Consider the following 108,573-nt stretch of genomic DNA (forward strand, 5'->3'; position numbering starts at 1 on the left):
GCCGCTGCGCGACGACCGCGCCGAGCTGGTCCGCCGCGTGAAGGGCGTCTCCGGCTCGGTGCGGATGCGCCAGGAGCTGCGGATCCGGTTCGACTACGCCCGCACGATGCCGTGGGTGCGCCAGGAGGGGACGGACGAGGATCCGCTGCTGGTCGCCGTCGCCGGCCCCGACGCGGTCGTCGTCCGCGGCGTGCGCCTCTCGGCGACCGACCACGTGCACTCCGCCGAGTTCGACGTCGCGCCCGGCGAGACGGTCGACCTCTCGATGGCCTGGTTCCCCTCGCACCAGCGCGCCCCGAAGGTGCTCGACGTCGACAAGGCGATCGAGCGCACGGTCCGCTGGTGGACGGACTGGGCCGGCGCGATCCGCTACGACGGCCCGCACCGCGAGGCCGTGGTCCGCTCGCTGCTCACGCTGCGCGCCCTCACCGACGACCAGACCGGCGGCATCGTCGCCGCCGCGACCACCTCCCTCCCCGAGGAGTTCGGCGGCAGCCGCAACTGGGACTACCGCTACGTCTGGCTCCGCGACGCGTCCCTCACCCTCGAGGCCCTGCTCGCGCACGGCTTCGAGAAGGAGGCGCAGAAGTGGCGCGCCTGGCTGCTCCGGGCGGTCGCCGGCGCGCCGGAGGACGTGCAGATCATGTACGGCCTGGCCGGCGAGCGCGACCTGACCGAGCGGGAGATGCCGAGCCTGCCCGGCTACGACGGCGCCTCCCCCGTGCGGATCGGCAATGCGGCGGTCGACCAGTACCAGGCCGACGTGATCGGCGAGGTGATGGTGGCGCTGCACGAGGCGCGAGTGGCCGGAGTGGACGAGAACGAGTTCTCCTGGCCGCTGCAGCGCGCGCTGCTCGGCTTCGTCGAGAGCAACTGGCAGCGGCCCGACAACGGCATCTGGGAGATCCGCGGCGAGCCGAGGCACTTCACCCACTCCCGGGTGATGGTCTGGGCGGCGCTGGACCGCGGCGTCCGCGCCGTCCGCGAGCACGGGCTCGACGGCCCGGTCGAGACCTGGGAGCGGCTGCGCGACACCGTCCGCGCCGAGATCGAGGAGCAGGGCTTCGACTCCGAGCGCGGCCACTACGTGCAGTCCTACGGCTCCACCGAGGTGGACGCCTCGCTGCTCGTGCTGCCGATGGTCGGCTTCGTCGCCGCCGACGACCCGCGGATGCTCGGCACGGTCGCCGAGCTCGAGCGGGCGCTGATGCACGACGGCCTGCTGCACCGCTACCGCACGGAGTCCTCGGTCGACGGCCTGGCGGGCGGGGAGCACCCGTTCCTGGCCTGCTCGTTCTGGCTGGTGCGGCAGTACGCCGACTCCGGCCGCCTCGACGACGCCCGCGCCCTGATGGAGCGCCTGGTCGGGCTCTGCAACGACGTCGGCCTGCTCTCGGAGGAGTACGACGTCGAGAACCGGCGCCACGCGGGCAACACTCCGCAGGCGCTCTCGCACCTCGCGCTCGTCCAGGCCGCCGACGCGATCGCGCGGCACCGATGAGCGCGCGCAGAGCGGCGCCGCGCCGGCGCCGCCCGCTGCGGATCGTCCTCGTGAGCATCGGCGCCCTCGTCGCCGTCGCCGTCCTCGGCTTCCTGACCTGGTCCTCGATCGTGATGGGCCCCGATCCGGAGGCGCTCGCCCGCGTCGACGCGGACCCCGCGGTCTCCGTCGAGCGCACCGACACCGCGATCGTGCTCACCCCGACGGACGACGCGGGCACCGACCTCGACGGCGTCGGCCTCGTCTTCGTCCCCGGCGCCAAGGTCGACGCGGCCTCCTACGAGGCGACCCTCGCGCCGCTCGTCGAGGAGGGTGCGAGCGTGGTGATCACCCGGCCGATCCTCAACCTGGCCTTCTTCGACCTGCGCTCGCTCGAGAGCTTCACGGCGCAGGCCGACGGCGTCGACGAGTGGCTGGTCGGCGGCCACTCCCTGGGCGGCGTGAAGGCCTGCCAGTGGGGCGAGGACCCCGAGGTCGCGGGCCTCGTGCTCTTCGGCAGCTACTGCGCGAACGACCTCTCCGCGTCGGGACTGCCGGTGCTGAGCGTGAGCGGCTCGGAGGACGGCCTGAGCACCCCGGCGAAGGTCGCCGCGGCGAGCGACCAGCTGCCCGCCGACGCGCGCTTCGTCGAGATCGACGGGTCGAACCACGCCGACTTCGGCTGGTACGGCCCGCAGCCGGGCGACGGCACCGCCACGATCAGCCACGAGGAGGCCGACGTGCAGATCGCCGAGGCGCTGCTCGCCTTCGCGGACGAGCGCGGCTAGGCCCGGTCCCGCCCGCCGTGGCGGTCAGTCGTGCCGGCGGCCGTCCCGGTCCGGCGTCTCGCGCAGGTCGATCAGCCCGGTGAAGAGCGCGCCGCGCTCGTTGGACTGCTGGTCGCCCGAGAACAGGTTGTCCGGCGCCGACTTCGCTCGGGTGCGCGGTGCGGGGGCGGTGCCCGCCTCCTCGTGCTGCATCTCGACGCGCTGGCGCGGCAGGGCGATCGGGTCGCTCTCATGCAGCCAGGTCACCAGCCCCTCGCGGACGTAGCAGCGCAGGTCGAAGAGCGTCGGAGCGTCCTTCGCGGTGACGAGCACGCGGATGCGGACGTAGCCGCCGACCGCGTCGGTGACCTGCAGGACGCTGACCCGCTGGTCCCAGAGATCGGTCTCCTCGAGGATCCGGTGCAGCTCGGTGCGCATCTCGTCGGGGCGCACGCGCCAGTCCAGGTCGAGCTCGACGGCGCCGAGCAGCTCGGAGCCGGTGCGGGTCCAGTTCTGGAACGGCTGGGTGGTGAAGTAGTTGGTCGGCAGCACCAGGCGGCGGTCGTCCCAGAGGTGGACGACCACGTAGGTCAGGGTGATCTCCTCGATCCGGCCCCACTCGTTCTCGACGATGACCACGTCGTCCAGGCGGATCGCGTCGCTGAAGGCGAGCTGCATCCCCGCGAAGATGTTGGTCAGGCTCGACTGCGCGGCGAGACCGGCGACGATCGAGAGCACACCGGCCGAGGCCAGCAGGGACGCCCCGGCGGTCCGCGCCTCGGGGAAGGTCAGCAGCGAGGCGCCGATCGCGATCACGACGACGGCCGCGACGGCCACCCGCCGGATGATCGTCATCTGGGTGCGCAGGCGGCGGGCCCGCCTGTTGTCGGCGGTGTCGGTGCGGTAGCGCTCGGCGCCGAGGTCCTCGAGGAAGACGAAGGTCGCGCCGACCAGCCAGGCGGCGGCGCCGATCGTGGCGATCTGGAAGATCCGGTCGACGAGCCCCGGCCAGGTGTCACCGGAGACGGTGGCGGCGAGCGCGGCCCACACGGCGATCGTGAGCAGCAGCACGCGGAACGGGATGCGCACCCGGCGGATCAGCAGCCGGGCCCACGTCTTGCGCTTGCCGATCGAGCGGATGATCAGCGCCACGACCGCGGTCACGACGACGGCGATCACGACCGCGATCAGCACGGCGAGGGCGATGGAGCCGACTTCTTGCAGAGCGTCTTCTGGCACGGCGGTCCTTTCGGGTGGGGGAAGGGGCGCGCACCATCGAGCGGATCGGACGAAGAGGGCAGCCTCCCACGGACACGGCGGGAAGCGCACGGGGCGACGCCGCACGTTGCGGGGATGCCCAGGCGGAGCGCGACGACGTCGGACGCTCCGGAAACGACGAAACGCCCGCCGGAGTGGCGGGCGTCTCGATGTGGTGCACCCCCTCGGACTTGAACCGAGAACCCACTGATTAAGAGTCAGTTGCTCTGCCGATTGAGCTAGAGGTGCGTGGCGACCGGCGAATCGTGCGTGCCGAACCGAGGGATCACATTACCAGCGCCCACCCCCGTTTCGTCAAATCGACACGGCGGAGCGGGTTGGGCTCTCGCGCATCACCGCGGTCAGCGGCGCCCGGTCATGCTGATCGAGCAGCCCGCGCAGCGGGCGTATCGAGATCCACCGTCCTGCAGAGGTCGGGTCTCGATACGCGCTGCGCGCTACTCGACCAGCATGCAGTGCGCCCCTCCGGCGGGGGCGCTCAGTATCGTGGACGCGTGACCCTCGACGACGACCTCCGCCTCGCCCTCCGCCTCGCCGACGCCGCCGACGCGATCTCGCGCGAGCGCTTCCTCGCCCTCGACCTCGTCGTGGACACCAAGCCCGACAGCACGCCCGTCTCGGACGCGGACCGCGCCGTCGAGGAGGCGATCCGCGCGCTCCTCGCCGCCGAGCGCCCCGACGACGCGATCCTCGGCGAGGAGTTCGGCACCTCCGGCGAGGCCTCGCGCCAGTGGATCCTCGACCCGATCGACGGCACGGCGCACTTCGTCCGCGGCGTCCCGATCTGGGCGACCCTGATCGCGCTGGCGATCGACGGCGTCCCGGTGGTCGGCGTCGTCTCCGCCCCCGCCCTCGGCAAGCGCTGGTGGGCGTCCAGGGGCGCCGGCGCCTGGGTGGACGAGAGCCGCGCTCCCCTGGGCAGCCTCGACCTGCCGGACGACCTGCGCGGCGTCCTGGTCGCCCCCGCCGCCGAGGAGCCGCGCCGGCTCCAGGTCTCCGGCGTCGCGTCCCTCGCCGACGCCACCTTCAGCTACAACAGCATCCAGCAGTGGGACGGCGCCGGCCGGCTCGAGCAGCTGCTGGAGCTCGCGCGCACGGTCTGGCGCGACCGGGCCTACGGCGACGCCTGGCCCTACATGCTGGTCGCCGAGGGCCTCATCGACGGCGCGGGCGAGTTCGACGTGAAGCCCTACGACCTCGCCGCCCTGATCCCGATCGTCCAGGAGGCGGGCGGCCGCTTCACCTCCGCCGACGGCGAGGACGGCCCCTGGCACGGCAGCGCCGTCGCGACCAACGGCCTCCTGCACGACGAGGTGCTCACGATCGCCGCCCGCCGATGAGCCGGCGCTCGGCGCTCCTCGCGGCGGCACTCCTCACCGCCGTGCTCCCGCTCGCGGCGTGCTCGTCCGTCGTCGGCTCCGACGATCCGGCGGCACTCCGTGACGAGAGCGGCACGATCACCACCGCGGGCGTCGTCGACGCCTTCTCGGTGGCGAAGGGCGACTGCCTCCGGGAGCCGGACGACGACCGCGTCGCCGACTTCGAGGCCGTCCCCTGCACGGACAGCCACGACCTCGAGGTCTTCCACGTCTTCGCGCAGCCCGGCGACGACTACACCAGCCGCAACACCCTGCTGGCCCAGGCGGACGCCGGCTGCGAGCCCGAGTTCGGCGCGGTGATGAGCATCGCCTACGGCGACTCCGCCCTCGAGTACCGCAGCTTCGTCCCGTCCGAGGTCAGCTGGCGCCACGGCGACCGCGCCGTGCTCTGCGCCGTCTTCGACCCGGCGACCGGCGAGACCACGGGCAGCCTCTTCGGCGCCGCGCGCTGACGCTCAGCCCGGACGCCCGCCGTCCGGGTCAATCCCCTCTGCGCCTCGATTGACAGGTTCGCGGCGCACGCGCACTGTGGGAGGACGATCACACACGATCGGCGAACGGCTCGGGGGTGCCGCGAAGCGCTGCAGGAGTCGAAGATGCACGAGCACGCAGGAGACGTTCCGGAGAGCGCGGAGCCGGAGCGCTCGGCGACGGCGGAGCACGAGTTCCGGCCGGCGGACAGCCTCTTCACCCGGCTGCAGCGGCAGTGCGCGCTGCTCTCCGCAGCGGAGACGCTGGCCGACTCGACCGAGGACTCCGTCCGGCGCTGGTCCCGGCTCCTCCACGACTACGCGCTGACCTCGGACCGGGTCGTTTCGGTGCACGGCGGCGCGGAGGATGCCGTGCTGGGCTGGCTGAAGCCCCGCGGCGTCGTCGCCCTCCTGGTCACGGAGGAGTGCGCGGACGACCATGCCGTCGAGCACCTGGCTGCCGCTCTCGCGGCGATGAACGCGGTGACGCTGACCGTCGACGACGAGCGCGCCGAGCGCCTCGCACCGCTCACGCAGGCACTCGCGCGGATGCTCCCGAGCGGGTTCGCCGAGCTGCCCCTCGATGCCCACCCGAACTACCCGGACGGCGCGATGGCGACGGTCGTCACGCCCGAGAACCTCTACCGCGCGTGGACGCCTCCCGAGACGCTCCAGGGGCCGGAGAACGGCGCGGAGCGCGACGACGACGAGCGCCTCGCGCTGCTGACCCTCTACGGCCGCGTCCGCCAGCTGGACGTGCGTCCGGAGTGACGGCCCGGAGCAGCAGCGGCTCCGAGAAGCAGCAGCGGCTCCGAGCGGCAGCTCCACGTGTGCGACGACGACCGGTGGTGGAGATGGGGGGAATCGAACCCCCGTCCATCGCTGTGATTCTGCGCCTTCTACGGGTGTAGCCAGTGAGAGCGTTCTACTCGGCCCCGACCGTTACCACTGGCGCATCGGTCGACGGGCCCAGCCCGAGTGCAAGTCCCGCGTCGCCCTCAGGCGTAACGACGCAGCAAGTCCTCTAGATGACGCCAGGATCCGGGGCGAGGACGCACCCACGGGCTGACGGACTATCTACTCTGGCTTAGGCAGCGAGAGCGAAGTCGGTGCGCTTCTGTTCGGCACCTGTGTTTTTCAGAGATCGTTAACGAGATAACCCTGAATCCTCGACCCGCTTCTCGCAGTTTCGCAGGCAATGTCGAAACCGATCATCCCCGCGAGCACTCGCCGACACTGAGCCGGTGGAGTGGGTCGTCGTCGCACACTGTGGAGTTACAAGGAGCAAGTCTACCTCGTCGCGCGGGCGGTGACCCGACGACGGCGCAGATCGAGCAGTCCGAGCACGAGGGCGAGTGCGATCAGCCCGAGGGTGACGAAGTAGCCGTTGCGGAAGGCGTCGTGGTACCGGTCGAGCCCCTCGGCCATTCCCGCCTCACTGGCGAGCGTGGCGAAGAAGATGGCCGAGGCGCAGGCCGTGCCGACCGCGGTGCCGACGCGCTGCCCGAGCTGGCCGACCGAGCCCGCGACGCCGCCCTGCTCGGGCGAGATCTCGGCGAGCGTCAGCGTCTGGTTCGGCGAGACGACGAAGCCGCCGCCCGCGCCGGCGACGAGCATCGCCGCGCCCATCCCGTAGGCGGCCGTCTCGGCCGGCAGCAGCTCGGCCGCCAGCAGCACCAGCGTGAAGCCGATGACGACGAGCACGATGCCCAGCACGACGAGGGCGCGACCGTAGCGCTGGACGAGCTTGCCGCCGTACCACGCGGTCACCGCCGAGGTCAGCGCGAACGGGATGCTGACCATGCCCGCGAACACCGGCGCGAGGCCGAGGCCCTGCTGGAGGAAGAGCGTCGTCAGCAGGAAGGTCGCCGGGATCGCCGCGAAGTAGGACGTCGCGACCAGGATCCCGTTGCGGTACGAGCTGGTGCGGAAGATCCGGAAGTCGATGACCGGGGTGCGGTCCTTCGCGGCGTAGTGCGCCTCCCACTTCACGAAGGCGTACGCGGCGACAGCCGCCAGCAGCAGCCAGAGCCAGCGGAACGGCGAGTCCGTCGAGGCGCCGGTGGTCAGCAGGAACGGCAGCATGAAGGCGAAGATCGTCACGCCCAGCAGCAGCAGGCCGACCGGGTCGAGCGAGGTGTCGCCCTGCGGTGTGCGCTGCACCTTCGGCAGCAGCTTCCAGGCGAAGACCAGCGCAGCGATGCCGAGCGGGATGTTCATCCAGAACAGCAGCCGCCAGCCGTCCTGCTCGCCGCCGAGCGCGATCAGCAGTCCGCCCAGGGTCGGCCCGAACGCCGTGGAGAGGCCGATCACGGCGCCGAAGACGCCGAAGGCGCGGGCCCGTGCGGCCCCGGTGAACAGCTGCTGCACCAGGCCGAGCACCTGCGGCATCTGGATGCCTGCGGCGATGCCCTGGATGAAGCGGGCGACGACGAGCAGCTCGATCGTCGGCGCGACGGCGCAGAGCAGGCTGGCGAGGGTGAACGCGGTGAGACCGACGAGGAAGAGCAGGCGCCGCGACTTGATGTCGCCGAGCCGTCCGGACGGCACGAGCGAGAGACCGAAGGCGAGCGCGTAGCCGGCGACGATCAGCTGCAGCTGGCTCGGATCGGCCGAGAGCGACTTCTCGATCGAGGGCAGCCCGACGTTGACCTTCGACAGGTCGAGGATCGTGAAGGCGGCGACCGACACCGCGACCGCGAAGGCCCGCCAGCGCGTCCTCTCCTCCGCGGCAGTGGGCGGCGCGTCGGGAGCGTTGTCGGGAGAGGTCACGTCCTCCAGTCTCTCAGGACCGGAGCGCGCGCCTCCCCCGCTTGCGGGACATCGGCGCGGGCGGCCTACTCGCCCATGCGGCGGCGGGTGGACATCGCGCGGTCGGCCTCGCGGCGGTCCTGGCGCTCGCGGAGCACCTGGCGCTTGTCGTAGTCCTTCTTGCCCTTCGCGACCGCGAGCTCGACCTTGGCCTTGCCGTCGCTGAAGTAGAGCGAGAGCGGGATCAGCGTGTACCCGCCCTCCTTCACCTTGTTGTGGATCTTGAGGATCTGCGCCTTGTGCAGCAGCAGCTTGCGCTTGCGCCGCGGCGGGTGGTTGGTCCAGGTGCCCTGGGCCCACTCGTTGATGTGCACGGCGTCGAGCCACGCCTCACCGCCGTCGACGAAGGCGTAGCCGTCGACCAGTGACGCGCGGCCGTTGCGGAGCGACTTGACCTCCGTGCCGGAGAGCACGAGTCCCGCCTCGTAGGTGTCCTCGATGAGGTAGTCGTGGCGCGCCTTGCGGTTGGTCGCGACGACCTTCTGTCCCTGTTCCCTGGGCACGGCTGCTCCTTCGGTCCGAGAGCGATGGTGGGCCGCCCCGATCGGGGCAGCCCACCAGTATACGGCCGCACGCGGCCGAGAACGCCGGGCGGTCTAGACCCGCAGGTACCGCGCGATCGCCACGTTGGCCGAGATCGCCGCGAGGACGATCCCCACCACGATCAGGATCGGCACCACGATCAGCGCGTCGTCGACGCCCACGAACGACGTCAGCGGGATCCGGTACGCGAGGAACCCCTGCACGAAGAAGACCACGATCGCCACGACCGCGACCCCCGCGAGGATCGAGCCGAGCAGCGCCGCGAACACGCCCTCGAGGATGAAGGGGGTCTGGATGAACCGGTTCGAGGCGCCCACGAGCCGCATGATGCCCAGCTCCCGTCTCCTCGAGAACGCCGACAATCGGATCGTCGTCGCGATCAGCAGCACCGCCGCCACGAGCATCAGCACCGCGATGCCGATGGCCGTGTAGCTGGCCGCGTTGAGGATCGAGAAGATCTGGTCGAGGTACTGCTTCTGATCCGTGACGCTCTCGACCCCCGAGACGCTGGACAGGCTCTCCACGAGCACGTCCGACTGCGTCGGGTCCTTCAGGTTGATCCAGAAGGTCTGGTTGAGCAGGTCGGGCGTGACGTACTCGGCGACCGGGTTCCCGGCGAACTGCTCCTGGAAGTTCGCGTAGGCCTGGTCGTGATCCTCGAAGTAGGAGCGGTCGATGTAGGGGGCGAGCGTCGCGCCCGCGAGCTGCGACTCGACGGTGTCGATCTGCTCCTGCGTCGCGTCGGAGCCGCTGCAGTTCGAGCCGCCGGAGGTGGCGGTGCACATGTACACCGCGACCTGGGCCTTGTCGTACCAGAAGTTCTTCATCTGGCCGATCTGCATCTGCAGCAGGATCGCGGTGCCGACGAAGGTGAGCGAGATGAAGGTCACCAGGATCACCGAGACGACCATGGAGACGTTGCGCCGGAGGCCGCTCGAGACCTCCGACCAGATCAGTGCGTATCTCACTTGACGGGTCCTACATCCTGCTGGTCGTCCCCGGACTCGTCGCCCTCGCCGGCGTGGGCGCGCAGCCCCAGGCGGGCCGCGAGCGACTCCTCGGGGAGGGCCCCGGTGTCGGCGGGGAGGTAGATCGGGCCGGTCTGGCTCTGCAGCTCGACCACGCGCGGCGAGGCGGGCGCCTCGGTCGGGGCGGGCGGCGGCGGCGGGACGACCGGGTTCGACTGGGTGGTGGGGCGCGTGGGAGCGACGTGGGTCTCGGGTGCGGCGGCCGAGCGGCGGCCCTCCGGGACGCGGGGCTGCGGCGCGGTCTGCTGCAGGCGCGGGCGCGCGAACGCGGCGCCGTGCTCGGGGAGCTCCGGCGCGGCGGCGGCGGGCGCCGGGGCGCGGCGCAGGTCGACCTCCGGGACCTCGGCGGGCGCGAGGGCGCTCTCGGTGATCACGGGGACGGCGATCGAGGACGTGGTGGTCGGGTGGTCGTCGGCCGCGACGACCACGACGCCGTCGTGCACGACGGTGATGCTCTCGGTCTGGCCGTAGCCGCCCCGGCTCTCGTCGCGGACGATGCTGCCTGCCGAGAGCTCGATGACGCGGCGCTTCATCTGGTCGACGATGCCGGCCTCGTGGGTGGCCATGATCACGGTCGTGCCGCCGGCGTTGATCCGCTCGAGCAGCGCCATGATGCCGGCGCTGGTCGTCGGGTCGAGGTTTCCGGTCGGCTCGTCGGCGAGGAGGACTGCGGGCTTGTTGACCACGGCGCGGGCGATGGCCACGCGCTGCTGCTCGCCGCCGGAGAGCTCGTGCGGCAGGCGCGCGGCCTTGCCGGCGAGGCCCACCATCTTGAGCGTGTCGGGGACCGCCTCCTGGATGTAGCCCTTCGACTTGCCGATCACCTGCAGGCTGAAGGCGACGTTGTCGAAGACCGACTTGTTCGGGAGGAGCCGGAAGTCCTGGAACACCACGCCCATGTTGCGGCGGAAGTAGGGGACCTTGCGGCTCGAGATCTTGCCCAGGTTCTGCCCGAGCACGTGGATCGAGCCGGAGGAGGGCCGCTCCTCCTTGAGGATCAGGCGGAGGCAGCTGGACTTGCCGGACCCGGAGGCGCCGACGAGGAAGACGAACTCGCCCCGGAGGATCTCGAGATCGATGGCGTTGAGGGCGGGTCTCGTGCCACCCCGATACTGCTTGGAGACGTTGTCGAAGCGAATCATGTCGGTACGAGGGTAAGCGACGATCCCGGAGAGTGACCCGTCCGGCCGCCCGGCGCGCCGAGCGGCCGGCCCTTCGGCGGTCACGACCTGGGAGTCAGACGCCTCGCGACTCGCCGGGTCGCCGCGCCAGGGCGACGACGAAGGAGCAGGCGGAGACGGTCGCGCAGGCGAGGAGAGCGATCGCGAGAGCGGACGACGCCCTCTGCGCCTCGGGAGCCGACATCGACGTCGCCGGCGCCGTCCCGACGCTGACGAGCGACAGCCCGACGAGGAGGCAGACCGCCGCCGCGGCCGCCGTCGTCGCGATCACGGGGGCTGTGCTCCCCCCTCGCTCGGCACCCCACGCGCGCCCGAGGAGAGCGGCGGCTCCGAGCAGCAGCAGACCGGCGAGCGCCAACGCCACTGCGAAGCCGACCCGCCACCCCTCGTCCGGCACGGCGTCGAACGCACCGGTCCGGTTGCCGATGACGGAGGCGACGACGAACGCCGCCGCTGCCGCTGCCGCACCGAGCGCAGCGAGCCCGAGGAGGCCGCGCCCCACCGGGCGCTCGGCCGAGGTGCTCCCAGGGGTCTCCCCGCCGGTCTGCTCCGCGGCGGACCGGCGGGGAGACGTGCTCACCGGCGGTCGGCGGAGGGGGCGTCTCCCGGATCGCCGTCGACCGCCCCGGTCGGAACGACACGGGCGGCGACGTCGACGACGGGGGCGGCCTCCGCGACGGCGCCGCCGGCGACGACGGGGCTCGTCTCCTCGGCGGGCAGCACGAGGTCGCCCTCAACAGGGACGGACGCCCACTCGTCCTCGAGGACCAGCGTGAACCGCTCGATGCCGTCGAACAGCGCGGCTCCGTCGACTCGGGGCCCGGCGCCGGTGACCGCTCCCGCAGAGGCACCCTCGACGACGTCCGCTGCGCGGGCGGGAGCGAGCAGGTTCGCGGGGGTCTCTCCAAGTCGCAGCGCGACGGCGTCGCCGAGGACGTCGGAGAGCGACGTCTCGGTGGACAGCGGGAGGCCGGCGATCGGCTCGTCCGCGTGCGCCGGAGCGGCTGCCGCGAGGGCGAGCACGGCGCCGGCTCCGGCAGCGATCAGGAGAGAAGTCTTCGACATGGTTCCACCTTTCGTGAGAGAGTCTCGGATCGAGACGTTCTCAGGGTAGAACCGGCCGTCGCTCAGGCCCGTCCGGGTTCGCTGAACGTCGGCTCCGCCTCGCGCCCGTGCTCCAGCGGGGCTCCCGGGCGGAGCGGGCTTGCCCGGCTCCCGCCGTGCCGCCGCCGGTCAGGCGGACTTGCGCCAGCGGATGCCCGCGGCGATGAAGCCGTCGAGGTCGCCGTCGAAGACGTGCGAGGGGTTGCCGACCTCGTGGTCGGTGCGGAGGTCCTTGACCATCTGGTACGGCGCGAGGACGTAGCTGCGCATCTGGTCGCCCCAGCTCGCCGTGATGTTGCCGGCCAGCTCCTTCTTGGTCGCGGCCTCCTGCTCCTTCTGCAGCAGCAGCAGGCGCGACTGCAGCACGCGCATGGCGGCCGCGCGGTTCTGGATCTGGCTCTTCTCGTTCTGCATCGAGACGACGAGGCCGGTGGGGAGGTGGGTGAGGCGCACCGCGGAGTCGGTCGTGTTGACCGACTGGCCGCCGGGGCCGGAGGAGCGGAAGACGTCGACGCGGATGTCGTTGTCCGGGATCTCGATCGCGCCGGCCTCCTCCATCAGCGGGATGACCTCGACCGCGGCGAAGGACGTCTGGCGCTTGCCCGCGGCGCCGAACGGGCTCATCCGCACGAGACGGTGGGTGCCGGCCTCGACGGAGAGGGTGCCGAAGGCGTAGGGCGCATCGATCTGGAAGGTGGCGGACTTGATGCCGGCCTCCTCCGCGTAGCTCGCGTCCATCACGGTCGCGGGATACTTGTGCTTCTCGGCCCAGCGGAGGTACATCCGCATCAGCATCTCGGCGAAGTCGGAGGCGTCGACACCGCCGGCGCCCGCGCGGATGGTGATGACGGCGGGGCGGTCGTCGTACTCGCCGTCGAGGAGGGTCTGCACCTCGAGCTCGCCCATGGTCTTCTGCAGGGCGTCGAGCTCGGCGATCGCCTCCTGCTCGGACTCGGCGTCATCGGCCTCGTTGGCCATCTCGACCAGGACCTCGAGGTCGTCCAGGCGCCGTTCGATCGCGGTGATCCGGGCCAGCTCGGACTGGCGGTGGCTCAGCGCACTGGTCACCTTCTGCGCGTTGTCGGTGTCGTCCCAGAGGTCGGGGACGCCCGCCTGCTCGTTCAGCTCCTCGATCTTCGAGCGGAGCTCGGCGACGTCGATGACGGCGAGGATGTCGGAGAAGGTGGAGCGGAGAGCAGTGATCTGCTCGGTGAAGTCGTTGTCCAGCATGGTGGCTCCAGACTACCGGGGGCGCCGGGGGTCACCGCGGGCGGCCGCCCGGGCGGCGCTTAGGATGGGGCTGGTGAGCAGCACCGCCGAGCGCCCCTTCCCCGTCGGGCCCCTCCTGCTCTCGACCTTCCTGCCGACGCTGCTCTTCTCGGTCGGCGAGGGCGCGATCATCCCGCTCCTCCCCGCCGTCGCCGGTGACCTCGGTGCGACGCTGGCGATCGCCGGCCTCGTCGCGGGAATGATCATGATCGGCGAGCTGGCGGGCGACATCCCGAGCGGCTGGATCGTCTCGCGGATCGGCGAGCGCGGTGCGATGCTCGGCGCCTCGGCCGCCTCGATCCTCGGCCTGGTGATCTGCCTCGTCTCCACCTCCTGGATGACGCTGACCGTGGGCGTCTTCCTGATCGGCCTCGCGACGGCGGTCTTCGCACTCGCCCGGCACGCCTTCATGACCTCGTTCGTGCCGATCAGCCACCGGGCGCGGGCGCTGTCCTCGCTCGCGGGGGTCTTCCGCGCGGGCTGGCTGATCGGCCCGTTCCTCGCCGCGGGGGTCGTGCACCTCAGCGGCTCGGTCGAGTCGATCTTCTGGGTGCACATCGCCTGCTGCGTGGCCGCGGTCGTCGTGCTGCTGCTGGTGCCGGACCCTGCGACGGTGCTGCGCCGCGCGGCGGCCGCCTCCGCCGCCGCCGACCCCGCGCTCGACGCCGCCGCCGCGGCCGCGGCCGTGCCGGAGTCCTCCCCCGGCCTGGTCCGCACCCTCCGCGCGCACCGCGGCGTGCTCGCGCGGATGGGCTCCGGCGCCGCCGTGATCGGCGCCCTGCGCGCGAGCCGGACACTGATCCTCCCGCTCTGGGCGGTCAGCCTCGGCCTCGCCGAGACCGACACCGCGATCATCATCGGCATCGCCGGCGCCCTCGACTTCGCCCTCTTCTACGCGGGCGGGCAGGTGATGGACCGCTTCGGCCGCGGGGCCACGGCGATCCCGTCGATGATCGGCCTGGGGGTCGGGCACCTGCTGCTCGTGGCGACGCTCCTCGCCGCCGACCCGGTGCCCTGGTTCATCGCGGTGGCCTGCGTCCTCGCGGTGGCGAACGGGATCGGCTCGGGCATCCTGATGACGATCGCGGCGGATCTCGCACCGCCGAAGGATCCGGCGCCCTTCCTCGGGGCGTTCCGCTTCACCGGCGACGCGGGCAACGCCGCGGCGCCGATCGCGGTGTCCGCTCTGACCGCGGCGGTCTCGCTGCCGTTCGCGGCGGGAGCGATGGGCGTGCTCGGGCTGGCCGGTGCCGCCGCGCTCTCGCGCTGGATCCCGCGGTACCTGCCGCACCGGCGCCCGCGCACCTGACCCGCAGCGCACCTGGCGGCCAGGCGGTCGCCGCGCGGGCCCCTGCTCGCGCTCCCCTCCTACACTGGAGCGCGCACGCGGGAGTGGTGGAATGGCAGACACGCAGGATTTAGGTTCCTGTGCCGAGAGGCATGTGGGTTCGAGTCCCACCTTCCGCACCAGGGGCGCTCGGAGCGACCGGCGTGGCACGCCACCTTCGGGGGCCGCCCCGGCCGTCTTCCCGGTTTCGCCGGTACAGTGAGCGCGGTCGAGCCGCCGCAGACCGAGGATCGGCTGCGGCGTCGGCCGGCCGCACGGCACTGATCGACTGGAGAACCGTTGAACCACGCCGCCCTGATCCCCTGGCTGGACCCGGAGACGATCCTCACCTCCTTCGGTCCGTGGGGCGTGCTGGTCGTCTGCCTGATCGTCTTCGCCGAGACCGGCCTGCTGATCGGCTTCCTCTTCCCCGGCGACACCCTGCTGATCATCACGGGCCTGCTCGCGCACGAGAACGCCTCCAACGGCGGGCTGGGCGTCCCGATCTGGCTGATCTGCCTCGCGGTCGGCTTCTCGGCGTTCCTCGGCGGCGAGGTCGGCTACCTGATCGGGCACAAGGCCGGCCCGCGCATCTTCGAGCGCAAGGAGTCGGGCCTCTTCAGCGTCGAGAACGTCAAGCGCACCAACGCCTTCTTCGAGCGCTTCGGCGGCCTCGCCGTGATCCTCGCGCGATTCGTGCCGATCGTCCGCACCTTCGCGCCGATCGCCGCCGGCGTCGCCCACATGAACTACCGCAAGTACAGCCTGTACAACGCCATCGGCGCCCTGATCTGGGGCAGCGGCGTGACGCTGATCGGCTGGCTGCTCGCCTTCATCCCGCCCGTCGCCGACTTCGTCTCGCACTACATCGACGTGATCCTGATCGGCGCCGTGGCCCTCGCGATCATTCCGACCGCGTTCCACTTCTTCCAGCAGCGCCGCAAGGCCAGGCTCGCCGCCGACAAGGACACCGACGCGTCGGAGGCGAGCGCCCTCGTCCTCGACCCCACCGCCGTCGACGACGAGCGCCGCAAGCACTGACCGACAGCGAGCACGGCCCCTCCCGCGAGATGCCACTTGTGCACGCGACACGCCGTGTCGAGCGTGCACAAGTGGCATCTCGCGGTCGGGAGGCTGCGCCCCCGATCAGGAGAGGGTGGTCGCCAGGGCCGCCAGCTCGGCTCGGAGGGCGGTGAAGGCCCGGGCGCGGTGGCTGCGGGCGTTCTTCTCGGCGGGGGCGATCTCGGCGGCCGAGAGGGCCGAGTCGGCGGGGACGAAGACCGGGTCGTAGCCGTGGCCGTTCGTGCCGCGCGGACCGGCGGCGATGGCGCCGTCCCAGCGGCCCTCGACCACGATCTCGCGGCCACCGGGCAGGACCGACTCGGGGACGACCAGCGCGATCGTGCAGACGAAGTGCGCGCCGCGGTGCTCCGGCTTCACGTCGGCCAGCTGCGCGAGCAGCAGCTCGTGGTTCGCGACCGCGTCGTGCGGGCGGCCCGACCAGCGGGCCGAGAGGATGCCCGGCGAGCCGCCGAGCACGTCGACGCAGAGGCCGGAGTCGTCGGCGAGCGCGACGAGGCCGGTGTGCGCCGCCGCGGCCCGCGCCTTGATCAGCGCGTTCTCGGTGAAGGTGACGCCGTCCTCGACCGGCTCCGGCCCGTCGTAGGCGCGGACGCCTACGCCCGGCAGCGCTCCGGCCAGCATCGCCCGGAACTCCTCGACCTTGCCCGCGTTGTGGGTGGCCAGGACGAGGTCGAGGCTCACGCGTCCTGCCCCGCGGCGAGCGCCTCGGTCTGGAAGCGGGCCAGGTCGGCCGCGCCGCCGACGGCGAGGTCGAGCAGCGCGTCGAGCTCGCGGCGGTCGAAGGGGGCGCCCTCGGCGGTGCCCTGCACCTCGACGAAGAGGCCGCGGCCGGTGACGACGACGTTCATGTCGGTCTCCGCGCGCACGTCCTCGACGTACGCGAGGTCGAGCATCGGGACGCCGTCGATGATGCCGACGGAGACCGCCGACAGGCTGTCGATCAGCGGCTGCGCCTTCTGGCCGACGTACTTCTTGCCGCGGGCCCACTCGATCGCGTCGACCATCGCCACGTACGCGCCGGTGATCGCCGCGGTGCGGGTGCCGCCGTCGGCCTGGAGGACGTCGCAGTCGATCACGATCGTGTTCTCGCCGAGCGCCTTGGTGTCGACGACAGCGCGCAGGCTGCGGCCGATCAGCCGGGAGATCTCGTGGGTGCGCCCGCCGACCTTGCCCTTGACGGCCTCGCGGTCCATCCGGGAGTTGGTGGCGCGGGGCAGCATCGCGTACTCCGCGGTGACCCAGCCCTTGCCCTTGCCCTGCAGCCAGCGCGGGACGCCGTTGGTGAAGGACGCGGTGCAGAGCACCCTGGTGTTCCCGTAGGAGATCAGCGCGGAGCCCTCGGCCTGGGTGCTCCAGCCGCGCTCGATGGTGATCGCGCGCAGCTCGTCGGGCGCACGGCCGTCCTTGCGCTTGACGGTCGGCTGGGCGGCGGTGCTGTCGGTCACTCGGGTCTCCCTGGAGTCGTGCGGCGCGCGGCCCGGTCGAGCTCGCGCAGGTTGATCGTGCCGGTCTCGACGAGGTCGACGCTCGAGACCTCGGGGCCGAGGAAGCGCCGGGCGAGGCGGACGAAGTCGCTCGAGCCGGTCTCCTCCCAGCGGTAGGTCGGCGGGGCGGCGGCGGTGCGCTGCAGCCCGTGCGCCACCAGCGTGCGGTAGACGTCGAGCGCGGTCTCCTCGGCGCTCGAGACCAGCCGGACGTCGGGCCCCATCACGTAGGCGATGGCGCCGCGCAGCAGCGGGTAGTGCGTGCAGCCGAGCACGAGGGTGTCGACGCCCGCCTGCTTCAGCGGCGCGAGGTACTCCTCGGCGAGCGCCAGCAGCTCGTCGCTCCAGGTGACGCCGGCCTCGACGAACTCGACGAAGCGCGGGCAGGCGGCGGTGACCAGCTCGAGGTCCGGTGCGGCGACGAAGGCGTCGTCGTAGGCGCGCGAGCGGATCGTGCCGACGGTGCCGATCACGCCGACGCGGCGGTTGCGGGTGTCGCGGACGGCGCTGCGGACGGCGGGCTGGATGACCTCGATCACCGGGATGCCGCGGCCGATCGTGTAGCGCTCGCGCGCGTCCCGCATCATCGCGGCCGAGGCGGTGTTGCAGGCGATCACCAGCAGCTTCGCGCCCTGGTCGACCAGCGTGTCGAGGGTGTCCAGGGCGTAGGCCCGGACGTCGGCGAGGGGCTTGGGCCCGTAGGGCGAGTGCGCGGTGTCGCCGAGGTAGACGATCGACTCGTTCTGCAGCTGGTCGATCACGGCGCGGGCGACGGTGAGTCCGCCGACGCCGGAGTCGAAGATGCCGAGGGGTGCGTCCGTCACGGAGGAAGAGCCTACCCGCGCCCGGGGAGGGAGCCCCGTGCGGGGAACGGTGCATGGAACACTGGTCGGATGGACGCGACGGCCTTCCTCACCGACCGCTACGAGCTGACGATGGTCGAGGGCGCTCTCGGCAGCGGCACCGCCGACCGGCGCTGCATGTTCGAGGTCTTCGCCCGCAGCCTCCCGCCGGGCCGCCGCTACGGGATCCTCGCCGGCACCGGCCGCCTGCTCGAGCTGATCTCCCGCTTCCGCTTCGGCGACGCCGAGCTCGACTGGCTGCGGGAGAACCGCGTCGTCGACACCCGCACGCTGGACTGGCTGGCCGACTACCGCTTCCAGGGCGACATGTGGGGCTACCGCGAGGGCGAGGTGTACCTCCCCGGCTCCCCCGTGCTGATCGTCGAGGCGCCCTTCGCCGAGGGCGTGCTGCTGGAGACGCTGGTGCTGAGCGTGCTCAATCACGACAGCGCGGTGGCGAGCGCCGCGGCCCGGATGGTCTCCGCGGCCGACGGCCGCCCGCTGGCGGAGATGGGCTCCCGCCGGGCCGGCGAGCGCTCGGCGGTCGCCGCCGCGCGCGCCGCGCACATCGCCGGCTTCGGCGCGACCTCGAACCTCGAGGCGGGCCGCAGCTGGGGCGTGCCGACGATGGGCACCTCCGCGCACGCGTTCACCCTGCTGCACGACTCCGAGGAGGACGCCTTCCGCGCGCAGGTCGCCGCGCTCGGGCCGGGCACGACGCTCCTCGTCGACACCTACGACGTCACCGCCGCGGTGGACCTCGCCGTCCGCGTCGCGGGCACCTCGCTCGGCGCCGTGCGGATCGACTCGGGCGATCTCCCCCAGCAGGTCGCCGCCGTCCGCGCGCAGCTGGACGGGCTCGGCGCCACCGGCACGAGGATCACCGTCACCAACGACCTGGACGAGTACGGCATCGCGGCGCTGGCCGCCTCCCCCGTCGACTCCTACGGCGTGGGCACCTCGGTCGCGACCGGCTCCGGCCACCCCACCGCGGGCATGGTCTACAAGCTGGTCGCGCACGAGGACGACGCGGGCGAGTGGGTCTCGGTCGCCAAGAAGTCGGCGGCGAAGGCCTCCATCGGCGGGCGCAAGTCCGCGGGGCGGCGCCTGACCGAGGACGGCATCGCCGTCGAGGAGGTCGTACACGTCGGCGCCGGGCCCGAGGGCGCGGTCGGCGAGGACGAGCGCGCGCTGCTGGTGCCGCTGATCGAGGACGGCCGGATCCGCGAGGAGCACCTCGGTGCGGCGGGTGTCGGCGCCGCACGCGAGCACCGCGCGAACGCCGTGATCGAGCTGCCGCAGGACGCGCTGCGTCTCGGCCGCGGCGACCCGGTGATCCCGACCCGCTACGCCTGAGCGGACCGGTCCCCGAGCGGGGCGGGCCCGGAGCGGGCGGGCCCGGAGCGGGACGGGCCCGGCTCCCGAGGGGGCCGGGCCGCGCGCCCTACTTCATCCGGGCGTAGATCTCCTTGCAGGAGGGGCAGACCGGGAACTTCTCCGGGTCGCGGCCCGGCAGCCACTTCTTGCCGCAGAGGGCGCGGACGGGCTTGCCGGTCATCGCGCTCTCGAGGATCTTGTCCTTCGGCACGTAGTGGGAGAAGCGCTCGTGGTCGCCCGGCTCGATCGTCTCCTGGTTGAGGAGCTCCTCGAGTTCGCGGTCGAGGGTGGCGGTTCCTCCGCCTCCCTCGAGGGGGTCGGTGCTGCTGTTCTCGAATCGGGACGTCATGGCTCCGATCCTACGCTCGGAGCGCGGGAGCGGGCGGGGCCCGGTGAGGCTCAGTAGCGGCTCGTGAACGAGACCAGCTCGGCCGCGCGGCGGTCGAAGAGGAAGCCGCCGAGCAGCACGCCGAGGGCGAAGACGCCGACCGCGCTGCCGAGGCCCGCGAGGATCGCCTGGTCCCGGTCGCCCTCGAAGAACAGGGTCTGCACCGCCAGCACGACGGCCGGCGCCGAGAGCAGCAGCCCGAGGCCGAACGCGAGCGCCTGCGAGCCGGCCCCGCTCGCTCCCGGCGCCTGCGGCTGGACGAAGGCGCTGTCGCCGGGACGCGGCGCCGGGTAGGCGAGCCGCGCGGAGAGAGCGCTCGCGACCCCCGCGGGCACCAGGAGCAGCGCGGCGTTCACCGCGAGCAGGACCGGCAGCGCATCGTCGAGGCCGGACGTGGCACTGCTGACGAGCGAGCCGAGCACGACGACCGGCAGGCCGAGCAGCAGCGTCGGGAAGGCGCGGCCGAGCCGGTCCGACCAGCCGCGCACCCCGGCGGCGGCGTGCAGCCAGAAGGCCGAGCCGTCGTAGGCGACGTCGTTGTGCAGGAACCAGCCGAGGAACAGCGCGACGAGCGGGACGGGCAGCAGCGAGAGCAGCGGGAACGGCACTCCCACCAGGGCCAGCAGCACCACGGCGAGCACCGGGAGCAGCGGGACCGCGACGAGCGACGCCTGGTAGCGGGGGTCCCGGAGCCAGTAGGTCGTGCTGCGCGCGGCGATGGCCCCGGTGCGGCTGCCGCCGAGGACGTCGAACCAGCCCAGGCGGAGCCCCCGCGGCGGCCGGGAGGTGCGCTCGGGGCGAACGGTCAGCGCGCGGACGACCAGCCACCAGAGCGCCCCGGCGACGACGAGGGTGAGCAGCGCGGTCAGCAGCGGGCCGGCGACCGCCCCGGAGGCCGCGCTCGGCGAGATCGCCCAGGCGGCGCCGAACGGGGTGGGCGCGAGGACGGCGGCAAGCCGCTCCAGCGCCTCGGAGCCCTCGCCGCCCCAGTCGAGTCCGGTGGTGAGCACGAGCGCGACCGGCGCGGTGAGCAGGAGGACGAGGCCGAGCACCGCGAGCAGCTCCCGCGCAGTGCGGGAGGGCACCAGCGCCGACGAGGCGGCGAGGCCGATCCTGGCCAGCAGCGCCGCGGTCAGCACGCCGAGCAGCGGGCCGAGCACCGCCAGCAGTCCGGCGCCCGGGAAGAGCCGGATCGACGCCGCACCCAGGACGACGAGCGCGAGCACGGGGAGCGAGGCGAGCCCGGCCAGCGCGAGAGCGGCCGCGAGCCGGCCGCTCGGGATGCCGAAGAGCCGGAACGCCCGCGGGTCCATCGGATCCTTCGGTCCGAGCAGGAACGGGAGCACCAGGAAGCCGAGCGTGACGACCGCTCCCCCGGCGACGACGGCGTCGTCCGCGAGCCAGGAGCCGGGCTCGAGCGTGCCGAGGCCGGCCAGGAGCGCCGCGGTCGCCACGACGACGACGAGCACTCCGAGCAGGGCGCCGCCCGCGTGTCGCGCGCCCGAGCGGAAGGCGCCGAGCAGGACGTCGAGCCTCAGCCGGAGAAGTCGTGCAGCCACTGCAGCCCCTCGGCGATCTGCTTGCCGCCCGCGAGCTCGAGGAAGCGCTCCTCGAGCGTCGCGGTGCCGGCGACCTCCTCGACGGACCCGGCGGCGAGAACCTTGCCGCCCACGATCACGGCGACGTCGTCGCAGACGCGCTCGATGAAGTCGAGGCCGTGGCTGGAGAGGACGACGGTGCCGCCGCCCGCGACGAAGCGGCGCAGCACGGTGATCACGGCCGCGGAGGAGACCGGGTCGACCGACTCGAACGGCTCGTCGAGCACCAGGACGCGGGGCGCGTGGATCATCGCGCCGGCCAGCGCGACCTTCTTGGCCATGCCCGCGGAGTAGTCCGAGATTAGGCGCTCGAGCGCGTCGGTCAGGCCGAGCGCCTCGGCGAGCTCGACCGTGCGCTGCTTGGCGGTCTTCCGGTCGATCCCGCGCAGCGCGGCGGAGTAGTAGAGGAACTGCGCGCCGGTCAGCCGGTCGAACAGGCGCAGACGGTCGGGCAGGACGCCGATCAGCGGCTTCGCGGCGCGCGGGTCCTTCCAGACGTCGACGCCGTGCACGAGCACGCGGCCGGTGTCGGGGCGGAGGAGGCCGGTCATCATCGACAGCGTCGTGGTCTTGCCCGCGCCGTTCGGGCCGATGATCCCGTAGAAGGTGCCGGCGCGGACGGCGAGGTCGATGCGGTCGACCGCGACCGTGCGCCCGAAGGTGCGGGTGAGGGCGTGCAGCTCGAAGACGACGGGGTGCTCGGGGTCGGCGGGCTGGGCGGTCTCGGGCTGCTGCGAGGGGTCGGCCGTCCGCGCGGGAGCGGCCGGGGCCGCCGCCTCCGTCGCGACGGATTCTGCGGGAGTCGGCGACTCGGCGGGCGGAGCGCCGTCGCGCTCGGATTCCTCGGCGTTCGTCGCGGACGTCATCCGGCTACGGTACCAAGTCGCTCCGGACGGGGACGGGGCGCGCCGGGCCCTGTGGAGAGGAGCCTCCGATCCATCGCGCCGACACGGCTCCTGGCAACCCCTGGCCTTCGAAGGCGTGCACAGTACACTAAGTGGTGACCCAGGAAGCGATCAGGTCGCTGCACGCCGGTTAAGGATCGCTACGCGGCGGTGAACACATCGTTCCGCCGCGATCGACGCGAGGAGAACCCATGACGAGCAAGCCCTTCCCGACCGCCCCCGCCGGCGGCTCCACCGGTGCGCCCGCCTCCGTCGTCATCCTCGCCGCAGGCATGGGCAGCCGGCTCGGCCGCTCCCTGCCGAAGCCGCTGACGCCGCTGAGCGACGGCCGCACGATCATGCAGCAGCAGTTCGACAACATCCACCACGCCTTCGGCACGAAGGTGCCGGTGAGCATCGTCGTCGGCTACAAGCTCGAGCACATCATCGAGGCGTTCCCCTCGGCGACGTTCGTCTACAACGAGCAGTACGACCAGACCAACACCTCGAAGAGCCTCCTCCGCGCACTGCAGGCCTCGGGCCAGGGCGGCGTGCTCTGGATGAACGGCGACGTCGTCTTCGACCCGCGGATCCTCGACCGCACCGCGGACCTCATCGCGAAGGACGTCTCCTTCGTCACCGTCAACACCGCGAAGGTGTCCGACGAGGAGGTCAAGTACACGACCAGCGCCGAGGGCTACATCGACGAGCTGTCCAAGACCGTCAAGCGCGGTCTCGGCGAGGCCGTCGGGATCAACTACGTCTCGGCCGCGGACAAGCCGGCGCTCATCCGCCAGCTGGCCCGGGTCGACGCCCAGGACTACTTCGAGCGTGGAATAGAGTTGGCGATCGAGCAGGACAGACTGCTCGTCGAGCCGATGGACATCTCCGACCTCTACGCCGTCGAGGTGGACTTCGCCGAGGATCTCGAGCGGGCGAACCTCTTCGTCTGAGGCTCGCGTCTCGTCCGGCTCGATCCGAGCCGGTCGAGAGGAGTCGCCTGCCGTGAGCAGCCCCGCACGCGTCGACGCCGGTGCGACCGCCCTGCGTCCGCACCGCTCGCGGGCCTGGCGCTATCGGCACTCGCTCTGGCTGCTGACCAAGCGCGACCTCACGGTCCGGTACGCCACCAGCGCGCTCGGCTACGTGTGGTCGGTGCTCGACCCGCTGGTGATGTCGGGCATCTACTACTTCGTCTTCACCGTCGTCTTCAAGCGCACCGTCGGCGAGGACCCGTACATCGTCTTCCTGCTCGCGGGCCTGCTGCCGTGGATGTGGTTCAACCAGGCGACCTCCGACGCGACGCGGGCCTTCCTCCACGAGGCGAAGCTCGTGCGCTCCACATCGATCCCGCGCACCATCTGGGTCGGCCGGATCGTGCTGTCCAAGGGCATCGAGTTCGTGGCGAGCCTGCCGGTGCTCGTGCTCTTCGCGGTCGTCGCGGGAGCGGGCGTGACGCCGGCGATCCTGCTCTTCCCGCTCGCGATCCTGCTCCAGGGCGTGCTCACGCTCGGCGTGGGCCTGCTGGTCGCCCCGCTCGTCGTGTTCTTCCGCGACCTCGAGCGCGCGATCAAGCTGGTGCTGCGCTTCCTCTTCTACGCCTCGCCGATCATCTACTCGACGGCGAACCTGCCCGACGCGATCCGGCCGTGGGCCGCGCTGAACCCTCTCAGCGGGATCTTCGCGCTCTACCGCTCCACCTTCTTCGCGAGCGAGCTCGACCTGCCGCTCATCCTCACCTCGGTGCTGATCTCGTTCCTCGTGCTCGGTCTCGGCCTGATCGTCTTCCGCCGCTCCGAGCGCGCGGTGCTGAAGGAGCTGTGAGCGTGGACGCCCCCGACCGCGCTTCCGGCGGCGACTCCCTCGCCGGCCGCGCTCCCGCCGGGGACTCCCCTGTCGTGATCGAGTGCCGGGGTCTCGGGATCCGGTTCCGGCGGAACCGCCGCGGCCGTCGCTCCTTCAAGGACCTCTTCTCGCGCGGGACCCGGCGCTCGCAGCCCGGCGAGTTCTGGGCCCTGCGCGGCCTCGACGTCCGGGTGCACGCGGGCGAGGCGATCGGCGTCGTCGGCCGCAATGGCCAGGGCAAGTCGACGCTGCTGAAGCTCGTCGCCGGGGTCGTGCTGCCGGACGAGGGCGTGGTCGAGGTCCGCGGCGGGGTCGCTCCGCTGATCGAGATCACCGGCGGCTTCGTCGCCGACCTCAGCGTCCGGGAGAACGTCTACCTGACCGCGGGGCTGCACGGCATGTCCAAGCGCGAGGTCGACGACCGGTTCGACTCGATCATCGAGTTCGCCGAGATCGGCGACTTCCTGGACACCCCGTACAAGCACCTCTCCAGCGGGATGAAGGTCCGGATCGCGTTCTCGGTGGTGTCGCGGCTCGAGGAGCCGATCATCCTGGTCGACGAGGTCCTCGCGGTGGGCGACAAGGCCTTCCGCGAGAAGTGCTACGCCCGGATCGAGGAGCTGCTCGCGGCCGGCCGGACGCTCTTCTTCGTCTCGCACAACGAGCGCGACCTCCGCCGCTTCTGCACCCGCGGGCTCTACCTGGACAAGGGCGCGCTGGTGCTCGACGCACCGATCGATCAGGTTCTCGCCCGGTATTCTGAGGACTACGCGCCGAAAGCGCAGCCCGCCGCGGAGTGACCGGCAGTCCGAGCCGCACGGCCCGGAGCTCGTCGTGACAGCGCGACGCGCGGGTCCTCACGACGCAGGAGTGCAGACATGTCCTCGAAGAAGGACCGCAAGGACCGCGACGAGCTCGAGCAGGCCGGCGCCGCCGACGTCGAGAACGCGCAGCTGGCCCGGATCCTGGACCGCGTCCTCGCCGTCCAGCGGCCCGCGGTCCTCGCGAACATCCGGGCGCTGCGGCGTCGCCGGCCGAACGCGACTCCGGAGCAGCTGATCACCTCCCTCGAGCGCCAGTACCTCTCCAGCGTCGCCGCCGGCGGCGCAGCCATCGGAGCGACCGCGGTCGTCCCCGGGATCGGCACCGCCGCGTCTGTCGCGCTCTCCGGCGCCGGTGCGATCGGCTTCCTCGAGGCGAGCGCCCTCTTCGCGCAGTCGGTCACCGAGGTGCACGGCATCCGCCTCGAGGACCCGGACCGCGCCCGCGCCCTCGTGCTCACGCTGATGATGGGCTCCTCCGGCAGCGAGCTGGTGCGCCAGGTCGCCGGGCACGCGACCGGCACCAGCACCGGGATGAACCAGTACTGGGGATCGGTGGTGACCAAGGGGCTGCCGTCGTTCCTCGTGGGCGAGCTGGCCGACCGGGCCAAGAAGTCCTTCGCCAAGCACTTCCTCGCGCAGCAGGGCGCCGGGCTGGTCGGGCGGGCGATGCCGTTCGGGATCGGCGCCGCGCTGGGCGGCGTCGGCAACGCGATGCTCGGCCGCAAGGTCGTGCAGAGCGCGCGGGACGCGTTCGGTCCGGCCCCGCGCGAGTTCGGCAACACCTTCGTGCTCCCGCCGACGAAGGCGGAGCGGAAGGCGCTCGCGGCCGGTGCCGAGCCGCTTGAGCTGCACGTCCGCGACTACGGCGGGACCGGCGAGAAGATCGCGCTGCTGCTGCACGGTCTCGGCACCGACTCCCGCATCTGGTACGCCCTGGTGCCGACGCTGCACGAGCACGGCTACCGCGTCGTCGCGCCCGACCTCGCCGGGCACGGCGGCTCGCCGAAGTCGCCGGCCTACTCCGTCGAGCACTGGGCGGAGGACGTGCGCGCCTCGGTCCTGCAGTCGCCCGACCTGGTGATCGGGCACGGCCTCGGCGCCGTCGTCGCCGCGCGGCTCGCCCCGGAGTACCGCGCCGAGCGGCTGATCCTGCTCGACCCCGCCTTCTCCGACGCGAAGGGGCTGACCAGTGCCCTGCGCCGCGGCGGCTCGATCGCGCACGTCGAGAAGGGCGACGCCGACGAGCTGCGCCACCGCCACCCGATCTGGACCGACGAGCAGATCGAGCTCGACGTCTCGGCCCACGCGCTCTGGGACCCGGAGTCCGCCTCCGGCCTGACGGCGCGCGGCGCCGCCGAAGCGCCGGACGCCTTCCCGGTGCCGACGCTCGCTGTGCTGCCGGAGGACCCGCTGGGCCACTCCTCGCTCGGTGATGTGCTCGCCGACCACGGCGCGGAGGTCCGCACGATCCCCGGCGCGGGCGCCTCGATCCTCCGCGAGGACCGCGCGGCCCTCATCGCGGCGCTCGCCGACCGCCTCTAGCCTTCGGCGCCCGCAGGACGGAGGCTGAGCGTCCCGAACCAGCGGACCCGCTCGTGTTCGACGCACTCAGCCTTCGTCATGAGGACACCGGCCACCTGTGGAACGGAATCGACGAGTCGATCCGGATTCCGGGTCTCGATACGCCGCTCTGCGGCTGCTCGACCAACATGCCGGGGATGAGCGTCCGCTTCCCCACCGGCCGAGCCGCGCCATGCTGATCGAATAGCGCCCGCCGGGCGCGTATCGAGATCCACCCACCGGACGACCTCGGCCGCGCAGCTCGGGCCGAATCGTTCTCCGGCCTCTCAACCCTCCTCGGGACAGGACCGGGGCCCGTCGAGCGGCGTCGCGAGGACGATCCGCACCAGCGGACCTCCGTCGCGGTCCTCACCGGCGACGCGGAGCCCGATCTTCTCGGCGACGCGCTGAGAGGCGCTGTTCTCGGGATGGACGATCGCCACGAGGCGGTCCGCGAGGCCGCGCCGTCGAGCCGACTCGAGACAGGCGGTCGCGGCCTCCGTGGCGTACCCCCGCCCCTGCAGGGAGGAGCGGACGTGGTAGCCGACCTCCAGCTCGGGGATGCCGTTGACGCTCTGCCAGGTCAGGCCGCAGTCCCCCACGAACTCGCGGTCCATGGTCTCGATGACCCACAGCCCGAAGCCGTCGCGCTCGTAGTTGCGCCGGTTCCAGGCGATCCAATCGGCGGCGTCAGCGCGCGTCTTCGGGGCCGGGTAGTAGCGCATCACCTCGGGATCCCCGAGCAGCTCGGCCAGGAGATCCAGGTCCACCTCGGTCATCTCGCGGAAGCGCAGGCGCGCGGTGTCGAACGGCAGCATCGGCGCCACGCTACCGGTACGGCACGCTCCCGCAGGTCTCGATACGCCGCCGCCTGCGGCTGCTCCGCTCTGCGTCCAGAGGGATCGGAGGGCCGGACCGGGTGGGGGACGCGACCTGGAAGGACACTGTCCGACGTCCGTTCAGTCGTGTCCACCCGGCCCGGTGAAGTCATCCGACCGGATCGCGAGATTTGGAAGGAGACACGACACGGTAACCATCGCCGAGCGGTTCGGACCAGGGGGCGCGGGGATCGGCACGGAGAGCAGCTGCATCACGTCGGTCCTCGATCTCGCCGGTCGAGTCCGGGAGCAGAGCGCGGAGCCGTTGCTTCCCTGTTGATCGAGTAGCCCGCGGAGCGGGCGTATCGAGCGGAGGGGGCGCCTCCGACGCCAGCGCAGAGCGGGGAAGAGACCGACGTCCTTGGGTGGGAGGGTCTCGATACGCCCCTGCGGGGCTACTCGACCAGCATGTCTGCGGGCGACTCTTCCCAGTAGATCCACCGTGGTCAGAAGACGAGTCTGCAGACCCGTCCTGCTGGTGACGGCGGGTCTCGATACGCCCCTGCGGGGCTGCTCGACCAGCATGACGGGGCGCAGCCGCGTCCTCTCCCTCACCACAGAGACGCGAAGCGGCTTCGCTGCTGCGGCTGCTCGATCAGCGTGAGGCGCGAGCCGCGCGCGCGTCCTACTTCTTGGCCTTGGCGGCGGCCTTGGCGGCCTGCTTCGTGGCGCGGACCTTGGCCAGGGACTCGGGGGAGACGATGTCGGCGACCGAGCGGAACGAGTCCTCCTCGCCGTAGGCGCCGGCGGCCTCGCGCCAGCCGTCGCCCTCGAAACCGCGGCGCTTGCCGAGCAGGGCGACGAAGATACGAGCCTTCTGGTCGCCGAAGCCGGGCAGTGCCGTGAGGCGGGCGAGCACCTCGCGGCCGTCGGGGTCGTCGCGGGTCCAGATGGCCGAGGCGTCGCCGTCCCAGTCGTCGACGATCGCACGGCAGAGAGTCTGCACCCGGCCGGCCATGTTCGCCGGGTAGCGGTGGATCGCCGGAGGCGTCCGGGACAGCTCCGAGAAGCGGTCCTCGTCGAAGTCCGCGATCGCGGCCGCGTCGAAGGACGACCCCTCCTCGGCCAGGCGCTGCTCGAGCTTCAGCGGCCCCGAGAACGCCGTCTCCATCGCGACCTGCTGATCCAGCAGCATCCCGATCAGCAGGGCGAGCGGGTCGCGGGTGAGCAGCGCGTCGGCGTCGGCGTCGTCGGTGATGTGCAGGGCGGAGTCGGCGGTCATCCTCCAGGGATACCACGGACACCGGCGTCGCTGCCGAGCAGAGCGCGGACCGTCCGGTCGATCGTGCTCAGCGCGGCGGTCAGCTCGAGATCGCTCGCGCTGCCGTAGCCGAGGACCAGCGCCTCCTCCTCCGCGCGGTCGGCCAGGGCGTAGTCGTCGAGCGGAGCGACGAGGAGCCCCTCCGCCGCGAGTGCCGCGACGACCGCCCTCGCCGTGAGCGGCGCGGGCAGCCCGAGCACGACGTGCAGCCCGCCGTCGAGTCCACGCGCCGAGCCCCAGTCGATCGCCTCGGAGAAGTCGCGGACCAGCCCGCGACGGTGAGCGTAGCGGCGCCGCGAGCGGGTGAGGTGCCGCCGGAAGCCGCCGCCCGCCATGAACGCGGCGAGCGCCTCCTGCGTCGGGCCCGAGACGGAGGCGTCGCGCTCGGCGTCGATCTCCCGCACCGCCCCGTGCAGCCACGACGAGGGCGGCAGCGCCAGGTAGGCCACCCGCAGCCAAGGCGACACCGTCTTCGAGAACGAGCCGACGTGCGCCACTCCCCCGCCGCCGTCGAGCGACGCGAGCGCCGGCAGCGGTGCGCCGACGTAGCGGAACTCGCTGTCGTAGTCGTCCTCGATCACCAGCAGCCGCTCCGTCGCCGCGCGGCGCACCAGCTCGAGCCGGGCGGCGAGCGCCAGGCGCCCTCCGGTCGGGTACTGGTGCGAGGGCGTGACGACCACGACGTCCGCGCCGCTCGTCGCGAGCGCGTCCAGGTCGATGCCGTCCGCGTCGACCGGCACCCCGACGACCTCGTGGCCCTCCGCGCGCAGCCGCCGCCGCACCGCCGGGTAGCCCGGGTCCTCCACCGCGACCCGCACCGGCCGGCCGAGCGCAGCGGCGGCCGCCCGCACCAGCAGTGCGACGGCGTCCGCGGTCCCGCTCGTCACGAGGACGTCCTCCGCCTCGACGTCGATCCCGCGCGAGCGCCGCAGCTGCTCGGCGATCCGCGTCCGCAGACCCGCGTGCCCCGCCGCCGACGGCAGCTCCGAGGGCGGCGCCGAGAGCGCCGGCCGCCAGGCGGCCCGCCACTCCGGCCCGTCCAGATCACGCGTGTCCGGGCGCCCCGGCCGCAGATCCAAGCGGGCCGTCGCCGGCATCACCGCCGGCTCCGCCCGCGCGACCCGGGACCGGATCGGCACGACCACCCCGTCCGCCGCCACCGTCACCGCCGCGCGCGGATGCGCCACGAGGTAGCCCTCGCCGACCAGCTGATCGACCGCCGCGACGACCGACCCGCGCGAGACGCCGAGCTGCTGCGCGAGCACCCGGCTGGAGGGGATGGCGTCCCCCGCCCCGTAGCGGCCGTCCAGCACCGCCGCCCGCAGCGCCTCGGCCAGCCCCGAGCGGACCTCTCCGCGCTCCGGCACCCGCAGCAGCAGCGGCACCTCGAGATCACCGGACGCCATCGACTCCCCCGTTCTGGACCACTCGATCCGTGGCTCCCTGGTATTCTCGCAGATCCAGTGCGGACGCGATCCTCGGACCATGGACACCCTCGACACCACCGACCGCACCCGCGTCACCCGGCTCCGCGACCGCCAGGTCCTCGACCGCGGCGCCCTGGACGCCCTGCTCGACGAAGCGCTGATCGCGCACGTCGCCGTCGTCCGCGACGGAGCCGCGATCGTGCTGCCGATCCTCTTCGCCCGCGACGGCGACGACCTCCTCCTGCACGGCTCGAGCGGCGGCGGCCTCCTGCGCGAGGCGGCGCGCGGCTCGCTGCTCACCGTCGCCGTGACCCTCGTGGACGGCCTCGTCGTCGCCCGCTCCGCCTTCGACAGCTCGATGAACTACCGCTCCGCGATGATCCTCGGTCGAGCCGAGCCCGTCGAGGGCCCCGGCAAGGCCCGTGCCCTCGATCTGCTCACCGAGCGCTTCCTGCCCGGCCGCCCCGCCGAGACCCGCCCGAGCACCGCCCGCGAGATCGCCGCCACCCTCGTCCTCCGCCTGCCCCTCGCCGAGGCGAGCCTCAAGATCCGCGCCGCCGGCCCCTCCGACGACGACGCCCAGACCCCCGGCGTCTGGGCGGGCACCGTCCCCCTGGTCACCCGCACCCTCCCCGCGGCGCCGGCCCCCGGCTCCGCTCCCGAGCCGCCCGCGTCCGTGAACGCCTTCACCAGCACGGTCGACAGCACGGTGCCGCCCTTCCGCTGATCCCGCACCGTCCTGGGAGGACGAGTCTGCAGACCCGCCCCGCTGACGACGCGGGTCTCGATACGCCCCTCCGGGGCTACTCGACCATCATGGTTGCGCCCTTCCAGGGCTGCTCGACCAGCATGCTGGGGCCCTCCGCCGAGCACGAGGCGCGGGTGCGGTGCCTCGTCGCGGCTCCTGGCTCGGGTCTGGCGGGCGCGCCGCAGGCGCGCGGGAAGGAGCCGCGGCGAGGTACCGCACCCGCGCCGTCACGCAGTGACGCGCCCCGAGCCGCCCCCGCGCCGTCGCGAAGCGACGCGCCGAAGTGGACCCTACTTCGTGTCCTGCCTCGGGAACACGACCTTCTGCACCACGATGATCACCGACGCCGCCACGGGGATCGCCACGAGGGCCCCCAGCACGCCCGCGAGCGTGCCGCCCGCGACCGCCGCGATGACGACGACGGCGCCGGGCACGGACACGGCGCGGTTCATGATCCTCGGGCTGAGGACGTACGCCTCGACCTGCATGTAGACGAGGTAGTAGATCGCCGCGACGAGCGCCGTCACCGGCGAGGCGAGCAGGCAGGCGAGCGAGATGATGACGGCGCCCGAGATCGTCCCGACGAGCGGGATCAGCGAGCCGAGGAAGGCCACGCAGGCCAGCAGCGCCGGCACCGGGCCGCCGATGATCAGCAGCAGGATGAAGGTCAGCACGCCGTTGACCGCCGCGAGCGAGACCTGGCCCACGACGTAGCGGCCCACCGCGCCGGTGATCTCCTCGCCGACCTCGCGCGCCTTCGGGCGGTGGGAGGCGGGCGCGAAGCGGTACGCGACCGACTTCATCGAGCGCAGCGAGGCGAGGAAGTAGAGGGTGAGGATCAGCACGATGATCGCGCCGGTCACGCCGCTCGCGATGCCGCTGCCGACCGCGAGGATGCCGCCGCCGAGCGAGAGCAGGTTGTTCGGGTTGCCGATGAAGCTCTGCACGTTGCCGATGAGCGAGTCGACGTCGACGACACCGCTGAGCTGCCGCTCCAGGTCGAGCACCCACGGCTGCGAGGCGATGTCGGAGACGATCCGGGGAGCGCTCGTCACGAAGATGGTGAGCTGCTCGATCAGGATGGGGATGATGTAGAGGAGCAGCCCGGCGAAGATCAGCAGCACCGAGGCCAGCACGATCGTGATCGCCAGCGCGCGCGGAATCCTCTTGCTCTCCAGCCAGGAGACGAGCGGGTCGAGGCCGAGGGCGAAGAACAGGGCGACGAAGACGTAGGTGAGCACCGTGCTCAGCGAGACGACGAGCCCGCCGACCACGAGGGCGACGAGCACGCCGAGACCGCCGAAGAGGCCGATCCGGAACGAGCGGATGGTGAACTGCGGTCGCTCCGGGTCGCTCGACACCACGATGTCGGGTTCGACGACGGGCTGGGCCGGCGCGGCGGCACGCCGGCGGGAGCGGGCGAAGGCGCGCGGGGTGATCATGCGTCGAGCGTAGCGGGGCGCGGACGGCCGCCCGCGCCGCGGGAGAAGGCTTGACGGACGGGCGCCGGAGGGGTGGCCGGCCGTGTGGCCGGCGGCCCGCTCAGTGCTCGGGATCGTGCTCGTCGACGGCGGCGTCGTCGCGGTGCAGCTCGGCGTGCCGGTCCCACTCGGCGAGCAGCTGCTCGATCGCCGCGTGGAAGCGGGCGGTCGCGGCTCCGGGGCTGGTGTCGCCGAAGTAGTGGGCGACCCAGCGCTCGAGGCGCTCGACCGCCGCCTCGTCGTGCTCGACGCTCTCGAGCCGGGCGACGATCGCGGCCGCGTCCTCGGCGCGCAGCCACTCCGCATCGCCGAGGTAGCCGGACTCGTCGACCTCGGCCGCCGGGCTGATCGGCCGGGTGACCAGCAGCGGTCGGCCGGTCGCGAGCCGGTCGTAGACCATGGCCGAGACGTCCAGCACCGCGATGTCGGCGGCGAGCTGCCAGCCGAGCTCGGCGGAGGTGTCGTGCACGTGCCGGGCCGCCGGGTCCGCCGCGTTCGCCGCCGCGATCAGCGCGACGATCTCGCGGTCGGCGGCCCCGTACGCCGGATCGACGGCGCCGCTGCGCGGGTGCGGCCGGTAGACGAGGCGGTAGCGGGAGTCGGCCAGCAGGGCGCGGGTGAGCGCGACGCCGTGGGTGCGGATCGAGCCGTAGCCGGCGGCGGGGCGGTCGCCCTCCCAGGTGGGGGCGTAGAGGACCACCCGACGCCCGTCCTCGGGGTACGGGGTGCGGCCCGAGACGTGGTCCGCCTGCGGGCGGCCGATGGCGAGGGCGCGCTTGTCGAAGTCGAAGTCCCAGAGGACGCGGCGCAGGCGCGCGAGCGCGGCGTCGCCGGCGATGAAGCTGTAGTCGTAGGCCTTGAACTGGTTGGTCGTCATGTACATCTTGTCGCTCTCGCCGTGGTTGACGAAGACGTGCCAGCGGCGCCCGTAGCGCATCATCTGGAAGTTGCGCGCGTTCTGGTTGACGTAGAGGACGATCCGCAGCGGCTGCTCGTCGATGGCGGTCTCGAGGTCGGCGACGGAGCGCACGTGCGCGACCGGGATCGGGCTCTCGCGCAGCAGCGCCCGGGTGGCGGTGGCGTTCCGGGAGAGGAGGACGACCGGATGGGTCTTCGCGAGCTCCTGCAGCGGCGCGTACCACTGGCGCAGCTGGTAGAGGTTGATGTCGCCGTCGGCGAAGTAGACGCCGATCTCGAAGACACCGGGTGTCAGCGGCGCGCGGGCCGCGAGCTCGCGGGCGACGTCGCGGCGGGCCCGCCGCGCGGTCAGCAGGTCGCCGGCCACTCCGCGCGCCAGCGTCGCGTCCCGGAGCAGGCGGGAGAGGACGGCGCGGGGTGCGGGTGTCATCGGACCAGGCTACAAGCCGGGGTTGAGCATGCTGATCGAGTAGCCCGCGCAGCGGGCGTATCGAGATCCACCGTGGCCTGAAGGTCGGCTCTGCACACCGGCGTCCGTGGGACGGTGGGTCTCGATACGCCCCTCCAGGGCCACTCGACCAGCATGGATGGCACCGCGTGCTGACGGACGGTGGGTCTCGATACGCCCCTCCGGGGCTACTCGACCAGCATGATCTTCGGGGCTACTCGGCCAGCAGGTGAGGGGCCGGGGTCACGCGCAGCCAGACGAACTGCAGGGGGGCGAGGCGGAAGCCCTCGCGGAGGTCGACGGCGATCTCGGTCACCAGGTCGACCGCCTCGGGGGCGAAGCCGCCGAAGCGCTCCGGCGCGACCTCCTGCGCCTCATCGGAGACGTTGGCCAGGACGAGCACGGCCTCCCCGTCGCCGGGGCGCTGGTAGCCGAGCACGTGGTCGTTGACCGCGTCGAAGACCGTGAGCGCGTTGCCCGCGAAGAGGTCCGTCCGCTTGCGGATCGCGATCAGGTGCAGGAGCCCGCCGAAGATCTCGGCCGCGTCGGCCCCGGGGGTCTCGCGCTCGGCGTAGCGCTCCGCGGGCCGCCGCGGGCGGTTCACCCAGCGGGAGTCGCCCGCGGTGCTCGGGTCGTCCAGGTAGCCGTGGTCGTTCAGCTGTCCCACCTCGTCGCCGAGGTAGAGCAGCGGGAGACCGCCGGTGCTGAGGGCGATGGAGTGCGCGAGCAGCACCCGGTCGATCCCGTACGGGTCGCCGGCCTCGACGCCCGCGAGCGAGGCGGTCGTGCCGGACACCCGGCGGTCGCCGGTGCGCGGGTTCTCCTGGAACGGCACGCCCCGGGCGAAGGTCCCCTCGAAGCGGTCGGTGTAGAAGTCGTTGAGGAAGCGCCGGTGCCCGGCCGCGTCGACGCCGAGCTCGGCGGCGTCCTCGTCGGCGAAGGTCCAGCCGATGTCGTCGTGCCCGCGGACGTAGTTGACCCACGCCGTGCCGGCCGGCAGCGCGTGCCGCCGCTCGAGCGCCTGGGCGAGCAGCCGGACGTCGCGGGTCGCGAGCGCCTCCCAGGTCAGCGCCATCTGCAGCGGGTTGTAGGAGAGCTGGCACTCCTCGAGGTCGATGTACTCGATCACCTCGTCCGGGTGCACGATCGCCTCGGACTTGAACAGCAGCGACGGCGCCGCGAGCCGGCAGACCTCGTTGAACGCACGCAGCAGCAGGTGCGCCTCGGGCTGCGACTCGCAGGTGGTGCCGAGCTCCTTCCAGATGAAGGCGACCGCGTCCATCCGCAGCGCGTCGACGCCCTGGTTGGCGAGGAAGAGCATCTCGCCGGCCATCGCGCGGAAGACCTCGGGGTTCGAGTAGTTGAGGTCCCACTGGTAGCGGTGGAAGGTCGCCCACACCCAGCGGCCGTCCTCGAGCTGCACGAAGGAGCCGGGGTGGTCGTCGGGGAAGATCTCGCGAGTGGTGCGCTCGAAGGCGTCCGGCTGCTCGCGGTCGGGGTAGATCCAGTAGTAGTCCTCGTAGCGCTGCTCGCCCGCGAGCGCCTTCCGCGCCCACTCGTGCTCGTTCGAGGTGTGGTTGAAGACGAAGTCGACGACGAGCGCGATGCCGTGCTCACGCAGCTCGGCCGCGAGCAGGCGCAGATCGTCCATGTCGCCGAGGTCCGGGCGCACGCGGCGGTAGCTGGACACCGCGTAGCCGCCGTCGGACTCCCCCTCCGGAGCGTCGAAGACCGGCATCAGGTGCAGGTAGTTGAGCCCGATCTGGCGGAAGTACGGGATCTCGGCGCGCAGCCCCGCGAGGTCGCCGGCGAAGCGGTCGACGTAGCAGACGCCGCCGAGGGCCTTGTTCGAGAGGAACCAGTCCGGGTGCTGCCCGCGGGCACGATCGAGCGCGCGCAGGTCCTCCGGGCGCTCCTGCCAGGAGGCCGCGGCGAGCTCGACCAGGGCGACGATCTGCTCGACGAGGTCGTCGCGGAGCGCATAGACCGCGGCGAGCAGGTCGACCAGCCGCGGGAGGCGGGCGTCCAGGCGCGACTGGAACTCGGGATCGGCGACCGATCCGCCGAGGGCGTCCACCCGGGAGCGCACGTCCGCGATCAGGTCGTCGGGGGTGGGCACCGGCTCGTCCAGCACTGCACCGGGCAGAGCTGTCGAGGGGGGCTGCGTCGAATCGAACACCGTCGTCCTTCCGAGGGGCGTCCGCCCGGCGGGGGGCGGATTCCCCGATGCTAGACGATCGGGGGACGCCCGGCGACCGTCATGCGCAGCAGCGTCCGGCCTGCCAGAATGCGGCGCTCCCCGGGGTCGGCGGTCCAGCCCTCGCGCCAGCCGGCGAACCAGGCCCGGAGCGCCGCACGGTCGTTCCGCCAGCGCAGGCACTGGATGGCGGTCCACGAGCCGACGTAGGCGAGCGCCAGCGGAGCCGGCAGCGAGCGGCGGGCGAGCCACACCCGGTTGCGGGCGTTCAGCCGGTAGTAGTCGGCGTGCCGGGTCGGCTGGATCACGGGGTGCTGCGCGACGAGCTCGCCCGCGTACCAGGTGCTGCGGCCCCTGTCCCAGACCCGCCAGGCCAGCTCGATGCCCTCGTGCGCGTAGAAGAAGGGAGCGGCCCAGCCGCCGGTCTGCTCGAAGACGTCGCGGCGCAGCACCACCGCGCCCTCCCAGACCGAGAAGACGGGTCCGGAGCGGCGCGGGTCGCCCTTGAGGATGCGCGGGGTCCAGCGCCGGGGCGCGGGTGCGCCGTCGACGCTGTCGACCCGCGGCTGCACCATGCCGATCCGCCGCGGCGAGGCGAGCAGCGCGATCGCGTCGCGGAGGAAGCTCGGCGAGGGCACGCGCGCGTCGTCGTCGAGGAAGAACAGGTACTCGCCCGCGACGGCCGGCACACCGGCGTTGCGACCGGCCGGGATGCCGAGGTTCTCCGGGAGGGCGAGCGCGCGGACGCCCTCGGGCAGTCCCTCGGGCACCCAGCCGTTGCCGACGCAGACGACGTCGAGCTCGACGCCCTCCTGGGCGAGGACGCTCGCGAGCCCGGCCGCGAGGTCGTCGGGGCGCGTGCCCTGGGTCAGGACGACGACGCCGACGCGCGGCAGCCCGCCCGGCTCAGGACCGGACACGCTTGGACGCCATGATCGCGACGAAGTGGCCGACGAGCGCGAGGAGCGCGAGCGGCAGCAGCGCCGACACCAGCACCCGGTCGACCGTTCCAGCGCCGACGACCAGCCCGATCAGGCTCGCGGCGAAGGCCAGCATGGTCAGCTCGACCGAGTGGTACAGCCGGTGGAACGGCAGGAACCGCGCGGCACGGCGCAGGCGCGCGAGAGCGGAGGAGGACGGCGTCGCCTCCCCCTTCGTGTCCGCGAGCTTCGTCAGCCCGGCGTTCGCCCGGGCGACGTGCACCATGTCGTTGAGCGCCTTGTTCAGCACGATCACCAGCGCGAGCGCGAGGCCGATCGACGTCCAGAGGAAGTCCTCCGGAGCGTCGAAGGGGATCCCGGCGGCGCGCAGTCCGAGCGCGATCGGGATCAGCGACTCGGTCGTGTAGTGGCCGACCTTGTCGAGGAAGACGCCGGCGGGCGACGAGGTGCGGCGCCAGCGCGCGACCTCGCCGTCGCAGCAGTCGACGAGCATCTGCAGCTGGCCGAGGATCAGCGCGAGGGCGGCGCCGGCGATCCCGGGGATCAGCAGCGCCGCGGCCGCGCTCCAGCCCACGAGGATCATCAGCCCGGTCACGCCGTTGGCCGAGATCGGGGTGCGCAGCAGCTGCATGGTCAGGTACGGCGAGAAGCGGCGCAGGTAGAGCGACGCCGTCCAGTGCTCGGCGTTGCGCCGCCCGCGGACCTCGGGCGGCTGGGCGACAGCGCGGAGCTCGGCGATCGATCGCGGTCTGGCGGTGCTGGTCATGCGTCCCTCGCGGAGTCGGCGGCGGAGTCGGCCGCGGGGTGGTGGCGGTGCGCCGCGATGTTGCTGGTGAGGCCCGCGAAGCCGAGCACGAATCCGGTGCCCCAGGCCACGTGGATGGCGGGGATCACGAGGAGGAACCACAGCATGGCGCGCGGTCCGTCGACGCGGGCGACGGCGATCGTGGCCGCCGCCACGAGGGCGAGGTAGCCGACCGGGACGACGAGGCCGATCAGCAGCCAGGGCGCGGCGCCGAGCAGCGCCTGCAGCGCTCCGGCGACCCCGGCGAGCAGGCCGAGGGCGAGCAGCGCCACGAGGACGGGGGGTGCGAAGTAGCGGAGGGACCGCGAGGCCGGGAACAGCCGCGTCAGCTCGCCCCGCCACATCCCGGTGGAGAGGAACTGCCGCAGCAGCGCCCGCATCGACGGCCGGGGCCGGTAGGTGACGGTGAGCCGCGGGGTGAACCAGACGAGGCCGCCCGCCTCGCGCAGCCGGCGGTTGAGCTCCCAGTCCTGGCCGCGCTTGAAGCGCTCGTCGAAGAGCCCGGCGCGCTCGAGGGCGGAGCGGCGGAAGACGCCGAGGTACACGGTGTCGGCCGGGCCCTCCTCGCCGCCGACGTGGTGCGGGGTGCCGCCGAGGCCGATCCGCGAGCCGTACGCCCGGGCGACGGCGCGCTGGAACGGCGTCAGCCCCTCGGCCGCCATCACTCCGCCGACGTTCGCGGCGCCCGAGCGCTGCAGCGCCTCGACGGCGATCCGCGCGTAGTCCGGCGGGAGGACGGAGTGCGCGTCGACGCGGACGACGACGGGGTGCCGCGAGGCGCGGATCGCGGCGTTCAGCCCGGCGGGAGTCGAGCCGACGGCATTGGCCACGACGCGGATCCGCTCGTCGGCCGCGCTGAGCTCGGCGACGAGCCGCTCGGTGCCGTCGATGCTGGGCGCGAGCGCGAGGACGACGTCGAAGGGCCCGGTGTAGTCCTGAGCCAGCAGGGAGTCGACCGCCGCCCGCACGTGGGAGACCTCGTTGAGCACGGGCATCACGTAGGAGACGCCGGGCAGATCGGGGAGGTCGTCCGTCGGGGTCTCGGGCTGCATGGGTCCAGTTCGTGAGGCGGGGCCGGGCGTCCTGGCCGGACGCGGGCGCCCCACACTACCAGCGGGTCGCGCGCCGCCCCGCGGACGCGGAGCAGCCCCCGGGGACGGATCCCCGGGGGCTGCCGCTCACTGCGGAAGGAGTCAGCTGGTGGCCATCGTGCCGAGCGTGACGTCGACCTCGAAGGTCTTGCCGCTGCGCACGTAGGTCAGCTTCACATCGGCGTTCGCGGCCTGCGCGCGCACCTGGGCGGTGAGGTCCGAGGCGCTCGTGATCGGCGTCCCGGCCACTCCGGTGACGATGTCGCCCGCGGCCAGGCCGGCGGCCTGCGCGGCACCGCCGCTGGTCACCTCCTGGATCTTCGCGCCGAGGACGTCCTGGGTGGAGTCCGAGACGCTCGCGCCGAGCAGACCGTGCGTGGCGGAGCCGTTCGCGATGATCTCCTTCGCGACGCGCTCGGCGATGGCACTCGGGATCGCGAAGCCGACGCCGATGTTGCCGGACTGCCCGCTCGAGCTCGAGGACTGCCCCGCGCTCGCGATCGCCACGTTGACGCCGATCAGCTCGCCGTCGCTGTCGAGCAGCGCGCCGCCCGAGTTGCCGGGGTTGATCGCCGCGTCCGTCTGGATGACGGGCAGCGAGATGGTGCTCGTGGCCGGCGTCTGCTGGGTCTGGCCGGGGATGTCGAAGTTGAACGGGCTCTCGGTGCTGCCGCTCGAGCTGTCGCCCGAGTCGTCCGGGGCGGCGGAGGAGGCGACCTGGATGCTCCGGTTGAGCGCGCTCACGATGCCGTCGGTGACGGTGCCGGAGAGGCCCAGCGGCGCGCCGATCGCGACGGCGGTGTCGCCGACGTTGACCTCGGTCGAGTCGGCGAAGGTCATCGGAACCAGGTCGGTCGCGTCGGCCAGCTTGATCACGGCGAGATCGAGCGTCGGGTCGGTGCCGACGATGGTCGCGGTGAAGATGCGGCCGTCCTGCGTGGTCACGGTGACCGCGCCGTCCGAGATCTGGCCGTCGAGGGTGACGACGTGGGTGTTGGTGAGGACGTAGCCGTCCTTCGAGAGCACGATGCCCGAGCCGGTGCCGGACGAGGAGCTGCCGGCGACGGCGATCGTCACGACGCTCGGGGTGGCCTTCGCGGCGACGGCGGTCGCGGTGGTCGCGTCCTCGGCGTTGTTCACCGTGATCGTCTGCGAGCCGCTCGAGGAGACGACGCGCGTGCCGGCTCCGTTGGAGGCGGACCAGAGGCCGAAGACGCCGGCCCCGGCGACTCCGCCGACGACCGCGCCGATGGCGAGGGCCGCGACGACGCCGACACCGGCGCGGCGCTTGGTCGCGGTGGGCCCGACCGGGGGCTGGCCGCCGCCGAACGAGCCCTGCTCGCCGACGGGCGGCTGCTCGGTGCTCTGCACGGTGTGCGCGGCGGGAGGGGCGAACTGGCCGTAGCGCGGGGTCGGCGGGACCGGCTGGGCCTGGTTCCCCTCCGCCGAGTTCGACGTGTAGGACGGGAGGGGCTCGGTGGGCCCGGTGGACGACGACGGCGCTCCGGTGCCCAGGGGGGTGGTGGGCTGTCCGGGGGTGTGCTCGCCGGAGATGGGCTGGTTCGCCTCGTGGCGGCGATCCTCCGGCGTGCGGGGATCCTCCGGCTGACGAGGACCGTCGTGACTCTCGGTCATGGGTGGTGCTCCTTCCAAGCGGGGATAGCTTGACCAGGGAACCTGTGCGTTCCTTATGACGCGCCTGCGAGCGGCACGCCAAAGCGCGTGAGCCTGCGGGGGCGCGCCCTCAGCCGCCAGACTGGCGGGGTGAGCATCCCCGGATCCTGGACCCGCGCCGCCGCCGGCGCCGGCCTTCTCGGCCCGAGCGGCGAGGTCGCCGCCACCGTCTTCAGCGAGATGAGCGCCCTCGCCGCGCGGACCGGGGCGATCAACCTCGGCCAGGGCTTCCCGGACGAGGACGGCCCGCAGGAGGTGCTCGAGGCGGCGCGCACGGCGATCTCCGCGGGCCTCAACCAGTACCCGCCGGGGCCGGGCTTCCCGGTGCTCCGCGAGGCCGTCTCGGCGCACCAGCGGCGGTTCTACGGCCTCGCCGTCGACCCGGACGGCGAGGTGCTGGTCACCACCGGTGCCACTGAGGCGCTGGCGGCGACACTGCTCGCGCTCCTGGAGCCCGGCGACGAGGTCGTCACCTTCACTCCGCACTACGACGCCTACGGCGCGCTGATCGCCCTGGCCGGCGGCGTGCACCGCACGGTCCCGCTGCGGGGAACCGACTTCCACGTCGATCACGAGGAGCTGGCGGCCGCCGTCACCGACCGGACCCGGGTCATCCTCGTCAACGACCCGCACAACCCGACCGGCTCCGTGCTGCCCGCTGAGACCCGGGAGCTGATCGTGCGGCTCGCGCACCGGCACGACGCGCTGATCATCACCGACGAGGTCTACGAGCACCTGCGCTTCGACGGCTGCCACGTGCCGATCGCGACGCTGCCCGGCGCCTGGGAGCGCACGCTCACCGTCTCCTCCGCGGGCAAGACCTTCAGCACCACCGGCTGGAAGATCGGCTGGATCACCGGGCCGCGCGCGCTGATCACCGCGGTGCTCGCGGTGAAGCAGTTCCTCACCTACGTCAGCGGGTCGCCGTTCCAGGGCGCGATCGCCGTCGGCCTCGGGCTGCCCGACGCGTTCTTCACCGGCATCGCGGCGACCCTGGAGCGCAAGCGCGACGTGCTCTCCGCGGGACTCGCGGCGGCCGGCTTCACGGTGTCGCCGTCGGCGGGCTCGTACTTCGTCGTCGCGGACGCGGCTCCGCTCGGCTGGGACGACGGGGTCGCCTTCTGCCGGGCGCTGCCCGGGCTCGCCGGAGTGGTGGCGGTGCCGGTTTCGGCCTTCTGCAGCGCCGAGGACGCGGACGCCTACCGCTCCCTGGTGCGGTTCGCGTTCTGCAAGCGCTTCGAGGTGCTGGACAGCGCGGCGGAGCGGCTAGCGGGACTCGCGCGCCGCGGCTGACCGGCGGCCGGCCCGGACGGGGCGGACCTCGAAGCGCCGCAGCGCGAGCGCGGGGTTCTTCTCCCGGGCCGCGGCGATGCGCTCCTGCGAGAGCCAGGCGACCGCGACGTCCTCGACCTCGCCGAGCGTGGCGATCTCGACACCCATCGGGTCGACGATCATGCTCGTCCCGACGCCGATCGGCGGGGTCTGGTCGGCGGCGACGAGGTAGATCGTGTTCTCCAGCGCGCGGGCGGTGACCAGGGTGCGCCAGTGCGCCTCCTTGAGCGGGCCGCGGACCCACTCGGCGGGGGCGGCGACCACGTCGGCGCCCGCGTCGACGAGCCAGCGGGTCACCTCCGGGAAGCGCAGGTCGTAGCAGGTCTGCAGGCCGACGACGAGGCCGCCCACCTCGAAGGTCTGCGGCACGCCGATCTCGCCGGGCGCGACCCAGTCGGACTCGGTCTGGCCGAAGGCGTCGTAGAGGTGCAGCTTGCGGTAGGTGGCGACGACCGCTCCCCCGGGCTCGACCGCGACGAGGGTGTTGGCGATCCGCTCGCCGTCGTCGACGGACTCGACCATGCCCGCCACCAGGTGGACGCCGAGCTTCCGCGCGATCTCGCCGAGTCCCTGGACGAACGGGCCGTCGAGCGCCTCGCCCGCGGCGACGAGCTCGGGGCCGAGCGGGTCGACGAAGAACGAGCTGTACTCGGGCAGGACCACGACGCTCGCGCCGCGCTGAGCGGCGACGGCGGCGAGGCGGCGGATCACCGCGAGGTTCGCCGCGCGGTCGTCGGTCGGAGCGAACTGCGCGACGGCGAAGCCGACGGCCGCCGCGCTCGCGGGCCGGGCGGCCTTGCGCGTGGAGGCTCTGCGCTGCGCCGCCATCAGCTCGGCGGGTAGAGGAAGAGCGGGACGCTCGAGGCCGGGATCGTCCGCGCGTGGTACGCGTGGTCGTTGCCCCAGTTGTACTCCTCGAGCGAGACGGTGCCGTCGCCGTTCACGGACTGCACGTAGGCGACGTGGTTGCCGTTGAACCAGGCGACGGCGCCGGGGACGGGCGTCGTGCTGGTCTCCCAGCCGTGCGAGGCCCACTGGCCGGCCCAGGCGTAGGCGCTGCCGCCGCCCGGGGTCAGGTTGCCCCAGGTCCACTTGAACGGGGCGCCGGTGGAGCCCTGGTCGCGGTTCAGGCGCCAGGCGACGAAGTCGACGCACTCGCGGTAGTAGTAGCGCAGCGGCGAGAGCCCGCCGCCCTGGTCGTCGGTCAGCGCGTCGCGCCAGGGGTAGTCGTCGCCCTCCTCGCGGGGGGTGACGGAGCTGCTGGTGCCGCCCGAGCGGCTCGGGGAGGCGGCGGCCGAGGACGTGCCGGAGGCCTCCTCGGCTGCTGCGGCAGCGGCGGCAGCCGCGGCATCGGCGGCGGCCTTCTCCGCGGCGGCGGCCAGGGCGCGCGCCTGCGCGGCGGCCTCGTCGAGCTGCGCCTGCGTCGGGGCGGTGAAGGAGTCGCGGATGACCTGCTCCTGCACGGCGGTCGACGCGACCGTGAGCTTCTGGTTGCCGAGCGCCTGGATGCGGGCGGCGGCCTCGATCGCGGCCTGCGAGTCGGGCGCGGGGTCGAAGGAGTAGGCGGGCAGCGCCATCACGGCGACCATGCCGGCGATCGCGGCGGCCGCGACCGTGCTGACCGTCGTGCGGAGCACGCGACCGCGGCGGCGGCGGACGGGCGCCACCGTCGCGAGGACGGGTGTGCGCACCGCGACGGGGGCGACGGGCACCGGGCGGGTGCGGGGAGTCGGACGCTGAGCCTGTGCGGCGGATTCGGCGTCCCGCCGGCTCCGGCGGGTGAGGTGGATCCCCTCGCTCGGGGACCCGTCCCGGGTCGCTCCTGCGGTCTCGTCCACCTGTTCGTCGCTCACACCAGCACCCTTCGCATCCCGGACGAGGATAGCGTGCGCCCCGGCCCGACACACCGAGCGACTCGTGGCTCCCGCGGAGTGGGCCCCTCCCGCTGATCGAGTAGCCCGCGGAGCGGGCGTATCGAGATCCACCGGCGTCAGAGCGACGAGTCTGCAGACCCGCCCTGCTGGTGACGGTGGGTCTCGATACGCCCCTGCGGGGCTGCTCGACCAGCACGCAGGGCCTCGCCGCGGACAAACGGTCAGTGGAGCGGCGCTCCGTGTCGAGCAGCCCGCGGAGTGGGCCCCTCATGCTGATCGAGTAGCCCGCAGAGCAGGCGTATCGAGATCCACCCGTCACGGGGCGACATCGACCGCGCGACGTCGACGGGCCTACTAGCGCAGCTCCTTCTGCCAGCGGCGCAGGGCGCGGCTCAGCTGCTCGAACGTCATCGTGAGCACCGCCTCGGCGGCGCGCTCGTCGAGAACGCCGCGGGAGGCGGCGGGGAGCTTGCTCGCGGTGGCGCAGATCGCTTCTGCCGCCTCCCAGACGATCCGTGCCTCCGCAAGCAGGGTGCGGGTGAGCGGGAGGTGCTCCACCAGCAGCTCCCCCTGCTCGAGGCGACGCGCCACGTCCCGCTCCGAGAGGCCCGTCCGCGCTGCGAGCTCTGCACGTATCGAGCGCTCGAGGAGGTCGCGGGTCGTGCCGTGGGCCAGTGCGGGTGAGGCGAGGGCCCTGCGGTGCCCGGTGTGGAGCACCTCGACCGAGGCGAGCCGCAGCGCAGCGGCGGCACGGCCGTGGGCGGCGGCGCTCTCGAGATGGGCGCGCATGGAGGCTCGGAGTTCTTCTGCTGTCTGGTGCTCTGTCATACGAGCACTGAACCAGGCAGGACGACCATCGAGCCGGGGCCGAGGCTTCTCTTGGATACGTCGGGTGCGAATCAGGGTCTGTGGAGGAGAGGGCGACCGCACCCTCAGCGATGGTGGGTCTCGATACTCCCTGCGGGCTACTCGACCAGCATGCAGTGGGGACGGGACTCCGGCGCTCTCAGATCGAGTAGCCCGCGGAGCGGGCCCACCATGCTGATCGAGTAGGCCGCGCAGCGGGCGTGTCGAGATCCACCGGCGTCAGAACGAGAGTCTGTAGACCCGCCCTGCTGGGGACGGTGGGTCTCGATACGCCCCTGCGGGGCTGCTCGACCAGCATGCTGACGGCGGAGTAGCGTCGCGCGCAGGACGCGGCGACGGCGCTGCGCGGACGGGAGTGCGGTCATGATCAGGAGCGAGCGGGCCTTCAGCGGGTTCAGCGTGCAGGACGTCGAGGCGGCGAGGGCGTTCTACGGCGACGTTCTCGGGCTGGAGGTGTCGGTCAACGCGATGGGGATCCTCGACATCGCCCTGCCCGGCGGCGGGAGCGCCATCGCCTATCCGAAGCCGAGCCACGTGCCGGCGGAGTTCACGATCCTCAACTTCGCCGTCGAGGACGTCGACGCGGCGGTCGCGGCGCTCAACGGCTCCGGCGTCGTCACCAAGATCTACTCGGACAGCGAGATGCCGACGGACGAGAACGGCGTGATGCGCGGGCGGGGGCCGACGATCGCCTGGTTCCGCGACCCGTCCGGCAACGTGCTCAGCGTCATCGACGCGGCGTCCTGACCCGTGCACAGCCCGCGTTAACGACGAAAGCCGGCCGCTTTCGCGACCGGCTTCCGTCTTCTTGTTGCGGGGGCAGGATTTGAACCTACGACCTCTGGGTTATGAGCCCAGCGAGCTACCGAACTGCTCCACCCCGCGGCACAAGAAGAGACACTACACGGGGATCAGGAGCGATGCAAATCGAGTGGGCACCCGGAGGAGGCAGTGCCGTGCTCGGCGGCTCAGACGGGCTTCGTCGCCGTCCACGCAACGCCGCCGACGGCACTCGCGGCGACCTCGAGACCGGTCGCCCGGAGCGCCTCCGCGACGTCCTCCGCCGAGCGCTCCCAGGTGCGCACCGCCGGGTCGTCGACCCGCGGCCGCGCCTGCGCGCCGATCACCGCGGTCCCACCCGGTGCGACGAACCACTCGACGACACGCGCCCACTCCTCGAGGTCGGGGAGCCAGGCGACCGCGTCCAGGGTCGTCACGACGGCGTCGAACGCGTCGGGCTCGGGCAGCATGTGCCGCAGCTCGTAGAGGTTGGCGCAGACGAAGCGGGTCCGCTCTGCGAGACCGCGCTCGCGGGCCGCCTCGCGGGCCAGCCGGATCGCCGGCATCGAGAAGTCGACGCCGATGACGTCCTCGCCCCGCTCGGCGAGCGGGAGCGCGTCGCCCCCGGCGCCGCACTGCAGGTGCAGGACCCGCGCCCCGGCCGGCACCGCCGCCCCGAACGCCCGGAGGGGCGCGCCGTCACCGGCACGCCCCTCCCAGTACTCCCGGTTCGGATCGAGCCACTCCCCTGCGCGCAGGTGCTCGCCACGATCGACCTGGACCATCGGCCTACTGCTGCCCCTCGGCCGCCAGCGCCCGCTGGAGCGCCTCGGTGAGCTGCTCGTCCGCCGCCGCGAAGGCGGTCAGGTCGCCGGCCTTCAGGGCGGTCTCGCGGGCGGCGAGAGCCGTGCTCGCGTCGCTCAGAGCGGCCTGGAGCTCGGTCTGGTCGCCCGTCGGAGCCGTCCCGCCGGTGCCCGCGTCGCCGGTCCCGGTGTCGCCCGTGCCCGGATCCGCCGTGTCGGTCGGCGTCGGGGTCGGAGTGACCACCGTGCCGGTGTCACCGGCGTCCGCTCCCGAGTCGCCGCCGAAGAGGCTGTCGAGGGCGGCGTCGAGGGTGTCCTCGAAGGCGATGTCGTCACCGAAGGCGACGAGCACCTTCTGCAGGAGCGGGAAGCTCGTGTCGCCGTTCGAGCTGACGTAGATCGGCTGCACGTAGAGCAGACCGCCGCCGACGGGCAGGGTGAGCAGGTTGCCACGGGTCACCGTGGTGTCGCCGCGCTGGAGCAGTGCCAGCTGGTTCGCGACCGTCGGGTCGGTGTTGAACGCGTTCTGGACCTGACCCGGGCCGGGCACCGTGTCGTCGCTCGGCAGCTCGAGCAGCCGGAGCGTGCCGTAGCCGTCGGCCACCGCGCCCTCCGTGGAGCCCGCATCCGAGTCGGCGACGAGGTAGCCGGTGAGCACGTTGCGGCTCGCCGCGCTGCCGGGTGTGCTCGCCGGGATGTACGTGGAGTACAGCGAGTACGACGGCGTCTCGACGTCGGGCGTCTGGAGCGTCAGGTAGTACGGCGGCTGCAGCGTGTCCCCGCCGCCGACGGCGGCCGTGCTCGCTCCACCCGAGGTCGGGTCGTTCGGCGTGGACCAGGCGGCCTCGCGGGAGTAGAAGGAGCCGGCGTCGGTCACGTGGTACGTGCCGAGCACGGCGCGCTGCACCTTGAAGAGGTCCTCCGGGTAGCGGACGTGGCTGAGCAGGCCGGCCGACATCTCGCTGATCGGCTCGACGGTGCTCGGGAAGATCTTCTGCCAGGTCTGCAGGATCGGGTCCTCGGTGTCCCAGGCGTAGAGCGTCACACTGCCGTCGTAGGCGTCGACCGTGGCCTTGACCGAGTTGCGGATGTAGTTGACGTCGTCGGTCGGGAACTGCTGCTGCGTGTTGGTGTCGGCGATGGCCTGCGAGAGGCTCTGCACCTCCGAGTACGGGTAGTCCGCGGAGGTGGTGTAGCCGTCGACCACCCAGACGACGCGGCCGTCGACGACGGTCGGGTAGGCGTCCGAGTCGAGCGTCAGGTACGGGGCGACCTTCTGGACGCGCTGCACCGGGTCGCGGTCGTAGAGGATCTGCGACTGGTCGTTGACGCCGTCCGAGAGGAAGATCTGCTCGGACTGGAACTTGATCGCGTAGACGAGCTTCTTGAAGACGTTGTCGAGCGAGGGGCCGCCGTTGCCGTCGAAGGTCGTGTAGGTCTGCTGCTCGCCCTCGGTGCCCGACGGGTAGTCGAGCTCGATGTTGCGGTCGCCGTCGCCGCCGACGATCGAGTAGCCGGGCGAGTTCTCGCCGAAGTAGATCCGCGGCTCGTAGTCGCCGAGGTCACCGGTCGTCGGGACGCCGGACTCGATGAAGACCGGCTCGCCGTCGGACGAGCGCTGGTTGCCGTACGCGGCGACCAGGCCGTAGCCGTGGGTGTAGACGAGGGTCTGGTTGTACCAGGTCTGGTTGGTGCCGAGGCCGTTGAGGTTCAGCTCGCGGACGCCGACGACGGCGTCCTGCGTCGAGCCGTCGATCGAGTAGCGGTCGACGTCGAGCGCGTTCTGCTGGTCGCCGAAGGAGTAGTACTGGCGGAACTGCTGCAGCTGCGAGAACGCGTCGGTCACGACGGCGGGGTCGAGGATGCGGATGTTCGCCGTGGTCTCCGCGTCGGAGCGCAGGGCGCCCGGCTCGGCGTCGGTGGTCGCGTCGTACGGGATGACCTCGACGTCGGAGACGCCGTAGGCCTGCCGCGTCATGTCGATGTTGTCCTGGATGTACGTCGACTCGAGCGTGCGCTCGTTCGGCTCGACCTGGAACTTCTGGACGACCCACGGGTAGAGCGAGCCGACGAGCAGGCTCGCGACGATGAGGAGCGCAGTGCCGATGACGGGCAGGCGCCAGCGGCCGATGAAGGCCGTGATGATGAAGAGGACGGCGATCAGCGCGGAGATGGCGGCGAGGATCTGCAGGCCGGGGATCGTCGCGTTCACGGAGGCGTAGGTCGCGCCGGTGATCCGGGTGCCCTGGCGGCTGAGGGTCGCGTACTGGTCGAGCCAGAGGCTCACCGCCTGCACGAGCAGGTAGAGCGCCGCGATGATCGCGAGCTGGATGCGCGAGGACTTCGAGATGCGGATCTCGCGGCCGTTGATCCGGATCGCGCCGTAGAGGTAGCCGGTGGCGAGAGTGGCGAGCGCCGAGATGATGAGCACGGCCGAGGCGAAGCCGACGATGCTCTGGTAGAAGGGCAGCTCGAAGAGGTAGAACGACGTGTCGAGGCCGAACAGCGGATCGACGTCGCCCGAGGGCGTGCGGTTCCAGAAGGTCAGGCTCGTCTGCCACCGGGTGGAGGAGGAGACGCCGGCGAAGAGGCCGAGGACCGCCGGGATGCCGAAGGTGGCCAGGCGCCGGAGCGGCTCGACGACCTGCTGGTAGCGGTCGATCTGCGAGTTGAGCTTCGCGTAGACCGGGCGCAGCCGGTAGGCGAGCGTCAGGCTCACGAACACGGGGACGGCCATCGCGACGAAGCCGATGACGAAGAGCCCGCCCGCGGCGAACCACTGCGTCGTGAGCACCGAGAGGAACCCGAGCTGGTCGTACCAGAGGATGTCGGTGTAGAGACCGGCGAAGACGAAGAACGCCACCACCAGCACGGCGACCACCACGACCGTGACGGCGAGAACGCTCCGTCTCTTGCGCGGCGGGGCTTCGGTTGCTGCAGAACTCACGGATAAGCCTCTTGATGTGGAGATGTGACGGGAGGCTCCCCATGGTAGGCGACGACCAGCGAGGGGACCTGAGCGTCGCCCTCAGGGAGCGGCCCCGCCGCTCCGCCCTGAGCGGACAGGGCGGCTCGGGCCGGCGGTGGATCTCGATGGCCCGCTGCGCGGGCTACTCGATCAGCATGCCGCGGTCGTTCGGCGACTCGGTGGCCGCACTTGCTGGTCGAGTAGCCCCGCAGGGGCGTATCGAGACCCGCCGCCGTCAGTTGATGGGGGTCGCGCCGTCGCAGGTCGGCAGGGCGTCGGTGTCGCCCGCGGCGACGCCCTTCAGGGCGGCGAGGGAGTCGTCGAGGGTGGCGACGCTGAAGACCTGGAGGCCGTCGGGCACGTGGCCGACGACCTCGTTGCAGTTGTCGGCGGGCGCGAGGAAGTACTGCGCGCCCGCGTCGACCGCGCCGAACATCTTCTGCCGGATGCCGCCGATCGCGCCGACCTCGCCCGCGGCGTCGATGGTGCCGGTTCCGGCGACGGAGGCGCCGCCGTTCAGCGCGCCCTCGGTGAGCTTGTCGATGATCCCGAGCGCGAACATCATCCCGGCGCTCGGCCCGCCGACGTCGTCCAGCTGGATGTCGACCTCGAACGGGAAGTCGAATGCCGCTCCGGCGACGATGCCGATCACGGCCGCTCCGTCGTTGTCGACCGGGGTGACCTGCACGTCCTGCTCGGCCCCGTCCCGCTCGACGGTGAGGGTGACCGGCTGCTGGGTGCCCGAGGCCTGGACGGCGGCGCGGAGCGCGGTCACATCGGCGACCGGCTCCCCCGCGACGGCGACGATCTCGTCGCCGGTCTCGAGCGCGCCGGCGGCGGGAGAGTCGTCCGGGATCTGCACGACCGAGACGCGCTGCCCGATCGGGTAGCCGAGCTCGGTCAGCGCCGCGGCGATCGCCTCCTGCTGCGAGTCGGTCATCTCGGCCTGGTTCGCCTGGTCCCGCTCCTCGACCGTGGAGGACGGCGGGAAGATCTGCGCGACGGGCACGACGGCCTTGGTGCGGTCGAACCAGGCGCTCGCGACCTCGATCCAGGTCGGCAGGCTCTGCGGGTTGCCGACGACCGAGACGGTCAGCATGTCGAGAGTGCCCTCGGTGGGATAGGTCGTCTCGTCCGGGATGGAGATCAGCGGCACGTCCTCACCGCTCGTGCCGAGGGTGTCGAAGACGGGGCCCGGCTGCTCGATCACGTAGGGGGCGGGGGTGACGCCGAGCCCGACGACGAGCGCGACGCCGGAGAAGAGGACCGCGGGCCCGACCCAGGCGCGCCGGCCGCGCGAGGAGGAGGGGCGCGGGTCGACGGAGAACAGCAAACGGGGGCCTCTCTGGGGACGTGCGGGGCGGCGGCGCCGGCGTGTTCGCGGCGGGCGGAAGCGGGTCGGGGCCGGGCGGTCGACTTCACGTCGTGGCTCCGGACGCTCGGGCTAACGTAGCTTGCACGACTGGGAGTCGTGTCACGATCCGTCGCCCGAACCGGGTGTGCAGAGGCCGGCTCCGTGCGATGAGAGAGGGCTCCCCGAATGGCCGAAGGCGACAACGCGGACCGACCGGGCGGCGGCTCGGAGGACGAGTTCCGCGACATGCTCCGGCAGTTCCTCTCGGGGAACGGCCCGATCGACCCGAGCCAGCTCGCGGGCGCCGCCGGTCTGCCGAACGATCCGGTCGCTCTGCAGAACCTGCTCTCGCAGCTGCAGAGCGCGATGCAGCAGTCGGGCGGCGGGATCAACTGGTCGCTCGCGCTCGAGCAGGCGAAGCAGCTGGCGCGCGCGGACTCCGTCCCGGTGACCGACGCCGTGCGTGCCCCGCTCGACGGCGCCTTCGGCGTCGCGGCGCTCTGGCTCGACGAGGTCGCCTACGTCTCCGAGCTGAGCCGCCCGCCGCGCACCATCAGCCGGCTCGAGTGGATCTCGCTCACGATGCCGGTCTGGACGCAGCTCGCCGAGCCGGTCGCCCTCAGCATCTCGGACGCGCTCACCGGCGTCATGCGCGACCAGGCGCCCGAGGAGATGAAGGCGATGATCGCCGGCGCCGAGGACATGATGCGCGGCATCGGCGGCACTCTCTTCGCCCTCCAGCTCGGCCAGGTGGTCGGCCAGCTGGCCGCCGAGGTCGTCTCCGGCGGCGACATCGGCATCCCGCTGCTCGAGGAGAACGACGCGGCGATCCTGCCGCAGAACGTCGCCGTGTTCGGCGAGGGCCTCGACATCCCGATCGACCAGGTGCAGATCTACCTCGCGGTGCGCGAGCTCGCCCACGCGCGGCTCTTCCGGCACGGCAAGTGGGTCCGGCTCGCCCTGATCTCGCAGATCACCGACTTCGCCCGGGGCATCACGATCGACACCACCCGCCTCGAGGAGCTGGCCGAGAACTTCGACCCGTCCAACCCGGAGGAGCTGCGCGACGCGATGACCTCCGGCGCGCTGATCCCGCCGAAGACCGAGGAGCAGCTCGCGGCGCACGGCCGCCTCGAGACGATGCTCGCCCTGATCGAGGGCTGGGTGGACGTGGTCACCGCCGCGGCGACCACCCGCCTGCCCAGCGCCGGTGCGATCGCCGAGACCGTCCGCCGCCGTCGCGCGTCCGGCGGGCCCGCCGAGTCGGCCTTCGCCACGCTCGTCGGCCTGGAGCTGCGGCCGCGCCGCCTCCGCGAGGCCGCCGCGATGTGGCAGGCCGTCACCGACGCGGTCGGTCCCGAGGCGCGCGACGCGCTCTGGTCGCACCCCGACGTGCTGCCCGGCTCGGACGACCTCGACGACCCGACAGCCCTCGTCGCGCGACTGAGCGCCGAGGCCCGCGGCGAGACCCCGGAGCCCGACGAGATGGACCGCGCGCTCGAGGAGCTGCTGAACGGGACGACGCCCGCGGCGCCGGCGGGCGAGCAGCCCGAGGCCGGCACCGACGGCGGCCGTCCGGACGACGACGGCACCGCTCCCACCGGCGACCGACCGGTCTGACCCTCGCGCAGGAGGGGTCCACGACCTGTGGACAACTCCCGCGCCGCCCGGCCGCTCTCGGCCATGATCTCCCGATGGTCCTCCGGCTCGATCCCCGCTTCCCCCTCGTCTGGCGCTCCGCGACCGCGATGCAGGTCGGACTCGACCACCCGCGGGTCGTGCTGGAGGGCGTCGGCTACGCCGAGGAGCTGCTGGTGCACGCGCTGCGGGTGGGCACCAGCGCGGGCACGGCGCGGCTGATCGCGACGCGCGCCGGCGCCTCGGACGCGCGCGTCGACGAGCTGCTCGCCACGCTGCGCCCGGTGCTGCTGCGGAGCATCGACCCGGATCCGCCCGCGCCGCCGCGGGTGGTCGTCGAGGGCGTCGGCTCGGCGGCCGACGCCCTGCGCAGCCTGCTCCGCGGCGAGGGCTGCGAGCTGGTCGGCGAGGATGCGGTGCCCGCTCTCGCGGTGCTCGTCGCCGACTACGCCGTCGCTCCGGCGCGCGCCGCGCACTGGCTCTCGAGCGACGTGCCGCATCTGGCCGTGGTCTTCGGCGACGAGGCGGTCCGCATCGGCCCCCTCGTCGAGCCGGGCGGCGGGCCCTGCCTGCACTGCGCCTACCGCGACCGGATCGACCTCGACCCGGAGTGGCCGCGGCTGGTGATCCAGGTCCTCGGCACCACCGCATCGACGCGCACCGCCCTCTCCAGTGCCGCGATCGCGGTCGCGGCGGCCGACGCGGCGCTCCGGCGGCTGCACGCCGGCTGGACCGGGCTGCGCAGTGTCGAGCGCACCTACTCCGACGCCTCCGGTGCGTTCAGCGAGCGGCGGCTGGAGCCGCACCGCGGGTGCGCGTGCCGATCTCTGCGAGGAAGCGCGACGGCTCCCGCCGCGTGACCCGGCCCACGGTGGACTGCGACCAGGAGAGCCGCAGCCGCTGACGCGCGCGGGTGATGCCGACATAGAGCAGCCGGCGCTCCTCGTCGATCGCCTCGAGGCCGCTCGCGTAGGAGATCGGCAGCAGGCCCTCGGTCAGGCCCATCAGGTGCACCGACTCCCACTCGAGTCCCTTGGCGGAGTGGAAGGTCGCGAGCGTGACGGCCGCGCGGTCCGGCTCGTGATGCACCTGCTGGCGGGCGAGGAGGTCGTCGGTGAACTGCTTGAACGTCCAGCCGGCGGGCGCCTCGTCGACCAGCCGGGCGAGGGTGTCCAGCGACTCCCAGCGCTCGCGCACGGCGCCCGGTGCCGACGGCGGCTCGGCGCTCCACCCGAGCGAGCGGAGGACGTCGCTGACCGACTTGAACAGCGGCTCGCCCGAGATGGAGACCGAGGCCGCGCGCAGCTGCATCACCGCCTGCTTCACCTCCGGCAGGTCGAAGAAGCGCTTGCCGCCGCGCAGGTGCGCCGCGACGCCGCGCTCGTGCAGCGCGCGCTCGAGGATCGCCGACTGCGAGTTGGTGCGGAAGAGGATCGCGATGGCGGAGGGGCGCACGCCCGCCTCGATGTCGGCGGCGACGCGGGCCGCCACTCCCCTGGCCTCCGCGACGTCGTCGGGGTAGGCGTCGATCGCCGGCTCCGGGGCCTCCGCGGCGGCGGCGGGGGCGCTCGCGACCGAGTGCAGCACGAGGGCGCCGGGCCGGCCGCGCATCAGCCGGTTCGCGGTCTGCACGATCGGCGGTGCCGAGCGGTAGTTCTCCTCGAGGCGGACGACCGTCGCGGCCGGCCAGCGCGAGCCGAAGTCGAGCAGGTAGTCGGCGCGGGCGCCGGCGAAGGAGTAGATGGTCTGGCTCGCGTCGCCGACCACGCAGAGGTCGCTGCGGTCACCGAGCCAGAGCTCGAGCAGCCGCTGCTGGAGCGGGTTGACGTCCTGGTACTCGTCGACGACGAAGAAGCGGTACTGCTCCCGGACCTGCATCGCCATCGCCGGCTCGGACTCGAGCATCCCCGCGGTGACCAGGAGGACGTCCTCGAAGTCGATCTGCCGGCGCTGGTCCTTCAGCCCCTCGTACTCGTCGACCATCGCGACGGTCTGCTCGAGGGTGAGCCGTCCGGGCAGCGCCCGGGTCCGGGCGGCCACCGCGTACTGCTCGAGCGAGAGGGCGGACACCTTCCGCCACTCGATCTCGGCGGAGAGGTCGCGCAGGGTCGCGGTGTCCAGCTTCAACCGGAGCCGCTCCGCGGCGTGGCCGAGCAGCCGCGCCTTGCCGTCGAGCAGCTGCGGCATCGTGCCGCCGACCAGCTGCGGCCAGAAGAAGCCGAGCTGCGAGAGCGCGGCGGCGTGGAACGTCCGGGCCATGACGCCGCCCGCACCGAGCACGCGGAGCCGGGAGCGCAGCTCGGCGGCCGAGCGGCTGGTGAAGGTGAGCGCCATCACCCGGGCCGGCGTGTAGACGCCGGTCGCGACGCCGTGCGCGATCCGGTGGGTGATGGTCCGCGTCTTGCCGGTGCCCGCGCCGGCCAGGACGCAGACCGGGCCGAGCAGCGCCTCCGCCGCCTCGCGCTGCCCCTCGTCGAGTCCGTCGAGCAGGGTCACGCGACGATGGGGCCGTTCTCGAGCGCTCCCCCGTACCAGTCCTCGATCATCGCGCGGGCGATCGACGAGCGGCCGGGCAGCAGCACCGACTCGAGCGAGTCGTGCAGCTGCTGGCGGGTGAACCAGCGCAGGGCGACGATCTCCTCGCCGTCCGGGAGCAGGTCGGCGGGGGCCTGGTCCTCGGCGAGGCGGGCGATGAAGCCGATCATCAGCGAGGCGGGGAACGGCCAGGGCTGCGAGCCGAGGTACTGCGGGTCGACGACGCGCATCCCGGACTCCTCGAAGATCTCGCGGACGACCGCCGCCTCGAGCGACTCCCCCGGCTCGACGAAGCCGGCCAGCAGCGAGAAGCGGCCGGTGCCCCACATCGCGTTCGAGCCGAGCAGCAGGCGGTCGTCGGCGTCGAGGACGCAGACGATGATCGCCGGGTCGGTGCGCGGGAAGACCTGGCTGCCGTCGGCGGGCGAGCGGCGGACCCAGCCGCCCTGCTCGATCACGGTGGCCTCACCGTTGCGCGGCGAGAAGCCGTGCGAAGCGTGCCAGTTGACCATCGCGAGCGCCTCGGTGAACAGGCCGGCGTCGCGGTCGCTGAGGTGCTCGGCCAAGGTGCGCAGGGCGCCCCAGGCGGCGTCGTCGGGCTCGATGGCGCTCGCCTGCTCGTCCGTGAGCACGGCGGCGACGACGGGAGTGCCGGCGGGCTCGCCCTCGGCGTCGACGGTGGTGCGACCGAGGTAGAGGCGGAGGGCGCCGGCCGGCACATCGGCCGCGGGGCGCAGGGCGAGGCGCTCGCCGTCGACCAGGGCGCGGTCGCCGCGGAGCAGCACGACCCGGGTGGCCGCGTCGGCGTCGAGCTCGTCGAAGAGCTCGGGACGCGCGCGGGCGAGGTAGTCCCGGTCGACCGCCTGACGGGCGAGCGGGAGGCGGTCGGAGAAGGACGGGATCATGCGGGCTCATTTCGAAGCGGTGCCGGGGGGACGGCCGGTGCGGGGTCGAGGAGGTGGCGGGCCGGGCGGCGGCCGGGAGGAGCGCGGCTCCTCGACGGCATCGGCTGGTCAGCGCGTGGCGACCGGCCGGTCGGGCGCCCGGCGACCTACCCTGGTGAGCATGGCCAGATCCCATCTCACTCTAGCCGCGCTGGCCACTTCGGCCGTCGAGGGCCTCGACGTCCGGACCGCGCGCGAATTCACGCACTCGACGCACGGGGACTTCGACTCCGCTCTGCTGACCACGCGCGACGGCGCCCGTCTGGTGGTGCGCGTGCCGACCTCGCCGCTGGCCGAGCAGGAGCAGCTCGGCGACCTCGTCGCCCTGCGCGCGCTCACCGCCGGCATCCGCAGCCGCCTGCCGTTCGATCTGCAGGAGAGCATCGGGCAGACGCCGTTCGACGGCACCCGCGGCGTCGTCTACGAGTACCTCGAGGGCGACCGCGTGCTGATCGACGACGTCGAGGCCTCCAGCGGTCTCGCGGACTCGGTCGGGCGCGCGATCGGCGCGATCCACTCGCTGCCGGCGTCGTTCGTGCAGGAGGCGGGGCTGCCCGTCGCCTCGGCCCGCGACAGCGTCAACGAGACGGTCGCCGTCATCGAGCGCGCCGCCGACACCGGCCACGTGCCCGCCGCGCTCGTCGCGCGCTGGGAGTCGGCCTCCTCCGACGAGGCGCTCTGGCAGTTCGACCCCACGGTCGTGAACGGCTCGATGACCTCCGACTCCTTCCTCCGCTCGGGCGACTCCGTCAGCGCCGTGCTCGGCTGGGCGGCGCTGCGGGTGGGCGACCCGGCCCGCGATCTGCACTGGCTGCTCAGCGCCCCGGGGGCCGGCACGGCGTTCGCCGCGTACTCGCGGATGCGCGCCGGCGCGGTCGACCGCACCCTCCGCCAGCGCGCTCAGCTCTACGCCGAGCTCGAGCTGGCTCGCTGGCTGCTGCACGGCACCGAGACCGAGGACTCGGCGATCGTCGACGACGCGGTCGGGATGCTCGACCTCCTGGTCGACAGCGTCCTCGGCGATCTGTCCGCGCCGCTGTCCACCGACACCGGACCGGTGCTCGAGGTCTCCGAGGTCGAGGAGCTGCTGAACCGCACGCCCGGCGCGCGGACCGGCTCCTCCGCTCACGGCCGCGGGCTCGCCCCCGTCGCCGAGGAGAGCGACTCCGAGAGCTCGCGCTCCGAGTAGAAGCGCTCGGGCCGCAGCACGAGGTCGTCGGCGACGAAGTAGAACACCGCGTCGACGCTCTCGAGCGGCACGCCCTTCCAGCGCGAGTAGGCGAGGCGGTACAGCGCGAGCTGGAACTGCTTGAGCTCGAGGTCGGCCGCGTCCTTCGGGGCGCGGCCGGTCTTCCAGTCCACGATCTGGAAGCCGTCCTCCGTCCGGTAGACCGCGTCGAGCTTGCAGACGACGACGTGCCCGGCCAGCTGGAGGTGGATCTCGATCTCGACCGCCTCGGGGCGGCGGTCGGCCCACTCCGAGCGCTCGAACGTCTCGATCAGACGGGCGAGCTGCTCGCCCTCCGCTCCGGCCGCGGTCGCCCCGCCGTCGTCGAGCTCGTCCGGGAAGGTGTCGACCGACTCCGCCTCGCCCTGGATGCCGAAGCGGTTCTCCACCCAGGAGTGGAACGTGGTGCCGAGCCGGGTCTGCCGGTACGGCCGCTCGGGCATCGGCCGGCGCAGCTGCGCGACGACCTCGGCGGGCGTGCTGACGATGTCCTTGAACCGCGAGGCCGGGATGCGGGTCGGCAGGCCGACGCGCTCGCCGCCCGCGAGGCGCACGGCGCGCTCGGCGAGCAGCAGCCGGATGTCCGCTCCGCGGGCGCCGAGCAGCGCCGGCTCGGCGACGCGCACGCGCTCGGCCGCCGCGCGCACCCGGTCGCCGCGGGCGCCGAGCGGGTCGTGCGGCCAGTGGAAGGTGCGCGGCGCCTGCTCGAGCGGGTTCTCGAGGTTCGACGGCTCTACTGGCAGCTCCGGGAGGGTGCGGGCCTCGGCGAGGTCGCGGAGGAAGACGCCGGGTCCGCGCGGCTTCGCCTGCCCGGCCCACCAGGAGCCGCTCAGCAGCAGGTGATGCCGCGCCCGGGTGACCGCGACGTAGGCGAGCCGGCGCTCCTCGGACTCGTTGCGCTCGCGCAGGGTGTCGCCGAAGTCGGCGATCGCGTCGACGACCTCCTTCTGCGTCGCGCAGCCGCGCCAGGCGAGGTCCGGCAGCTCGGCGGCGTCGCCGCGGAAGGCGTAGGGCATCGCGCCGAGGCGCACCCAGCCGCGGAAGCCCTCGACCGGAGTGCCGGGCAGCTCGCCGTCGACCATCCGCGGCACGGCGACCAGGTCCCACTCCAGGCCCTTCGAGCCGTGGATCGTCAGCAGCTGGACGGTGCCGGGCTCCGGGTCCTCGGGCCGAGGCGCGAGGCCGTCGCGCTTGTCCGCCAGCACGAGCCAGCGGAGGAAGCCGCGGAGCGACGAGCCGGTGCCCGCGCCGCGGTCGTCGGTCTGCAGGTAGCCGGACACCGCCTCGCGGAACGCCTCGAGGTTGGCGCGGCCGTCGCTGCGCGACTCGTTGGCCTCCACCTCGATGTCGAGGCCGAGCTCCTGCTCGACCAGCGTGACGAAGTCGAGGAGGTCCAGGCCGGCCCGGGCTCGGAGGCGCGCGAAGAGCGTGCCGGCGTCGTGCAGGCGGCGCAGGCCCTCCTCGCTGAACGAGGACAGCGCGGAGTGGTCGAGCCGGCCGTCCTCGCCGGGGCGTCGCGAGGCGATGAAGTCGAGGGCCTCGATGATCGAGCCGCCCTCGCCCTCGGTGACCGAGGCGCGCATCCGCTCGCGCACCTCCTCGGGCAGCAGCCGGTGCGCGTGGTCGCGCGAGGCGAGCCAGGAGGCGAGATCGCGGAGCGCGCGCAGGTCGCGGACGCCGAGGCGCCAGCGCGCGCCGGCCAGGAGGCGGACCAGCTCGCTGCCCGCCGCCGGGTCCTCCACCACGGTCAGCGCGGCGACGAGGTCGGCGATCTCGGGCTGCCGCAGCAGGCCGCCGATGCCGAGGATGTGGTACCGGACGCCGTGCCGGGAGAGCGCGGCGGCGAAGCGGTCCATGTGCGCGCGGACGCGGAAGAGCGTTGCGGCCGACGGCGGCGCCTCCCCGCGCTCGGCGTTCTCGGCGAGGCGGCCGGCGAACCAGCGCGCGACGTCGTCGGCCTCGTCCTCGATCGTCTCGGGGAAGGTGAGCTCGACGGCGTGGTCGGACGCGCCCGGCCCGGCGGCGAGGCGGTCGACCGGGACGGCGCTGCCCGCGGTCAGCGGCGCGACGACGGCGTTCGCCGCGGCCAGCACGCCGTGGCCGTTCCGCCAGCTGGTCGACAGCGAGAACCGGGCCGCGGAGCCGAAGTCGAGGGCGAAGCGGCCGAGGCCCTCCGCGCTCGCGCCGCGCCAGCCGTAGATCGACTGGTGCGGATCGCCCACGGCCATCACGCCCTGCTCGGCGAAGAGCCGGGCGAGCAGGCGGGTCTGCAGCACGGAGGTGTCCTGGTACTCGTCGAGCAGCACGACCCGGTAGCGGGCGCGGTGCTCGTCGACGACGCGCGGCACGCGCTCGATGATCCGCAGCGCCAGCGCCACCTGGTCCGAGAACTCGACGAAGCCGCGCTCGGCCTTCGCCTCCTGGAACCGCTCGGCGAGCGCCGTCAGCACCGGCAGCGCGCCGACGGCCTGCAGCGCCTTCTCGAGCTCGCGGTAGAGACCGGAGCCGCTGGAGCCGCGGGGCAGCTCGCCGAGGCGGAGGAAGTCCTCTGCGAAGCCCGCGACCTCGGCCGGGTCGGCGAGGTTGTCCGCGAGGTCGTGGGCGAGCGCGACGGTGAGGTCGGTGAGGCGGTCGATGCTCGCCTCGACCTCGAGGATGCGCGGGTCGGCGGTGTCGGCGACGACCCCGCGCGCGAGGTGCCAGGCGGACGCCTCCGACAGCACGGTCGCGTCGCCCTCCCGCCCGATCAGCGCCGCGTTGTCGCGGAAGATCGTGTTCGCGAAGGCGTTGTAGGTGGAGACGGTGGCGGCCTCGAACGGGTCGGGCTCGGTCTGGCCCTCGCGCAGCGGCAGCAGGCCCGCGGCCCCCAGCTGGTCGATGCGGCGGCCGATCCGCTCGCCGAGCTCGGCGGCGGCCTTGCGGGTGAAGGTGAGGCCGAGGACCTCGGAGGGAGCGGCGAACCCGTTGGCGAGCAGCCAGAGCACGCGGTTCGCCATCGTCTCGGTCTTGCCGCTGCCGGCGCCCGCGACGACGAGGGCCGGGGCGAGCGGCGCCTCGATGACGGCGCGCTGCTCGACGGTGGGCGGGCGGAGGTCGAGGGCCTCGGCGATGGTCAGGGCGTCGATCACGGGCGGGGCCCTTCCTCGGGGGTCGCGGCGGAGTCGGGAGCGGGGTCGGCGGCCCGAGCGGGGTCGGCGGCGGGATCGGAGTCGGCGGCGGGATCCGGGTCGGCGGCGTCCAGGGACGAGTCCTCGGGCACCGCAGTCTCCTCCTCGTCCGTCTCGACCTCGTCGAGCGCCAGCCGGCCGTCCCCCGAGACCTCCGGCACAGCATGGATCCGGTACCGCAGGGCGTCGCCCGGGGAGAAGGGGACAGCGTCGAGCAGCCCCGAGAAGCCGGCCGAGGCCATCCCCCGCGCGGCGGCGCGGACCCGCTCGCGCAGCGCCTCGAGCTCCTCCTCGCCGAAGCGGGGCTGGACCACCTCGCGGTAGAGCGACCCGCGGACGCCCTTCGCGACGAAGAGCAGCTTCGCGCCGCCGCCCTCGTCCGCGCCGGCCGCCTCGATCGCGCCGCTCGCGACGGCGAGCTGGTAGCTGCCGAGCTGCGCGTGCTCGGCGATGTCGGCCTGGCGCGGAGTGCTCCGGCCGGTCTTGAGGTCGACGATGACGACCGAGCCGTCCGGCGCGCGCTCGACCCGGTCGATCGAGCCGCGGATCCGGGCGGGCGGCACGTCGATCTCGAACTGCTGCTCGCGGCCGAGCACCGCTCCCCCGCCCCGCTCGAAGTCGGCGAGGTACGCCGCGAGGCCCTCGACCAGGCGCCGGGTCACCCGCAGCTGCCGCTCGCCGAGCCAGGGCGACTCGAAGACCAGCTCGGGCCAGCGCGACTCCAGCTCGGCCCAGAGCGCCTCCGGCTCGGTGCTCGCCGCGTTCTCGAGCACCCAGTGCACGAGCGTGCCGACCCCCATCGCGGTGCTAGTGGTCGAGCCCGACACGGCGTCGACGAACCAGTCGAGCGGCGACCGCTCGAACGCCTCGAGCCGGCTGGGCGAGACCGAGACGGGCCGCTCCGGGTCGTCGAGGTCGAAGAGCGGCTCGGTGGTGGAGGGCTCGAGGACGCCGTACCAGGAGGCCGGGTCGGCACCCGGCACCTCGGCCAGCGTGAGTGCGCGCAGCCCGCGGATCGCGCCGGGCGCCTCGGCCGAGTTCGGCGTCGTCGCGGTCCGGCGGAGCCCCGCGACCGCCCCGCGCAGGGTCAGCGGCACGGCCGAGGCCGCGTCGAGCCGGGGTGCGTCGGGCGGCGTGAGCCGGAAGAAGAGGGACGGCGTCTCGTCCTCGCCCGCGACGGCGCTGAGCACGAGCTGGCGGCGGGCCCGGGAGGCGGCGAGCGCGAACATCCGCAGCTCGTCGTCGAGGGTGGCCTTCCGGCTGTCGAGCGGCAGGTCGCCCTCGCCGCGCGCGTGCCGGATCAGCCCGTCGGGGTCGAGCAGCGAGCCGCGCTGGCGCAGGTTCGGCCAGACGCCGTCCTGCAGCCTCGCGACCACGACCACGTCGAACTCGAGGCCGACGACGGAGGAGGGCGTGCCTATCAGCACCGCGTCCTCGACCGAGCGCGGCGCGAGCGTGTCCTCCGGCACCTCCGCCTCGAGGATCTCGGTGACGAAGCCGATCGCCGAGTGACCGGGCGCCCGCTCGACGAAGCGCCGCGCCGCGCTGAAGAGCGCGACGACGCCGTCGAGGTTGCGGTTCGCCTCGGCCGCGGTGAGACCGGTGCCGAGCGCCAGCTCGCGCCAGGAGGACGCGACGCGGCTCGACTCCCAGGCCGACCAGAGCAGCTCCTCGATCGAGCCCTGCTCGGCGTGCAGCCGGCGGACCCGGTCGATCGTGACGGCGAGGCGCTCGGCCTGGCGCGCCGGGCCGGAGTCGATCGTGGCGAACCGTCCTGGTGCCTCCAGAGCCTCCACCAGCAGCGGATCGCTCGCGCGGATGCCCCCGCCCGCGAGCTCCTCCGCGCGCAGAGCGAGCCGCAGCCGTCGCAGGCCGAGCCGGTCGACCCCGCCGAACGGGCCCAGCAGCAGCTCGGCCGCCAGCTCCGCGTCCAGCGGGCGCTCGCCCACTGCGACGCCGATCAGCACGAGCAGCGCCCGGGCGGCGTGGTCGTCGCGCAGGGCACGGCCGGCCAGCACGGAGCGCGTGGGCACCTCGGCGACGGCGAGCGCCTTCAGCAGCGGCTGCACGGCCGCGCCGGAGCGGACGACGACGGCCATCCGGCGCCACGGCACGTCGTCGCGGAGCCGCCGCTCGCGCAGCAGTCGCGCCACCGTCGCCGCCTCACGCGCCGCCGTCGGGGCGTGCAGCACCAGCAGCGGGGCGGGCGCCCCCTCCTCGTCGGCGGGAGCCCCGGCCGCGCGCTGGCGCCCGGCCGCCGCGGTCCCGATCCGCTGGGTGGCCGCGGAGACGAGGGCCCGCAGGGCCGTACCGTGCCGGTGCACGCGGCCGAGGACCAGCGTCTCGGCGTCGCGCACGCCGATCGCCGGGCCGAAGCGGCCCAGGGTGTCGGAGGCGGCGCCGCGGTAGGCGCTCGTCGCGACGTCCGGGTCGCCGAACGCGAGCACGGTGACGCCGCGCGCGGCGAGGGCTCGCAGCAGCACGACCGTCGACTCGCTCGCCTCCTGCATGTCGTCGACGACGACGAGGCGGAGCGCCCGGATCCGCTCGCCCCCGCCGCCGTCGCGGATCGTCTCGGCCGCGAAGGCCGCGAACTCGGCGGCGTCGAGCTTCGTCCCCGCCTGCGGGGCCATCCAGTCGACGACGTCGCGGAACTCCTCGAGCACGGCGGCGGCGGCCGACCACTCGCCGCGGTCCGCGTCCACGGCGAGCCGGCGGATCGCGGCGGTGTCGAGGCCGTGCTCGGTGGCCCGCATCCCGAACTCGCGCAGCTCGGTGCGGAAGGTGCGCAGCCGCAGCACCTCGGGGCTGAACTCGTCGGGCCAGCGCGGCCCGGTGCCCTCCTCGAGGTGCCCCTCGAGCAGCTCGGAGAGGATGACGTCCTGCTCGCCGCCGGTGAGGAGGGTCGGCCGGTCGATCCCGAGCTCCTTGGCGGCGGCGGTCACGGCCTCGAAGGCCAGCGAGGTGGCGGTCCGCGCCAGCGGCCCCCGCGTCGGGACGCCGAGCCGCAGGGCGAGCACGTCGCGCAGTGCCGTCGCGGCCGTGCGGCTGGCGGCGAGCACGGCGATCGACTCCGGCTCGTAGCCGCGCTCGAGCACGCGCTCGGCGACGAGCTCGACGATCGTGCGGGTCTTGCCCGAGCCGGGGGCGCCGAGCACCGCGGCGCTGCGGCCGTCCGGCAGGGCGAGGACGGCGCGCTGCGACGCATCGAGGACGAGCCCCTCGCCGGCCGAGCCGTCGCGAGCGGGAGCCTCGTCGGAGGCGGGTGCCGGGGTTCGAGGAGCGCTCACGCGACCACGCTAACGAAGACCGCCGACACTGCCGCGCGCCCTCGGGCGGCCCCTCCCGAGCCGGGTCCGCTCAGCGCGAAACCGGCGTCGGCCGCGCCGCCCGGTCCCGTATCCTGACAGCCACGTCCCCTCCCGAAAGGCACTGCTGGTGGAAATCCGTATCGGAATCGTCAACACCCCGCGCGAGCTCAACTTCGAGTCCTCGCTGTCCGTGGCCGAGGTCGAGAAGACGGTGACCACCGCGCTCGAGGCGGGCGCCAAGGTCCTCCGCCTGCGCGACGAGAAGGGCAAGATCTACATCGTCCCCACCGAGACCATCGCCTTCGTCGAGGTCGGCTCCGAGGAGTCGCGCCGCGTCGGATTCGTCGCCTAGCCCCTCCCGCACGGTCACGTCGTGGAGCTCCTCTTCGTCACGCTCGGCGGGATCCTCCTGGGCCTCGCCGCCCGCTACGGACTGCCGCACCGGCACCTGCACGGATCGGTCCTGGTCCCGGCGCTCGGCGGCGTCGTCGCCGCCGTCGTCTGGGTCGCGCTGACCTGGGCCGGTCTGCCCTGGGACGGCGGACTGATCTGGATCCTCGCGCTCGGCCTCGCGGCCGTCGCGGTCCTCGCGACCGACGTCGCGCTGGGCCGGACGCGCACCCGCCGCGACGACGCCGCCCTCGAAGCGATGCTCGCCGGCCGGGTCGCCCCGGACCGCGTCGCTCCCTGAGCGCCGCCCACCACCACGCGAAGGCGCGGGAGTCCCGGACTCCCGCGCCTTCGTCGTTCCCGGGGCCGCCTCCTCAGGCGGGCAGCGCCCCGACCGGGGTCGTCGCGGCGAGCGCCTCCGCCACCGCCGCGCGGATCGGCTCCACGATCGGCAGCACCCCGGCGAACTCCGCGGCCAGCCGCTCGGCCGCCGCGCTGAGCGGCCCGCCGCCGATGATCACCGCCTCCGCCCCGGCCGCCTGCGCCCGCCGCACCGCGGCGTGCAGCTCGCCGTGCAGCCGGTCCGGGTCCTCGAGCTCCTCCGCCGGCGACGCCGTGAGGAAGCAGCCCGCGTAGGCGCCGAGGCCCCCCGCATCCGCGACGAGCGCCCGGAGCACCGGCTCGAGCCGACCGGTCGTCGTCGCGATCGCGAACCGCCGGCCGCCCGCGCTCGCCGCGCGCACGGCCGCGGCTCCGATGCCCACGACCGGCAGCCCCGTGGCCTCCGCCGCCTCGGCGGCACCCGGATCGCCGAACGCGGCGACCACGATCGCGTCGGGCGCGTGCAGCAGCACCGCGCGTCGAGCCGCGGTCACCACATGCGCCGCCGCGGCGGAGAGAGCGGACGGCGTCGTGATGATCGAGGGCCCCCGCGCCACCGTCTCCCCCACGATCCGGACGTCCTCCCCGCGCACCGCATCGCGGGCGACCGCGACGAGGAGCCGGGTGGTCGCGACCGAGGTGTTCGGATTCACGACGACGACCGTGCGCTGCACGCTCAGTCCTCCGCCATCGGACGGCCGACGGTCTCGCGCGGGAACTGCACGGCGATCGCGCAGACCGCGAACAGCCCGGCGAGGAGGGCGAACATCCCGCCGACCCCCGAGGCGTCGAGCACGGCGCCGGCGAGGAGCGGGAACAGCCCGCCGGAGAGCGAGCCGAGGGCGAGGATCACCGAGGTGCCGAGGCCGCGGATCCGCGTGGGGTACTGCTCCGGAGCGAACAGCCAGATGGTGGTGTTGAGCACGATCACCGAGAAGTTGAAGAGGAAGCCGAAGACGAGCACCAGCGCCACGGTGGTGCCGAGGAAGCCGAAGCCGAGACCGGCGCCGATCCCGAGCAGGGCCGCGACCGTGAGCGTGAGCTTGCGCGGCAGTCGGCGGGCGGCGAGGGCCGCGACCAGCGCTCCGACCAGGGAGCCCGACTGCATGACGAGGGTATACCAGAGCGCACTGGTGATGTCGAAGCCGCGGGAGGTGAGGATCAGCGGGATCAGGGTGAGCATCGAGATCTGCGCGGCGTAGGACATGCAGACCGCGACGCCCAGGGCGATCGTGGTGCGGCGGTGGCGGCGGCCGAAGAGCTCGGTCCAGCGCGGGGTGCTCGCGGCGGCCACGGGCCGGTCGGCGGCACCGCCCAGGTAGTCGACCTCGTCGGTCACGGGCCGGTGCAGCCGGCCCTGCGCGAGCCGGTTGATGACGGTGTTCGCCTCGGCGACGCGGCCGCGGGCGGCGAGGTAGCGGGGAGTCTCCGGCAGCGCGCGCCGGTAGACCACGACCGCGAGGGCGGGGATCACCAGGATCCCGAAGAGCCAGCGCCAGCGGTCGTCGCCGGTGAAGACCGAGAAGACGATGACGCCGAAGAGCGGGGCGAGCATGTTGCCGAGTCCGGCCGCGGCGACGTTGATCAAGCCGACGGCGGTGCCGCGGTGCTTGGCGGAGAAGAACTCGGCGAGCATGGTGACCGCCGTCGCGATCTCGCCGCCGAGGCCGAGGCCGACCAGGAAGCGCGCCGCGACCAGGATCTCGTAGCTGGGCGCGAAGGCGCAGAGCAGCGAGCCGACGGCGAAGATCATCAGGTTCGCGCCGAGGAGGGTGCGCCGCCCGATCCGGTCCATCACCACTCCGGCGAGGACCCGGCCGAGCGCGACCGCCGTGAAGGTCGCCGTGTTGAGCAGGCCGATCTGCGCGCCGGCGAGTCCCCAGTCGGCGGCGAGGATCGGGCCGGCGACGCCGACCGTGTTCTGCTCGATCGCGTCGAAGAAGACGCCGAAGAGGATCATCGCGACGATGCCCAGGTGGGCGCTCGTGACTCCGATGCGCGAGTAGGCGGCCTCGATGCGGTCGCCCATCGTCGTGGCGGGGGGCGGATTCGTGACGGTGCTCATGGGCGGGTCCTTCCGGCGGAGTGGCGAGGGAGGCGCTCGGTATACCGAGGCACGTCGATCACGGTAGATCCGATCCGGTGCGCGGGTGTTTCGGGCAGATGAAGACGGCGTTACAAGGGCCGACGGGTCTCTCCTGCACCGCCCGCTACCCTTCGAGGACGGAGAACGGGTAGACCGACAGGAGCACCGATGCCGACGAAGAGTCCCGCGCAGACGATGTCGCAGCGGGTGTACGAGGAGCTGCGCGCGCGCATCCTCGACGGCCGGCTGCCGGCGGGCGAGCCGATCCGCGAACGGGATCTCGCCACCGAGCTCGCCGTCTCGCGCGTCCCGATCCGCGAGGCGCTGCCCTGGCTCGAGCTGGCCGGCCTGGTCACGGTGCGCCCGCGCAGCACCGCCGTCGTCTCGATCGTCCGGCGGCGCGACGTCGAGGAGCTCTACGACATCCGCTCGGCGCTCGAGCCGCTCGTGGCCCGCAAGGCCGCGGAGGCGGTGGCCCGCGGCGCCGACGCCTCGGCCCTGACCGCCGTCGTCGCCGACGCGAGCGCCGCCCTCGCCGACGGCGACCTCGCGCGCTTCCACTCCGAGAGCGGCCGCATCCACGGCGCGATCGAGGCGATCGCGGGCAACCGGCTCCTGATCACCACGATGCAGCCGCTCGACGAGCGCAGCAACCGTCTCAACATCGCCAACATCCAGGCCGAGCCGGGCGTCCGGCACGACGAGCACGTGCGGCTCGCGGAGGCGATCGCCGCCGGCGACGCCCCGCTCGCCGTCTCCGTCGCGCACGCCCACGTCGAGTGGGGCCGCGCCCGAACCGTCGCCACCCTGGCCCACGTCCCGGGCTTCATCGACGACTGACGCAGCGGGCAGACCATGCCGATCGAGTAGCCCGCGAAGCGGGCGTATCGAGATCCACCACCGTCAGCAGGACGACTCCTTAGCCGCGCCGGGGCCTCAGGCCGTCAGGCCGAGCGCGTCCATCCGCCGGGTGTGCGAGGCGATGAGCTCGGTGAAGACCGGCTCGATCCGGGACTCGTCGGAGTCGGGGTTGCCCGAGCCCATCAGCGCCGAGCGCGCGACGAGCAGCGTGTCGCCGACCAGGCGGCGGCCCCAGACCGCGAGGCGGGAGCCGAGGCGCTCGTCCGCGGCGATCTCGCGGCGGAGGATCGCGACCAGGCCGTCGATGCCGGTGTCGGCACCGAGCGTCTGCGCCATCCGCGGGCCGACGTCGTTCGGCAGCCCGCCGGTGAGCCGGATGAAGAAGTCGTCGAGCAGTCCGGCGGTGATGTAGGCCGACAGCAGCGTCTCGTGCAGATCGGCGCCGCGGGTGAGGTGCTCGAAGGTGTCGATGGCCGGCCGGAACGGTGCCATGGCCTCGCTCGGCTCGACGTCGCGCCGGCGCAGCTCGGCGACGACCGCGTGGTGCTTCGCCAGCGCGGTGCCGGCGGCGGCCGAGATCGCCTCCTTGTCGGCGAGGTCGTCCGTGCCCGCCACCCCGCGGGCCAGCGCCTCGAAGACGGCGAGCTGGAGGTAGGCCACCTGCCCGAGGTAGGGCAGCAGCTGGGGGCTCAGGTCGGCCAGATCGACGCGATCGCGCTTGCTCGTCGACTCTCCGCGCGGGGTCAGTCGGGGGGCTTCGCCGAGCGGACGTCGACGTCGGAACCAGGCTGCCATCCGATCAGTGTAGAGCGCGCGCCGCCCGCGGTTCCGGGCCCGAGGACCCCTGTGGCGGTAGACTCGCCGGGATGTCACCGGCGCTGGATCGGTGACCCTGCGCCCGAGTCGTACAGGGGCGTGGACCGTTCGACACGACAGGCGCTTCACTCCGTGACTTTCTCCGACCTCAACATCGACGACGACATCGTCGCCGCACTCGCCGCCAAGGGCATCCTCGAGCCGTTCCCCATCCAGGAGCAGACCATCCCGCTGGCCCTGCAGAAGCAGGACATCATCGGGCAGGCCAAGACCGGCACGGGCAAGACCTTCGGCTTCGGCCTCCCCCTCATCCAGGCCCTCGGCAACGACCCCCAGCCCGGCGTCAAGGCGCTGATCGTGGTGCCGACCCGCGAGCTGGCCGTGCAGGTCACCGAGGACATCGAGCTCGCCGCCTCGAACCGGCCGACCAAGATCGTCTCGATCTACGGCGGCAAGGCCTACGAGGGTCAGATCGAGCAGCTCAAGGCGGGCGCGCAGATCGTCGTCGGCACCCCGGGCCGCCTGCTCGACCTCGCCGGTCAGCGCCTGCTCTCGCTCGCGAGCGTGCAGACGATGGTCCTCGACGAGGCCGACAAGATGCTCGACCTCGGCTTCCTCTCGGACATCGAGAAGCTCTTCGCGCAGACCCCGGCCACCCGCCACACCATGCTCTTCTCGGCGACGATGCCCGGCGCGATCGTCGCCCTCGCCCGCCGCTTCATGAACAAGCCGATCCACATCCGGGCGACGGACCCCGACGAGGGCATCACGCAGGCGAACATCAAGCACATCGTCTACCGGGCGCACTCGCTCGACAAGGACGAGGTCATCGCCCGCATCCTGCAGGCCGAGGGCCGCGGCAAGACCGTCATCTTCACCCGCACCAAGCGCGCGGCCGCCCGCATCGTCGAGGAGCTCAACGACCGGGGCTTCAACGCCGCCGCCGTGCACGGCGACCTCAACCAGGAGCAGCGCGAGCGCGCGATGGCCGCGTTCAAGGCCGGCAAGAAGGACATCCTGATCGCGACCGACGTCGCCGCCCGCGGCATCGACGTCAACGACGTCACCCACGTGATCAACCACACGATCCCGGACGACGACCAGACCTACCTGCACCGCGTCGGCCGCACCGGCCGCGCCGGCAAGACCGGCATCGCCGTCACCTTCGTCGACTGGGAGGACCTGCACAAGTGGGCCCTCATCAACCGCGCGCTCGAGTTCGGCCAGCCCGACCCGGTCGAGACCTACTCCTCGTCGCCGCACCTCTACGAGGACCTCGCGATCCCCGTCGGGACGAAGGGCCGGCTGAAGCCGACCCCGATCCCCGCGGAGGCGAAGGCGGACGCCCGCCCCGACCGCGCTCCCCGTCAGCGCGAGCCGCGGGAGCCGCGCGAGGGCGGCCGCGAGCCGCGCCGCCGCAGCCGCGGTGATGCCGTCGAGACCGCTCCCGCCGCGACCGAGGGCGAGCCGGTGCAGACCGGCCAGGCCCCCTCGAGCGAGAGCAAGGAGCACCACGACGGCAACAGCGAGCCCCGCCGCCGCACCCGCCAGCGCCGCCGCAGCCCCCGCCCGGACGGCTCGGCGTAGGTCTCCGCGGCCGTGGATCTCGATACGCCCGCTCCGCGGGCTACTCGATCAGCATGGAGGACCGCTCCGCGGGCTGATAGACCGGCGTGAGAAGCATGCTGGTCGAGTAGCCGCGCAGCGGCGTTTCGAGACCCGCCCCGCCGCGCCGTCGTCTCGGCTCAGCCCGCCCGCGCCGCCCCGCGGATCGCGTCGACGGTCGCGCGCTCCGTCGTGTTCTCGCCGAGCCGGTTCGGCTTGCCGGTGCCGTGGTAGTCGCTCGACCCGGTGGTGACGAGGGAGTACCGCGCGGCCAGCTCGCGCAGCCGCCGCTTGCCCGCGGCGGTGTTCTCCCGGTGCTCGACCTCGAGGCCGAAGAGCCCCGCGTCGACCAGCTCCGGCAGCATCGACTCGATCGCGATGCCGCGGGTGCTCGTGGCGGGGTGCGCGATCACGGGCACGCCGCCCGCGGCCCGCACGAGCCGCACCGCCTCGACCGGATCCGGGGCGTAGTGCGGCTGGAAGTAGCCCCCACGCCAGTCGAGGATCCCCGCGAACGCCGCCGAGCGGTCGGTCGCGAGCCCGCGGGCGACCAGGGCGTCGGCGATGTGCGGGCGTCCGATCGTGGTGCCGGGGCTGGTCTGCGCCAGCACGTCGTCCCAGGTGAGGTCGTAGTCGGCCGCGATCGCCGCGACGATGGCCTGCGCGCGATGCGAGCGCTGCGAGCGGATCCGCGAGGTCTCGGCCACGAGGCCGGGGTCCTCCGGATCGGGGAGGTACGCGAGCACGTGCACGCTCGCCCAGCCGACCCTCGAGGAGAGCTCCATCCCGGGGAGCAGATCGATGCCCGCCTCCTCGGCCGCGGTGATCGCCGCCGCCCAGCCGCGGGTGGTGTCGTGGTCGGTCAGCGCGACGCCGCCGAGACCTGCCGAGGCGGCCGCGCGGACGAGCACCTCGGGCGGCTCGGTGCCGTCGGAGACGAGCGAATGGGTGTGGAGGTCGTACCCGCCTCCGGGGACATGCATCCGGCCATCGTAGACGCGCGTCCTGCGGACTCCCCGGGACCGATGCCCTACCCTGGGCCGGGATGGGGACACGACTGGTCAAGTTCGCGGTGGCGCTCGCAGTGGCGATCGTGCTGCTGGTGGTCGCGGCACCCGGCTTCTTCGGCCTCGCCGGTCAGACGCCCTTCGCGCAGCTGGTCTCGTTCCGCGCCGCCACCGCCCTGGCCGCGGTCGCCGGAGCCGTCGTCCTCGTCGTCGTCGCGGTGCTCGTCGAGCCCGTGCGCCGGCTCGCCCTCGTCCTCGGCGCCCTCGGGGTCGCCCTCGCGCTCGTGCTCGGCGGCCTGCAGGCGGTCCGCGGCAACGACTCCGCACCGCCCCGCGCGCACCGCCTCGGCGATCTGCGCGTCCTGAGCTGGAACCTCCTGCACGACGGCGTCCCCGCGGAAACCGTCGCCGCGCTCGCGAACGCGAACGCCGCCGACGCGGTCGCGCTGCTCGAGGTGTCCCAGGAGCGCGCCCAGCAGGTGGTCGACGTGCTCGCCGCCGCCGGCCGGCCGATGACCCTCCACCTCGTCGCGGGCTCCGGTCCCAGCGACGGCACCGCCCTCCTCCTCTCTCCCACCCTCGGCGGCTACTCGGTCGACGCCGCGAGCACGCCGACCGCGACCAGCGCGTCCCTCGTGGCCCGCCCCGACACCCCGGACCGCCCGGTGATAGCCGCCGTGCACACCACCGCTCCGCTGCCCGCTCAGGCGACCGAGTGGCGCAGCGACCTGGCCAGGCTCGCCGACCTCTGCACCGCCGAGGAGGACCTCGTCGTCCTGGGCGACCTCAACTCCACGCTCGACCACTGGTCGGCTCTCCCCGGCGACTCCGACCTCGGCGGCTGCGCGGACGCCGGCCGGCTCGCGAACGCCGCGGCGGTCGGCAGCTGGCCGACGAGCCTCCCGCCGGCCCTCGCCGCCCCGATCGACCACGTGCTGTTCTCCGGTCGCTGGGACGTCTCCGGCTTCGACGTGCTCAACGACCAGGACGACGCCGGCAGCGACCACCGCCCGGTGATCGCGCAGCTCTCGGTCCGCGGGATGGTCAAGGAGTCGTCCTGACCGCTGCCCCGGCCGCCTGACCCCGCCCCCGGTCGCCGTGTCAGGCGCAGGGAGGAGAATGGCGGCATGACGAACACGGACGAGCAGACCACCACCGCCGCACCGGAGACCGTCGCCGCCGCTCCCGCGCCGCGCGCGACCACGAACCGCTCCACGACCCCCGGCTCCGACCGGTTCCGCGACTTCATCGCGTCCGGCTGGGCCGAGCGCGAGGACGCTCTCCCCGAGCCGCGCGAGCAGGCCGCCTTCGCCGCGCGCCGCCGCGAGCGCCTCTCGGCCCTGCACACCGGCGTCCGGCTGATCGTGCCGGCCGGGCGGCTGAAGCAGCGCGCCAACGACACCGACTACCCCTTCCGCGCGCACTCCGCCTTCACCTGGCTGACCGGCTGGGGCTCGGACTCGGAGCCCGGCGCCGTGCTCGTGCTCGAGCCCGCGGGCGAGGGCCACACCGCGACGCTCTACTTCCGCGAGCGCGCCGGCCGCGACTCCGACGAGTTCTACGCCAACTCCGAGATCGGCGAGTTCTGGATCGGCCCGCGCCCCTCGCTCGCGCAGGTCGCGGCCGACCTCGGACTCGAGACCCGGGGCATCGCGGAGCTCGACGCCGTCCTGGACGCCGGCGATGCGCCGGTCGCGGTCCTCCGCGAGGCGGACCCCGTGGTCACCGCGCGCGTGGACGCGCAGTCGCCCGGCGCGGAGACCCGGGCCGACGAGCGCGACACCGCCCTCGAGCGCGACCTCTCCGAGCTGCGCCTGGTCAAGGACGAGTACGAGATCGCCGAGCTGCGCGCCGCCGTCGACGCCACCGCCCGCGGCTTCGAGGACGTCCTCGCCGACCTGCCCCGCATCGTCCGGCACGAGCGCGGCGAGCGCCTGATCGAGGGCGTCTTCAACGGCCGTGCCCGCGCCGACGGCAACGCGGTCGGCTACGACACCATCGCCGCCGCCGGCGCGCACGCCTGCATCCTGCACTGGACCCGCAACGACGGGCCGGTGCGCCCCGGCGACCTGGTGCTCCTCGACGCCGGCGTGGAGCAGGAGAGCTACTACACCGCCGATATCACCCGCACCTTCCCCGTCGACGGCCGCTACACGGAGGCGCAGCGCCGCGTGCACGAGACGGTGCGGGAGGCGGCCGACGCCGCGTTCGCGATCGTCCGGCCCGGTATCCGCTTCCGCGAGGTGCACGCCGCCGCGATGGCCGTCATCGCCCGGCGCACCGCCGAGTGGGGCCTGCTGCCGGTGAGCGCCGAGGAGGCGCTCGAGGCCGACAACCAGCAGCACCGCCGCTACATGGTGCACGGCACCAGCCACCACCTGGGCCTCGACGTGCACGACTGCGCGAAGGCCCGCCGCGAGATGTACCTGGACGGGATCGTCGAGGCCGGCATGGTCTTCACGATCGAGCCGGGGCTCTACTTCCAGCCCGACGACCTCACCGTGCCCGCCGAGCTGCGCGGCATCGGCGTCCGGATCGAGGACGACGTCCTCGTGACCGCCGACGGCGCCGAGAACCTGTCGGCCGGCATCCCCCGCTCCGCCGACGACATCGAGGCGTGGATGGCGCGGCTGGCCGGCTGAGGCCCTACCCGGACGGATCCGGGTCGGCGTCGGCGTCGCTCAGGCGGCGACGGCCTCGACCGGGTTCTGCCGGGCAACGGCGCGCGCGAGCCCCTCGAGCAGGACGGCGAGCTGCCCGGCGGGGGCCGCCGGATCCTCGGGGTGCCACTGCACGCCGACGATCGGCGCGTCCCGGTGCTCCAGCGCCTCGACGACGCCGTCCTCCGCCCGGGCGACGACCCGGAGGCCGGGAGCGAGCGCGTCGACCGCCTGGTGGTGCGCGCTCTGCACGGCGAGCGCCTCCGCGCCGAAGAGGCCGCCGAGGGTCGAGTCCGCGGCGAGCACCACGTCGTGGCGGTGCATGCGCTCGTGCACCGGTGCATCGGCGTTGAGGTGCGCGGCCTCCGGGCCGAGGTCCGGGACGAGCGTGCCGCCGAGGGCGACGTTGACGATCTGGAGTCCGCGGCAGATGCCGAGCAGCGGGGTGCGGCGGGTCAGCGCCCGGCGCACCAGCGCGATCTGGGCGGCGTCGGCCTGCTCCGCGTGCGGGCCCTCGCCGGCGTAGCCGCGGGCGACGCCGTAGCGCTCGGGGGCGATGTCCTCGCCGCCGGCCAGCACGATCGCGTCGGCGCCGAGCGTGCGCTCGAGCAGCCGCGCGGTGCCGAGGTCCTCCGCCGCGAAGCGCTCCGCCTCCCAGCCGAGCTCGCGGGCGAGGCCCAGGATGCGGCCGTTGAGCATCTGCACGTAGGCGTGGTACTCGTCGCGTCCGGGGCGTGCCGAGGCGACTTCGACGATGGCGAGCGTTCCTGGCATGCCTCCATCCTGGGCGGGGTCGCGCGGCGGGTCGAGCCGCGACGACACGGTCGGTAACACAGGGCCCGTACGATCACGGAGTGACCTCGCCGCCCCCGTCCCTCCCCGAGCGGCTGCACCGCTCCCGGGCCGATGTCTCCGTCCTCGCCGGCACCACCTCGGAGCGCCAGGTGCGCCCGCTCCGCGAGGCGATCGAGGCGGCCGGCGAGCGCGACGACGCCGCCGCGGCTGCGATGCTCGACGCCGTCGAGGCGCAGACGGCGCTGCTCGAGCGCGCCGAGACCCAGCTGAGCGCGCTGGAGCGCTCGGTGCGGGACGACCTCGACCGCGCAGCCACCCTGACCGGCGTCCGGACCGCCGCGCAGCTCGCCTCCGCCGCCGACGTCGCGACCGCCTGCGCCGCCGCGACCGGCCTGCTGCTCAGCGCCGACGACGCGCGCGCCTCGGACGTCCGCCACGACCCCTCCGCCGTGCTCGCCCTGCTGCTGGAGGCCGACGCCGCGCTGGACGCCGTGGTGGCGGGCTACCGCGAGCCGCGGGCGCAGGCCGAGCGGCAGCTGCTCCTGGTCGAGGGCGCGCGCACGGTCGCCCTGCTCGGGGCCGACGCGGTCGCCCTGCTGGCGGCCGTGCACGGCGAGCGGATCACCGCCGCGCCGCGGATCCTCGCCGAGGAGACCCGCGCCCAGCTGGACGCCGCCCTGCACCTCGCGGCGGCCGATCCCGCCGCAGCGCTCGAGCAGGCGAGGGCGGCCGACGACCGCGCCCGCTCCGCGCTGGACGAGGCGCTGCTCGACCTCGACGGCCCCGAGGCGCCGTCCGCGGATCCGCTCGCGGGCGCGCCAGGCGAGCTCCCCGCGGCCTGATCGGGCGGAGCCTCGGGCCCCGCGAGCCGCGTGCCATAGTGAGAGCCATGGCCTCCTTCCTCGTCGTCCCCCAGTGGCAGGGGTCCGCCTCGACGCGGGCCATGCGCCTCGTCGACGGAGCCGAGGCGATCCGCGGCGATCTGCCCTCCTCCGCCACGGTCGTCGTCGACGTCCCTCCGGAGGCGGGCGACGCGCAGGACACCGGAGTCCGTCGCTACGCGTCCGTCGCCGTGACCGCCGAGCGGGTCCGCGAGGCGCTGGCCGGCCGTCCCGGGCCGATCGTGACGATCGGCGGCGACTGCGGCGTGGAGTTCGCGGCGATCGGGCACGCGGTCCGCTCCTCCCCCGGTCCGGTCGCCCTGGTCTGGCTCGACGCGCACCCCGATGCGAACACGCCGGAGACCTCGCCGAGCGGCGCGTTCTGCGGCATGGTGCTGTCGGCCGTCCTCGGCCGCGGCGTCGGACTGCTCAGCGCGTCCGTCGCGGACCGGATCGCGGACGAGCATGTCGTGCTCGCCGGCGTCCGCGCCTCGGACCCGGGCGAGCTCGAGGGACTGCTCGAGCGCGGCGCCACCCACCTCGGCGTCGATGCGCTCGATCCGGAGGCGCTCGTCGCCGCCGTCGAGGCGACCGGTGCCGGCTCGATCTACGTGCACATCGACCTCGACGTCCTCGACCCGGCCGAGGTCGCCGGTCTCTTCGACCCCGTGCCGTTCGGCGTCCCCGCCTCGCGGCTGGTCGAGTGCCTCGCCGCGCTGCGGGCCCGGTTCCCGCTCGCGGGCGCGGGCCTCACCTCGTTCGCGCCCTCCTCGCCGACCGCCGCGGTCGACGACCTGCCGACGATCCTCCGCCTGGTCGGCGCCACGACCCGCGGCGTCTGAGCACTCCGCGGCGTCCGAGCACCGGCCCGCACGCCGTCGGCCTGAGCGGCGACTCCGAATCGGCGCCCCGCCGCGACCCGGTGTCGGCGGCACCGGGCAAGATGGACGGACGCGACCCGAGCGGAGGACCGATGAGCGACGACCGGCGACGTGTGCGCACCGAACGGCGCGGGCACGTGCTCGAGATCGTCCTCGACCGGCCCGAGAAGCGGAACGCCGCCGACTTCCGGCTGCTGAGCGAGCTGGCCGCCGCCTACGGCGAGCTGGACCGCGATCCGGAGCTGCGCGCGGGCGTCGTCCTCGCCGAGGGCGCCCACTTCACGGCCGGGCTCGACCTGGCCGACATCGGGCCGCGGCTCGGCGGCGACGGCCTGGACTTCGTGCCCGAGGGCGGCTTGGACCCGTGGGCGATCCGCACCCGCCCGGTGGCCAAGCCCGTCGTGATCGGCCTGCAGGGCACCTGCCTCACCCTCGGCATCGAGCTGGCGCTCGCGAGCGACGTCGTCGTCGCCGAGGAGTCGGCCCGCTTCGGGCAGATCGAGGTCGCGCGCGGCATCCTCCCCTTCGGCGGCGCCACGCTGCGCTTCCCGCGCGCGGCCGGCTGGGGCGACGCGATGCGCTGGATCCTCACCGGCGACGAGTTCGACGCCCGCGAGGCGCACCGGATCGGCCTGGTCCAGGAGGTGGTGCCCGACGGCACCGTCGCCGAGGCGGCGCGGACGCTCGCCGAGCGGATCGCCGCACAGGCCCCGCTGGCCGTCCAGGCGGCGCTCGCGAGCGCCCGGCTCGCCGTCGCCTCCTCCGACGCCGAGGCCGCCGCCGCGCTGCCCGCCGAGCTGGCGCGCCTCGCCGCCTCCGACGACGCGCGGATCGGCATGCAGGCCTTCCTCTCCCGCACCCGAGCGGAGTTCACCGGCCGATGAGCGAGCAGGCACCCGTGACCACGTCCGTCCCGACCACCACCGGCACCGCCGATCCCGCGGCCCGGCAGCGGTCCGTCCTCGACACCCAGCGCGAGCGCGCGGCCCAGCAGCTCGAGGTCCGCCTGCGCTACGGCGACCAGGTCTGGGAGCTGCGCGAGGTCGACCATTTCGCCGTCTTCTCCCGCCGCTCGAGGGCGCGCCGGGCCGGGCGGGCGCTCGTCGCCTCCGGCTTCGAGATCGCGATCTCGCGCCTGCGGCTGCGCCTCGTGCTGGTCGCGAGCCACCACGCCGCGGTGGACGAGGAGGCGACGACCGCCTTCCTCCGCCAGGTGATCGAGGTCGTCGAGCGTGAGGGCGGGCGCTACGACGGCTGGCGGGCCGAGATCGTGCCCGCGCACTGAGAACGTCCTCCGGGCTGTACGGCGCCGGAGTCCAGGACAGAACGGGCGATCCGCCCCCGAGAACGATCCGGAGAGACCATGACCACGCCGAGCACCGACGCCGCGACCGAGACCGCAGCGACCGACACCTTCGATCTGATCGTCATCGGCGCGGGGCCGGTCGGCGAGAACATCGCCGACCGCGCCGTGCAGGGCGGGCTCACCGCCGCCATCGTCGAGAGCGAGCTGGTGGGCGGCGAGTGCTCCTACTGGGCCTGCATGCCGTCCAAGGCGCTGCTGCGCGCGCCGATGGCGCTGCGGGCCGCCCGTGACCTCCCGGGAGCGGCGCAGGCCGTCACGGGCGGCGTCGACATCGCCGCGCTCCTGGCGCACCGCGACTCCGTCACCAGCGGCTTCGACGATCACGGCCAGGTCCAGTGGCTCGAGGGCGCCGGCATCGAGCTCGTCCGCGGCCACGGCCGCCTCAGCGGCGTGCGCGAGGTGAGCGTCACCGCCCCTGACGGCTCCGTCCGCGTCCTGCACGCCCGGAGCGCCGTCGCCGTGGCGACCGGCACCAGTGCCGTCGTCCCCGACATCCCGGGGCTGCGCGCCGCCTCGCCGTGGACCAGCCGCGAGGCGACCAGCGCCGAGATCGTCCCCGACCGCCTCGTCGTCATCGGCGGCGGCGTCGTCGCCTGCGAGATGGCGACGGCCTACGCCGGCATGGGCGCCACCGTGACGCTGCTCGCCCGGAGCGGGCTGCTCGCCCCGTTCGAGCCGTTCGCCGGCGAGCTGGTCGGCGACGCCCTCCGCGAGCTCGGCGTCGACGTCCGCCTCGGCGGCTCCCCCGCCTCGGTCGAGCGCCGCGCCGACGGCACCGTCGCCGTGACCCTGGAGGGCGGCGACGTCGTCGAGGCCGACGAGATCCTCGCCGCCACCGGCCGCGCCCCGCAGACCCGCGACATCGGCCTCGAGGTCGTCGGCCTCGAGCCGGGCGACTCTCTGAAGGTCGACGACACGATGCTCGTGCTCGGCGAGGACGGCTCCCCGGTCGGCTCCGGCACGCCCTGGCTGTACGGAGTCGGCGACGTCAACCACCGCGCGCTCCTCACCCACCAGGGCAAGTACCAGGCCCGCGCCGCCGGCGACGTGATCGTCGCCCGCAGCACCGGCGTCGAGGTGAAGGACGCGCCCTGGGGCGCCCACGTCGCCACGGCGGACCACGAGGCCGTGCCGCAGGTCGTCTTCACCGATCCGGAGGTCGCCTCCGTCGGCCTCACCGCCGCCGCGGCCGAGAAGGCCGGCTACCGCACCCGGGTCGTCGACTACGAGATCGGCTCCGTCGCCGGCGCCTCGCTCGCCGCCGTGGGCTACAAGGGAACAGCCCGGATGGTCGTCGACGAGGACCGCAAGGTGCTGCTCGGCGTCACGTTCGTCGGCAAGGAGGTCGGCGAGCTCGTGCACTCCGCGACGATCGCCGTCGTCGGCGAGGTCCCGCTGTCCCGCCTCTGGCACGCGGTCCCCTCCTACCCGACGATCAGCGAGGTCTGGCTGCGCCTGCTCGAGACCTACGGGCGCGACAGCGCGTGAGCGCCCTGCGGCGCGCGGTCGCGGTCGTCGCCCTCGACCCGGCGATCACCCGGCCCGGCTACCTCTTCGCCTGCGCGGTCGGGCTGGCCTGGGGCGCGCTCTGGAGCACGGGCCCGATCGAGCGCCGCAACGGGCTCGTCGTCTTCACCGGCCTGCCCTCCTGGGCTTTCGGCCGCGGCGGCTCCTGCGTCGGCACGAGCTACCTGACGGACAGCAACGTCTCCGACCGCGTGCTCGAGCACGAGGCCGTGCATAAGGAGCAGTGGCGCACCTTCGGCATGTGGTTCCCGCTGATGTACTTCGTCGCCGGCCGCGACCCGCTGCGGAACCGCTTCGAGATCGAGGCCGGCCTCGAGAAGGGCGGCTACGTCCGTGGTCGCTGATCAGACGGGGCGCGTCGTCGTCCTCACCGGGGCGAGCTCCGGCATCGGACGGGTCGCCGCCGGCGCGCTGGCCTCGGCCGGCGCCCGGGTGGCCGTCGTCGGCAGGAACCCGGAGCGGACCCGCGCGGTCGCGGCGGAGATCGGCGGCGATCCGTTCCTCGCCGACTTCGACCGTCTCGACGACGTCCGCGACCTCGCCGCGGCGCTGCTCGCCCTCTATGACGGCATCGACGTGCTCGCGAACAACGCCGGCGGGCTCGTCTCGCACCGCGGCGAGACGGTCGACGGGCACGAGCGGACGGTCCAGAGCAACCACCTGGCCCCGTTCCTGCTGACGCGGCTCCTGCTCCCCCGCCTGATCGAGACCGGGCGCGAGCGCCCCGGTGCCCGCGTGGTCTCCACCGCGAGCGCCGCCAATCGGATCGGGAGGCTCTCGCTCGACGACCTCGACCGCCGGCGCGGGCCGTGGCTGGGCGGCTGGCGCGCCTACGGCACCTCGAAGCTCGCCACGATCCTCTTCGTCCGCGAGCTGGCCGAGCGCCTGCTGCCGACCGCCGTCGACGCCTACTCGTTCCACCCGGGCGTCGTCGCGACCGGCTTCGGCGCCGATTCGCGGCTGATGTCGCTGCTGTCGCTGAGCGGGTCGCCGGGCATCTCCGCCGAGGCGGGCGCCGTCCCGCTGATCACGCTGGCGTCCGAGCCCGACGTCGGCGCGGCGAGCGGCAGCTACTTCGACGGACTCCGCCCCGGCGGCTCCGTGGCGGCGCAGGCCCGCGACCGTCAGCTCGGCCGCGATCTCTGGACACTCTCCAGCCGCCTGGTCGGCGTCCCCGCCGCACTCTGACGGCGGAGGGGACGCGGCGCGAGGCTAGTTGGCCTCGGAGCGGCCCGTCCGCCAGTAGCCCATGAAGGCGACGCGCGTCCGGTCGACGCCGAGCTCGGTGACGAGGCAGCGGCGGATGAGCTTGATCGCGCCCGCCTCGCCGGCGATCCAGGCGTAGAGGCCGGGGTCGGTGCGCTCCGCGGGCACCTCCCAGAGGATCTCGCTGTCGACGTCGACGTCGGACACCTCGACCCCGCGGTGATGCGCCGTGAGGAAGCGGGTCGCCCAGCCGCGGACGGAGTCGCCGAGCTGCGCTCCCGGCGTGGTTCCGGTGCGCACGAGCCAGTGCACGCGGACACCGGCGGGGTGCTGGAGCGACAGGACGTCCGCCGCGCTCGGCACCTCGAGGAAGGCGGCCCCCGTCGCCGAGGCGGGGAGGCTCTCGAGGATCGCGCTGATCGCGGGGACCGCGGTCTCGTCGCCGGCCATCAGCAGCGTCGTCGCGGCACCCGGGTGCCACTCGACGCCGCCGCCGGCCAGCTCCGAGCGGGTATCGGGCGCGATGATGACGACCTGCGCGCCGACGCGGGCCGACTCGACCCACGCGGAGGCGGGGCCGGTGTCGCCGTGCGCGACGAAGTCGACGTCGACCTCGGCCAGCTCGGGGCGGGTCGCACGGATCGTGTAGGTGCGCAGCGGGTTCCGCAGCGCGTCCGGCAGCTCCCGCCAGCGGGTGTACCAGTCGGGAGCGAGGCCGTCCGGTCCGCTCTCGTCCGCGACCGAGCCCATGAAGTCGTGCGCGCTCGAGGTCGGCGTCGGCACGACCAGCTTGATCCGCTGGTCCGGGCCGGTGCAGCCGACCGAGCCGAGATCGTCACCGGTCAGCGTGATCCGGATGAAGTGCGGCGCGATCCGGGTCGCGCGGGCGACGGTCGCGAGATACGGCCGGTAGGCCGGGCGGGCGGGGGCTTCGGTCAGCGGAGGCACCTGTCCAGTCTCGCAGAGAAGGTAAGCCTTACCTAATCCTGAGTGGCTCTCAGCGAGCGGCGTGCTCCGCGGAGACCCGCAGGCGGGCGTCGACGTCGGCGGCGAGCTCCGCGACGACGGCGCCCTCTCCGCCGATCCAGGCGCAGAAGTCGTGCCGGTCGTCCGCCCACGGGTAGTCGCCGTCGACGACGGACATCTCGCCCATCCAGGCGCGCACTGCGCGGTCGAGCGCGACGCCGCGCGCGCAGGCGAGACCGGTGCCGGGAGCGCCGGAGCGCTGCGAGCAGCCGAGCCAGGTGACGCAGACGCGGCCGGGCGCCGAGAGCGGCGGCAGGCCGCAGGCGTCGTCGACCTCGACGAAGACCTGGCCCCGGGCGTTCGCGGGGAGCGCGTCGAGCATGCTCTGGATCCAGGGCACGACGGTCTCGTCACCCGCGATCAGGAACTGCTTGACGTCGACCGGCTCCGAGCCGTCTCGTCCCTCGAACATGCACATCGGAAGTAAGTATAGGCATGCCTAACCTGGCCGGCCAAGGGTGCAGAGCTGTCCGTTCGCCGGGTGTCGGCGGCGGTCCCCCGGAGGCCGGTCACCACTGCGGCGGGTGCCGCCGCTGCCAGCGCGCCCGGCGCTCCAGCTGCGCGCCGATCGACAGCAGCACCGCCTCGCCGCCGGGGCGCCCGATCAGCTGGATCCCCATCGGCAGGCCGTCCGCCGTGACGCTCAGCGGCAGCGCGATCGCGGGCAGGCCGCTCACGTTCACGAACGAGGTGTACGGCGTGTAGCGCACCTGCTGCTCGAAGTTGCGCTCCGGATCCTCGGCGTCGTACCAGCCGACCGGCCGCGGCGTCATCGTCATCGACGGGGTGAGGATCGCGTCGAACGGCGAGAAGGCGGCGATGACCACGCGCTCGTAGGCCGACAGCACGCCCGCCGCCTCCACGATCTCGCGGGCCGAGCGCTTCCGTCCCTCCCGCACCAGCCACTGGGTGAGCGGCTCCAGCAGTTCGAGCTCGTCGCCCTCGACGGGGAGCGTCGACGCCCCGCTCTGCCAGAGCGTACGGAACGCATCCGGGTAGGCGGCGGACGGCGACAGGACCGCGTCGTCGAGCCCGTGGCCGAGCGCCGAGAGCGCGGCGATGCCCTCGTCCAGAGCGGCGCGCGCCTCCGGAGCGAGCCCGATGTCGTACTCCTCGTCCCAGGGCGAGGCCGTCAGCACGCCGATCTGGAACCGGCCCTCGCCGCGCACAGCGGCACCGAGGAAGGAGCCGTCGCCGTCCCCCGGCGCGGTCAGCGCCGTGCGTTGCGGGACGACGCCGTTGCGACGCTCGAGCATCCCCTCCAGCAGCATCCCGGCGTCCGCCACCGAGCGCGTCAGCGGACCGGCGACGACGAGGCCGCCCACTCCCCCCACTCCGGACAGCGCCGGCACCCGGCCGCGGGAGGGCTTGAGACCGACCAGACCGCAGGCGGCGGCGGGGATGCGGATCGAGCCGCCGCCGTCGGAGCCGGGTGCGAACGGGAGCAGTCCCGCCGCGACCGCGCTCGCCGCGCCGCCGCTGGACCCGCCCGCGCCGCGCGAGGTGTCCCAGGGCGTGACCGTCGGCGGTCCGACGAGGTTCTCGGTGTAGGAGGGCATGCCGAACTCGGGCGCAGCCGTCTTGCCGAGGCTGATCGCCCCCGACGTGTCGAGCACCTGGACGATCTCGTCGGAGGCGTCGGGGACGAACGACTCGCGCAGCCGCGAGCCGAAGGTGGTCCGGACGCCGGCCCGGCGCCAGAGGTCCTTGTCGCCGCTCGGCAGCCCCCAGAGCAGCGCGGTGCGCGGCACGGAGTCGATCGCGGCCACCCGGGCCCGCGCCGCGTCCGCGGTCACGGTGGTGAAGGCGCCGAGCTCCCCGTTCCAGCGCTCGATCCGGGCGAGGTAGTGCTCGGTCAGCTCGAGCGGGGTGATCTCGCCGCGCTGCAGCCAGTCCCACTGCTCCTGGGCGCTGAGGTGATGGAGTTCGAACATGGAACGACCCTATTCCGCCGCCTCGGTGCCGCTCTGGGAGCGTCGAGGTCGGGCGGAACAGGGTCGTGGGGTCGTGCGGGCCTACGCGGCGCGGCGGCCGATCTCGCGGACGCCGTCGTCGGTGCCGAACCGGCTGCCCGGGGTGATGACCGTGTCGCGGTCGACCCGCGCGCCGGTCGCGACGACGGCCGAGCCGCCGATCCGCGAGTAGCTGCCGATGCGGGCACCGGGGCCGATGATGGCCTCCGGGCCGACGTGGACGTTCGCGCCGATGAAGGCGCTGTGCCCGATCATCGCGTCGCGGTCGACCCAGCTGCCGGCGCCGATCCACGCGCGCTCCCCGACGGTGGCGCCGGGTTCGACGTAGGCGCCGGTCTCGACGTACGCCGACGCGGAGACGCGCGATCCCGGAGCGACCATGCCGCGTCCGTTCGCGTGACGGCGGTAGACGATCTCCTCGTCGGCGCCGCGCACTCCCCGTCCCTTGCTCATTCCTGTTCCTGCCATCTGCCTCGAGCTCCTCCGAGCGATCCGATGGGCGAGGCACTCGGGCCTCACCCCGCTATCGAGGACAACAGCGCGCGGGGGTCGTGCATTCCCCGTGCGGGGGGCACTCAGGCTCGGGGCTCGACGACGTCCGCGACGGCGGTGACCACGGTGCGGAACCGCTCCGGCGCGTCCCGGATCCGGCGTCGGGCCAGCACCCCCGCGAGTGCGGACGAGGCTCCCGACGCGACCAGCTCGCACTCGACCCGCGAGCCCTCCTCGTCCGCCAGCACCCGCCACTGCTCGAGGCCGACGACCGGCAGCCGCCGCTCGAGCCCGTCCGCCGAGCGCTCGAACGCCGGCCCGTCGTCGGCGGCGAGAACGTCGGCGAGCGCGGCGAGCACCACGGCGGGCTCCGCGTGCAGGATCGAGGCGAGGGCGAGAAGGCTGCGCATCGCGGCAGTCTCCCACGCCGGACCGGCCCCCCTGCTGCTCGAGCGGCCCCGGCCCCTGCTGGTCGAGCAGCCCCGACTCATGCTGGTCGAGTAGCCCCGCAGGGGCGTATCGAGACCCACCGTCCCCAGCAGGGCGGGTCTGCAGACTCGGCTTCGGACGGTGGTGGATCTCGATACGCCCGCTCCGCGGGCTACTCGATCAGCATGCGGCCCATGCTGGTCGAGCAGCCCCGCAGGAGCGTATCGAGACCCGCAGGCAGTCGCCGTCAGGAGCGCTCGTCGAGCACGCGCCGCAGCCAGTCGAACGAGGCCTTCGGCACGCGGTCGCGGCTGCGGGAGTCCAGCGCCACCAGCCCGTGCGGCCGGGTGTAGCCGTGCTGCCACTCGAAGGCGTCCACCAGCGTCCACAGCTGGACGGCCTCCAGCGGCAGGCCCTCGTGCACGGCCTCGGCGAGCGCCCCGAGGTGCGCGCCGAGCCAGCGGATCCGCTCCGTGTCGACGATCGCGCCCTGCCGGTCCGGCAGATCCGGATAGCTCGCGCCGAGCTCCGTCAGCACCAGCGGCGGCAGCGCGTCGCCGTAGCGCTCGACGAGGCTCCGCAGCACCGCCACCGGCGCCCACGGCGCGAACGGCGAGCCGTCACCGGTCCGGTCGAGCTCCGGCCACGGCCGGGCGTGGAACGGCAGAGCGGGCGGAGCACCCGGCCCGGTCGGCAGCGCCGGGTCGCGTCCGGCGGCGATCCGCTGCGGGGCCAGCGGCGCGACTCCGTAGAAGTCGAGCGGGGCACTGATGCGGGCGAGATCCACCGGATCGACCCCCGCGAGCGGCGCGAGGAACGGCGGCAGCTCCTCCGGCCCCGACGGATAGACGCCGGTGAGCACGGCGTCGGCGACGAGCCGGTTCTGCAGGACGTCGGCGAGCGCCGCCCACGCGCCGTCCCGCTCCGACTCGCTCGCCGGCTCGACCACGGCCTGCGCGTCGACGAGCCCGATGCGCCCGGCGAGGTCGGCGGAGCGGAGCGCCTCGACCGCGACCGCGTGCCCGAGCAGCTGGTGGTGCAGCGCGGGCAGCGCGCTGAACAGCCGCCCGGCCCCCGGCGCCTGGTTCTTCAGCGCGTAGCCCTCGAGGAACACGGTCGACGGCTGATCCAGGGTGATCCAGTCCGCCACCCGGTCGCCGAGCCGCGAGCCGATCTCGAAGGCGACGTCGCCGAAGCGGAAGGCCGTGTCGCGATTCATCCAGCCCCCGCTGAGCGCGGAAGGGGTGTCTCGGTGCTGCAGGGTGAGCGCGATCCGCAGCCCGGCCCCGGCGAGCTCGTCGAGGAGGCGGTCGTAGAAGCCGAGGCCGCCGCGGTCGATCGGTCCGCGCCCGTCCGGCTGCAGCCGGGTCCAGGAGATCGAGAGCCGCAGCTCGTCGACGCCGAGGTCGACGAGCAGGGCGAGGTCCTCGCGCCAGCGCAGGACGAAGTCGGTGGCGAACTCGGGCGTCGCCTCCTCGGCGATCGTGCCGCGCCGCAGGGCGAAGTCGTCCCAGACGGAGCGGCCGCGACCGCCGGCCTCGAGCGAGCCCTCCGTCTGGAAGGCGCTCTGCGCGAGTCCGATCCGCAGTCCCGGAGGCAGCAGCCGCCCGAGCTCCCGCGGGTCGTCGAAGCGCGCGGTCTCGGCGCGCACCTGCTGCCGATCGCGTCCGCGTGCTGCGTCCTCGCTCATCTTTCCTCCGACTCGTCGATGGGTATATTGTCGCGGAAGCGCTCTCCCGCTCCGACCAGCCGCTCCCCCGGGCGGAAGAGGCCGATCCGCCCTTCGGTGTACATCCGGCAACGGGCGCGCGCCGCGCTTGACACCACCCGTGCGCCCCCGTGCAATGGACGCACCGTGATTCCGAGTGTCGCCGCGTCTGTTCCGGGGGGTTCCGCGACGAGGGGTCCGTCGGCCGTGCCGACGGGTCGCCTCCGCCGCTCCCCCCGTTCGTCGCGCCGCCGTCCGGCCGCCCTCCTGCTCGTGCTGCTCGTCGCGCTGGGCGCCGCCGCCGGCCTGACCGCCCCGAGCGCGCTGGCCGCCGCGCCCCTCACGATCACCTCCCCGGCCTCCGGCACCGTGCTGCCGAGCGGCGCGGTCACCGCGACCGGCACCGGCACGGCCGGCGATCAGATCCAGATCGGCCTCACCGGCAGCAGCGAGCCGCTCTGCATCACCACCGTCGGCGCCGACGACACCTGGAGCTGCGCACTCGACCTCGACGACGGCCGGATCCGCCTGACCGCCGTCGAGCTCCTCGCCGCCGGCGGCACCACCTCGGCCCGCACCGAGGTCGCCGTGCTCAGCGCTCCCGTCATCGAGTCGGTCGACGGCTCCGCGACGTCCGCCGGATCGGTGAGCGGCACCGCCTACCCGGGAGCGAGCGTCGCGGTCACCTCCGACGGCGGCGCCTCCTGCCTCGCCACCGCCGACGGCGCGGGCCGCTGGTTCTGCCAGCTCGCGCCCACCCCCGCCCCCGGCAGCTACCGGGTGACCGCGACCCAGTCCGCGTCCTTCGCCGGGAGCACCGTCTCGCCCGCCAGCGCGGCGGTCTCGCTCGTCGTGGACACCGCGGCTCCGGTCGCGCCGGTCCTCGCCTCCCCCGGCCCGGGCGCCGCGCTGCCGCTCACCGGCGCCGTCTACTCGGGAACCGCCACCGAGGGCACGCGGGTCTACGTCTACGTCGACCTCGTCAACACCTGCGACGCGCCGATCACCGGCGGCGCCTGGAGCTGCACCGGCGGCACGGTGACGGCCGGAGCGCACCGCGTGTCGGCGATCGCCGGCGACGCGGCCGGCAACTACAGCTCGCGCAGCCCGTGGATCGACGCCACCTTCTCGGCGGCGACCACGACGCCCTCCGCCACTCCCTCGGCGACAGCTCCCGGCACGAGCACGGCGACCCCCGGCGGCGGCACGCCGACCACCGCGCCCGGCTCGCCGACCGCTCGGCCGACGACGCCCGGGAGCACCGCGACGCCCTCCCCGGCGCGCCCGGGCCAGACGGCGCCCGCGCCCGAGGCGGCCCCGTCCGACGGCGCCACCGCTGCACCGGCGCCGGGAGCCGCTCCGAGCGACCCGCCCCCCACCGCTCCCGCTCCCGCGCCCGCCGACGGCGGCTCCGCGCCCGGTGGCTGGAGCGCGGCCACCGGGATGACCACGGCGCTCTCCTCCGGCGCTCCGATCGGCACGATGGCCGACTGGATGCGCTCGCTCGCGCTGGCGGTCGCCTCCCTCGCCCTGCTCGTCGTCCCCGCCCGCCTGGCCGTCGCCGGCCGGGTGCCGCGCGAGCCGCGCACCTGGCGCCTGACCGGCCGCAACCGCGCGAGCGTGGAGTACGACGACCGGCCGGACCCCGCGCCCGTCTCGGCGCGGACGATGATGGTCGGCATGATCGGCTGCGCCGCCGGCCTCGTGCTGCTCTCCGGCCGGGTCGACGGGCAGCCCGCGTACCTCCGTCTGCTGATCGCGGTGATCGTCGCGGTCGCCGTGGTGAACGCCGTCGCCGCAGGGGTCCCCGCCCTGGTCGGGCGCCGGATCGGCCTGCCGGGCATCCGCATCGTCGCCTCGCCCCGCGCACTGCTGCTGGTGGCCGGCGCCGCACTGCTCTCGCGGTTCGCGGGCCTCGACCCGGCCTTCCTCTTCGGAGTGGTGATCGGGCTCGTCCTGCCCGAGGGCGCCTCGGCCGTGGCGCGCGCCAAGCTCGCGACCGTGCGGGTCGTCTCCCTGCTCGGCCTCGCCGCCGTCGCCTGGGGAGCCTCCGCAGCCGTCCCCGCCGACGGCTCCTTCGCCGCCGTCCTGACCGCCGAGATCCTCAGTGCGACGACGCTGATCTCGGTCGGCTCGAGCGTCGTGCTGCTCTTCCCGGTCGGCCGGCCCGCGGGGCAGAGCATCCTGCGCTGGTCGCCCGTGCTCTGGCTCGGGCTGTCGCTGCTGGCGAGCACCGTGCTCTTCCTGCTCCTCACGCCGACGATCGCCGCCTGGGCGACCGACGGCGGCGGCGGGCCGGCGCTCTTCGCCGTGATCGCCTTCACGGCCGTCTGCACGTCGATCTGGGCCTGGCGGCGCTTCGTCGACGTCGGCGAGTAGCGCCGGGGCGGTACCAAGCCCGGCGGCCCGGGTGCGGGCTCAGCCGATCGCGGCGAGCTCGCGCACGTCGTCGTCCGGCAGCACGTCGACCACGGCGCCGACGGTCATGTCGGTGAGCGTCGCGATGCCGTCGTAGACGCTGAGGAACGCCGTGTCCGCCGCGTCGCGGCCGGTGGCGATCCGCACCAGGCTCGAGCGCGGCGCCAGCGTGGTCGCGTCGACCACCCGCCAGGAGCCCTCGATCCAGGCCTCGGCGACCGCGTGGAAGTCCATCGGCGCGAGTCCCGGCGCGTAGACCGCGACCAGCCGGGCCGGCACGTCGAGCGCACGCAGCAGCGCCACCACGAGGTGGGCGAAGTCGCGGCAGACCCCGCGGCGGGCGAGCAGCGTCCGCTCCGCACCGTCGGTGGGGAGGCTCGAGCCGGTCACGTAGGCGAGCCGGGTGCCGACCCAGGAGCTGACCGACGCGAGCAGCGCGGCGCCCTCGAGGCCCGCGAACTCGGCGCGCGCGGTCGCCCAGAGGATGTCCGACTCGGCGTAGCGGCTCGGCCGCAGGTAGCGCAGGCGGTCGACCTCCTCGCCGGGCAGCGGCTCCAGCACGCCGTCGACGCTCGCGGCGTAGTCGACGACGAGGCGTCCGACGCCCGCCTCGAGGACGTGCAGGCGGGTGCCGTGCTGGTCGAGCACCTCGCGGGCGGCGACCTCGCGCCCGTCCAGCTCGAGGGACAGCCGCTCCGGAGCCCCGTAGGCCCCCGCGACCGCGATCGAGAAGACGAGCGTCGCGGGTCGCGCGACGTCGAGGGTCAGCCGGGCGGAGACGTCGCGCTTCACGCGCCCTGCTCGCCCTTCGGCGGCGGGGTGGGAGCGGCGTCCGGCTCCTGCACGAGCTGCAGCCCGCCGGAGGAGTTCGCGGAGACCGTCAGCAGGTCGATCCAGGTGCGGTTGATCGACGGCACCCGGCCGCCGAAGTACTTGAAGTAGAGCGGGACCGACGGGTCGAGCCAGATGCTGGAGCGGCCGTCGCCGACCGCCGGGTCGTCGCGCCAGGAGAAGAAGAAGCTCTCGCGGCGGCGCAGCTTGTTGGCGATGACGATCTGGACGTGCGTGAGCGTGCGGTCGTCGAACTCGATCTCGACACCCGAGGCTCCGTAGAGCAGCTTCCCCATGGAGGCCTCCCGACCACCCGTCGCCGGGTGATGCATGACAGTGCCCGAGGGCACGAGAAGAAGGAGACGCCACGAGGCGCCACCGGGCCGCCCGCCCCCCGGGACGGCGGCGCGAGCGCTCCGTCCGGGCGAGGACCGCCCGGCGACGACTCTATGCGAGGGCGGGCGCCGGCGTAGCGATTGACAGGAACGGACACGGCCGGATGGCCCGGATCGGAACTCTCGCACTCCCGCGCGACTCACCGTCCGCGCATCGCGGCGATGTCGGAGGTCGGACGTACGGTACCCGCATGATCGAATGCGGAAGCTGCGGAACCGATGCCGTCGTCCTGGACCGCTCCGGCGGCGAGGACTCCGAGGGTGTGAGCTCTGAGGAGCTCGTCGTCCTCTGCGCCGAGTGCGCCCCCGACGAGATCACTGCGCTGCTCGAGGCAGTGCTCCTGGAGGGGGCGAACGGCATCGACGCGGTGCCGCTCGCCAAGAGCGCGCACGCCCGCGCGGCCTAGCCCGGCGAGCACGACCGCGCAGAGCCCGCTCGCCGATGCACCCGAGGGTCCCGTGTCGGCGAATGGATGAGACGAGTGGCATTGTCGGCGAACTGCGCGCCGCTCAGCCGCACTTCGATCTCAACGTCCGAGTCGTCGATGACGGCGGTGCTCACACGCACGCCATAAGGGCGACGTGTCGCGTCATGGGTCGCCACCGATCTACCATGAGTTATTCTCGCTAAATGGGGGCTAGTCCTCGGCGGGGAGCGCAGGTGGACCAGTTCTGGCAAGCGTGGTGGCCACGCATCGAGACCCTCAACATCGCAGGAGCCCTCCTCTGGGCGATGTGGCTGCTGGTGGTCATGCCCGCGCTCGACACCGGCCGGGCGCCCGACACCGTCATGCCGAGTGAACGGCACTGGCTCCGAATCCTCGGGCGAATCCGCATCATCAGCGGTCCCGGGATCCCAGAGGCGAGTGGAGGCGGCCCTGCCTGGCGAAGGTTTCAAGCGCTTCACGAGACCGACGCTCGTTCGGCCCAGGGAGCGAACTGTGCGCGGCTCGCGGTTCCGAGTCTCCTCGCTTACGTAGCACTCGCGGCTGGCCTCCTTCAGCTGGGATTGACCCTCGTCTGCCTGCTGCCTCACGACTTGTCCTCGATTCTGATCTCTCTCGCGCTCGTTCCGCTCGGCTTCGCGCAGGTGCTCGTCACCATGACCCTCAGGGACCGCCACTGGCGGAATCGACAGGTGTTCGAGTGGCAGTTCTTCGAGCGGATGGTCCATGTCCGAAAGGCGCTCGACTCGGGACGCTTCGACGACTCGGACCGACGCGACACTCTTCTCGACCCAATCGAGACATGCCTCGTCGAGCGATTCAGTCGCACACCCACCGCTCTCCCGTCGCAGCGGACACGCGCACAGCGCTGGACGAGAGCCGTTCTGCGCGTCTGCGCCGGACGGCCGAGGCTCGATACCGCCGACTCAGTTCTCCCCGAGGCCGAGCCATGGCTCGAGCGATGCACCGAGCTGGCTCTCTCCCGTTCGCAGAGTCGGATCTCGCTCCTCGGGTGTCGGAGTGCTGGAGCAGCCCTTCCGCCTCACGTCCCACCGAAGCGGGAAGCCGGGTTGAGGACAGCCTGGGCAACGATCGTCTTCTACACCTATGCCTTCTTCGTTCTCAGCCTCGAAATCGGCGACCAGCTCGCACCCGCGGTCGGCAAGATCGGTGAGTTCGTCGGCAGTCCTGTAGCAGGAGGTGCGGCGGCCATTGCCGCCGCCCTGCCCCCGATCGCGACGCTGATCGCCAGAGTGATCAAGCGTTGAGAACGGTGCGCCCCGAGGTGCGGATCGAGCAGGGCCGCGGACGGCCTCGCCGCCCGAAAGCTCCCCTCCCCCGTCCCCACTTCCACGGGATAGCCGAGTCGAGGGCCGGATGCTGATCGCCTACGTCGACGAGTCGTACGACCAGAGCTACTACTTCATCGGTGCCGCCGTGACCTCGAAGGAGAACTGGGATCGGCTCGAACGGGATTACGAACGTCTCAGAGAGAGAGCGACGACCGAACACGGCATCGCGCCCGACGCGGAACTGCACGGACACGAACTGATGGGCGGATCCGGAGACTGGAAGCCCCTGCGGGGGAAGCATCGCGAAGCGGCGGACGTCTACGGTGCGGCACTCAAGATCGCTCAGCACGCCGGAGTTCAGTACCTCTTCCGCGGGGTCGACGTGCGGCGCCTGAACGCTCGCTACCAGCTCGAGCAGAAGCCTCACCCCGTCGTGCTGCAGCATCTCCTCGAGCGGATCGACGAGTACTGCCACAGATCCCTCTGCTCCGACTGGGAGAAGGTCCGGGTGGTCGCCGATGAGATCGCGACCCAGGACGATCACCGACGGGAGTTCGAGAGCTACCAGTTGCTCGGAACGCCCGGCTACCGCTCGAGCAGACTGGATCGGATATCGGCGCCCATTCGCTTCGCGTCGTCGAGAGTGACGGCCGGGCTGCAAGCCGTCGACCTGGCGGTGTATCTGCACCGACGGAGATTCACCGTGACCGAGCGGCATCCCGCGTCAGCGAGGACAGTGGCGCGACTGGGCGCGCTGATCGACGGGTCCACCGCCCACGCACGAGTCTGGACGCCGTGACGAGATCTCCACGCGAAACGACTGAAGCCCCGCAGAGCGGGGCTTCAGGCTGGCAACGTTCCGGCGGCCGGCCCGTTGTCCTTCGATGCTACATCCGGTTGCGAAGAAGACCAGCGCGCTGGCGCCGAACGAGTGCCCCCACTGGGACTCGAACCCAGACTGAGACGATTTTAAGTCGTCTGCCTCTGCCGATTGGGCTATGGGGGCGACCACCGGGCGGCGCGCTCTCGCGCACCACCCGACGGTGCTGTCAGGCCTTGGCGGGCTCGCCGCCCACGGTCACCGGCGCGCCGGCCGGGCCGGGGGTGCCGGCCGGAGCCGACTCGGCGGCCGGAGCGGCCGGACGGGGGCGCGACGCGTAGGTCTCGAAGGAGCCGCGCGGGTACTCGCGGGCCTCGATCGAGGCGATGTCGCGGCCGAGCCAGAGGTTGTTCCACCAGCCCCAGACCACGCGGAACTTGCGCTCCCACGAGGGCATGGCGAGCCCGTGGTAGCCGCGGTGCATGACCCAGGCCGGGAAGCCCTTGATCGCGATCTTGCCGGACTGGAAGACGCCGATGCCGATGCCGAGACCGGCGACCGCTCCCGCGTTCTTGTGGAAGTAGTCCTTGGGCGCCTCGCCGCGGAGGACCGCGATGATGTTGGTCGCCATGAGCTTGCCCTGGCGGACGGCGTGCTGGGCGTTCGGCACGCAGAAGCCGCCGACGCCGCCGCCGGTGAGGTCGGGGACGGCCGACACGTCGCCGGCGCCCCAGGCGCCCTCGACGATGACGTCGTCGTGGCCCACGCGGAGGTCGGCGCGCACGCACAGACGGCCGCGCTCCTCGATCGGGAGGTCGGAGTTCTTGATCGACGGGTTCGCCATGACGCCCGCGGTCCAGATGATCAGGTCGGACTCGAAGGTCTCGCCCGTCGACAGCTCGATGACGCCGCCCTCGGCGGACTTCAGCTGCGTGTCGAGGTGCACGGTGGCGCCGCGCTGGTCGAGGTTCTTGAGGACCCAATGGCTCGTCTCGAGCGCGACCTCGGGCATGATCCGCCCCATCGCCTCGACGAGGTGGAACTTGGTCTCCTCGAAGTCGATCTCGGGGTAGCGCTTGAGCAGCGCGCTCGCGAACGAGCGCAGCTCGGCGAAGACCTCGATGCCGGCGAAGCCGCCGCCGACGACCGTGACCGTCAGCAGGCGCGAGCGCTCGGGGCCGGCCGGCAGGGTCGCGGCCTTGTCGAAGTTGGTGAGGATGCGGTCGCGGATCGCGGTCGCTTCCTCGATCGTCTTGAGGCCGATCGCGTTGTCGGCGACGCCCGGGATCGGGAAGGTGCGCGAGACGGAGCCCGCGGTGACGACGATCTGGTCGTAGACGAACTCGTAGGGCTCGCCGACCGTGGGGGTGATCGTCGCGGTCTTGGACGCGTGGTCGATCTTGGTGACCTTCGCGGCGAGGATCGCGGTCTTCTTGAGGTGGCGGCGCAGCGAGACGATCGCGTGGCGCGGCTCGATGGAGCCCGCGGCGACCTCGGGGAGGAAGGGCAGGTACGCCATGTAGGGCAGCGGGTCGACGATCGTGACCTCGGCCTCGTTGGCGCGGAGGTACTTCTCCAGCTTCCACGCGGTGTAGAAGCCGGCGTAGCCGCCTCCGACGATCAGGATTTTGGGCACGGTGAACACTCCAGAGGGATGGACAATGCGAACACCCTGCTACTCGCGAAGTGCCCGCTCTCGATGCGGGTGGCAGCACTGACCCCGACTGGGAATCAGCCTAGCGAACCGCGCGTCGAATCGCGTCGACCCGCCGGTCCGCGGAGTCTGTCAGACCTCGAGCGGCCGGCACTCGCAGCGCTCGGGCGACCAGTCGGCGCGGGCGAGCGCGAGGTCGCCGATCGGGTTCACTCCGGGACCCGCGGCGAGCGCGTGGCCGGCGAGGGCGTGCAGGCACTTCACGCGGGTCGGCATTCCGCCGGAGGAGATGCCGGCGATCTCGGGCACGACGGCGATGCTCTCGCGGTCGGCGAGGAAGGCGCGGTGGGCCGCCGCGTGCGCGTCGCGCAGCGCCTCGTCCTCGGCCAGGAGCGCGTTGTACTCGACCATGACCTGGGTCGCCTCGAGCTGCGAGATCGCGGCGGTCGCGGCGGGGTGGGTCAGGTAGTAGAAGGTGGGGAACGGCGTCCCGTCGCTCAGCCGCGGGCTGGTGGAGACCACCGTCGGGTTGCCGCAGACGCAGCGCGCGCTGATGCCGACCACGTCGCGGGCGGGGCGGCCCAGCTGGGCGGAGACGACGGCGATGTCGTGCTCGGTGGGCGGGTCGAACGGGGGCGTGGTCACGGAGGACTCCAGGGGGCGCGGGGACCGGAGGGAACTCTCCAGTGTAGGCGGCGGCCGGGCGAGGGGCCGGGGTCAGGGAGTGGGGGTGAGCTCCGCCGTCGTCGGGTCGCCGAGGCCGGAGACCGCGATCGAGGAGAGCAGCGAGCCCGCCCAGTCGCTCGGGGTCTTCTGCACCGAGTTCGAGGCCGGCTGCGCGGCCTGCTGCGCGACGGCGATGTCGTCGAGGACGAGGTAGCTGACCTCGCCCGGCATCACGAAGTACAGGCGCTCGCGGGCCTGGGCGCGGATGAAGGCGGGGTCGGACCAGCGCACGCGCTGCTCGTCGAGGTTCTGCGACTGGGTCTTCGCCGCATCGACGGAGCGCTGCAGCTCGGCGATCTCGGCGCGCTGCTCGACGAAGTTCTTCACGCTGGGCGCGAGGACGACGACGGCCAGGATCATGATGCCCATCACGAGCAGCGTGAAGCCGGAGCCGCGGACGCCCGCGACCCAGGCGGAGGACGGCGTGACAGGAGGCTGCTTCGCGCGCGGGGTGCGCGAGGCCTTCGGGGCCGACGCGGCGGGCTTCGCGCCGGGGCGCTTCGACGCGGCGGACGTCGCGCCGGCGGGCTTGGACGCCGGCTTCTTCGAGGCGGACGGCTTCGAGGCGCCCCGCTTCGAGGCGCTCGGCGTCGCGGCGGCGGGCTTCGACGCGGCGGGCTTCGAGGCGGCGGGCTTCGAGGCGGGCGAGTCCGGAGTCTCGGCAGCGGCCGGGCGGCGGGGCGCGCTCCCGGGTGCGGAGGGCCGGCGGGGCGGTCGGGCCATGGGCGGGTGCCTCCTCGAGTGGTGGAACGGATGAGGGCGGAACAGGAGCGGCCCCGGTGCCCGCACCGAGGTGCTGGGCTCCGGGGCCGCTCCGGCGGGGAGAGACTACGCGGTGAAGCGCGGGAAGGCGGAGCGACCCGCGTACGTCGCGGCGCCTCCCAGGATCTCCTCGATGCGCAGCAGCTGGTTGTACTTCGCGACGCGGTCCGAGCGCGCCGGGGCGCCGGTCTTGATCTGGCCGCCGTCCACCGCGACCGCCAGGTCGGCGATGGTGGTGTCCTCGGTCTCGCCGGAGCGGTGCGAGAGGATCGCGGTCATGCCGCTGCGCTGGGCGAGGGCCACCGCGTCGAGCGTCTCGGTGAGCGTGCCGATCTGGTTCACCTTGACCAGGATCGAGTTGCCGGCCTTCTCGGCGATGCCGCGGGCCAGGCGCACCGGGTTGGTGACGTAGAGGTCGTCGCCGACGAGCTGCACCTTGTCGCCGATCTCGGCGGTGAGGTGGGTCCAGCCGGCCCAGTCGTCCTCGTCCAGCGGGTCCTCGATGGAGACCAGCGGGTAGTTGGCGACGAGGTCGGCGTAGTAGGCGGAGAGCTCCTCGGCCGAGAGCTTCTTGCCCTCGAAGGTGTACTTGCCGTCCTCGTAGAACTCGGAGGAGGCGACGTCGAGCGCGAGGCCGATGTCCTTGCCGGGGGTGAAGCCGGCGGCCTCGACGGCCTTGAGGATGAAGTCGAGCGCCTCGCGGTTGGTGGGCAGGTCGGGGGCGAAGCCGCCCTCGTCGCCCAGGCCCGTGGCGAAGCCGGCCTTCTTCAGCTGCGCCTTGAGCGCGTGGTAGATCTCGACGCCCCAGCGCAGGCCCTCGGAGAAGGACTCGGCGCCCAGCGGGACGGCCATGAACTCCTGGATGTCGACGCCGGTGTCGGCGTGCGCGCCGCCGTTGATGATGTTCATCAGCGGGACGGGCAGGGTGTGCGCGTTGGGGCCGCCGACGTAGCGGAAGAGGTCGAGGTCGGCCGACTGCGCGGCGGCCTTGGCGACCGCGAGGCTGACGCCGAGGATCGCGTTCGCGCCCAGGCGCGACTTGTTCTCGGTGCCGTCGAGCTCGATCAGCTCGGCGTCGACGAGGCGCTGGTCGGTGGCGTCGAAGCCCTCGATGGCCGGGCCGATCTCGTCGATGACGGCGTCGACGGCCTTCTGCACGCCCTTGCCGAGGTAGCGCTCGGCGTCGCCGTCGCGCAGCTCGTAGGCCTCGAAGGCGCCGGTGGAGGCACCGGAGGGGACGGCCGCTCGCGAGGACGCGCCGTCCTCGAGCAGGACCTCGACCTCGACCGTGGGGTTGCCACGGGAGTCCAGAATTTCTCGGGCGACGACTGCCTCGATAAGGGCCACAACTATCTCCTCTTGACGGGTGGGCTCCCGGAGGGCGGGAGCGGTCGGGAAGGAGTCTACTGACCGCCTCGGAACGGGAGGCGTCCGCGAGGCGTCGGTAGACTCCCAGGGCCCTGACGGCAGCCGCGCCGCACGGCCGCCGATCCGCTCCCGCCCCACCGGAGGACCCCGTGACCAGCACCGCCGCCGCCCTCGTCGAGCGCCTCACCGAGGTCGTCCCCGACTTCCCGAAGCCCGGCATCCTCTTCCGCGACCTCACGCCGGTCTTCGGCGACGGCGAGGCGCTGCGCGCGGTCGCCGACGCGCTGATCGAGCCGTACCGCGGCCGGATCGACGCGATCGCCGGGGTCGAGGCGCGCGGCTTCCTCCTCGCCGCGGCCGCCGCCTACTCCGCGGGCCTGGGAGTCGTGACGATCCGCAAGCCCGGCAAGCTGCCGCGGACCGTGCTGAGCGAGCAGGCCACGCTCGAGTACGGCAGCACTCAGCTCGAAGTGCACGAGGACGCGGTGCCGAAGGGCGCGCGCCTGCTGCTCGTCGACGACGTGCTCGCCACCGGCGGCACCCTCGACGCGAGCTGCCGCCTGATCGAGCGCGCCGGCTGGTCCCTCGAGGGCATCGCCGTGGTGATGGAGCTCGACGGCCTCGGCGGCCGCGACCTGCTGTCCCCGCGCCGGATCGACGCGATCGTCACCGTCTGACCCCACCCTCCCCGTCCCGCGAGATGCCACTTGTGCACGCGACACGCCGTGTCGGGCGTGCACAAGTGGCATCTCGCGGAGGGGAGCAGACGTGCGTCAGGAGAGGGAGAGGGACATCCGGGACAGGACGAAGGTCTCGATGACCTGGACGACCATGTAGAGGATCAGCGAGACGCCGGTCACGAGGACGACGGCCGACCAGATGTCGTCGAAGCGGGCCTGCGCGGTCCAGCCGGCGATGCCGCCGCCGATGCCGTCGCCGGTGGAGAGCCACTCGGCCAGCAGCGCGCCGGTGATCGCTCCGGGGACGGAGACGCGGATCGCCGCGAAGAGCGAGGGCAGCGCGCCGGGGATGGCGACCTTGCGGATCGCCGTGAGCGTGGAGCCGCCGTAGACCGAGACGACGTCGAGCATCTGCGGCGAGGCGTTGTTCAGGCCGAACGCGATCGTGACCAGCGCCGGGAAGAGCACGACGATGCCGCCGACCACGGCGACCGAGGCGACCGTCCCCTGGCCGAAGACCAGGATGATCAGCGGCGTCATCGCGATCAGCGGGACCGAGCGCAGCAGCAGCGCGAACGGCATCAGTGCGTGCTCGACGCCCTTGGACAACCGGAAGAGGATCGCGACCAGGATCGCGACGATCAGGCCGGCCGCGAAGCCGATGAACGAGTCGACCATGGTGACGGCGAAGAGCCCGCCCAGCTCGGCGCGGTTCTCGGCCGCCGACTCGTCGGTGACCAGGTGCGCCCAGACGTCCCACGGCCCCTTGATCACGTACGGCGAGACGCCGCTGAAGAGGATCACGCCGATCCAGATCGCGAGGACGATCGCGACGGTCGACAGCGCGATCAGGAGGCTCTTGCGCAGGCTCTTCAGCGTGGCGCCGAGGGCGGCGCTGCGCAGCTGACGGCGGAGCTCGTCGACCGCGATGATCTGCGTCGGGCTCGACTGCTCGGTGCGGTCGGGGATCGTGGAGGTCATGTCATGCCCGCTTTCCGGAGGACCACGGGGCGACGAGGCGCCCGATCAGGCCGACGAGGCCGTAGCCGATCAGCGCCACGGCCGCGCAGAGGAGGAAGAGCGCCCAGACGCGCGGCGAGTTCAGCGAGACCTGCGCCGCGACCAGGATCGGCCCGACCCCGGTCTCGATCTTGCCGAAGTACTCCCCCAGGATCGCGCCCAGGAACGCCGCGGGAACGGCGATCTGCAGTGCGGAGAGGATGTTCGGCAGCGCCGCGATGGCGCGGACCTTCCGGAGCTGGGTGAACTTCGTGCCGCCGTAGACGGTGACGACGTCGAGCGAGGCCTTGTCGGCCGCCTTGAGGCCGAGCAGGCTGCCGACGACGGTGGTGAAGAAGACCGAGAGCCCGGCGAGGAAGATCGCGGTGTCGCTCGGCCGCCCCGGCGCGTCGGAGCCGCCGAGGATGAGGAGCACGAGCGTCCCGATCGCGACGATCGGCACGCAGTAGGTGACGACCGCGAGCTGGGAGACGATCCCCTCCAGCCACGGCACGATCAGGACGAGCGCGGAGAGCACCAGGGCGATGAGGTTGCCCCAGAAGTAGCCGACCGCGGCCTCGCCGATCGTCACCGAGAAGTTGGCCCAGTAGAACGCAGGCCCGTCCTCGGCGATCGTCTGCGCGACCTGGATCGGCGTGGGGACTGGGGCGTAGGTCGTGCCGCCGGTGGGGGCGGTGACCAGGGCGATCAGCCACCAGACGGCGATGATGCCGACGATGCCGATCAGCCCGGAGGCCCAGGGCGGGAGGGAGCGCGAGCGGCGCTCGGTCGGCGGGACGGGAGCGGGGAGCAGGGTGGCCACGGGGCGCCTCAGTGGTCGTCGGCGGCCGCGCCGCCGTCGCCGAACAGCAGCTCGGACGCCTGGTCGACGTAGGCGTGGAACTCGGGGGTGCGCTGCATCTCCGGCGTGCGCGGGCGGGGCAGGTCGATCTCGATGATCTCCTTGACCCGGCCGGGCCGCGGGCTCATCACGGCGACCTGGTCCGAGAGGAAGATCGCCTCCGAGATGCCGTGGGTGACGAGGAGGGTCGTGGCCGGCTTCTCGGTCCAGATCCGCAGCAGCTCGAGGTTGAGCTTCTGCCGCGTCATGTCGTCGAGCGCACCGAACGGCTCGTCCAGCAGCAGCACCTCGGGCTTGAGGATGAGGCAGCGGGCGATCGAGACGCGCTGGCGCATGCCGCCGGAGAGCTGCGCCGGCTTGGCCTTCTCGAAGCCGCGCAGGCCCACGAGGTCGATCAGCTCGTCGATGTAGGACTGGTCCACCGACTTGCCCGCGATCTCGAACGGGAGGCGGATGTTCGACATCACGCTGCGCCAGGGCAGGAGCGCGTGGTCCTGGAAGGCGATGCCGAGCTTGTTGTCGCGGCGCAGCTCCTTGGGCGTGCGGCCGTCCACCCGGATGGAGCCCGAGGTGGGCTCCTCCAGCCCCGCGAGGATCCGCAGGATGGTGGACTTGCCGCAGCCCGAGGGGCCGAGGAGCGCGAGGAAGCTGCCCTGGTCGGTGTGCAGATCGGTGTCCTGCAGCGCGGTGACGCTGCGAGAGCCCATCCGGAACGTCTTCGACAGGCCGTGGATCTGGATGCCGGTGCCGCCGGCACCCTGCTCGCGCAGAGTGCCGGCGTCGGTCGTGTCGGTCACGAGTGGTGCCCTCCGTGGTGCTGCATGTGTGGTGGAGCTGTTCCGGTCGCCGCGGTCAGGCGGCGTACTTGACGAGGTCGGGGTTCTCCTCGTAGACCTCGGCGAGGAGGCTCATGTCGAAGAGGTCGGCGGCGTCGACCTCGATGCCGGCGCCCGAGAGCGACGCGAGCGTCTCCTCCTGGAGGCTGTCCGAGATCGTGAAGAGGCCGTTCGCGACGGTCTCGTCCGAGACGACGAGCTCCTCGGACTGGATGGTGGAGCCCTTCTTGGAGGACTCCTCGTCGAGGCCGAGGTCCTTGCCGTAGGTCTCGAGGGCGAGCATCGCGCCGGCCTCCGGGTCGTTGACCGCGTCGGTCCAGCCCTTGATCTCGGCGACGAGGAACGCCTTGAGCGCTTCGCGCTTCTCGGAGATGGCCTGGTCGGTGACGGTGAAGGTCTCGGCGACGAAGGGGAGGCCGTTGTCGGCGAAGGGCAGGTTGACGACCTCGTAGCCCTCGGCGGCGACGGTGATCGCCTCGTTGGTCAGGTAGGCGATGAAGCCGTCGACGGTGCCGTTGATCAGGACCGAGGGGTCGTACTCGACCGGGACGACGGTGACGTCGGACTCGGCGAGGCCGTTCGCCTTCAGCAGCGCCTGGAAGAGCGAGGTGTTCGACGCCTGGACGCCGATCTTCTTGCCGGCGAGGTCGGCGGGGGTGGCGATGTTGCCGGCGGTCGCGATCGAGAGGACCGTGAACGGGTTCTTCTGGTAGGTCGCGCCGATGATCTTGAGCGGCGCCTTCTCATTGGCGACGACGGTGCCGACCGAGACGGCGTCGCTGAGCGCGACGTCGGCCGAGCCGGACAGCAGCTCGGCGGTGCCGGTCGAGGGGCCCGCGGTCAGCGTGACGCCGGAGAGGCCGGCCTCGGTGTAGTAGCCCTTGGAGTCGGCGAAGAACTCGCCCGCGAACTCCTCGTTCTTGATCCAGGAGAGCTGGACCTTCAGGGTGCCGAGGTCGCCGCCGTCTTCGGCCGAGGCGCCGGAGGAGTCGGAGGCGCAGGAGGCGAGGACGGAGACGCCGCCGAGGGCGAGACCGGCGACGCCGGCCATGCGCAGGACGCTGCGGCGGTCGAAGGTCTGCGAGGTGCGGAAGGGCGACAGGGGCAAGGGGGACTCCTCGGGTAAGGCGGTGGAAGCTGCTGTGGTGCGCGGTTGGCGACGGTTGCCCCACGGGGCGCGCCAAGCCGCGCCGATCGGGGTGCCTCGACGCTATCCTCGGGAGATTTCTCCGGTGTGTCCGCAGATTTCGCGGGTATTAAGGGTCTCACGGATCCGACAACGATCCGACCGCTCCGCCCGTCCCTCCCGGCGGATCGGCTGAGGCCCCTCTCAGCTCAGCCGAGCGGCTTGAAGGCGAGATCCGCGGCCGCTGCGGCGTCGCGGGGCACGAGTGCGAAGCGCGTGAATCCGGCGGCGGCGGCCCGGTCGAGCAGCGGCGTGAGGTTCTTCGCGCGGCGCTCCAGCCGCACGCGGGAGCCGCCGACGATCAGCTCCTGCTTGAGCGCGAGCAGCACCTCCGGGGCCGCGTCGCGCTCGTGCACGAGGACGACCGCGTCCGGCCGCTCGTCCAGCGGCACGTCGATCAGCTCGACGATCCGCTCGAAGCCGATGGAGAAGCCGCAGGCCGGCACGTCCTGGCCGAGGAAGCGCCCGATCATGCCGTCGTAGCGGCCGCCGCCGCCGACGGACGAGCCGGAGGAGGGGTGCGCGATCTCGAAGATGGTGCCGGTGTAGTAGCCCATCCCGCGCACGAGTGTGGGGTCGAAGCGGAGCGAGACGCCGGTCGGCAGCGACCGCAGCGACCGGGCGAGCGTCTCGAGCGCGAGCACCGCCTCCGGGTCGATGCCCTCGGGCAGCACGCCGAGGATCGCGGACTGCTCGAGCGCCACTCCCCCGGCCGCGACGGCCGCCTCGATGCGGGCGAGGTAGCCGCCGAGCACGGCCGCGGCGTCCGGACCGTCGGCCTCGAGCTCGGCGACGACTCCGCTCGCCCCGATCTTGTCGAGCTTGTCGATCGAGATCAGCGCGGGGCCGAAGCGCTCGGGGGCGAAGCCGCAGTGCTCGAGGATGCCGGTGAGGATCCGGCGGTCGTTGATCCGGATCGTGCAGTCGCGCAGGCCCAGCGTGTCGAGGGCGGCGGCCGTCGCGGTGATCAGCTCGACCTCGGCCAGCTGCCCCGGCTCGCCGATGATGTCGATGTCGCATTGGACGAACTGGCGGTAGCGGCCCTTCTGCGGGCGCTCCGCGCGCCAGACCGGTGCGATCTGGACCGACCGGAAGACGGTCGGCAGCTCGGCGCGGTGGCTGGCGTAGAAGCGGGCGAGCGGCACGGTGAGGTCGAAGCGGAGGCCGAGGTCGGCGAGGCCCGAGGCGTCGTCCGCCGCGGCCGCCGCCGCGAGGTCGTCGTGCGAGAGCCCGCGGCGCAGCACGCTGAAGGCGAGCTTCTCGTTGTCGCCGCCGAGGCCGGAGTGCAGGCGCTCGAAGTCCTCGACCACCGGGGTCTCGATCTCGTCGAAGCCGTGCGCCGCGTAGACCCGGCGGATCACTCCGAGCGCGTGCTCGCGCTTCGCCTTGTCGGCCGGGAGGAAGTCGCGCATGCCGCGGGGCGGGGTGATCGCAGAAGCCATGCGGCGATTCTCCCAGACCGTCGACCGGTGTTCTCCGGCCCTCCGCGCCGCCGGCGTCCGGCCGGTCGGGGGTGTCGGCTAGGCTCGCGGCGCTCGCGCGGTCAGGGGGATCGCCGCGGACCGACGAGGGGGACTCGATGGACACGCACGCTGATGCCGGCATCGTCGCGGAGGGGGTGTCGCGGGCGTTCGGGTCCGTCCACGCCGTGCGCGACGCCAGCTTCGAGGCCCGGCCCGGGGAGGTCACGGCGCTTATCGGGCCCAACGGCGCGGGCAAGACGACGCTGATGCTGCTGCTCGCGACGCTGCTGCGCCCCGACGCGGGGCGGCTCCGCGTCGCCGGGCACGACCCGGTCGAGGAGCCCGCCGCGGTGCGGGCCGCGCTCGGCTGGATGCCCGACGTCCTCGGCTCCTGGGCGAGCCTGACCTGCCGGGAGACCCTCCGGACGACCGGGCAGCTGTACGGGCTGCCGCACCCGGACGCCGAGGCCCGCGCCGACGAGCTCCTCGGGCTCGTCGACCTGGTCGAGTTCGGCGACCGGCCCACCCGGGTGCTGTCGCGCGGGCAGAAGCAGCGGCTGAGCCTGGCGCGCGCGCTCGTGCACGACCCGTCGGTGCTGGTGCTCGACGAGCCGGCCTCGGGGCTCGATCCCGGCGCGCGGATCGCGCTGCGCGACCTCGTGCTGCGGCTCGCCGGCGAGGGGCGCACGGTGCTGGTCTCGAGTCACGTGCTCTCCGAGCTCGACGAGATGGCGACCGCGGCGGTCTACCTCGACGGCGGGGTGACGGCCTCGCAGGAGGCGGTCGCGCGCGCGTCGCGGGCACTGCGGGCCTGGCGGATCGACGCGGTGCGGCCGCGCGGGGCGGAGCTCGCAGCGGTCGTCGAGCGGCTGACGGGCGTGCCGGTCCGAGTGGAGCGCGACGCGGCCCTCGTGCCGGTCGTCGACGATGCGGCGGCGGCCGAGCTGCTCTCGCGGCTGGTGGCGGCCGGGGTCGCGGTCAGCCGCTTCGCGCCGGCGGTGGGCGAGCTGGAGCACACCTTCTCGGATCTGACCCGCTCGGCCGGGGAGCCGGGGAGTGCCGCGGGGCCGGGCCGGCCCGCGGAACCGAGCACCGAGAACGAGGAGGACGCCCGATGAGCACCGAGACCACCGCCCGGCCGCTGCCCTTCCTGCAGGGCGTCGGCATCGTCCTCCGCCTCGAGCTCGCCCAGCGGGTGCGCGGGACCTCGTCCTTCGTCCTGCTCGGGCTGTTCTTCCTGCTGGTCGGCGCGGTCACCGGACTGCTGGTGGTCGCGACCGGCGTCTTCTCGGGCAGCGGCGCCGTCGTGGGCGGCTTCCTCTACTCGACCCTCGTCTACTTCGTGCTGCTGCTGGGCAGCCTGGTGACGCCCGCGCTCTCCGGCACGGCCGTGAACGGCGACCGCGACGCGGGGACCCTCGCGACGACGCAGGTCACCCTCGTGACCACGGCGCAGCTCGTGCTCGGCAAGTTCGTCTCGGCCTGGCTGGTCGCGCTGGCGTTCCTCGCGAGCACCGTGCCGTTCCTGCTCGTCGCCGTCGGGGTCGGCGGGGTGTCGCTCGCCTCCGCGTCGGTCTCGGTGCTCGTGCTCGCGGTGCAGCTGGGCGTCGTCGCGGCGATCGGAGTGGGTCTCAGCGGGATCCTCGACCGGCCGCTGATGTCGGTCGTCACCACCTACCTGGTGGTCGCGGCGATGAGCGTCGGGTCGCTGATCGCGTTCGGGCTGCTGACGGCGGTCACGACCACGGAGCAGCAGACCGTCTTCGTCGACGACGAGGAGGGGATCTGCGGACCGGACTACGAGACGCAGGTGGCGCGGGCCGACTACTATTGGGGGCTGCTCGCGCTGAACCCGTTCGTGGTGCTGGCCGACGCCGTTCCGCCGCACCTCGACGAGTACGGCTCGCCGGAGGACCTGTTCACCGGGCTCTCGCTGCTGGTTCGGCAGGCGCAGATCGCGCCGGAGCCGGTCGTCGAGCTCTCCTGCTCCGGCTACACCGGCTCGACGCGGCCGAGCACTCCGGAGGAGGTCTTCGACGCGACCGTCCCGTCCTGGTTCGTCGGTCTGACGCTGCAGCTGGTGCTCGCGGTCGGCCTGCTGCTCGGCGCGATCCGCCGGACGGCGACGCCGGCGGCGCGCCTGCCCCGCGGGCGCCGCGTCGCCTGACCGACGGCCTTCCTGCTGATCGGGCGGCCCGCGCAGCGGGCCAGCCATGCTGATCGAGTAGCCCGCGCAGCGGGCGTATCGAGATCCACCGCTCTGGGGACGTGGGGTCTCGATACGCCGCTCCGCGGCTACTCGACCAACATGAAAGGGCGCACGCGCGTCGAGCCGCACGCGCTCCCTGCTGATCGAGCGGCCCTCGCCTCATGCTGATCGAGTAGCCCGCGGAGCGGGCCTATCGAGATCCCCGTGATCAGCACTCGAGGCGACAGCTACCCCTCCTGGCGCTCCCGCTCCGCCGCACGGATCTCGTCCTGCAGGTCGCGCGTCGCCGTCCGCAGCGCGCGCTCGGCGTCGAGCCCCTGCGCCCGGGCCGACGCGACGATCGCGAGCAGCAGCGGGCCGAGGTCCTCCTCCGACTCGATCGGCAGCGGCCCCTCCCCCGCGTCGACGATGCCGAGCGTGGTGGCCTTGCCGATCACCTTGTCGGCCAGCGCGAGAGCCGGCATGCCCTGCGGGATCCCGTCGAGCACGCTCGTCCGGTGCGGCTTCTCGGTCTTCTTCAGCTCGTCCCAGACGGCGATGACGTCGTCGGCGGTCTCCGCGGTCGCGTCGCCGAAGACGTGCGGGTGGCGGCCGATCATCTTCGCGTTCATGTGCGCCGCGACGTCCTCGATCGTGAACGGCTCCGGGCCGTCGGCGGCCAGATCGGAGTGGAAGAGCACCTGGTAGAGCACGTCGCCGAGCTCCTCGATCAGGTCGGCCCGGTCACCGGCCTCGATCGCGTCGACCAGCTCGTGCGACTCCTCGATCAGGTAGCGCACGAGCGACTCGTGGGTCTGCTCGGCGTCCCACGGACAGCCGCCCGGGGCGCGGAGGACGTGGACGGTGCGGATGAGCTCGTCGAGCCGGGGATGCGCGGTCACCCGGCCATCCTCTCATCCGCTCGGCGGGCGGAGGCCGGGAGGCTCAGGCGCGAGCGAGACGCCGGCGGGCGATCAGGAGGCAGCCGGCCGCGACGACCGGGACCGCCGCGAGCAGGCCCGGAGCCGACGCGACTCCCACCGCCGCGGCACCCGTCACCAGCACGCCGGCGAGGTTCCACAGCAGCACCGCGGCGCCGGCGCCGTCCCCGATCGGCAGCGGGATCGGCCCGAGCAGCGAGGGCGGGAGCGGGCCGCGGGCCGCGTCCATCGCCCGGGCGGCCACCGCGACCACCGCGACCGCGACGGCGGGCCACGCGGGCCCGGCGGCGACAGCGCAGGCCGCGACGACGATCCCCACGGCGAGCAGCAGCGGCAGGATCCCGTGCAGCAGCAGCAGCTCGAACGGCGCAGGCACGAGCAGCGCCGGCTGGCCCGCGGTCGCGGCGGCGTGGCGGAGGCCGTCGCTCCAGACCCCGGCGCCGCAGTAGGCGAGGACGCCGGCCAGCGCGGCGGGGAGAGCGAGGAGCGAGGGCGGCGCGACGGCCGCGACGGCGAGGGCCAGCCCCGCGGAGGCCAGCGCGGCGACTCCGGCGACGGAGCGGCCGGGCGTGCGCAGCGCGCCGATCGCGTCGCGGAGCGGCACGGCGAGGGCGAACGGGGCGACGCGGACGGCGTCGACGCGGCGGAAGCGGCCGGGCCGGGCGCGGTAGCCCTCGAGCGCGTCGGCGACCTCGCCGATCGCTCCCCTGCTCCGGGCCGACCGCCACTGCCGCGACTGCGCGACCACGACGACGCCGCGGACCGTGTCGAGCAGGCGCGGGACGACGGCGAGCGCGAGTGCGGCCAGGGCGGTCAGCACCGCGGTGCCGGGCAGGGCCGATGGGTCGGCCGTCGCCAGCGCGCGGCCGAGGAGGGCACCCGGACCGGCCGGGAGCGCTGCTGCGGCGACCAGCACCCCGGTGAGCAGGGCCGCTCCTCGGCCGGGGAGGCACTGGCCGGCGAGCCAGGCGACGGCGAGGAGGACTGCGAAGGCGGCTCCGGCACCGACGGCGACGAGCGGTGCGCCGCCCACGGCGACGGCGATGAGCAGGGCGGCCGCGACGCTCGCGAGCACAGCGGCCGTCCCCGCGACCGTCACGGGCCGGCGCAGCACGAGGCGGCGAGGCAGGTCAGTGGCGAGCAGCACGGCGGTGGTGTGCGGTTCGCCGACCGCCGGACCGCGGACGCGGCCGAGCAGCACGGCGGCGGGCAGGAGCAGCCCGGCGGCGAGGCCGACGACGGTCGTCGGGTCGAGGGCGGCGAGGGTGGGGTCGGGCTCCGCGGCGAGCAGGACGACGGCCCGGAGCACGGGCAGGACGACCACCAGGAGGGTCATCGCCGCGAGGTAGCCGGCGTAGGCGCCACCGCGCTGCTCGGCCGCAGCGCGGGACCGGTGCAGAGCGCGGACGGCTGGACCCGCTCGCTCGGGCCGCCGACCCGGAGGCGCCTGACACCGACGCGGCCGGCCCTCATCGGCCGCTCAGCTCGAGGACGCGGGTGGCCAGTGCGCTCGTCAGCAGCGGGTTGTGGGTCGCGATCAGCACCGCTCGACCGCGGGCGGCCTCGCGGAGGACCTCGATGACGAGTGGCACGCGGTCGACGTCGAGCCGCTGCTCCGGCTCGTCGAGCAGCAGCACCTCGCCGGGCCGGGCGAGCACGAGCGCGAGGGAGAGGAGCTGGGTCTGCCCGGAGGACAGCTCGTGCGGGAACCGGCTCGCGAGGGCGCCGAGGCCGAGCGCGTCCAGACTTGCGACGGCCGTGCGGCGTGCCTCGGCGAGCGGCGCTCCCCAGGACAGGGCGACCATCGCGAGGTGCTCCGCGAGCGTGAGGTCGCGCTCGAAGGGCGGGGTGCCGACGAGGGCGGCGACCCGGCGCCGATGCAGGCGGTCTCGCTCCGAGACCGAGCGGCCGGCGATCTCGACGGTGCCGGAGCTCGGCGGCGTCAGGCCGGCGACCAGGCGCAGCAGCGTCGTCTTGCCGCTGCCGTTCGGACCGGTGACCGCCACGATCTCGCCGGGCTCGACCTCGAGCGAGATCGGGGCGAGCAGCTGTGTCTCCCCCGCCCGGACGGCCGCCTCACGCAGTCGGACCAGCGGCGCAGGGCCCGGCTCGGATGCGGGACGGCGGCGGGGAGCGAGCAACGGCATGCCCTCATCCTCCCAGCGGGTGCGCGGGTGCGCGGGTGCGCGGGCGACGGTCGGCGGCGCGCGGTCTCGGCCGGGCGGGCGGGCGCCGTCGCGGGCCGCACATCCGCCGGTCATCGGCGCGTAACACGCGCCGACTACGGTGACCGCGGGGCGCGACCGCGGCCCGGAACAGGAACGCCACCGTGACCCTCACGTCTCCCGCCACCGGCACCGCCCTCGATCGCGGAGCGCCGCCGAGCGCCGAGCTGCACATCCACATCGAGGGCACGATCGAGCCCGAGCTTATCGTCGAGATGGCGCGCCGCAACGGCATCGCACTGCCGACCGAGGATCTGGACGCCCTGCGCGCGCGCTACGCCTTCGAGGACCTCGCCTCGTTCCTCGAGCTGCACTACTCGAACCTCACGGTCCTGAAGACGGAGCGCGACTTCTTCGAGCTGGCCACCGGCTATCTCGATCGCGCGAAGCTCGCGAACGTCCGCCGCGCGGAGATCTTCTTCGATCCGCAGACGCACTTGGGCAACGGCGTGCCGCTCGACGTCGTGATGGCCGGGCTCACCAGCGCGCTGGGGCGGAGCGAGGAGACGCACGGCATCTCGACCGACCTGATCATGTGCTTCCTGCGCGACCTCGGCGCCGACGCGGCGGACGAGATGCTGACCGCGATCCTCCCCTACCGCGAGCACATCATCGGGGTCGGGCTCGACTCGAACGAGGTCGGCTTCGGGCCGGAGCTCTTCATCGACGTCTATGCGCGGGCCGCGGCGGAGGGCCTGCACCTCGTCGCGCACGCGGGCGAGGAGGGCGGCCCGGAGACGGTCGCCGAGACGCTCGAGCTGCTGAAGGTGGAGCGGATCGACCACGGCATCCGCGCGATGGAGGACCCGGCGGTCGTCGCGATGCTCCGCGTGCAGGGCGTGCCGATCACGGTCTGCCCGCTCTCGAACGTGGCGCTCCGCGCCGTCGACACGATGAAGGACCACCCGCTGCCGGCGATGCTCGACGCGGGGCTGATCGTCACGGTCTCCAGCGACGACCCGCCCTACTTCGGCGGCTACGTCGACGCGAACTACCGCGCGCTGGTCGAGGAGCTCGGGATGGACGACGCGCAACTGGAGCGCCTCGCCCTCAACTCCTTCGACGCGGCCTTCATCTCCGACGAGGACCGCACCCGCTGGCAGGCCGAGGTCCGCGCCCACTTCGCGTCCTGATCCCCGCCGCGAGATGCCACTTGTGCACGCGACACGCCGTGAACGGCGTGCACAAGTGGCATCTCG

The 108,573-nt window shown here is 73.3% G+C and carries 99 protein-coding genes, 4 tRNA genes and 1 other RNA gene (1 of these 104 running past the window's edge); 41 read left to right on the forward strand and 63 right to left on the reverse strand.

Going from position 1 to position 108,573, the window contains the following annotated elements:
- Both MT350_RS18015 and MT350_RS18020 read left to right on the forward strand, forming a co-directional pair.
- Positions 1-1,501 carry the 3' portion of a glycoside hydrolase family 15 protein gene (locus tag MT350_RS18015; RefSeq protein ID WP_243598571.1) on the forward strand. 272 nt of this gene lie to the left of the window's left edge, so the window shows 1,501 of its 1,773 coding nt (coding positions 273-1,773); the start codon falls outside the window, past its left edge; the stop codon is at positions 1,499-1,501.
- Positions 1,498-2,268 carry an alpha/beta hydrolase gene (locus MT350_RS18020; RefSeq protein WP_243598570.1) on the forward strand — a complete coding sequence of 257 codons (771 nt, stop codon included), beginning with the start codon at positions 1,498-1,500 and terminating at the stop codon, positions 2,266-2,268. Before MT350_RS18015 ends, MT350_RS18020 begins: the two co-directional genes overlap by 4 nt.
- Before the next feature lie 24 nt (positions 2,269-2,292).
- Here the strand turns inward: MT350_RS18020 and MT350_RS18025 are convergent, their stop codons facing one another.
- Together MT350_RS18025 and MT350_RS18030 are read right to left on the reverse strand one after the other, a co-directional pair.
- Entirely contained in the window at positions 2,293-3,486 is a 1,194-nt protein-coding gene (locus tag MT350_RS18025; protein WP_243598569.1) for a mechanosensitive ion channel family protein, read from the reverse strand.
- A gap of 191 nt (positions 3,487-3,677) precedes the next feature.
- Positions 3,678-3,753: transfer RNA gene (locus tag MT350_RS18030), tRNA-Lys, on the reverse strand.
- Positions 3,754-4,019: 266 nt separating this feature from the next.
- Between MT350_RS18030 and MT350_RS18035 the strand changes: the two genes are divergently transcribed.
- The 3 genes from MT350_RS18035 to MT350_RS18045 all read left to right on the forward strand — a co-directional run bounded on the left by MT350_RS18035 (position 4,020) and on the right by MT350_RS18045 (position 6,145).
- Positions 4,020-4,865: an inositol monophosphatase family protein gene (locus MT350_RS18035; protein ID WP_243598568.1), complete on the forward strand. Its 846-nt coding sequence runs from the start codon at positions 4,020-4,022 to the stop codon at positions 4,863-4,865.
- The gene (locus MT350_RS18040; RefSeq protein ID WP_243598567.1) at positions 4,862-5,356 is read left to right on the forward strand and encodes a septum formation family protein; all 495 of its coding nucleotides are present in this window, start codon (positions 4,862-4,864) and stop codon (positions 5,354-5,356) included. Before MT350_RS18035 ends, MT350_RS18040 begins: the two co-directional genes overlap by 4 nt.
- Positions 5,357-5,500: 144 nt before the next feature.
- A complete protein-coding gene (locus MT350_RS18045) occupies positions 5,501-6,145 on the forward strand; it encodes a hypothetical protein (protein ID WP_243598566.1) in 645 nt (214 codons plus the stop codon).
- Between the two features lie 75 nt (positions 6,146-6,220).
- Here the strand turns inward: MT350_RS18045 and ssrA are convergent.
- From ssrA to prfB, 8 genes are all read right to left on the reverse strand, one after another.
- Positions 6,221-6,593: a transfer-messenger RNA gene (gene ssrA / locus MT350_RS18050) on the reverse strand.
- Between the two features lie 71 nt (positions 6,594-6,664).
- Complete coding sequence (locus MT350_RS18055) at positions 6,665-8,146, reverse strand: MFS transporter (protein WP_243598565.1); 1,482 nt, start codon at positions 8,144-8,146, stop codon at positions 6,665-6,667.
- Positions 8,147-8,211: 65 nt separating this feature from the next.
- The gene (smpB, locus tag MT350_RS18060) at positions 8,212-8,688 is read right to left on the reverse strand and encodes an SsrA-binding protein SmpB (protein WP_123447996.1); all 477 of its coding nucleotides are present in this window, start codon (positions 8,686-8,688) and stop codon (positions 8,212-8,214) included.
- A 93-nt stretch (positions 8,689-8,781) separates the two neighbouring features.
- Positions 8,782-9,696: a permease-like cell division protein FtsX gene (gene ftsX / locus MT350_RS18065; protein WP_123737281.1), complete on the reverse strand. Its 915-nt coding sequence runs from the start codon at positions 9,694-9,696 to the stop codon at positions 8,782-8,784.
- Positions 9,693-10,898 (reverse strand): cell division ATP-binding protein FtsE, encoded by a 1,206-nt coding sequence (gene ftsE / locus MT350_RS18070; RefSeq protein ID WP_243598564.1) that lies wholly within the window; start codon positions 10,896-10,898, stop codon positions 9,693-9,695. Before ftsE ends, ftsX begins: the two co-directional genes overlap by 4 nt.
- 94 nt (positions 10,899-10,992) lie before the next feature.
- The gene (locus MT350_RS18075) at positions 10,993-11,517 is read right to left on the reverse strand and encodes a hypothetical protein (protein WP_243616364.1); all 525 of its coding nucleotides are present in this window, start codon (positions 11,515-11,517) and stop codon (positions 10,993-10,995) included.
- Entirely contained in the window at positions 11,514-12,002 is a 489-nt protein-coding gene (locus MT350_RS18080; RefSeq protein WP_243598562.1) for a hypothetical protein, read from the reverse strand. Before MT350_RS18080 ends, MT350_RS18075 begins: the two co-directional genes overlap by 4 nt.
- A 168-nt stretch (positions 12,003-12,170) precedes the next feature.
- On the reverse strand, positions 12,171-13,271 hold the full coding sequence (gene prfB, locus MT350_RS18085) for a peptide chain release factor 2 (protein ID WP_123737285.1): 1,101 nt from the start codon (positions 13,269-13,271) through the stop codon (positions 12,171-12,173).
- Between the two features lie 73 nt (positions 13,272-13,344).
- Between prfB and MT350_RS18090 the strand changes: the two genes are divergently transcribed.
- The 3 genes from MT350_RS18090 (at position 13,345) to MT350_RS18100 (ending at position 15,678) form a co-directional block, all read left to right on the forward strand.
- Positions 13,345-14,619 carry an MFS transporter gene (locus tag MT350_RS18090; protein WP_243598561.1) on the forward strand — a complete coding sequence of 425 codons (1,275 nt, stop codon included), beginning with the start codon at positions 13,345-13,347 and terminating at the stop codon, positions 14,617-14,619.
- A gap of 77 nt (positions 14,620-14,696) precedes the next feature.
- Positions 14,697-14,780, forward strand: a tRNA-Leu gene (locus MT350_RS18095).
- Positions 14,781-14,937: 157 nt separating this feature from the next.
- The gene (locus MT350_RS18100) at positions 14,938-15,678 is read left to right on the forward strand and encodes a DedA family protein (protein WP_123737287.1); all 741 of its coding nucleotides are present in this window, start codon (positions 14,938-14,940) and stop codon (positions 15,676-15,678) included.
- 105 nt (positions 15,679-15,783) lie between these two features.
- Here MT350_RS18100 and rdgB read toward each other — a convergent pair whose 3' ends face one another.
- From rdgB to murI, 3 genes are read right to left on the reverse strand one after another with little or no spacing between them, the layout of a single operon-like run.
- Entirely contained in the window at positions 15,784-16,401 is a 618-nt protein-coding gene (rdgB, locus tag MT350_RS18105) for an RdgB/HAM1 family non-canonical purine NTP pyrophosphatase (protein ID WP_308197295.1), read from the reverse strand.
- The gene (gene rph, locus MT350_RS18110) at positions 16,398-17,165 is read right to left on the reverse strand and encodes a ribonuclease PH (protein ID WP_243598560.1); all 768 of its coding nucleotides are present in this window, start codon (positions 17,163-17,165) and stop codon (positions 16,398-16,400) included. Before rph ends, rdgB begins: the two co-directional genes overlap by 4 nt.
- Positions 17,162-18,028: a glutamate racemase gene (gene murI / locus MT350_RS18115; RefSeq protein ID WP_132438493.1), complete on the reverse strand. Its 867-nt coding sequence runs from the start codon at positions 18,026-18,028 to the stop codon at positions 17,162-17,164. The genes rph and murI overlap by 4 nt, the downstream gene beginning before the upstream one ends.
- Before the next feature lie 69 nt (positions 18,029-18,097).
- Here murI and MT350_RS18120 point away from each other — a divergent pair, with 69 nt between their 5' ends.
- Positions 18,098-19,402 (forward strand): nicotinate phosphoribosyltransferase, encoded by a 1,305-nt coding sequence (locus MT350_RS18120; RefSeq protein WP_243598559.1) that lies wholly within the window; start codon positions 18,098-18,100, stop codon positions 19,400-19,402.
- Positions 19,403-19,490: 88 nt separating this feature from the next.
- On the opposite strand, the gene MT350_RS18125 is transcribed toward MT350_RS18120, so the two are convergent.
- From MT350_RS18125 to MT350_RS18135, 3 genes are read right to left on the reverse strand one after another with little or no spacing between them, the layout of a single operon-like run.
- A complete protein-coding gene (locus MT350_RS18125) occupies positions 19,491-19,772 on the reverse strand; it encodes a DUF3039 domain-containing protein (RefSeq protein ID WP_123448008.1) in 282 nt (93 codons plus the stop codon).
- Positions 19,773-19,822: 50 nt separating this feature from the next.
- Complete coding sequence (locus MT350_RS18130) at positions 19,823-21,370, reverse strand: hypothetical protein (protein ID WP_243598558.1); 1,548 nt, start codon at positions 21,368-21,370, stop codon at positions 19,823-19,825.
- Positions 21,346-22,275, reverse strand: coding sequence for an ABC transporter ATP-binding protein (locus tag MT350_RS18135; RefSeq protein ID WP_243598557.1), 930 nt, complete (start codon positions 22,273-22,275; stop codon positions 21,346-21,348). The genes MT350_RS18130 and MT350_RS18135 overlap by 25 nt, the downstream gene beginning before the upstream one ends.
- Before the next feature lie 230 nt (positions 22,276-22,505).
- On the opposite strand from MT350_RS18135, the gene MT350_RS18140 reads away from it, so the two are divergent.
- The 4 genes from MT350_RS18140 to MT350_RS18155 all read left to right on the forward strand — a co-directional run bounded on the left by MT350_RS18140 (position 22,506) and on the right by MT350_RS18155 (position 26,504).
- Positions 22,506-23,246, forward strand: a complete 741-nt coding sequence (locus tag MT350_RS18140) for an NTP transferase domain-containing protein (RefSeq protein WP_123448011.1) — start codon at positions 22,506-22,508, stop codon at positions 23,244-23,246.
- A gap of 52 nt (positions 23,247-23,298) precedes the next feature.
- Positions 23,299-24,117 (forward strand): ABC transporter permease, encoded by an 819-nt coding sequence (locus MT350_RS18145; protein WP_374204629.1) that lies wholly within the window; start codon positions 23,299-23,301, stop codon positions 24,115-24,117.
- A 74-nt stretch (positions 24,118-24,191) separates the two neighbouring features.
- The gene (locus tag MT350_RS18150; protein WP_243616406.1) at positions 24,192-24,938 is read left to right on the forward strand and encodes an ABC transporter ATP-binding protein; all 747 of its coding nucleotides are present in this window, start codon (positions 24,192-24,194) and stop codon (positions 24,936-24,938) included.
- Between the two features lie 78 nt (positions 24,939-25,016).
- Entirely contained in the window at positions 25,017-26,504 is a 1,488-nt protein-coding gene (locus MT350_RS18155) for an alpha/beta fold hydrolase (RefSeq protein ID WP_243598556.1), read from the forward strand.
- A gap of 305 nt (positions 26,505-26,809) precedes the next feature.
- On the opposite strand, the gene MT350_RS18160 is transcribed toward MT350_RS18155, so the two are convergent.
- From MT350_RS18160 to MT350_RS18170, 3 genes are all read right to left on the reverse strand, one after another.
- Positions 26,810-27,340: a GNAT family N-acetyltransferase gene (locus MT350_RS18160; protein ID WP_243598554.1), complete on the reverse strand. Its 531-nt coding sequence runs from the start codon at positions 27,338-27,340 to the stop codon at positions 26,810-26,812.
- 685 nt (positions 27,341-28,025) lie between these two features.
- Positions 28,026-28,622 carry an HhH-GPD-type base excision DNA repair protein gene (locus tag MT350_RS18165; RefSeq protein ID WP_243598553.1) on the reverse strand — a complete coding sequence of 199 codons (597 nt, stop codon included), beginning with the start codon at positions 28,620-28,622 and terminating at the stop codon, positions 28,026-28,028.
- Positions 28,619-30,067, reverse strand: a complete 1,449-nt coding sequence (locus tag MT350_RS18170; protein WP_243598552.1) for a PLP-dependent aminotransferase family protein — start codon at positions 30,065-30,067, stop codon at positions 28,619-28,621. Before MT350_RS18170 ends, MT350_RS18165 begins: the two co-directional genes overlap by 4 nt.
- A gap of 79 nt (positions 30,068-30,146) precedes the next feature.
- Between MT350_RS18170 and MT350_RS18175 the strand changes: the two genes are divergently transcribed.
- Positions 30,147-30,815, forward strand: coding sequence for a pyridoxamine 5'-phosphate oxidase family protein (locus tag MT350_RS18175; protein WP_243598551.1), 669 nt, complete (start codon positions 30,147-30,149; stop codon positions 30,813-30,815).
- A gap of 311 nt (positions 30,816-31,126) precedes the next feature.
- Here MT350_RS18175 and MT350_RS18180 read toward each other — a convergent pair whose 3' ends face one another.
- The 7 genes from MT350_RS18180 to MT350_RS18210 form a co-directional block, all read right to left on the reverse strand.
- Complete coding sequence (locus MT350_RS18180; RefSeq protein ID WP_123705088.1) at positions 31,127-32,278, reverse strand: AI-2E family transporter; 1,152 nt, start codon at positions 32,276-32,278, stop codon at positions 31,127-31,129.
- A 100-nt stretch (positions 32,279-32,378) separates the two neighbouring features.
- The gene (locus MT350_RS18185; RefSeq protein WP_243598550.1) at positions 32,379-33,665 is read right to left on the reverse strand and encodes a hypothetical protein; all 1,287 of its coding nucleotides are present in this window, start codon (positions 33,663-33,665) and stop codon (positions 32,379-32,381) included.
- 232 nt (positions 33,666-33,897) lie between these two features.
- Positions 33,898-35,772 carry an amylosucrase gene (locus tag MT350_RS18190; protein WP_243616407.1) on the reverse strand — a complete coding sequence of 625 codons (1,875 nt, stop codon included), beginning with the start codon at positions 35,770-35,772 and terminating at the stop codon, positions 33,898-33,900.
- Positions 35,773-35,912: 140 nt separating this feature from the next.
- Entirely contained in the window at positions 35,913-36,800 is an 888-nt protein-coding gene (locus MT350_RS18195) for a glycosyltransferase family 2 protein (protein ID WP_243616365.1), read from the reverse strand.
- On the reverse strand, positions 36,787-37,587 hold the full coding sequence (locus MT350_RS18200) for a CDP-alcohol phosphatidyltransferase family protein (RefSeq protein WP_243616366.1): 801 nt from the start codon (positions 37,585-37,587) through the stop codon (positions 36,787-36,789). Before MT350_RS18200 ends, MT350_RS18195 begins: the two co-directional genes overlap by 14 nt.
- The gene (locus MT350_RS18205; protein ID WP_243616367.1) at positions 37,584-38,678 is read right to left on the reverse strand and encodes a glycosyltransferase family 2 protein; all 1,095 of its coding nucleotides are present in this window, start codon (positions 38,676-38,678) and stop codon (positions 37,584-37,586) included. The genes MT350_RS18200 and MT350_RS18205 overlap by 4 nt, the downstream gene beginning before the upstream one ends.
- Before the next feature lie 141 nt (positions 38,679-38,819).
- On the reverse strand, positions 38,820-40,352 hold the full coding sequence (locus MT350_RS18210; RefSeq protein WP_243616368.1) for a S1C family serine protease: 1,533 nt from the start codon (positions 40,350-40,352) through the stop codon (positions 38,820-38,822).
- Positions 40,353-40,481: 129 nt separating this feature from the next.
- On the opposite strand from MT350_RS18210, the gene MT350_RS18215 reads away from it, so the two are divergent.
- A complete protein-coding gene (locus tag MT350_RS18215; RefSeq protein WP_243616369.1) occupies positions 40,482-41,684 on the forward strand; it encodes a pyridoxal phosphate-dependent aminotransferase in 1,203 nt (400 codons plus the stop codon).
- On the opposite strand, the gene MT350_RS18220 is transcribed toward MT350_RS18215, so the two are convergent.
- The 3 genes from MT350_RS18220 to MT350_RS18230 form a co-directional block, all read right to left on the reverse strand.
- Positions 41,658-42,551, reverse strand: coding sequence for a carbon-nitrogen hydrolase family protein (locus MT350_RS18220; protein ID WP_243616370.1), 894 nt, complete (start codon positions 42,549-42,551; stop codon positions 41,658-41,660). The genes MT350_RS18215 and MT350_RS18220 overlap by 27 nt on opposite strands.
- Positions 42,551-43,576, reverse strand: a complete 1,026-nt coding sequence (locus tag MT350_RS18225; protein ID WP_243598544.1) for a CHAP domain-containing protein — start codon at positions 43,574-43,576, stop codon at positions 42,551-42,553. The genes MT350_RS18220 and MT350_RS18225 overlap by 1 nt, the downstream gene beginning before the upstream one ends.
- Before the next feature lie 375 nt (positions 43,577-43,951).
- Positions 43,952-44,386, reverse strand: a complete 435-nt coding sequence (locus tag MT350_RS18230; protein ID WP_243598543.1) for a hypothetical protein — start codon at positions 44,384-44,386, stop codon at positions 43,952-43,954.
- 441 nt (positions 44,387-44,827) lie between these two features.
- Between MT350_RS18230 and MT350_RS18235 the strand changes: the two genes are divergently transcribed.
- On the forward strand, positions 44,828-45,211 hold the full coding sequence (locus tag MT350_RS18235) for a VOC family protein (RefSeq protein WP_243616371.1): 384 nt from the start codon (positions 44,828-44,830) through the stop codon (positions 45,209-45,211).
- Between the two features lie 64 nt (positions 45,212-45,275).
- Here MT350_RS18235 and MT350_RS18240 read toward each other — a convergent pair.
- The 4 genes from MT350_RS18240 to MT350_RS18255 all read right to left on the reverse strand — a co-directional run bounded on the left by MT350_RS18240 (position 45,276) and on the right by MT350_RS18255 (position 50,348).
- Positions 45,276-45,349 (reverse strand) — tRNA-Met (locus MT350_RS18240).
- Between the two features lie 83 nt (positions 45,350-45,432).
- On the reverse strand, positions 45,433-46,029 hold the full coding sequence (locus MT350_RS18245) for a bifunctional 2-polyprenyl-6-hydroxyphenol methylase/3-demethylubiquinol 3-O-methyltransferase UbiG (protein WP_243616372.1): 597 nt from the start codon (positions 46,027-46,029) through the stop codon (positions 45,433-45,435).
- Positions 46,030-46,033: 4 nt separating this feature from the next.
- Positions 46,034-48,994, reverse strand: coding sequence for a UPF0182 family protein (locus MT350_RS18250; protein WP_243598541.1), 2,961 nt, complete (start codon positions 48,992-48,994; stop codon positions 46,034-46,036).
- A 256-nt stretch (positions 48,995-49,250) separates the two neighbouring features.
- Positions 49,251-50,348 (reverse strand): PDZ domain-containing protein, encoded by a 1,098-nt coding sequence (locus tag MT350_RS18255; RefSeq protein WP_243598540.1) that lies wholly within the window; start codon positions 50,346-50,348, stop codon positions 49,251-49,253.
- 207 nt (positions 50,349-50,555) lie between these two features.
- Between MT350_RS18255 and MT350_RS18260 the strand changes: the two genes are divergently transcribed.
- Positions 50,556-51,989 carry a zinc-dependent metalloprotease gene (locus MT350_RS18260; protein WP_243616373.1) on the forward strand — a complete coding sequence of 478 codons (1,434 nt, stop codon included), beginning with the start codon at positions 50,556-50,558 and terminating at the stop codon, positions 51,987-51,989.
- Between the two features lie 74 nt (positions 51,990-52,063).
- Entirely contained in the window at positions 52,064-52,867 is an 804-nt protein-coding gene (locus MT350_RS18265) for a hypothetical protein (RefSeq protein ID WP_243583068.1), read from the forward strand.
- On the opposite strand, the gene MT350_RS18270 is transcribed toward MT350_RS18265, so the two are convergent.
- Both MT350_RS18270 and nudC read right to left on the reverse strand, forming a co-directional pair.
- Entirely contained in the window at positions 52,788-54,503 is a 1,716-nt protein-coding gene (locus tag MT350_RS18270) for an ATP-dependent helicase (RefSeq protein ID WP_243616374.1), read from the reverse strand. The two genes, MT350_RS18265 and MT350_RS18270, sit on opposite strands and share 80 nt — an antisense overlap.
- On the reverse strand, positions 54,500-55,447 hold the full coding sequence (gene nudC / locus MT350_RS18275; protein WP_243616375.1) for an NAD(+) diphosphatase: 948 nt from the start codon (positions 55,445-55,447) through the stop codon (positions 54,500-54,502). Before nudC ends, MT350_RS18270 begins: the two co-directional genes overlap by 4 nt.
- 160 nt (positions 55,448-55,607) lie before the next feature.
- On the opposite strand from nudC, the gene MT350_RS18280 reads away from it, so the two are divergent.
- Positions 55,608-56,675: a phosphotransferase gene (locus tag MT350_RS18280; RefSeq protein ID WP_123705102.1), complete on the forward strand. Its 1,068-nt coding sequence runs from the start codon at positions 55,608-55,610 to the stop codon at positions 56,673-56,675.
- On the opposite strand, the gene MT350_RS18285 is transcribed toward MT350_RS18280, so the two are convergent.
- Together MT350_RS18285 and MT350_RS18290 are read right to left on the reverse strand one after the other, a co-directional pair.
- Positions 56,612-59,842, reverse strand: a complete 3,231-nt coding sequence (locus tag MT350_RS18285; protein ID WP_243616376.1) for an ATP-dependent DNA helicase — start codon at positions 59,840-59,842, stop codon at positions 56,612-56,614. The genes MT350_RS18280 and MT350_RS18285 overlap by 64 nt on opposite strands.
- Complete coding sequence (locus tag MT350_RS18290) at positions 59,839-63,171, reverse strand: ATP-dependent DNA helicase (RefSeq protein WP_243616377.1); 3,333 nt, start codon at positions 63,169-63,171, stop codon at positions 59,839-59,841. The genes MT350_RS18285 and MT350_RS18290 overlap by 4 nt, the downstream gene beginning before the upstream one ends.
- 148 nt (positions 63,172-63,319) lie before the next feature.
- Between MT350_RS18290 and MT350_RS18295 the strand changes: the two genes are divergently transcribed.
- Together MT350_RS18295 and MT350_RS18300 are read left to right on the forward strand one after the other, a co-directional pair.
- Positions 63,320-63,544: a DUF3107 domain-containing protein gene (locus MT350_RS18295; RefSeq protein WP_123447586.1), complete on the forward strand. Its 225-nt coding sequence runs from the start codon at positions 63,320-63,322 to the stop codon at positions 63,542-63,544.
- A gap of 21 nt (positions 63,545-63,565) precedes the next feature.
- Positions 63,566-63,883 (forward strand): hypothetical protein, encoded by a 318-nt coding sequence (locus tag MT350_RS18300; protein WP_243598534.1) that lies wholly within the window; start codon positions 63,566-63,568, stop codon positions 63,881-63,883.
- Positions 63,884-63,956: 73 nt separating this feature from the next.
- Here MT350_RS18300 and MT350_RS18305 read toward each other — a convergent pair whose 3' ends face one another.
- Both MT350_RS18305 and MT350_RS18310 read right to left on the reverse strand, forming a co-directional pair.
- Complete coding sequence (locus MT350_RS18305) at positions 63,957-64,637, reverse strand: aspartate/glutamate racemase family protein (protein WP_243598533.1); 681 nt, start codon at positions 64,635-64,637, stop codon at positions 63,957-63,959.
- 2 nt (positions 64,638-64,639) lie between these two features.
- Positions 64,640-66,028, reverse strand: coding sequence for an MFS transporter (locus MT350_RS18310; protein ID WP_243616378.1), 1,389 nt, complete (start codon positions 66,026-66,028; stop codon positions 64,640-64,642).
- 189 nt (positions 66,029-66,217) lie between these two features.
- On the opposite strand from MT350_RS18310, the gene MT350_RS18315 reads away from it, so the two are divergent.
- Positions 66,218-66,889, forward strand: a complete 672-nt coding sequence (locus MT350_RS18315) for a GntR family transcriptional regulator (RefSeq protein WP_243598531.1) — start codon at positions 66,218-66,220, stop codon at positions 66,887-66,889.
- 96 nt (positions 66,890-66,985) lie between these two features.
- Here MT350_RS18315 and MT350_RS18320 read toward each other — a convergent pair whose 3' ends face one another.
- Complete coding sequence (locus MT350_RS18320; protein ID WP_243616379.1) at positions 66,986-67,705, reverse strand: ferritin-like fold-containing protein; 720 nt, start codon at positions 67,703-67,705, stop codon at positions 66,986-66,988.
- Between the two features lie 153 nt (positions 67,706-67,858).
- Between MT350_RS18320 and MT350_RS18325 the strand changes: the two genes are divergently transcribed.
- On the forward strand, positions 67,859-69,313 hold the full coding sequence (locus tag MT350_RS18325) for a DEAD/DEAH box helicase (RefSeq protein WP_243616380.1): 1,455 nt from the start codon (positions 67,859-67,861) through the stop codon (positions 69,311-69,313).
- Between the two features lie 158 nt (positions 69,314-69,471).
- On the opposite strand, the gene MT350_RS18330 is transcribed toward MT350_RS18325, so the two are convergent.
- Positions 69,472-70,314, reverse strand: coding sequence for a PHP domain-containing protein (locus MT350_RS18330; RefSeq protein WP_243616381.1), 843 nt, complete (start codon positions 70,312-70,314; stop codon positions 69,472-69,474).
- Between the two features lie 62 nt (positions 70,315-70,376).
- Between MT350_RS18330 and MT350_RS18335 the strand changes: the two genes are divergently transcribed.
- Positions 70,377-71,399 (forward strand): endonuclease/exonuclease/phosphatase family protein, encoded by a 1,023-nt coding sequence (locus MT350_RS18335; RefSeq protein ID WP_243582203.1) that lies wholly within the window; start codon positions 70,377-70,379, stop codon positions 71,397-71,399.
- Between the two features lie 66 nt (positions 71,400-71,465).
- Positions 71,466-72,980: an aminopeptidase P family protein gene (locus tag MT350_RS18340; RefSeq protein ID WP_243616382.1), complete on the forward strand. Its 1,515-nt coding sequence runs from the start codon at positions 71,466-71,468 to the stop codon at positions 72,978-72,980.
- A 39-nt stretch (positions 72,981-73,019) separates the two neighbouring features.
- Here the strand turns inward: MT350_RS18340 and MT350_RS18345 are convergent, their stop codons facing one another.
- On the reverse strand, positions 73,020-73,772 hold the full coding sequence (locus MT350_RS18345) for a gamma-glutamyl-gamma-aminobutyrate hydrolase family protein (RefSeq protein ID WP_243616383.1): 753 nt from the start codon (positions 73,770-73,772) through the stop codon (positions 73,020-73,022).
- 80 nt (positions 73,773-73,852) lie between these two features.
- On the opposite strand from MT350_RS18345, the gene MT350_RS18350 reads away from it, so the two are divergent.
- The 7 genes from MT350_RS18350 to MT350_RS18380 all read left to right on the forward strand — a co-directional run bounded on the left by MT350_RS18350 (position 73,853) and on the right by MT350_RS18380 (position 79,636).
- Positions 73,853-74,635, forward strand: coding sequence for a hypothetical protein (locus MT350_RS18350; protein WP_243616384.1), 783 nt, complete (start codon positions 73,853-73,855; stop codon positions 74,633-74,635).
- 47 nt (positions 74,636-74,682) lie between these two features.
- Positions 74,683-75,516, forward strand: a complete 834-nt coding sequence (locus tag MT350_RS18355; RefSeq protein WP_243598525.1) for an arginase family protein — start codon at positions 74,683-74,685, stop codon at positions 75,514-75,516.
- A 131-nt stretch (positions 75,517-75,647) separates the two neighbouring features.
- Positions 75,648-76,439 carry a crotonase/enoyl-CoA hydratase family protein gene (locus MT350_RS18360; RefSeq protein ID WP_243616385.1) on the forward strand — a complete coding sequence of 264 codons (792 nt, stop codon included), beginning with the start codon at positions 75,648-75,650 and terminating at the stop codon, positions 76,437-76,439.
- A gap of 14 nt (positions 76,440-76,453) precedes the next feature.
- Positions 76,454-76,840: a ribonuclease E inhibitor RraB gene (locus tag MT350_RS18365; RefSeq protein ID WP_165909157.1), complete on the forward strand. Its 387-nt coding sequence runs from the start codon at positions 76,454-76,456 to the stop codon at positions 76,838-76,840.
- A 78-nt stretch (positions 76,841-76,918) separates the two neighbouring features.
- Complete coding sequence (locus MT350_RS18370) at positions 76,919-78,409, forward strand: NAD(P)/FAD-dependent oxidoreductase (RefSeq protein WP_243616386.1); 1,491 nt, start codon at positions 76,919-76,921, stop codon at positions 78,407-78,409.
- On the forward strand, positions 78,406-78,792 hold the full coding sequence (locus MT350_RS18375) for a Fe-S oxidoreductase (RefSeq protein ID WP_123705115.1): 387 nt from the start codon (positions 78,406-78,408) through the stop codon (positions 78,790-78,792). Before MT350_RS18370 ends, MT350_RS18375 begins: the two co-directional genes overlap by 4 nt.
- The gene (locus MT350_RS18380) at positions 78,782-79,636 is read left to right on the forward strand and encodes an SDR family NAD(P)-dependent oxidoreductase (RefSeq protein ID WP_243616387.1); all 855 of its coding nucleotides are present in this window, start codon (positions 78,782-78,784) and stop codon (positions 79,634-79,636) included. The genes MT350_RS18375 and MT350_RS18380 overlap by 11 nt, the downstream gene beginning before the upstream one ends.
- A 24-nt stretch (positions 79,637-79,660) precedes the next feature.
- Here MT350_RS18380 and MT350_RS18385 read toward each other — a convergent pair whose 3' ends face one another.
- The 6 genes from MT350_RS18385 to MT350_RS18410 all read right to left on the reverse strand — a co-directional run bounded on the left by MT350_RS18385 (position 79,661) and on the right by MT350_RS18410 (position 85,264).
- Positions 79,661-80,602 carry a siderophore-interacting protein gene (locus tag MT350_RS18385; RefSeq protein WP_243616388.1) on the reverse strand — a complete coding sequence of 314 codons (942 nt, stop codon included), beginning with the start codon at positions 80,600-80,602 and terminating at the stop codon, positions 79,661-79,663.
- 49 nt (positions 80,603-80,651) lie between these two features.
- A complete protein-coding gene (locus MT350_RS18390; protein WP_243616389.1) occupies positions 80,652-81,092 on the reverse strand; it encodes an SIP domain-containing protein in 441 nt (146 codons plus the stop codon).
- Between the two features lie 97 nt (positions 81,093-81,189).
- Positions 81,190-82,614 carry an amidase gene (locus MT350_RS18395; RefSeq protein WP_243616390.1) on the reverse strand — a complete coding sequence of 475 codons (1,425 nt, stop codon included), beginning with the start codon at positions 82,612-82,614 and terminating at the stop codon, positions 81,190-81,192.
- Between the two features lie 81 nt (positions 82,615-82,695).
- Positions 82,696-83,106, reverse strand: a complete 411-nt coding sequence (locus MT350_RS18400; RefSeq protein WP_133963110.1) for a transferase — start codon at positions 83,104-83,106, stop codon at positions 82,696-82,698.
- Between the two features lie 122 nt (positions 83,107-83,228).
- Positions 83,229-83,555 (reverse strand): hypothetical protein, encoded by a 327-nt coding sequence (locus tag MT350_RS18405; RefSeq protein ID WP_243598517.1) that lies wholly within the window; start codon positions 83,553-83,555, stop codon positions 83,229-83,231.
- A 266-nt stretch (positions 83,556-83,821) separates the two neighbouring features.
- Positions 83,822-85,264, reverse strand: a complete 1,443-nt coding sequence (locus MT350_RS18410; protein ID WP_132437736.1) for a glycoside hydrolase family 1 protein — start codon at positions 85,262-85,264, stop codon at positions 83,822-83,824.
- 225 nt (positions 85,265-85,489) lie between these two features.
- Between MT350_RS18410 and MT350_RS18415 the strand changes: the two genes are divergently transcribed.
- On the forward strand, positions 85,490-87,661 hold the full coding sequence (locus MT350_RS18415; protein ID WP_243616391.1) for a hypothetical protein: 2,172 nt from the start codon (positions 85,490-85,492) through the stop codon (positions 87,659-87,661).
- 39 nt (positions 87,662-87,700) lie between these two features.
- On the opposite strand, the gene MT350_RS18420 is transcribed toward MT350_RS18415, so the two are convergent.
- Both MT350_RS18420 and MT350_RS18425 read right to left on the reverse strand, forming a co-directional pair.
- Positions 87,701-88,492, reverse strand: coding sequence for a transglutaminase family protein (locus MT350_RS18420; RefSeq protein WP_243616392.1), 792 nt, complete (start codon positions 88,490-88,492; stop codon positions 87,701-87,703).
- Positions 88,489-88,827 (reverse strand): ATP-dependent DNA ligase, encoded by a 339-nt coding sequence (locus MT350_RS18425; protein ID WP_068211888.1) that lies wholly within the window; start codon positions 88,825-88,827, stop codon positions 88,489-88,491. Before MT350_RS18425 ends, MT350_RS18420 begins: the two co-directional genes overlap by 4 nt.
- A 290-nt stretch (positions 88,828-89,117) precedes the next feature.
- Between MT350_RS18425 and MT350_RS18430 the strand changes: the two genes are divergently transcribed.
- The 3 genes from MT350_RS18430 to MT350_RS18440 all read left to right on the forward strand — a co-directional run bounded on the left by MT350_RS18430 (position 89,118) and on the right by MT350_RS18440 (position 91,463).
- Positions 89,118-89,333 carry a hypothetical protein gene (locus MT350_RS18430; protein WP_243616393.1) on the forward strand — a complete coding sequence of 72 codons (216 nt, stop codon included), beginning with the start codon at positions 89,118-89,120 and terminating at the stop codon, positions 89,331-89,333.
- Positions 89,334-89,587: 254 nt separating this feature from the next.
- Complete coding sequence (locus MT350_RS18435; protein ID WP_243616394.1) at positions 89,588-90,640, forward strand: hypothetical protein; 1,053 nt, start codon at positions 89,588-89,590, stop codon at positions 90,638-90,640.
- A 109-nt stretch (positions 90,641-90,749) separates the two neighbouring features.
- Positions 90,750-91,463 (forward strand): DUF3800 domain-containing protein, encoded by a 714-nt coding sequence (locus MT350_RS18440; protein ID WP_243616395.1) that lies wholly within the window; start codon positions 90,750-90,752, stop codon positions 91,461-91,463.
- Between the two features lie 133 nt (positions 91,464-91,596).
- On the opposite strand, the gene MT350_RS18445 is transcribed toward MT350_RS18440, so the two are convergent.
- From MT350_RS18445 to MT350_RS18460, 4 genes are all read right to left on the reverse strand, one after another.
- A tRNA-Leu gene (locus MT350_RS18445) sits at positions 91,597-91,670 on the reverse strand.
- A 43-nt stretch (positions 91,671-91,713) separates the two neighbouring features.
- Positions 91,714-93,120 carry an NAD(P)/FAD-dependent oxidoreductase gene (locus tag MT350_RS18450; protein WP_243616396.1) on the reverse strand — a complete coding sequence of 469 codons (1,407 nt, stop codon included), beginning with the start codon at positions 93,118-93,120 and terminating at the stop codon, positions 91,714-91,716.
- Positions 93,121-93,270: 150 nt separating this feature from the next.
- Positions 93,271-93,783: a DUF501 domain-containing protein gene (locus MT350_RS18455; protein ID WP_123734084.1), complete on the reverse strand. Its 513-nt coding sequence runs from the start codon at positions 93,781-93,783 to the stop codon at positions 93,271-93,273.
- Positions 93,784-93,855: 72 nt separating this feature from the next.
- Complete coding sequence (locus MT350_RS18460; RefSeq protein ID WP_123447611.1) at positions 93,856-94,233, reverse strand: septum formation initiator family protein; 378 nt, start codon at positions 94,231-94,233, stop codon at positions 93,856-93,858.
- Here MT350_RS18460 and MT350_RS18465 point away from each other — a divergent pair.
- Entirely contained in the window at positions 94,226-94,621 is a 396-nt protein-coding gene (locus tag MT350_RS18465) for a hypothetical protein (protein ID WP_243616397.1), read from the forward strand. The genes MT350_RS18460 and MT350_RS18465 overlap by 8 nt on opposite strands.
- A gap of 71 nt (positions 94,622-94,692) precedes the next feature.
- On the opposite strand, the gene eno is transcribed toward MT350_RS18465, so the two are convergent.
- Entirely contained in the window at positions 94,693-95,973 is a 1,281-nt protein-coding gene (gene eno, locus MT350_RS18470) for a phosphopyruvate hydratase (RefSeq protein WP_123447613.1), read from the reverse strand.
- Between the two features lie 170 nt (positions 95,974-96,143).
- On the opposite strand from eno, the gene MT350_RS18475 reads away from it, so the two are divergent.
- Positions 96,144-96,671, forward strand: a complete 528-nt coding sequence (locus MT350_RS18475) for an adenine phosphoribosyltransferase (RefSeq protein WP_132437731.1) — start codon at positions 96,144-96,146, stop codon at positions 96,669-96,671.
- A gap of 96 nt (positions 96,672-96,767) precedes the next feature.
- On the opposite strand, the gene MT350_RS18480 is transcribed toward MT350_RS18475, so the two are convergent.
- The 5 genes from MT350_RS18480 to hisS form a co-directional block, all read right to left on the reverse strand.
- Positions 96,768-97,655 (reverse strand): ABC transporter permease, encoded by an 888-nt coding sequence (locus MT350_RS18480; RefSeq protein WP_208110631.1) that lies wholly within the window; start codon positions 97,653-97,655, stop codon positions 96,768-96,770.
- 1 nt (position 97,656) lies between these two features.
- On the reverse strand, positions 97,657-98,496 hold the full coding sequence (locus tag MT350_RS18485; RefSeq protein ID WP_243582213.1) for an ABC transporter permease: 840 nt from the start codon (positions 98,494-98,496) through the stop codon (positions 97,657-97,659).
- A gap of 8 nt (positions 98,497-98,504) precedes the next feature.
- Positions 98,505-99,242 carry an ABC transporter ATP-binding protein gene (locus tag MT350_RS18490; protein WP_123705595.1) on the reverse strand — a complete coding sequence of 246 codons (738 nt, stop codon included), beginning with the start codon at positions 99,240-99,242 and terminating at the stop codon, positions 98,505-98,507.
- 145 nt (positions 99,243-99,387) lie between these two features.
- A complete protein-coding gene (locus MT350_RS18495; protein ID WP_243598509.1) occupies positions 99,388-100,479 on the reverse strand; it encodes an ABC transporter substrate-binding protein in 1,092 nt (363 codons plus the stop codon).
- A 227-nt stretch (positions 100,480-100,706) separates the two neighbouring features.
- Complete coding sequence (gene hisS / locus MT350_RS18500; protein ID WP_243616398.1) at positions 100,707-101,999, reverse strand: histidine--tRNA ligase; 1,293 nt, start codon at positions 101,997-101,999, stop codon at positions 100,707-100,709.
- A 137-nt stretch (positions 102,000-102,136) separates the two neighbouring features.
- Here hisS and MT350_RS18505 point away from each other — a divergent pair, with 137 nt between their 5' ends.
- Positions 102,137-103,138 carry an ABC transporter ATP-binding protein gene (locus tag MT350_RS18505; RefSeq protein WP_243616399.1) on the forward strand — a complete coding sequence of 334 codons (1,002 nt, stop codon included), beginning with the start codon at positions 102,137-102,139 and terminating at the stop codon, positions 103,136-103,138.
- Entirely contained in the window at positions 103,135-104,187 is a 1,053-nt protein-coding gene (locus MT350_RS18510; RefSeq protein WP_243598506.1) for an ABC transporter permease, read from the forward strand. Before MT350_RS18505 ends, MT350_RS18510 begins: the two co-directional genes overlap by 4 nt.
- Before the next feature lie 269 nt (positions 104,188-104,456).
- Here MT350_RS18510 and MT350_RS18515 read toward each other — a convergent pair whose 3' ends face one another.
- From MT350_RS18515 to MT350_RS18525, 3 genes are all read right to left on the reverse strand, one after another.
- Positions 104,457-105,110 carry a MazG family protein gene (locus tag MT350_RS18515; RefSeq protein WP_243598505.1) on the reverse strand — a complete coding sequence of 218 codons (654 nt, stop codon included), beginning with the start codon at positions 105,108-105,110 and terminating at the stop codon, positions 104,457-104,459.
- Between the two features lie 43 nt (positions 105,111-105,153).
- Entirely contained in the window at positions 105,154-106,485 is a 1,332-nt protein-coding gene (locus MT350_RS18520; protein WP_243598504.1) for a hypothetical protein, read from the reverse strand.
- Between the two features lie 133 nt (positions 106,486-106,618).
- Positions 106,619-107,296, reverse strand: a complete 678-nt coding sequence (locus MT350_RS18525; RefSeq protein ID WP_243598503.1) for an ABC transporter ATP-binding protein — start codon at positions 107,294-107,296, stop codon at positions 106,619-106,621.
- Between the two features lie 182 nt (positions 107,297-107,478).
- On the opposite strand from MT350_RS18525, the gene MT350_RS18530 reads away from it, so the two are divergent.
- A complete protein-coding gene (locus MT350_RS18530) occupies positions 107,479-108,507 on the forward strand; it encodes an adenosine deaminase (protein WP_243598502.1) in 1,029 nt (342 codons plus the stop codon).
- Positions 108,508-108,573 lie beyond the last annotated feature (66 nt).

It is taken from the genome of Rathayibacter sp. VKM Ac-2928 (genome assembly GCF_022815545.1).
In the GTDB taxonomy this organism is placed as follows: Bacteria; Actinomycetota; Actinomycetes; order Actinomycetales; family Microbacteriaceae; genus Rathayibacter; species Rathayibacter festucae.

What these genes read in the sequence shown, in the direction of transcription:
- MT350_RS18020 (WP_243598570.1), top strand. Translation starts at nt 1,498, where the DNA reads ATGAGCGCGCGCAGAGCGGCGCCGCGCCGGCGCCGCCCGCTGCGGATC.
- MT350_RS18040 (WP_243598567.1), top strand. Translation starts at nt 4,862, where the DNA reads ATGAGCCGGCGCTCGGCGCTCCTCGCGGCGGCACTCCTCACCGCCGTG.
- MT350_RS18045 (WP_243598566.1), top strand. Translation starts at nt 5,501, where the DNA reads ATGCACGAGCACGCAGGAGACGTTCCGGAGAGCGCGGAGCCGGAGCGC.
- ftsE (WP_243598564.1), bottom strand. Translation starts at nt 10,898, where the DNA reads ATGATTCGCTTCGACAACGTCTCCAAGCAGTATCGGGGTGGCACGAGA.
- MT350_RS18080 (WP_243598562.1), bottom strand. Translation starts at nt 12,002, where the DNA reads ATGTCGAAGACTTCTCTCCTGATCGCTGCCGGAGCCGGCGCCGTGCTC.
- prfB (WP_123737285.1), bottom strand. Translation starts at nt 13,271, where the DNA reads ATGCTGGACAACGACTTCACCGAGCAGATCACTGCTCTCCGCTCCACC.
- MT350_RS18120 (WP_243598559.1), top strand. Translation starts at nt 18,098, where the DNA reads ATGGACGCGACGGCCTTCCTCACCGACCGCTACGAGCTGACGATGGTC.
- MT350_RS18125 (WP_123448008.1), bottom strand. Translation starts at nt 19,772, where the DNA reads ATGACGTCCCGATTCGAGAACAGCAGCACCGACCCCCTCGAGGGAGGC.
- MT350_RS18135 (WP_243598557.1), bottom strand. Translation starts at nt 22,275, where the DNA reads ATGACGTCCGCGACGAACGCCGAGGAATCCGAGCGCGACGGCGCTCCG.
- MT350_RS18140 (WP_123448011.1), top strand. Translation starts at nt 22,506, where the DNA reads ATGACGAGCAAGCCCTTCCCGACCGCCCCCGCCGGCGGCTCCACCGGT.
- MT350_RS18155 (WP_243598556.1), top strand. Translation starts at nt 25,017, where the DNA reads ATGTCCTCGAAGAAGGACCGCAAGGACCGCGACGAGCTCGAGCAGGCC.
- MT350_RS18160 (WP_243598554.1), bottom strand. Translation starts at nt 27,340, where the DNA reads ATGCTGCCGTTCGACACCGCGCGCCTGCGCTTCCGCGAGATGACCGAG.
- MT350_RS18165 (WP_243598553.1), bottom strand. Translation starts at nt 28,622, where the DNA reads ATGACCGCCGACTCCGCCCTGCACATCACCGACGACGCCGACGCCGAC.
- MT350_RS18170 (WP_243598552.1), bottom strand. Translation starts at nt 30,067, where the DNA reads ATGGCGTCCGGTGATCTCGAGGTGCCGCTGCTGCTGCGGGTGCCGGAG.
- MT350_RS18175 (WP_243598551.1), top strand. Translation starts at nt 30,147, where the DNA reads ATGGACACCCTCGACACCACCGACCGCACCCGCGTCACCCGGCTCCGC.
- MT350_RS18180 (WP_123705088.1), bottom strand. Translation starts at nt 32,278, where the DNA reads ATGATCACCCCGCGCGCCTTCGCCCGCTCCCGCCGGCGTGCCGCCGCG.
- MT350_RS18185 (WP_243598550.1), bottom strand. Translation starts at nt 33,665, where the DNA reads ATGACACCCGCACCCCGCGCCGTCCTCTCCCGCCTGCTCCGGGACGCG.
- MT350_RS18200 (WP_243616366.1), bottom strand. Translation starts at nt 37,587, where the DNA reads ATGACCAGCACCGCCAGACCGCGATCGATCGCCGAGCTCCGCGCTGTC.
- MT350_RS18205 (WP_243616367.1), bottom strand. Translation starts at nt 38,678, where the DNA reads ATGCAGCCCGAGACCCCGACGGACGACCTCCCCGATCTGCCCGGCGTC.
- MT350_RS18210 (WP_243616368.1), bottom strand. Translation starts at nt 40,352, where the DNA reads ATGACCGAGAGTCACGACGGTCCTCGTCAGCCGGAGGATCCCCGCACG.
- MT350_RS18220 (WP_243616370.1), bottom strand. Translation starts at nt 42,551, where the DNA reads ATGGCGGCGCAGCGCAGAGCCTCCACGCGCAAGGCCGCCCGGCCCGCG.
- MT350_RS18230 (WP_243598543.1), bottom strand. Translation starts at nt 44,386, where the DNA reads ATGCGCGCCCATCTCGAGAGCGCCGCCGCCCACGGCCGTGCCGCCGCT.
- MT350_RS18235 (WP_243616371.1), top strand. Translation starts at nt 44,828, where the DNA reads ATGATCAGGAGCGAGCGGGCCTTCAGCGGGTTCAGCGTGCAGGACGTC.
- MT350_RS18245 (WP_243616372.1), bottom strand. Translation starts at nt 46,029, where the DNA reads ATGGTCCAGGTCGATCGTGGCGAGCACCTGCGCGCAGGGGAGTGGCTC.
- MT350_RS18260 (WP_243616373.1), top strand. Translation starts at nt 50,556, where the DNA reads ATGGCCGAAGGCGACAACGCGGACCGACCGGGCGGCGGCTCGGAGGAC.
- MT350_RS18265 (WP_243583068.1), top strand. Translation starts at nt 52,064, where the DNA reads ATGGTCCTCCGGCTCGATCCCCGCTTCCCCCTCGTCTGGCGCTCCGCG.
- nudC (WP_243616375.1), bottom strand. Translation starts at nt 55,447, where the DNA reads ATGATCCCGTCCTTCTCCGACCGCCTCCCGCTCGCCCGTCAGGCGGTC.
- MT350_RS18280 (WP_123705102.1), top strand. Translation starts at nt 55,608, where the DNA reads ATGGCCAGATCCCATCTCACTCTAGCCGCGCTGGCCACTTCGGCCGTC.
- MT350_RS18310 (WP_243616378.1), bottom strand. Translation starts at nt 66,028, where the DNA reads ATGAGCACCGTCACGAATCCGCCCCCCGCCACGACGATGGGCGACCGC.
- MT350_RS18315 (WP_243598531.1), top strand. Translation starts at nt 66,218, where the DNA reads ATGCCGACGAAGAGTCCCGCGCAGACGATGTCGCAGCGGGTGTACGAG.
- MT350_RS18320 (WP_243616379.1), bottom strand. Translation starts at nt 67,705, where the DNA reads ATGGCAGCCTGGTTCCGACGTCGACGTCCGCTCGGCGAAGCCCCCCGA.
- MT350_RS18330 (WP_243616381.1), bottom strand. Translation starts at nt 70,314, where the DNA reads ATGCATGTCCCCGGAGGCGGGTACGACCTCCACACCCATTCGCTCGTC.
- MT350_RS18335 (WP_243582203.1), top strand. Translation starts at nt 70,377, where the DNA reads ATGGGGACACGACTGGTCAAGTTCGCGGTGGCGCTCGCAGTGGCGATC.
- MT350_RS18340 (WP_243616382.1), top strand. Translation starts at nt 71,466, where the DNA reads ATGACGAACACGGACGAGCAGACCACCACCGCCGCACCGGAGACCGTC.
- MT350_RS18345 (WP_243616383.1), bottom strand. Translation starts at nt 73,772, where the DNA reads ATGCCAGGAACGCTCGCCATCGTCGAAGTCGCCTCGGCACGCCCCGGA.
- MT350_RS18355 (WP_243598525.1), top strand. Translation starts at nt 74,683, where the DNA reads ATGGCCTCCTTCCTCGTCGTCCCCCAGTGGCAGGGGTCCGCCTCGACG.
- MT350_RS18360 (WP_243616385.1), top strand. Translation starts at nt 75,648, where the DNA reads ATGAGCGACGACCGGCGACGTGTGCGCACCGAACGGCGCGGGCACGTG.
- MT350_RS18370 (WP_243616386.1), top strand. Translation starts at nt 76,919, where the DNA reads ATGACCACGCCGAGCACCGACGCCGCGACCGAGACCGCAGCGACCGAC.
- MT350_RS18390 (WP_243616389.1), bottom strand. Translation starts at nt 81,092, where the DNA reads ATGTTCGAGGGACGAGACGGCTCGGAGCCGGTCGACGTCAAGCAGTTC.
- MT350_RS18395 (WP_243616390.1), bottom strand. Translation starts at nt 82,614, where the DNA reads ATGTTCGAACTCCATCACCTCAGCGCCCAGGAGCAGTGGGACTGGCTG.
- MT350_RS18400 (WP_133963110.1), bottom strand. Translation starts at nt 83,106, where the DNA reads ATGAGCAAGGGACGGGGAGTGCGCGGCGCCGACGAGGAGATCGTCTAC.
- MT350_RS18405 (WP_243598517.1), bottom strand. Translation starts at nt 83,555, where the DNA reads ATGCGCAGCCTTCTCGCCCTCGCCTCGATCCTGCACGCGGAGCCCGCC.
- MT350_RS18410 (WP_132437736.1), bottom strand. Translation starts at nt 85,264, where the DNA reads ATGAGCGAGGACGCAGCACGCGGACGCGATCGGCAGCAGGTGCGCGCC.
- MT350_RS18425 (WP_068211888.1), bottom strand. Translation starts at nt 88,827, where the DNA reads ATGGGGAAGCTGCTCTACGGAGCCTCGGGTGTCGAGATCGAGTTCGAC.
- MT350_RS18430 (WP_243616393.1), top strand. Translation starts at nt 89,118, where the DNA reads ATGATCGAATGCGGAAGCTGCGGAACCGATGCCGTCGTCCTGGACCGC.
- MT350_RS18440 (WP_243616395.1), top strand. Translation starts at nt 90,750, where the DNA reads ATGCTGATCGCCTACGTCGACGAGTCGTACGACCAGAGCTACTACTTC.
- MT350_RS18465 (WP_243616397.1), top strand. Translation starts at nt 94,226, where the DNA reads ATGCCCATCACGAGCAGCGTGAAGCCGGAGCCGCGGACGCCCGCGACC.
- MT350_RS18460 (WP_123447611.1), bottom strand. Translation starts at nt 94,233, where the DNA reads ATGGGCATCATGATCCTGGCCGTCGTCGTCCTCGCGCCCAGCGTGAAG.
- MT350_RS18480 (WP_208110631.1), bottom strand. Translation starts at nt 97,655, where the DNA reads ATGACCTCCACGATCCCCGACCGCACCGAGCAGTCGAGCCCGACGCAG.
- MT350_RS18490 (WP_123705595.1), bottom strand. Translation starts at nt 99,242, where the DNA reads ATGGGCTCTCGCAGCGTCACCGCGCTGCAGGACACCGATCTGCACACC.
- hisS (WP_243616398.1), bottom strand. Translation starts at nt 101,999, where the DNA reads ATGGCTTCTGCGATCACCCCGCCCCGCGGCATGCGCGACTTCCTCCCG.
- MT350_RS18505 (WP_243616399.1), top strand. Translation starts at nt 102,137, where the DNA reads ATGGACACGCACGCTGATGCCGGCATCGTCGCGGAGGGGGTGTCGCGG.
- MT350_RS18510 (WP_243598506.1), top strand. Translation starts at nt 103,135, where the DNA reads ATGAGCACCGAGACCACCGCCCGGCCGCTGCCCTTCCTGCAGGGCGTC.
- MT350_RS18520 (WP_243598504.1), bottom strand. Translation starts at nt 106,485, where the DNA reads ATGACCCTCCTGGTGGTCGTCCTGCCCGTGCTCCGGGCCGTCGTCCTG.
- MT350_RS18525 (WP_243598503.1), bottom strand. Translation starts at nt 107,296, where the DNA reads ATGCCGTTGCTCGCTCCCCGCCGCCGTCCCGCATCCGAGCCGGGCCCT.